The 115343-nt window shown below is 54.8% G+C and carries 104 protein-coding genes and 3 pseudogenes (2 of these 107 only partly in view); 40 read left to right on the top strand and 67 right to left on the bottom strand.

What is annotated here, in order from left to right:
• Both AB4P91_RS05785 and AB4P91_RS05780 read right to left on the bottom strand, forming a co-directional pair.
• On the bottom strand, window positions 1-376 hold the start of the coding sequence (locus AB4P91_RS05785; RefSeq protein WP_150688265.1) for a glycosyltransferase. The gene continues 929 nt to the left of window position 1, outside the view; only the first 376 of its 1305 coding nucleotides appear in the window; the start codon lies at window positions 374-376; its stop codon lies beyond the left edge, outside the window.
• Window positions 370-2016: a glycosyltransferase gene (locus tag AB4P91_RS05780; RefSeq protein ID WP_395604463.1), complete on the bottom strand. Its 1647-nt coding sequence runs from the start codon at window positions 2014-2016 to the stop codon at window positions 370-372. Before AB4P91_RS05780 ends, AB4P91_RS05785 begins: the two co-directional genes overlap by 7 nt.
• A gap of 426 nt (window positions 2017-2442) precedes the next feature.
• On the opposite strand from AB4P91_RS05780, the gene AB4P91_RS05775 reads away from it, so the two are divergent.
• Genes AB4P91_RS05775 through AB4P91_RS05740 form a run of 8 tightly spaced genes read left to right on the top strand, consistent with a single transcriptional unit; the run spans window position 2443 to window position 11453 of the window.
• Complete coding sequence (locus tag AB4P91_RS05775) at window positions 2443-3357, top strand: GDP-mannose 4,6-dehydratase (RefSeq protein WP_150595897.1); 915 nt, start codon at window positions 2443-2445, stop codon at window positions 3355-3357.
• Window positions 3354-4325, top strand: coding sequence for a GDP-mannose 4,6-dehydratase (gene gmd / locus AB4P91_RS05770; RefSeq protein WP_150593353.1), 972 nt, complete (start codon window positions 3354-3356; stop codon window positions 4323-4325). The genes AB4P91_RS05775 and gmd overlap by 4 nt, the downstream gene beginning before the upstream one ends.
• 3 nt (window positions 4326-4328) lie before the next feature.
• Complete coding sequence (locus AB4P91_RS05765; RefSeq protein WP_395604462.1) at window positions 4329-5771, top strand: mannose-1-phosphate guanylyltransferase/mannose-6-phosphate isomerase; 1443 nt, start codon at window positions 4329-4331, stop codon at window positions 5769-5771.
• A complete protein-coding gene (locus AB4P91_RS05760; RefSeq protein ID WP_150595895.1) occupies window positions 5772-6569 on the top strand; it encodes an ABC transporter permease in 798 nt (265 codons plus the stop codon). It begins immediately after the preceding gene.
• The gene (locus AB4P91_RS05755; RefSeq protein WP_395604461.1) at window positions 6569-7834 is read left to right on the top strand and encodes an ABC transporter ATP-binding protein; all 1266 of its coding nucleotides are present in this window, start codon (window positions 6569-6571) and stop codon (window positions 7832-7834) included. Before AB4P91_RS05760 ends, AB4P91_RS05755 begins: the two co-directional genes overlap by 1 nt.
• Window positions 7831-9207, top strand: coding sequence for a glycosyltransferase family 1 protein (locus AB4P91_RS05750; protein WP_150593349.1), 1377 nt, complete (start codon window positions 7831-7833; stop codon window positions 9205-9207). Before AB4P91_RS05755 ends, AB4P91_RS05750 begins: the two co-directional genes overlap by 4 nt.
• Window positions 9191-10321 (top strand): glycosyltransferase family 1 protein, encoded by a 1131-nt coding sequence (locus tag AB4P91_RS05745; protein ID WP_150593348.1) that lies wholly within the window; start codon window positions 9191-9193, stop codon window positions 10319-10321. Before AB4P91_RS05750 ends, AB4P91_RS05745 begins: the two co-directional genes overlap by 17 nt.
• Window position 10322: 1 nt before the next feature.
• Window positions 10323-11453 (top strand): glycosyltransferase family 4 protein, encoded by a 1131-nt coding sequence (locus tag AB4P91_RS05740; RefSeq protein ID WP_395604460.1) that lies wholly within the window; start codon window positions 10323-10325, stop codon window positions 11451-11453.
• 141 nt (window positions 11454-11594) lie between these two features.
• Here the strand turns inward: AB4P91_RS05740 and AB4P91_RS05735 are convergent, their stop codons facing one another.
• The 4 genes from AB4P91_RS05735 to AB4P91_RS05720 all read right to left on the bottom strand — a co-directional run bounded on the left by AB4P91_RS05735 (window position 11595) and on the right by AB4P91_RS05720 (window position 16539).
• A complete protein-coding gene (locus AB4P91_RS05735; RefSeq protein ID WP_395604459.1) occupies window positions 11595-13625 on the bottom strand; it encodes a pyridoxamine 5'-phosphate oxidase family protein in 2031 nt (676 codons plus the stop codon).
• A gap of 45 nt (window positions 13626-13670) precedes the next feature.
• A complete protein-coding gene (locus tag AB4P91_RS05730) occupies window positions 13671-14297 on the bottom strand; it encodes a glutathione S-transferase family protein (protein ID WP_395604458.1) in 627 nt (208 codons plus the stop codon).
• Between the two features lie 105 nt (window positions 14298-14402).
• Window positions 14403-15329 carry a LysR family transcriptional regulator gene (locus tag AB4P91_RS05725; RefSeq protein WP_150593344.1) on the bottom strand — a complete coding sequence of 309 codons (927 nt, stop codon included), beginning with the start codon at window positions 15327-15329 and terminating at the stop codon, window positions 14403-14405.
• A gap of 10 nt (window positions 15330-15339) precedes the next feature.
• Window positions 15340-16539, bottom strand: coding sequence for a Fic family protein (locus AB4P91_RS05720; RefSeq protein WP_224787160.1), 1200 nt, complete (start codon window positions 16537-16539; stop codon window positions 15340-15342).
• A 197-nt stretch (window positions 16540-16736) separates the two neighbouring features.
• Between AB4P91_RS05720 and AB4P91_RS05715 the strand changes: the two are divergent.
• A pseudogene (locus tag AB4P91_RS05715) lies at window positions 16737-16892 on the top strand (acyl-CoA dehydrogenase); the annotation flags it as partial.
• Between the two features lie 82 nt (window positions 16893-16974).
• On the opposite strand, the gene glyA reads toward AB4P91_RS05715, so the two are convergent.
• The 5 genes from glyA to serC form a co-directional block, all read right to left on the bottom strand.
• Window positions 16975-18240, bottom strand: coding sequence for a serine hydroxymethyltransferase (gene glyA / locus AB4P91_RS05710; RefSeq protein ID WP_150593343.1), 1266 nt, complete (start codon window positions 18238-18240; stop codon window positions 16975-16977).
• A 25-nt stretch (window positions 18241-18265) separates the two neighbouring features.
• Complete coding sequence (locus AB4P91_RS05705; RefSeq protein WP_150593342.1) at window positions 18266-19447, bottom strand: aspartate aminotransferase family protein; 1182 nt, start codon at window positions 19445-19447, stop codon at window positions 18266-18268.
• Between the two features lie 24 nt (window positions 19448-19471).
• Window positions 19472-20317: a YggS family pyridoxal phosphate-dependent enzyme gene (locus AB4P91_RS05700; RefSeq protein WP_395604457.1), complete on the bottom strand. Its 846-nt coding sequence runs from the start codon at window positions 20315-20317 to the stop codon at window positions 19472-19474.
• Window positions 20317-21570, bottom strand: coding sequence for a benzoate/H(+) symporter BenE family transporter (locus AB4P91_RS05695; RefSeq protein WP_395604456.1), 1254 nt, complete (start codon window positions 21568-21570; stop codon window positions 20317-20319). Before AB4P91_RS05695 ends, AB4P91_RS05700 begins: the two co-directional genes overlap by 1 nt.
• A 123-nt stretch (window positions 21571-21693) precedes the next feature.
• Entirely contained in the window at window positions 21694-22776 is a 1083-nt protein-coding gene (gene serC, locus AB4P91_RS05690; RefSeq protein ID WP_150593339.1) for a 3-phosphoserine/phosphohydroxythreonine transaminase, read from the bottom strand.
• Window positions 22777-22912: 136 nt separating this feature from the next.
• Here serC and AB4P91_RS05685 point away from each other — a divergent pair, with 136 nt between their 5' ends.
• A complete protein-coding gene (locus AB4P91_RS05685) occupies window positions 22913-24409 on the top strand; it encodes a PLP-dependent aminotransferase family protein (protein WP_150595891.1) in 1497 nt (498 codons plus the stop codon).
• Here AB4P91_RS05685 and AB4P91_RS05680 read toward each other — a convergent pair.
• Entirely contained in the window at window positions 24406-24582 is a 177-nt protein-coding gene (locus tag AB4P91_RS05680) for a hypothetical protein (RefSeq protein WP_191624023.1), read from the bottom strand. The two genes, AB4P91_RS05685 and AB4P91_RS05680, sit on opposite strands and share 4 nt — an antisense overlap.
• Before the next feature lie 30 nt (window positions 24583-24612).
• On the bottom strand, window positions 24613-25911 hold the full coding sequence (locus AB4P91_RS05675) for a serine hydroxymethyltransferase (protein WP_150593337.1): 1299 nt from the start codon (window positions 25909-25911) through the stop codon (window positions 24613-24615).
• 260 nt (window positions 25912-26171) lie between these two features.
• Here AB4P91_RS05675 and AB4P91_RS05670 point away from each other — a divergent pair, with 260 nt between their 5' ends.
• The 5 genes from AB4P91_RS05670 (at window position 26172) to AB4P91_RS05650 (ending at window position 30754) form a co-directional block, all read left to right on the top strand.
• The gene (locus tag AB4P91_RS05670; protein ID WP_395604455.1) at window positions 26172-27386 is read left to right on the top strand and encodes an MFS transporter; all 1215 of its coding nucleotides are present in this window, start codon (window positions 26172-26174) and stop codon (window positions 27384-27386) included.
• A gap of 155 nt (window positions 27387-27541) precedes the next feature.
• Window positions 27542-28504 (top strand): diiron oxygenase, encoded by a 963-nt coding sequence (locus AB4P91_RS05665; protein WP_395604454.1) that lies wholly within the window; start codon window positions 27542-27544, stop codon window positions 28502-28504.
• Entirely contained in the window at window positions 28501-29562 is a 1062-nt protein-coding gene (locus AB4P91_RS05660; protein ID WP_150593334.1) for a 2Fe-2S iron-sulfur cluster-binding protein, read from the top strand. The genes AB4P91_RS05665 and AB4P91_RS05660 overlap by 4 nt, the downstream gene beginning before the upstream one ends.
• Before the next feature lie 37 nt (window positions 29563-29599).
• A complete protein-coding gene (locus tag AB4P91_RS05655) occupies window positions 29600-30310 on the top strand; it encodes a glutamine amidotransferase (protein WP_150593333.1) in 711 nt (236 codons plus the stop codon).
• A gap of 75 nt (window positions 30311-30385) precedes the next feature.
• Window positions 30386-30754, top strand: coding sequence for an antibiotic biosynthesis monooxygenase (locus AB4P91_RS05650; RefSeq protein ID WP_042561898.1), 369 nt, complete (start codon window positions 30386-30388; stop codon window positions 30752-30754).
• Window positions 30755-31201: 447 nt separating this feature from the next.
• Here AB4P91_RS05650 and AB4P91_RS05645 read toward each other — a convergent pair whose 3' ends face one another.
• Both AB4P91_RS05645 and AB4P91_RS05640 read right to left on the bottom strand, forming a co-directional pair.
• Entirely contained in the window at window positions 31202-31642 is a 441-nt protein-coding gene (locus AB4P91_RS05645; RefSeq protein ID WP_130205488.1) for a DUF6957 family protein, read from the bottom strand.
• A gap of 321 nt (window positions 31643-31963) precedes the next feature.
• Entirely contained in the window at window positions 31964-32602 is a 639-nt protein-coding gene (locus AB4P91_RS05640) for an antitoxin Xre/MbcA/ParS toxin-binding domain-containing protein (protein ID WP_223272653.1), read from the bottom strand.
• A 228-nt stretch (window positions 32603-32830) separates the two neighbouring features.
• Between AB4P91_RS05640 and AB4P91_RS05635 the strand changes: the two genes are divergently transcribed.
• Window positions 32831-33379: a 3'-5' exonuclease gene (locus AB4P91_RS05635; protein WP_130205486.1), complete on the top strand. Its 549-nt coding sequence runs from the start codon at window positions 32831-32833 to the stop codon at window positions 33377-33379.
• A 28-nt stretch (window positions 33380-33407) separates the two neighbouring features.
• On the opposite strand, the gene AB4P91_RS05630 is transcribed toward AB4P91_RS05635, so the two are convergent.
• The 12 genes from AB4P91_RS05630 to AB4P91_RS05575 all read right to left on the bottom strand — a co-directional run bounded on the left by AB4P91_RS05630 (window position 33408) and on the right by AB4P91_RS05575 (window position 48502).
• A complete protein-coding gene (locus AB4P91_RS05630) occupies window positions 33408-33890 on the bottom strand; it encodes a Mov34/MPN/PAD-1 family protein (RefSeq protein ID WP_130205484.1) in 483 nt (160 codons plus the stop codon).
• Window positions 33887-35671, bottom strand: a complete 1785-nt coding sequence (locus tag AB4P91_RS05625; protein WP_130205482.1) for a ThiF family adenylyltransferase — start codon at window positions 35669-35671, stop codon at window positions 33887-33889. Before AB4P91_RS05625 ends, AB4P91_RS05630 begins: the two co-directional genes overlap by 4 nt.
• Window positions 35655-36905: a nucleotidyltransferase gene (locus AB4P91_RS05620; protein WP_019334920.1), complete on the bottom strand. Its 1251-nt coding sequence runs from the start codon at window positions 36903-36905 to the stop codon at window positions 35655-35657. The genes AB4P91_RS05625 and AB4P91_RS05620 overlap by 17 nt, the downstream gene beginning before the upstream one ends.
• Window positions 36906-38072, bottom strand: a complete 1167-nt coding sequence (locus tag AB4P91_RS05615; protein WP_130205480.1) for an SAVED domain-containing protein — start codon at window positions 38070-38072, stop codon at window positions 36906-36908.
• A gap of 291 nt (window positions 38073-38363) precedes the next feature.
• Entirely contained in the window at window positions 38364-41507 is a 3144-nt protein-coding gene (locus AB4P91_RS05610; protein ID WP_395604453.1) for an efflux RND transporter permease subunit, read from the bottom strand.
• Window positions 41504-42988: an efflux RND transporter periplasmic adaptor subunit gene (locus AB4P91_RS05605; protein WP_017341632.1), complete on the bottom strand. Its 1485-nt coding sequence runs from the start codon at window positions 42986-42988 to the stop codon at window positions 41504-41506. Before AB4P91_RS05605 ends, AB4P91_RS05610 begins: the two co-directional genes overlap by 4 nt.
• Window positions 42985-44241 (bottom strand): TolC family protein, encoded by a 1257-nt coding sequence (locus AB4P91_RS05600; protein ID WP_017341633.1) that lies wholly within the window; start codon window positions 44239-44241, stop codon window positions 42985-42987. The genes AB4P91_RS05605 and AB4P91_RS05600 overlap by 4 nt, the downstream gene beginning before the upstream one ends.
• A 99-nt stretch (window positions 44242-44340) precedes the next feature.
• On the bottom strand, window positions 44341-44682 hold the full coding sequence (locus tag AB4P91_RS05595) for a hypothetical protein (protein WP_080995097.1): 342 nt from the start codon (window positions 44680-44682) through the stop codon (window positions 44341-44343).
• Window positions 44683-44756: 74 nt separating this feature from the next.
• Complete coding sequence (copD, locus tag AB4P91_RS05590; RefSeq protein ID WP_130205478.1) at window positions 44757-45695, bottom strand: copper homeostasis membrane protein CopD; 939 nt, start codon at window positions 45693-45695, stop codon at window positions 44757-44759.
• A gap of 3 nt (window positions 45696-45698) precedes the next feature.
• Window positions 45699-46082, bottom strand: coding sequence for a copper homeostasis periplasmic binding protein CopC (copC, locus tag AB4P91_RS05585; protein WP_017341635.1), 384 nt, complete (start codon window positions 46080-46082; stop codon window positions 45699-45701).
• A gap of 339 nt (window positions 46083-46421) precedes the next feature.
• Window positions 46422-47810: a copper resistance membrane spanning protein CopS gene (copS, locus tag AB4P91_RS05580; RefSeq protein WP_031319189.1), complete on the bottom strand. Its 1389-nt coding sequence runs from the start codon at window positions 47808-47810 to the stop codon at window positions 46422-46424.
• Entirely contained in the window at window positions 47807-48502 is a 696-nt protein-coding gene (locus AB4P91_RS05575) for a heavy metal response regulator transcription factor (protein WP_017341638.1), read from the bottom strand. Before AB4P91_RS05575 ends, copS begins: the two co-directional genes overlap by 4 nt.
• 206 nt (window positions 48503-48708) lie before the next feature.
• Here AB4P91_RS05575 and AB4P91_RS05570 point away from each other — a divergent pair, with 206 nt between their 5' ends.
• From AB4P91_RS05570 to AB4P91_RS05550, 5 genes are all read left to right on the top strand, one after another.
• Window positions 48709-49062, top strand: a complete 354-nt coding sequence (locus tag AB4P91_RS05570) for a co-regulatory protein PtrA N-terminal domain-containing protein (RefSeq protein ID WP_017341639.1) — start codon at window positions 48709-48711, stop codon at window positions 49060-49062.
• A 163-nt stretch (window positions 49063-49225) separates the two neighbouring features.
• Window positions 49226-49762: a plastocyanin/azurin family copper-binding protein gene (locus AB4P91_RS05565; protein ID WP_017341640.1), complete on the top strand. Its 537-nt coding sequence runs from the start codon at window positions 49226-49228 to the stop codon at window positions 49760-49762.
• A gap of 95 nt (window positions 49763-49857) precedes the next feature.
• Window positions 49858-50103, top strand: coding sequence for a DUF2933 domain-containing protein (locus AB4P91_RS05560; protein ID WP_017341641.1), 246 nt, complete (start codon window positions 49858-49860; stop codon window positions 50101-50103).
• A gap of 2 nt (window positions 50104-50105) precedes the next feature.
• Complete coding sequence (locus tag AB4P91_RS05555; RefSeq protein WP_080995098.1) at window positions 50106-52463, top strand: heavy metal translocating P-type ATPase; 2358 nt, start codon at window positions 50106-50108, stop codon at window positions 52461-52463.
• Window positions 52464-52574: 111 nt separating this feature from the next.
• Window positions 52575-52775 carry a heavy-metal-associated domain-containing protein gene (locus tag AB4P91_RS05550; protein ID WP_017341643.1) on the top strand — a complete coding sequence of 67 codons (201 nt, stop codon included), beginning with the start codon at window positions 52575-52577 and terminating at the stop codon, window positions 52773-52775.
• Window positions 52776-52805: 30 nt separating this feature from the next.
• Here the strand turns inward: AB4P91_RS05550 and flgB are convergent, their stop codons facing one another.
• The gene (gene flgB, locus AB4P91_RS05545) at window positions 52806-53219 is read right to left on the bottom strand and encodes a flagellar basal body rod protein FlgB (protein ID WP_017341644.1); all 414 of its coding nucleotides are present in this window, start codon (window positions 53217-53219) and stop codon (window positions 52806-52808) included.
• A gap of 385 nt (window positions 53220-53604) precedes the next feature.
• Between flgB and AB4P91_RS05540 the strand changes: the two genes are divergently transcribed.
• From AB4P91_RS05540 to AB4P91_RS05520, 5 genes are all read left to right on the top strand, one after another.
• Window positions 53605-53811 (top strand): co-regulatory protein PtrA N-terminal domain-containing protein, encoded by a 207-nt coding sequence (locus AB4P91_RS05540; protein ID WP_017341645.1) that lies wholly within the window; start codon window positions 53605-53607, stop codon window positions 53809-53811.
• A 178-nt stretch (window positions 53812-53989) separates the two neighbouring features.
• The gene (locus AB4P91_RS05535; protein ID WP_017341646.1) at window positions 53990-55918 is read left to right on the top strand and encodes a copper resistance system multicopper oxidase; all 1929 of its coding nucleotides are present in this window, start codon (window positions 53990-53992) and stop codon (window positions 55916-55918) included.
• A gap of 12 nt (window positions 55919-55930) precedes the next feature.
• Window positions 55931-56176, top strand: a complete 246-nt coding sequence (locus tag AB4P91_RS05530; RefSeq protein WP_130205476.1) for a hypothetical protein — start codon at window positions 55931-55933, stop codon at window positions 56174-56176.
• Window positions 56148-57212 carry a copper resistance protein B gene (locus tag AB4P91_RS05525; RefSeq protein ID WP_017341648.1) on the top strand — a complete coding sequence of 355 codons (1065 nt, stop codon included), beginning with the start codon at window positions 56148-56150 and terminating at the stop codon, window positions 57210-57212. The genes AB4P91_RS05530 and AB4P91_RS05525 overlap by 29 nt, the downstream gene beginning before the upstream one ends.
• A gap of 162 nt (window positions 57213-57374) precedes the next feature.
• Window positions 57375-57842, top strand: a complete 468-nt coding sequence (locus AB4P91_RS05520) for a DUF411 domain-containing protein (RefSeq protein ID WP_017341649.1) — start codon at window positions 57375-57377, stop codon at window positions 57840-57842.
• Window positions 57843-58162: 320 nt separating this feature from the next.
• Here the strand turns inward: AB4P91_RS05520 and AB4P91_RS05515 are convergent, their stop codons facing one another.
• The 3 genes from AB4P91_RS05515 to AB4P91_RS05505 are packed head-to-tail and all read right to left on the bottom strand — an operon-like array spanning window position 58163 to window position 59641.
• Window positions 58163-58345, bottom strand: coding sequence for a DUF1289 domain-containing protein (locus AB4P91_RS05515; protein ID WP_017341650.1), 183 nt, complete (start codon window positions 58343-58345; stop codon window positions 58163-58165).
• Window positions 58346-58388: 43 nt separating this feature from the next.
• Window positions 58389-59354 carry a CDF family Co(II)/Ni(II) efflux transporter DmeF gene (gene dmeF / locus AB4P91_RS05510; RefSeq protein WP_017341651.1) on the bottom strand — a complete coding sequence of 322 codons (966 nt, stop codon included), beginning with the start codon at window positions 59352-59354 and terminating at the stop codon, window positions 58389-58391.
• Between the two features lie 11 nt (window positions 59355-59365).
• Window positions 59366-59641, bottom strand: a complete 276-nt coding sequence (locus AB4P91_RS05505; RefSeq protein WP_017341652.1) for a metal/formaldehyde-sensitive transcriptional repressor — start codon at window positions 59639-59641, stop codon at window positions 59366-59368.
• A gap of 359 nt (window positions 59642-60000) precedes the next feature.
• On the opposite strand from AB4P91_RS05505, the gene AB4P91_RS05500 reads away from it, so the two are divergent.
• Window positions 60001-61311, top strand: a complete 1311-nt coding sequence (locus tag AB4P91_RS05500) for an MFS transporter (protein WP_017341653.1) — start codon at window positions 60001-60003, stop codon at window positions 61309-61311.
• A 41-nt stretch (window positions 61312-61352) separates the two neighbouring features.
• On the opposite strand, the gene AB4P91_RS05495 is transcribed toward AB4P91_RS05500, so the two are convergent.
• From AB4P91_RS05495 to AB4P91_RS05480, 4 genes are read right to left on the bottom strand one after another with little or no spacing between them, the layout of a single operon-like run.
• A complete protein-coding gene (locus AB4P91_RS05495; protein ID WP_017341654.1) occupies window positions 61353-62096 on the bottom strand; it encodes a TraX family protein in 744 nt (247 codons plus the stop codon).
• Window positions 62093-62530, bottom strand: coding sequence for a YqaA family protein (locus AB4P91_RS05490; protein WP_395604452.1), 438 nt, complete (start codon window positions 62528-62530; stop codon window positions 62093-62095). The genes AB4P91_RS05495 and AB4P91_RS05490 overlap by 4 nt, the downstream gene beginning before the upstream one ends.
• Before the next feature lie 12 nt (window positions 62531-62542).
• Complete coding sequence (locus tag AB4P91_RS05485) at window positions 62543-63679, bottom strand: nickel/cobalt efflux protein RcnA (protein ID WP_052909678.1); 1137 nt, start codon at window positions 63677-63679, stop codon at window positions 62543-62545.
• Window positions 63680-63686: 7 nt separating this feature from the next.
• Window positions 63687-63986: a metal-sensing transcriptional repressor gene (locus AB4P91_RS05480; protein ID WP_017341657.1), complete on the bottom strand. Its 300-nt coding sequence runs from the start codon at window positions 63984-63986 to the stop codon at window positions 63687-63689.
• A 513-nt stretch (window positions 63987-64499) separates the two neighbouring features.
• Between AB4P91_RS05480 and AB4P91_RS05475 the strand changes: the two genes are divergently transcribed.
• On the top strand, window positions 64500-65237 hold the full coding sequence (locus AB4P91_RS05475) for a HupE/UreJ family protein (protein ID WP_052909679.1): 738 nt from the start codon (window positions 64500-64502) through the stop codon (window positions 65235-65237).
• 12 nt (window positions 65238-65249) lie between these two features.
• Complete coding sequence (locus tag AB4P91_RS05470) at window positions 65250-65891, top strand: hypothetical protein (RefSeq protein ID WP_031319193.1); 642 nt, start codon at window positions 65250-65252, stop codon at window positions 65889-65891.
• A gap of 265 nt (window positions 65892-66156) precedes the next feature.
• On the opposite strand, the pseudogene AB4P91_RS05465 reads toward AB4P91_RS05470, so the two are convergent.
• The 5 genes and pseudogenes from AB4P91_RS05465 to AB4P91_RS05445 form a co-directional block, all read right to left on the bottom strand.
• A pseudogene (locus tag AB4P91_RS05465) lies at window positions 66157-66580 on the bottom strand (potassium transporter Kup); the annotation flags it as partial.
• 145 nt (window positions 66581-66725) lie between these two features.
• Window positions 66726-68051 (bottom strand): OprD family porin, encoded by a 1326-nt coding sequence (locus tag AB4P91_RS05460; protein WP_017341661.1) that lies wholly within the window; start codon window positions 68049-68051, stop codon window positions 66726-66728.
• A gap of 216 nt (window positions 68052-68267) precedes the next feature.
• Window positions 68268-68600 carry a DUF2790 domain-containing protein gene (locus AB4P91_RS05455; protein ID WP_017341662.1) on the bottom strand — a complete coding sequence of 111 codons (333 nt, stop codon included), beginning with the start codon at window positions 68598-68600 and terminating at the stop codon, window positions 68268-68270.
• A gap of 317 nt (window positions 68601-68917) precedes the next feature.
• The gene (locus AB4P91_RS05450) at window positions 68918-70180 is read right to left on the bottom strand and encodes a hypothetical protein (protein WP_017341663.1); all 1263 of its coding nucleotides are present in this window, start codon (window positions 70178-70180) and stop codon (window positions 68918-68920) included.
• A 2-nt stretch (window positions 70181-70182) separates the two neighbouring features.
• Window positions 70183-70380: a hypothetical protein gene (locus AB4P91_RS05445; RefSeq protein WP_223272654.1), complete on the bottom strand. Its 198-nt coding sequence runs from the start codon at window positions 70378-70380 to the stop codon at window positions 70183-70185.
• Here AB4P91_RS05445 and AB4P91_RS05440 point away from each other — a divergent pair.
• The 4 genes from AB4P91_RS05440 to AB4P91_RS05425 all read left to right on the top strand — a co-directional run bounded on the left by AB4P91_RS05440 (window position 70349) and on the right by AB4P91_RS05425 (window position 74285).
• Window positions 70349-72124: a heavy metal translocating P-type ATPase gene (locus AB4P91_RS05440; protein WP_017341664.1), complete on the top strand. Its 1776-nt coding sequence runs from the start codon at window positions 70349-70351 to the stop codon at window positions 72122-72124. The two genes, AB4P91_RS05445 and AB4P91_RS05440, sit on opposite strands and share 32 nt — an antisense overlap.
• Window positions 72125-72154: 30 nt before the next feature.
• The gene (locus AB4P91_RS05435; protein ID WP_321197510.1) at window positions 72155-72601 is read left to right on the top strand and encodes a zf-TFIIB domain-containing protein; all 447 of its coding nucleotides are present in this window, start codon (window positions 72155-72157) and stop codon (window positions 72599-72601) included.
• Window positions 72602-72782: 181 nt separating this feature from the next.
• On the top strand, window positions 72783-73697 hold the full coding sequence (locus AB4P91_RS05430) for a cation diffusion facilitator family transporter (RefSeq protein WP_017341666.1): 915 nt from the start codon (window positions 72783-72785) through the stop codon (window positions 73695-73697).
• Between the two features lie 72 nt (window positions 73698-73769).
• Complete coding sequence (locus tag AB4P91_RS05425) at window positions 73770-74285, top strand: ATP-dependent zinc protease (RefSeq protein ID WP_031319194.1); 516 nt, start codon at window positions 73770-73772, stop codon at window positions 74283-74285.
• Window positions 74286-74532: 247 nt separating this feature from the next.
• On the opposite strand, the gene AB4P91_RS05420 is transcribed toward AB4P91_RS05425, so the two are convergent.
• Both AB4P91_RS05420 and AB4P91_RS05415 read right to left on the bottom strand, forming a co-directional pair.
• The gene (locus tag AB4P91_RS05420; protein ID WP_017341668.1) at window positions 74533-76233 is read right to left on the bottom strand and encodes a phosphoethanolamine transferase; all 1701 of its coding nucleotides are present in this window, start codon (window positions 76231-76233) and stop codon (window positions 74533-74535) included.
• A 194-nt stretch (window positions 76234-76427) separates the two neighbouring features.
• A complete protein-coding gene (locus tag AB4P91_RS05415; RefSeq protein ID WP_130205470.1) occupies window positions 76428-76736 on the bottom strand; it encodes a hypothetical protein in 309 nt (102 codons plus the stop codon).
• 774 nt (window positions 76737-77510) lie between these two features.
• On the opposite strand from AB4P91_RS05415, the gene AB4P91_RS05410 reads away from it, so the two are divergent.
• Both AB4P91_RS05410 and AB4P91_RS05405 read left to right on the top strand, forming a co-directional pair.
• Window positions 77511-78188 (top strand): heavy metal response regulator transcription factor, encoded by a 678-nt coding sequence (locus tag AB4P91_RS05410; RefSeq protein WP_395604451.1) that lies wholly within the window; start codon window positions 77511-77513, stop codon window positions 78186-78188.
• 313 nt (window positions 78189-78501) lie between these two features.
• Complete coding sequence (locus tag AB4P91_RS05405) at window positions 78502-78801, top strand: DUF2790 domain-containing protein (RefSeq protein WP_031319196.1); 300 nt, start codon at window positions 78502-78504, stop codon at window positions 78799-78801.
• A gap of 41 nt (window positions 78802-78842) precedes the next feature.
• Here the strand turns inward: AB4P91_RS05405 and AB4P91_RS05400 are convergent, their stop codons facing one another.
• From AB4P91_RS05400 to AB4P91_RS05385, 4 genes are all read right to left on the bottom strand, one after another.
• Window positions 78843-80255, bottom strand: coding sequence for a heavy metal sensor histidine kinase (locus AB4P91_RS05400; protein WP_017341672.1), 1413 nt, complete (start codon window positions 80253-80255; stop codon window positions 78843-78845).
• Window positions 80252-80926 (bottom strand): heavy metal response regulator transcription factor, encoded by a 675-nt coding sequence (locus AB4P91_RS05395; RefSeq protein WP_017341673.1) that lies wholly within the window; start codon window positions 80924-80926, stop codon window positions 80252-80254. Before AB4P91_RS05395 ends, AB4P91_RS05400 begins: the two co-directional genes overlap by 4 nt.
• A 513-nt stretch (window positions 80927-81439) precedes the next feature.
• Window positions 81440-82837 carry a heavy metal sensor histidine kinase gene (locus AB4P91_RS05390; RefSeq protein ID WP_017341674.1) on the bottom strand — a complete coding sequence of 466 codons (1398 nt, stop codon included), beginning with the start codon at window positions 82835-82837 and terminating at the stop codon, window positions 81440-81442.
• Window positions 82834-83508, bottom strand: coding sequence for a heavy metal response regulator transcription factor (locus AB4P91_RS05385; protein ID WP_017341675.1), 675 nt, complete (start codon window positions 83506-83508; stop codon window positions 82834-82836). The genes AB4P91_RS05390 and AB4P91_RS05385 overlap by 4 nt, the downstream gene beginning before the upstream one ends.
• Window positions 83509-83874: 366 nt before the next feature.
• Here AB4P91_RS05385 and AB4P91_RS05380 point away from each other — a divergent pair, with 366 nt between their 5' ends.
• The 5 genes from AB4P91_RS05380 to AB4P91_RS05360 all read left to right on the top strand — a co-directional run bounded on the left by AB4P91_RS05380 (window position 83875) and on the right by AB4P91_RS05360 (window position 90495).
• The gene (locus AB4P91_RS05380; protein WP_017341676.1) at window positions 83875-85161 is read left to right on the top strand and encodes a TolC family protein; all 1287 of its coding nucleotides are present in this window, start codon (window positions 83875-83877) and stop codon (window positions 85159-85161) included.
• Between the two features lie 88 nt (window positions 85162-85249).
• Window positions 85250-86479: an efflux RND transporter periplasmic adaptor subunit gene (locus tag AB4P91_RS05375; protein ID WP_395604450.1), complete on the top strand. Its 1230-nt coding sequence runs from the start codon at window positions 85250-85252 to the stop codon at window positions 86477-86479.
• A 26-nt stretch (window positions 86480-86505) separates the two neighbouring features.
• Window positions 86506-89679 (top strand): CusA/CzcA family heavy metal efflux RND transporter, encoded by a 3174-nt coding sequence (locus AB4P91_RS05370; protein WP_017341678.1) that lies wholly within the window; start codon window positions 86506-86508, stop codon window positions 89677-89679.
• A gap of 143 nt (window positions 89680-89822) precedes the next feature.
• Window positions 89823-90020, top strand: coding sequence for a co-regulatory protein PtrA N-terminal domain-containing protein (locus tag AB4P91_RS05365; protein WP_017341679.1), 198 nt, complete (start codon window positions 89823-89825; stop codon window positions 90018-90020).
• Window positions 90021-90162: 142 nt separating this feature from the next.
• Entirely contained in the window at window positions 90163-90495 is a 333-nt protein-coding gene (locus tag AB4P91_RS05360) for a DUF2790 domain-containing protein (RefSeq protein ID WP_017341680.1), read from the top strand.
• A gap of 163 nt (window positions 90496-90658) precedes the next feature.
• On the opposite strand, the gene AB4P91_RS05355 is transcribed toward AB4P91_RS05360, so the two are convergent.
• From AB4P91_RS05355 to atpA, 21 genes and pseudogenes are all read right to left on the bottom strand, one after another.
• The gene (locus AB4P91_RS05355; protein ID WP_031319199.1) at window positions 90659-91561 is read right to left on the bottom strand and encodes a group II intron maturase-specific domain-containing protein; all 903 of its coding nucleotides are present in this window, start codon (window positions 91559-91561) and stop codon (window positions 90659-90661) included.
• Window positions 91562-92271: 710 nt separating this feature from the next.
• Window positions 92272-93597, bottom strand: a complete 1326-nt coding sequence (locus AB4P91_RS05350; protein ID WP_017341682.1) for an OprD family porin — start codon at window positions 93595-93597, stop codon at window positions 92272-92274.
• 713 nt (window positions 93598-94310) lie between these two features.
• Window positions 94311-94613 (bottom strand): hypothetical protein, encoded by a 303-nt coding sequence (locus AB4P91_RS05345; RefSeq protein WP_017341685.1) that lies wholly within the window; start codon window positions 94611-94613, stop codon window positions 94311-94313.
• Window positions 94614-94988: 375 nt separating this feature from the next.
• A complete protein-coding gene (locus AB4P91_RS05340; RefSeq protein ID WP_017341686.1) occupies window positions 94989-96251 on the bottom strand; it encodes a hypothetical protein in 1263 nt (420 codons plus the stop codon).
• Between the two features lie 2 nt (window positions 96252-96253).
• Window positions 96254-96475, bottom strand: coding sequence for a nucleoid-associated protein (locus tag AB4P91_RS05335; RefSeq protein WP_274521489.1), 222 nt, complete (start codon window positions 96473-96475; stop codon window positions 96254-96256).
• 17 nt (window positions 96476-96492) lie between these two features.
• Window positions 96493-97386, bottom strand: a complete 894-nt coding sequence (locus AB4P91_RS05330) for a nucleoid-associated protein (RefSeq protein ID WP_017341688.1) — start codon at window positions 97384-97386, stop codon at window positions 96493-96495.
• Between the two features lie 284 nt (window positions 97387-97670).
• A complete protein-coding gene (locus tag AB4P91_RS05325; protein WP_395604941.1) occupies window positions 97671-97922 on the bottom strand; it encodes a BPSL0761 family protein in 252 nt (83 codons plus the stop codon).
• A 289-nt stretch (window positions 97923-98211) separates the two neighbouring features.
• Window positions 98212-98604, bottom strand: coding sequence for a DUF6957 family protein (locus AB4P91_RS05320; RefSeq protein WP_075946966.1), 393 nt, complete (start codon window positions 98602-98604; stop codon window positions 98212-98214).
• 523 nt (window positions 98605-99127) lie between these two features.
• Window positions 99128-100798 (bottom strand): TnsD family Tn7-like transposition protein, encoded by a 1671-nt coding sequence (locus AB4P91_RS05315; RefSeq protein WP_080370510.1) that lies wholly within the window; start codon window positions 100796-100798, stop codon window positions 99128-99130.
• Between the two features lie 273 nt (window positions 100799-101071).
• Window positions 101072-102313, bottom strand: a complete 1242-nt coding sequence (locus AB4P91_RS05310; protein ID WP_238588335.1) for a TnsD family Tn7-like transposition protein — start codon at window positions 102311-102313, stop codon at window positions 101072-101074.
• A gap of 57 nt (window positions 102314-102370) precedes the next feature.
• Window positions 102371-102796 (bottom strand): annotated as a pseudogene (locus tag AB4P91_RS05305) (TniQ family protein); the annotation flags it as partial.
• 15 nt (window positions 102797-102811) lie between these two features.
• Entirely contained in the window at window positions 102812-104281 is a 1470-nt protein-coding gene (locus AB4P91_RS05300; protein WP_017341692.1) for an ATP-binding protein, read from the bottom strand.
• The gene (locus tag AB4P91_RS05295) at window positions 104281-106446 is read right to left on the bottom strand and encodes a Mu transposase C-terminal domain-containing protein (protein ID WP_017341693.1); all 2166 of its coding nucleotides are present in this window, start codon (window positions 106444-106446) and stop codon (window positions 104281-104283) included. Before AB4P91_RS05295 ends, AB4P91_RS05300 begins: the two co-directional genes overlap by 1 nt.
• Window positions 106443-107300: a TnsA endonuclease N-terminal domain-containing protein gene (locus tag AB4P91_RS05290; RefSeq protein WP_017341694.1), complete on the bottom strand. Its 858-nt coding sequence runs from the start codon at window positions 107298-107300 to the stop codon at window positions 106443-106445. The genes AB4P91_RS05295 and AB4P91_RS05290 overlap by 4 nt, the downstream gene beginning before the upstream one ends.
• Window positions 107301-107579: 279 nt before the next feature.
• Complete coding sequence (glmS, locus tag AB4P91_RS05285; protein WP_395604449.1) at window positions 107580-109412, bottom strand: glutamine--fructose-6-phosphate transaminase (isomerizing); 1833 nt, start codon at window positions 109410-109412, stop codon at window positions 107580-107582.
• A 2-nt stretch (window positions 109413-109414) separates the two neighbouring features.
• Window positions 109415-110191, bottom strand: coding sequence for a DeoR/GlpR family DNA-binding transcription regulator (locus AB4P91_RS05280; protein ID WP_395604448.1), 777 nt, complete (start codon window positions 110189-110191; stop codon window positions 109415-109417).
• Window positions 110192-110354: 163 nt separating this feature from the next.
• Window positions 110355-111722 carry a bifunctional UDP-N-acetylglucosamine diphosphorylase/glucosamine-1-phosphate N-acetyltransferase GlmU gene (gene glmU, locus AB4P91_RS05275; protein WP_395604447.1) on the bottom strand — a complete coding sequence of 456 codons (1368 nt, stop codon included), beginning with the start codon at window positions 111720-111722 and terminating at the stop codon, window positions 110355-110357.
• Between the two features lie 117 nt (window positions 111723-111839).
• Window positions 111840-112265 (bottom strand): F0F1 ATP synthase subunit epsilon, encoded by a 426-nt coding sequence (locus tag AB4P91_RS05270; protein ID WP_042556889.1) that lies wholly within the window; start codon window positions 112263-112265, stop codon window positions 111840-111842.
• Between the two features lie 45 nt (window positions 112266-112310).
• Window positions 112311-113690 (bottom strand): F0F1 ATP synthase subunit beta, encoded by a 1380-nt coding sequence (gene atpD, locus AB4P91_RS05265; RefSeq protein ID WP_042556890.1) that lies wholly within the window; start codon window positions 113688-113690, stop codon window positions 112311-112313.
• Window positions 113691-113717: 27 nt separating this feature from the next.
• Window positions 113718-114578: a F0F1 ATP synthase subunit gamma gene (atpG, locus tag AB4P91_RS05260; protein ID WP_042556891.1), complete on the bottom strand. Its 861-nt coding sequence runs from the start codon at window positions 114576-114578 to the stop codon at window positions 113718-113720.
• Between the two features lie 50 nt (window positions 114579-114628).
• Window positions 114629-115343, bottom strand: partial view of a F0F1 ATP synthase subunit alpha gene (atpA, locus tag AB4P91_RS05255; protein ID WP_042556892.1) — the final stretch only. It continues 830 nt past the right edge of the window; 715 of the gene's 1545 nt are visible here — the last part of the coding sequence; its start codon lies beyond the right edge, outside the window — the gene reads right to left on this strand; the stop codon is at window positions 114629-114631.

Genomic DNA, 115343 nt, shown 5'->3' with positions numbered 1-115343 from the left:
TGAATGTCGAATGGGTAATCGCCCGGCCACAGGCTTCAAGCACCACACGCCAGTCGTGGCGCGGTTCGCCCTGCCAGCTCTCGGTGGGAATGGTGCTGAACTCCCAGGCAAACACCGGGATGGTCGGGCAGGCGTAATGAATCGGCGTGCGGTGCGGCGGCGAGAACGACAGATAGACGCACTCTTCACCCCGGCTCAGACAGTCGAAATACAGACGATCCACCAGTTCGTCGGGGTTGCTGACTTCGATGACCTGACCAATGCGCTCCAGCACCGGGCGGAATTCCTTGAGCACAAAGTAGTAGCTGTACTCGGGCCGTCCGAGGTTTTGCTGGATGTTGCTCTTGTTGGTTTCCGAATGAATGATGATCAACATGAGGCAGACCTCGGCTCGGCTGTCAGCGGCGTGGTTTCACCCTGCGCCTTGAGCCCGAAAAACTGCATCACGCGCTGCTGAACCGGGGCAAAGCCGCAGTAATCGCGCATGCGCTCATTGGCTGCCGCGGCCATCGCCTGATACCCATCCGGATGGTTTTTGGCCATGGCGTAACTGTCCTCATAAGCAGCTTTCAACGAGCCCCAGTCCGGGCGATGGCGCAGGGTGCGGTAGAGGATGCGCACATCCTCCGGCCAGATCGTCGGCTCATGGCTGGACTTGACGACGAATCCGACCCGCTCATCGATATAGTCGTGCATCGCCGTGTGATTCGGGGCAATCACCGGTTTGGCGCAGGACATGAATTCCATCAACGGCAGGCACAAACCTTCGCAGCGCGAAGCGTTGACGTAGAAACTCGCGGCACCGTAAAGCCTGGCGAACTCCTCGTCGTCCAGATAGCCGTGCATGACCACCACCCGACAGGCAAACGGCGAGAGTTGCGAGAGCAAGGTGATCAAGTGAACGTAGTAGCTCGACAAGTCGTTCTGGGTGATTTTCAACACCAGCGTGGCGTCTTCGTTGTCACGCATGGCCCAGCAGAAAGCGGTGATCAGGTGATGCCAGTTCTTGCGACCGTCGGCGGGATTGAACACGCTGACATAGACCACGCCACTGACGTCGATCTGTACTTGCTCGCTGGTGTCGGGCAACGCCGCTGGCGGATGCGCGTCAGGTTGCATCGCCTCGCTCACGGTGGTGGGCACCGGCAAGGGTGCTGCTGGCGGGGGCGGCGTGCGCAATTTGGTCAGTTGCTGGCGGATGGCGCCCGGCACCACATCGCACACGGCTTCGCGATACCACATCAGCAGGTTGTGCTTGAGTAAAAACAACGGTGGGTGTTCGGCAGGCGCCGTCAGCGCCCGGTAGCTTTCGCGCAAGTAGTGTTTGGAAATGAATACGCGTCGGCGCAAGGTCAGTGGCACAGGTGCTTCGGGTTGGGGTTCCGGTTCCGGTTCCGGTTCTGGTTCCACCAGGCCGCGAGTTTCCAGCTCCTGCTCATTGAATATCGGCGCGATCAAGCCATCGGCGGACAGCCCCAGCGCGCGGCTGTCGATGATGCAGCCCTTGATCTGCAGCGTGGTGCCCGGGTTAACCGGGACACTTGGATAGTCTCTGCGCACGTGCGCAAAGCGCTCCCACAACGGTGTGGGCAGCACCAACACGGGGAAGTCTTCACCCAAAGTCCGGCGGATCGCCCGCGCGGTATGAGTGGACAAGGTAATCACCCGGCCATGACGTGCCAGGGTCTGGCTCCAGTCCTGACGAGGATCGTCGTCGCAGCACTCGGACGGGATCGAGTCATACTCCCAGGCAATCACGCAAACCATCGGGCACTGCAGATCGATCGGGGTTTTGTGCGGTGGCGTAAACGAAAGGAACAGGCATTCCTGACCGGCCTCGCTCAACTGCCGGTGCAGCGGATCGACCTCGTCGACCGACGCCACCACATGCACGCGGCCAAGGCTTTCCAGCACCGGCCGATAAGCCTTGAGCACGAAGTAGTAACTGTATTCGGGACGCCCGAGACTCTGGCTGATGGAACTGTCGTTGACGTCCGAGTAAAGAATGAAATTCATGGCATCCCACGATGAAGCAGCCATCCCGACCGCTTCATGCTATGACGGCCCGACGTCGGATCAAGTCGGCATCACCGGGGCTTGAGCTTCATCTACAGGCACGTCTTCGTTCTTGTTTTAGTGGTTGGTTTCACCCTGTTGCGCAACACCCACGGTGAACTTTGGGGCATCGCGACGAAGGGCATTCTAAACACATCCGTCGAGGATTCGTGAACCGCACGAGGAGAATAATCTGACTACGCTAACGAGAACTGACCAGTCACGGTTTGCCTGTTGAAATTGCCGCGCAATTGGCACAGATTGGCATCAAACAACTACAACAACTGACTTCGCCCGTCGTCCTGCCGGTTTTTTCTACCGGTCTGACAGACTTCTCCTTAAAGCCTGTGGGAAAGTGGCGCAAGTTCAAGACCAAGGGGTCGCGGTTTGAAAAAACGTCTGTTCATCACGGGCCTCAGTGGCTTCGTGGGACAACATATTCAGTCACGATTGGCGCTACCCGATTCGTCGTGGGAGCTTTTGCCTGCCGCAACGCCCTACGATCTGACGGACGCGGGCAGTCTTGTCGATCTCTGGCCTCAAGTACCCGACGCGGTCATCCATCTGGCCGGGCAGACGTTCGTCCCCGAAGCCTTTCGCGATCCGGCGCGCACACTCGACATCAATCTCCTCGGCACCCTCAACCTGTTGCAAGCCCTCAAGGCGCGCGGCTTTGCTGGCACGTTCCTGTACGTCAGCTCCGGCGACGTCTACGGCCAGGTCGGCGAAAGCGCTCTGCCGATCACCGAACTGCAACCGCCCTGCCCGCGCAACCCTTATGCGGTGAGCAAACTCTCGGCGGAGTTCCTCAGTCTGCAATGGGGCATGAGCGAACAGTGGCCGGTGCTGGTAGCGCGGCCATTCAATCACATCGGCCCCGGGCAGAAAGACAGCTTCGTCATCGCCAGTGCCGCCCGCCAGATCAGTCGCATCAAACAAGGCCTGCAAGCGCCACAGCTGGAAGTCGGCGACATCGACGTGAGCCGCGACTTCCTTGATGTCGGCGACGTGATTTCGGCCTACTTCGCACTGCTTGAAAAAGGCCAACCGGGGCAGGTTTACAACATCTGCTCGGGGCGCGAGCAAAGTATCCGCAGCCTGATCGAGCAATTGGCAGATCTGGCCGAAGTCGAGCTGCAACTGGTTCAGGATCCGGCGCGCATGCGGCGTGCCGATCAACGCCGCGTTTGCGGCAGCCACGCCAAACTGGCCACAGCCACCGGATGGGCGCCAGACATCACCACACAACAATCCCTGCGGGCGATCCTGTCCGACTGGGAGAAGCGAGTACGACAAGAATGACAAAAAGTGCATTGATTACAGGCATCACCGGCCAGGATGGCGCGTACCTGGCCAAACTGTTACTCGACAAGGGTTACAAGGTTTACGGCTTTGTGGCTCGGCGCAGCAGCGATTCACGCTGGCGCCTGCGCGAGATGGGCGTCGAGGCCGACATCGTCTACCTGGACGGTGACATGGCCGACGCCTGCTCCGTACAGCGCGCCGTGATCAAGTCGACCCCGGACGAGGTGTACAACCTGGCGGCGCAAAGCTTCGTTGCCGCTTCCTGGGATCAGCCGGTGACCACCGGCATCGTCGATGGCCTGGGCGTCACTCACTTGCTCGAAGCGATCCGCCAGTTCAGTCCGCACACACGGTTCTATCAGGCCTCGACCAGCGAAATGTTCGGTCTGATCCAGGCTGAGCAGCAGGACGAGAACACGCCGTTCTACCCGCGCAGCCCGTACGGCGTGGCCAAGTTGTACGGTCACTGGATCACCGTCAACTACCGCGAAAGCTTCAACCTGCACGCCAGCAGCGGCATCCTGTTCAACCATGAATCACCGCTGCGCGGTATCGAGTTCGTCACGCGCAAGGTCACCGACGCCGCCGCCCGTATCAAGCAAGGCAAACAGCAGGAGCTGAGCCTGGGCAACATCGACGCCAAACGCGACTGGGGTTTTGCCGGCGATTATGTCGAAGCCATGTGGCTGATGCTGCAACAGGACAAGCCCGACGATTTTGTGGTCGCCACCGGTGTCACCACCACGGTGCGCGAAATGTGCCGCATCGCCTTCGATCACGTCGGCCTCAACTACCGTGATTACGTGAAGATCGACCCGGCGTTTTTCCGTCCGGCCGAAGTCGAAGTGCTGCTCGGCAATCCGGCCAAGGCTCAGCGCGTGCTGGGCTGGAAGCCGAAAACCGACCTGGATACCTTGATCCGCATGATGATGGATGCGGACATGAAACGCGTCGCCAAGGAGTAGGCCATGCTGATCCCCGTGATTCTGTCCGGCGGTGCCGGCACCCGTTTGTGGCCGGTGTCCCGCGAGGGCCATCCCAAGCCGTTCATGACCCTGCCCGACGGCGAGTCGCTACTGGGCAAGACGTACCAGCGTGCGGCAGCGTTGCTAGACGGTTGGGGCGACATTGTCACGGTGACCAACCGCGAGTACTACTTCCAGAGCAAGGATCACTACTGCGCCGCCCACCTGTCGCGCCATCGCGGGCACTTCCTGCTGGAGCCGACCGGGCGTAACACCGCACCGGCCATCGCCGCAGCGGCGCTGTCGCTGCAAGCCTTGCATGGCGATGACGCGATCATGGTGGTGATGCCGGCCGACCACTTGATCGTCAATCAAGGCGCGCTGAAAAGTGCGGTCGAGCACGCGGTCAATCTGGCGAAAGACGGTTATCTGGTGACCTTCGGCGTGATCCCGACAGGTCCGGAAACCGGCTTCGGCTACATCGAAACCGGTGCGCCACTGGACGCCAAAGGCGCGGCCAAAGTGCAGCGCTTCGTGGAAAAACCCGACCTGCAAACCGCCACGCATTATCTGGAGAGCGGCAACTTCCTGTGGAACTCGGGCATGTTCTGCTTCACCACCGCGACGGTGATTGCCGAACTGCAACGGCACGCTCCCGAGCTTCTGGAACAGACCCGCGCCTGCATGGCGGCCAGTGCCCCCGTAGAAACCGTTGGCTGCCTGCAACAGGAATTGTCGCCGGCGCTGTTCGCTGAAATTACCGACATCTCCATCGACTACGCGCTGCTGGAGCGCTCGGAGAAAGTCGTGGTGGTGCCCGCCGGTTTTGACTGGAGTGACATCGGTTCGTGGAACGCCGTCGCTGCCCTGGTGCCAGCCGATGCCGACAACAACCGCGCCAACGGCGAAGCGATTTTCATCGACAGCCACGACAACTTCGTCCAGAGCGAAGGTCGGCTGGTGGCCGCCGTGGGCGTGGATAACCTGATCGTGGTCGACACCGCCGATGCCGTGCTGATTGCCCACGCGGACCGCGCGCAGGATGTACGGCGCGTCGCCAAGCAACTCAAGGACAAATCCCACGAAGCCTATCGCCTGCATCGTACGGTCAGCCGCCCCTGGGGCACCTACACCGTGCTCGAGGAAGGTCCGCGCTTCAAGATCAAGCGCATCGTGGTCAAACCCGGCGCCAAGCTGTCCCTGCAAATGCACCATCACCGCAACGAACACTGGGTGGTGGTCGAAGGCATGGCCAAGGTCACCAACAATGGCGACGGCACCCATCTCGTGGCCAAGAATGAATCGACGTTCATTGCCGCCGGCCACAAACATCGCCTGGAAAACCCCGGCGTGATCGACCTGGTGATCATCGAAGTGCAAAGCGGCGAATACCTGGGAGAGGACGACATCGTCCGCTTCGAAGACCAATACGGCAGGACGGTTTGAATGCTGCTTTCCCTGTACCGCTCGCTGCGCAGCTACCGTGGATTCATCCTCGGTAGCGTCAAGCGAGAGTTTCAAGCGCGGTATCGCAACTCGCTGTTTGGTGCGCTGTGGACCGTACTCAATCCGCTGTCGATGATCATCGTCTACACGGTGATCTTTTCCCAGATCATGCGCGCACGTCTGCCAGGGGTGGACGATGGCCTGGCCTACAGCGTCTACCTGTGCGCCGGCCTGCTGACGTGGGGGCTGTTCGCAGAAATCACTACGCGCAGCCAGAGCATGTTTCTGGAAAACGCCAACCTGCTGAAAAAAATCAGCTTCCCGCGCATTTGCCTGCCCGTGATTGCGCTACTCAATGCCGGCATTAACTTCGCGATTATTCTGGGGCTGTTTTTCGGCTTTCTGCTGATCAGCGGACGCCTGCCCGGCATGGCCTTGCTGGCGCTGATACCCCTGTTGATTCTGCAAGTGGTCTTCGCCGCCGGACTCGGCATGCTGCTGGGCATTCTCAATGTGTTCTTTCGCGATGTCGGACAAATGTTCGGCATCTGCCTGCAATTCTGGTTCTGGCTGACACCGATCGTGTATCCGCTGTCGATCCTGCCGCCAGGCATCCAGCACGTGATCAGCCTCAACCCGATGACGGCGTTGATGAACAGTTACCAGAATGTATTCCTCTACAACCAATGGCCGGACTGGTCCTCCCTGACGCCGTTGCTGATCATCGGACTCGTGCTCTGCGCCATGGCGCTGCACCTGTTCCGCCAACGGGTGGGTGAAATGGTGGATGAACTCTGATGGGGCACATACGCGTCAGTGGCCTGGCCAAGGCTTACAAACAGTACCCCAATCGCTGGAGCCGGTTGTTTGAATGGCTGGTGCCGTTTTCCCGGCCCCGGCATCACTTGCACTGGGTCTTGCAGGACGTTGACTTCGAGATTCAGCCGGGCGAAGCCGTAGGCATTGTCGGCGTCAACGGCGCGGGCAAAAGTACTCTGCTGAAGATGATCACCGGCACCACTCAACCGACCTGCGGACAGATCCAGTTGCAAGGTCGTGTCGCCGCGCTGCTGGAACTGGGCATGGGTTTCCACCCCGACTTTACCGGTCGCCAGAACGCTTTCATGGCCGGTCAGTTGCTGGGGATGCAGGTCGAAGAGATCGACGCGTTAATGCCGCAAATCGAAAGTTTTGCCGAAATCGGCGAAGCCATCGATCAGCCGGTGCGCACCTACTCCAGCGGCATGCAGATGCGTCTGGCGTTCAGTGTCGCCACTGCGCGGCGCCCGGACATCCTGATCGTCGACGAAGCGCTGTCGGTCGGCGATGCCTATTTCCAGCACAAAAGCTTCGAGCGCATCCGCAGTTTCCGCAAGGCCGGCACCACGCTGCTGATTGTTTCCCACGACCGCTCGGCCATCCAGTCGATCTGCGATACCGCGATCCTTCTGGAAAACGGGCGCCTGGCCATGCGCGGCAAGCCCGAAGAAGTCATGGACTACTACAACGCCATGCTCGCCCAGCGTGAAGGCCAGATCGTCCGTCAGGAAATGCTCGCCAACGGCCAGGTGCAAACCATTTCCGGCACCGGCGAAGCCGCAATCATCAGCGTGCGCCTGCTCGATGCGCAGGGGCGCAGCCTCGAAGTGGCGGAAGTCGGCCAACCCGTGGTGCTGGAAGTTCAGACAGAAGTACGGCAAGACATCGAACGGCTGATTCTCGGCTTCATGATCAAGGATCGCCTGGGCCAGGCGATTTACGGGATCAATACCCATCGCCTCGACAAACCGGTCGTCGAGCTCAGTGCCGGTGATCGCGTAACGTTCCGCTTCGCCTTTGACATGCGCCTGGGCAAGGGCAGCTATTCGGTGGCGCTGAGCCTGTCGCGGCTGGATTCGCACCTGGATCGCAACTTCGAGTGGCGCGACTACGGCTTGATCTTCCATGTGATCAACAACCGTCAGGAAGACTTCGTCGGCTGCGCCTGGCTGCAAGCGCACACTGAAATCACTCGCTCCAGTGGCAACCTCTCACCAACGCCTGATACGGAGATCTCGCGATGACGCGATTGTTGGTGGAATGCACTTACGTCTTCGAACACCCAAGCGCCAACTCGGGCATTCAGCGCGTGGTCCGCAACGTCATCCAGCAATTGCCGGCCGCCGACGAGAACGTTGAATGCATTCCGGTGGTGATGATCGGTGGTGGTCTTTATCAGGTTAAGAGCCTGGCACCACTTAAATCGCCGAAGCTGGATCTGATCGGCCTGCGGGTGAAACTCGAGCAATGGGCCAATGCCTTCTGGTTGCGCCACCGTGCATTGGAGCGCCGCCGTCCGTTCAGCCAGTCGCATTTCGCTCGCCGCGTGTTGTACGTCGGTTGCCGGCTGAGCGCTTTCGCCTGTTTCAGCCTGCCGATGCGCTTGCTGGAGCGAGCCCTCAAGGGCAAGCAGATTCCCGAGCGCTGCGTGCCGTTACAGCATCGGGCCGGCGATCAACTGGTACTGCTGGACTCGTCCTGGCACGCCAATTTTTTCCCTCTGGCCGAGCAACTCAAGCGTGACGGGGTCGGTATCGTTTCGGTGATCTATGACCTGATCCCACTGACCCATCCGCAGTTCTGCGATGCCGGATTGGTCAACGTGTTCAACGACTGGTTCGACTGGATCGCCCGCACAGCGGACGGCTACGTGGCAATTTCGACGACCATCCGCGATCAGGTGCGTGAGGAAATGCTGCGGCGCATCGGTTCGCAACAGGTCGCACAGCGCTGGTTCGATTATTTCCACCTCGGCTCGGAACTGGACTTGAGCGACGCCGATACCAAGGTCGATCAAGGCTTGCTGCACATGTTCAAAACAGCGGAGCCGGTGTTCCTCATGGTCAGCACCATCGAGCCGCGCAAAAACCACGCTTACCTGCTCGACGCCTTCGAGCGCGCCTGGGCCACGGGGTCCAAAGCGCGGTTATGCATCGTCGGCAAAATCGGCTGGAAGTGCGAAGCGTTGATCGAACGCATCCGCCGGCATCCCGAGTTGAACCGCCGCCTGTTCATGTACAACACACTCTCGGACAAAAGCCTCGAACACGCCTACTCCCATGCGACGGCGCTGGTGTTCCCTTCCTACGTCGAAGGGTTCGGCCTGCCACTGGTGGAAGCGATGCAACGCGGTTTACCGGCGATGGCCAGTGATATCCCGGTGTTTCGCGAGATCGGCGGCGATTACATGGCGTATTTCGACCTGGCCAACCCGCAGAGCCTGACCCAGTTGATCACCGACATGGAACGCAGCCAGGTCTTTCCAGCACCGCTGAGCCTGGAACAGTGGCGCTGGCTGAGCTGGCGTGAAGCGAGTGCGCAACTGGTTGAACGCATCGAGCGCAATTTGCATCCTTCGCCGGCAACCCCGGAGAGCCAGCATGCGCATTGCTCTTAACGCCCGGATTCTACAGGCGCCGCGCACCGGCATCGGCCACTACGTCGCCGAACTGGTCAACGCCTTGCGCAGCGAACCCGACGTCGAAATGAGGCTGTTTCATGGCTGGGGCTGGAGTTCGGCGCTACCGGAAGCGGCAATGCCCGGCTATTCGCGTTTGACGCCACTGCTGCGGCAGATTCCCGGAGCCTATCAGGCACGGCGCTGGATGGAGCAAAAGCGCTTCGATCAGGGCCGCGCGCAAGGCATCGACCTGTATCACGAGCCCAGTCTGTGGCCCCTGGCTTTCGACGGCCCGACGGTGATCACCCTGCACGATCTGACGCATCTGCATTTTCCCGAGACTCAGCCGTCGGCTCGGCTCAGGGAAATCGAACGTCGGCTGGCCCTTGGCGTCGAGCAAGCGCAGGTGATTCTGACCGACTCACAGGCGATTGCCGACGAGGCGCAAGACTATTTCGGACTGCCCGCCGAGCGTTTTGTGGTGGCGCCACTGGGCGTCGCCGAGCGGTTTCATCCACGCGAAGCCCACACGATCAGCGCGGTACTCAAGGCGCATGCCGTGCAGGCTCGCGAGTATTTCCTGTGTGTCGGCACGCTGGAGCCACGCAAGAACCTGAGCCTGGCGTTGCGCGCCCATGCCCTGCTGCCGGAAGCGGTGCGCGAACGCTTTCCGCTGTTGATCGTCGGCATGGCCGGTTGGCAGCGTGAGCAGTTCAGTGACGAGCTGCGCCAGGCGTTGGCCAGTGGAAATGTTTGCCTGCTCGGCTACCTGCCTGATGAACAAGTGGCGCAACTGCTGGCCGGCGCTCGGGCACTGATTTTTCCTTCGCTGTATGAAGGCTTCGGCCTGCCGGTACTGGAGGCGATGGCCAGCGGCACGCCGGTGGTGGTCACTCGCTCTTCGGCCATGCCGGAAGTGGCGGGTGCTGCCGGCAACTATATCGACGCCGACGATGCAAACGGCTTGCGCGATGCGATGAGCCGACTGATCGACGATCAAACACATTGGCAGGCATGCCGAGAAGCCGGCTTGCAGCAGGCGCGGTTTTTTTCCTGGCAGCGTTGCGCACAGGCCACGGCCGGAGCCTACCGCCAGGCCATGGGAGGTTGAAATGCGAGTGCTTCATTTCTTCAAGACGTACCTGCCTGACTCGGTCGGCGGCATCGAACAAGTGATTTTCCAACTGTGCGAAAGCGGCGCCCAGCATGGCATCGATGGGCAGGTGCTGACCCTCAGTGCTGATCCGAATCCACCCGTGGTGAAGCTGGGTCAACACGAAGTGCATCGGGCAAAACTCGATATACAGTTCGCCTCCACGGGATTTTCCTGGAGCGTGTTCAAACAGTTTCGCGAGATGGCGGCCGAGGCCGACGTGGTCAACTATCACTTCCCGTGGCCGTTCATGGACCTGGTGCATTTCGCCAGCGGCATGAACAAACCGAGCGTGGTCACCTACCACTCCGACATCATCCGCCAGAAGCATCTGCTCAAACTCTATCGGCCGCTGATGAACCGCTTTCTCGCCAGCGCCGACCGGATTGTCGCGGCGTCGCCGAATTACCTGCACACCAGTGATGTGCTGCAACAGTTTCAAGACAAGACCCGAGTGATTCCCTATGGCTTGAACAAGGCGGGTTATCCACAGCCTGATCGCGAACGAATCAACCGTTGGCGCCAGCAGCTTGGGGATAAGTTTTTCCTCTTCGTCGGGGTCATGCGCTATTACAAAGGCCTGCACATCCTGCTGGATGCCATGAAAGACGTGGATTATCCGGTGGTCATCGTCGGCGCGGGTCCGCTGGAGCAAGCGCTGCACGCCCAGGCCGCCGCGTTGGGCCTGCGCAACATTCACTTCCTTGGGCGCCTGGGGGATGAAGACAAAGTCGCGCTGCTGCAATTGAGCTACGCCATTGTTTTCCCATCGCATCTACGCTCGGAAGCGTTCGGCATCTCGCTGCTCGAGGGCGCAATGTACGGCAAACCGATGATCTCCAGCGAGATCGGTACCGGCACCAGCTACATCAATATCCACAACGAGACCGGGCTGGTCGTACCGCCAAGTCATCCACAGGCGTTTCGCGAAGCCATGCGCACCTTGTGGGAGAACCCCGATCGCGCTGCCGCCATGGGCGCCAAGGCCGAAACCCGTTACCGGCAGTTATTCACAGCCGATGAGATGGGCCGCAAATGGACAGCGTTGTACCAAGAGCTGCTGGAAGAAAAATCCTTGTCCTACGCCTGATCTCTATCCACCACTGTCCCTGTGGGAGCGGGCTTGCCCGCGATTGCAGTATGTCAGCCGACATAGATGTTGGATTTACCGACGCCATCGCGGGCAAGCCCGCTCCCACAGGGTTTTTATGGCGAATGGGAGATTGGCGGTTTATAGGTCCAGCACCAGCGGCTGCTCACTCTGCGCCGGCACCGCACAACAAATCAGCACATGCCCCGCCTCCGGCACTTCGGCTGGTGGCTGTGGATAATTCACTGCGCCGCTGACCAGCCGTGTCTTGCAGGTGCCGCACGAACCGCCGCGGCAACTGAACTCGGGGCGCAATCCGCGACTTTCCGCCAGCTCCAGCAAACTGCTGCCGTCCGGTTGCCAGCGCGCTTCCTTGGCCGAACGTTCGAACACCACCGGCACGGATGTGGTGGCTGCGGGCGGTTGTTCAATGACAATCGCATCCGGATCGGCGCGACGCTTGAGCGTCGAAGGGCCGAACGTTTCGGCGTGAATCTGCGCATCGCGCACATCCAGCTCACGCAAGCCGTCGTACAGCCCTTGGGTAAAACCGCCGGGCCCACAGACCACAAAATCGATTTGATCGTAGTCCTCGACTGCCAACAGATCCCTTAATACCGCGCCGTCGATCCGCCCGCGCCGGTCGAAATCCTCGCCCTCGTGCGCGTCCGCTTCCGGCTGACTGAGTAACCGCAGGACCCGCACCGCATCGCCAGCGCTTTCCAACAAGCGATCCAGTTCCTTGCGAAAAGGTTGATCGGCCAGGCTGCGTGAACTCTGCAACAACCACGTCGGACGAATCCGGCGCGTGCGCAGGCCTTGATAAACCACCTCGCGCAGCATCGACAGCAGTGGTGTAATGCCAACCCCCGCGGCCAACAACACCAGGGGCCGTCGCTCCAGCGGCGCCACGGTGAAATGCCCCTGTGGCGCCCGCGCTTCCACAACATCACCCACCTGGATCTGCTCGTGCAGATGGGTCGACACGCGTCCTTCGCGCTTCACACTGATCCGATAAAAACCGTCCGATGGCGCACTCGACAGGCTATACGTGCGGATGTGCACCTCGCCGTCGAGGGTAAACCTCACAGGCAAATGCTGGCCCGCGAGAAACACCGGCAAACCGGCGCCATCGTCTGGCTCCAGATAAACCGAGCGGATGCTGTGGCTTTCCCGTTCGATCTTCGCCACCCGCAGCGGTCGCCATTGGTTGCCCAAAGCCTGCGCCTGCAAACGCGTATCGGTTTGCGCCCAGTTTCCAGTCAACAGACTGGTGGGCGACATGCCGTCGAAGCGCCAGCGCAAGGCCAGCGCGGCTGGCCGGCGAACCAGTTTCTCCACCTCGAATGTCCAAAACCGTTCGGCGCCTTGAAACGCCTCGATCTGCGGCCCTTCCAGAATGAGTTCGGTACGCCCGCTGAGTTGCAGCAGATCGCCTGTGGAAAAGTCGATGAACAGCAAGCCCGCCAGAGGGTTGAGCAACAGATTGCCGAGGGTGTTGAAGTGCAGATTGCCGGCAAAATCCGGGATGGTCAGACGATTGCCTTCCACCCGCACGAACCCGGGCTGACCCCCGCGATGGGAAACGTCCACCGAACGCTGACCATCGACATCGACATAACTGGCGACAAAGAACGTATCGGCGCCTTCGATCAGCGCTGTGGCTGCGTCATCAAGGGTGTCGAGATGCTGAGGTGGGCGCGTCTGCGGATCACTCAGTGGCACACGCTGAAACTGGCGCAGTTGAATGTATTGCGGACAGTTGCCGAAGGCTTGATCGACGCTCACATCGAAACCGTTAACGCCTAGATTACCGACATGGCCGTTGAGGCGATTGCGCCGCCGCGTATGCAGTTCAATCCCGAGCAAACCGATGGGCTCGCCGTTGCGCAACTGCGCCGGATCATCTCCAGCAGGCAACGTGGTGAAACGCAGATGCTCAGCATCGGGCGAATGCGCAAACCCCGGCGCGCCTTCAAGCACGCTGGCCCACGGACGACCCTGGGCATCGACCGCGCCGTACAACATGAAGGGAAGTTGCTGATAGAACTCACGGTGCTGGTCCGGCATCCAGGTGCGAATCACCTTACGCCCGAAAGCCTCCATGCGTTCGGCAACGCCGACATGGGCCTGTAACTGTTGCTCGCCAGCGTGCCACGGTGAACGTTCCATCACGACCTCTCCCCTGCGCCCTCGGCGCAACGTGGATTGCGGGAATCAGACTGCGGTTTGCAGACCTGCGACGGTGCGCGGCATGCCGACGAAACCGGGCAGCGCTTCGACCCGGGCCAGCCAGGCGCGGACATTGCCGTAGTCGTCTAGCGAAACATTGCCTTCCGGAGCGTGGGCGATATAGCTGTAGGCCGAAATGTCGGCGATGGTCGGCTCATCAACTGCCAGATACGCGGTTTTCCCCAGCTCAGTGTCCATGACCGTGAGCAGGTTGTGGGCACGTGTGATCAGTTCTTCAGCGTTCAGTTTGGCCCCGAACACCGTGATCAGCCGCGCTGCCGCCGGGCCAAATGCAATCGGCCCGGCCGCGACCGACAACCAGCGCTGCACCCGTGCCGCACCGACCGGATCGCTCGGCAACCACCGACCGTTGCCGTACTTTTGCGCCAGATACACCAGAATCGCATTGGAATCAGCCAGCACCACGCCGTTGTCATCAATGGCCGGAACCTGGCCAAAACTGTTGATTGCCAGATACGCAGGCTGCTTGTGCTCACCCTTCGACAGATCGACCAGAATGGTCTCGGTCGGCAATTGCAGCAGCGACAGCATCAGTTCCACCCGATGGGCGTGGCCGGAACGCGGGAAGTTGTAAAACTTGATCGGTTGCATGGTCAACTCCACTGGATGATCGCACCACCGGGGAGTTGGCAGCGCTGATGGGAGCCATCTTCCACCTATCTGCAAAGCAACAGAATCACCAGCATTCGCAATCGATCATTTCATCTCATGCAATAACGCGGCGTTTTTCAGCGATGGATGCTCACGCAGCGCGTTCACCGTGAAATCAACAAAGCTGCGCACCCGCGTCGGCGCTTTGCGCCCGCCCTGATACACCACATGAATAGGCAGCGGCGGCAGTTCGAAGTCGGCAAGGACGATCTCAAGTTCACCTGCCGCCACTTTGTTCGCCACCTGATAGGAAAGCACCCGCGTCAGCCCGAGGCCTAGACACGCGGCACTGATCGCCGCCTGATTGGCGGTGACTATCAGACGCGGCTCCGGGCGCACGATCAGCGGTTGGCCACCCTCAAGGAATGGCCAGTTGCGCATCTGGCCGGTGGCTGCTGTGGCCACGACGGACAATCCATTCAACGCTTGAGGATGCTGCGGTCGACCATGCTCGGCCAGATATTGCGGCGAACCACAGACAACGCGTCTGACCTCACCCACCCGAATCGCATGCTGATTACTGTCCGGCAGTTCACCGATGCGCACCGCCACATCGACCCCCTCCTCGACCATGCTCACCACCCGATCGACCAACAACGCGTTGATCGAAACGTCCGGATACTGCGTGAGATAACCGGCCATCACCGGTGTGACAAACAACTCGCCGAACAACACCGGCGCCGTCACCGTCAGTTGCCCACGAGGCTGGGCGTGACTGCCTGCAGCCGAATCCTCGGCTTCCTGCACCTCGGCAAGAATTCTCCGACAGTCCTCCAGATACCGCTGACCTGCCTCGCTAAGGTGCACGCTGCGCGTGGTACGGATCAGCAACTGCGTGCCGATTCGTTGCTCCAATGCAGCAACGGCGCGGGTGACGCTCGCAGCCGACAAACCGAGGCGCCGCGCGGCGGCGGAGAAGCCCTGATCTTGAGCGACCGCGGCGAAGACCTGCATTTCCTGAAAGCGATCCATGACTCAACTCCTATACCGCTGCAGTCATCCGCTGATGCAAATCAGGGAACAGACGTTGGGCAAACCAGATCGGTAACCCGGGATACAGGTCGCGCGCCTTTGGTGTTGCACTCTCGACCAACCCGAGCTGTACCAGACTTTTCAACTGGTCAGTTGCCACTCGATCAGACAGTCCGGTGAATATTTTGAAGTCGGCGCGGCTCAGTGTCCCCTGAGTCAGCAGAACATGCAGTGCGCGGGCAACTTCCGGCTTAACCCCCGCCTTCTTGATCCGCTCTTCCCACACGAAAATGGTATGCAGCCTCTCGCGCATGTTTGAAATGTTCAGTGCGCGCTCGGTGTATTTCATCTGGTCCAAGCAAGTTTCCAGCATGAATCCAACAAACTCGAACAAACCTGCCTGAGTCAGTTGCCCACGGCCATCCAGATCCCCTCGTCTCGGTTTGTCAGCATTGGCCAATCGTGCGTAATAGGTCTCCTGCTCGCGAGCCAGTCCACGAGATAAAGACCATAGCGGCGAAACCAACCCCAGCTTTTGCAACTGCAGGTGAGTGAGCAGTCTGACTGTGCGGCCGTTTCCATCGACGAAAGGATGCACCCATGCCAAGCGATGGTGATAAGCCATGACGGAAAGTAACCGGCTCCGCGCATCCGGTAGTCGACCGTAAACCTGCTGCATACGGGTCAACATGGGGCCGACGGATTGGCTCGGTGGTGCTGCGTGATTACCGACCAGAACCTCTCGACTCGCAATATCACGCAATTGCCCTGGCACCAACCGAGTACCGTCGCTCAGGCCCAACTGTTCATCACTGGCACAATGGAAAAGACGTCTGTGCAGGCGCGCAACAAATGCAGGGCTGAACATCGTTTCCCAGGTTAGATCCTTATACACAGCCAACATTCTTTCAAAGGCCTGCTGAGTAACGATGTGGGTCATTGCAAGCTCTGTCAGCTCCTTGCGATGGCGTTTGGGAGCAGTCGGAGCGAGTGTCACCGGCTCAGTGAACTGGCCTTCGATCAAGTTACTGTAGAAGCTGCTGGTCACGCGCAGCAAACCGCCTACGCGTTGCAACATTGGCGGAGCGACCATTGCACTGAGCTTTCCTGCCTGGAACGGCACCTGCTCAGCCAACTGCAATATTTCACTCGGAAATACCGGCATCAGCGGCTCAAGCCAGTGGGTCCCAATAGTCGACTCAGTGCTCATTGCATCTCCAGAACCGCGGATTTTATTGCGGATTCAAGAGTACGCTCAAAGCCTCTAATTACATAGCCTAGCGTTACGTAGGAGATTTCTGAAGTAGAGGTAGTTAGCGGATTTTATTGCGGATTTCTTGAAAGAAATAAATGCATTACTGGAGACAGGAATTCAGTTTCCTACACAAGAGCGCGAAAGCTGGTGATCTTAAGGCGACGACGCCATTGTTCGATGCGTTTGGGGCGAGTGCCACGGGGAGCAACAAGGCACTGGATCAGTTGTGGCGGAATGCACGCACGTTGGCGAACCCCAATCCGCGAGTGTACAAGTCGAGGATTGCGAGCAATTGCCTGGTCAATGGCACGCGGGGGCGGCCAAGGGAATCGCCTGATAAAACAGTTGAATACCCGGCCACCACCCGATCAGGCAATGGCCGGGCCAGACTCAGCGATAGACCGGAAAACGACGGCACAGCGCGACAACTTGTTCGCGTACGTGGTGCCCGACCTTGTCGCTGGTTCCGTTTTCCAGGGCGTCCAGTACGTCGCACAACCAGCCGGCCACTTGCTCGCAGGCCTCCACACCAAACCCGCGGGTGGTCACCGCCGGGGTACCGATACGAAGGCCGGATGTCACAAACGGTGAGCGCGGGTCATTCGGCACCGAGTTTTTGTTGGCGGTGATATAGGCACTGCTCAGGGCCGCGTCGGCGTCCTTGCCGGTGTAGGGCTTGTCGGACAGGTCGATCAGCATCATGTGGTTGTCGGTGCCGCCCGAGACGATCTTGTACCCGCGCTTTTGCAACACCCCGGCCATGGCCCGGGCGTTGATGACCACTTGGGTCTGGTAGATGCTGAACTCAGGCGAAAGCGCTTCCTTGAACGCCACGGCCTTGGCCGCGATCTGGTGCATCAGCGGCCCGCCCTGCACGCCGGGAAACACAGCGGAATCGAGCTTCTTGTAGAAGGCTTCGTCCTGCCCCTTGGACAAAATCAAACCACCGCGTGGCCCGCGCAGGGTTTTGTGCGTGGTGCTGGTCACCACATGCGCGTGGGGAAGCGGGTCCGGGTATTCGCCCGCGGCGACCAGCCCGGCGACGTGGGCCATATCGACCCAGAAGATAGCCCCAACCTTGTCGGCAATGCTGCGCATGCGTGCCCAGTCCTTGTACCGCGAATACGCGGAAAAGCCACCGATCAACATTTTTGGGCGTGTCTGCAGTGCGATTCGCTCCATCTCGTCATAGTCGAGAAAGCCGGTCTTCGGGTCCAGTCCGTAAGGCACGATGGTGTAGTGACGCCCCGAAAAGTTGGCCGGGTTGCCGTGGGTCAGGTGACCACCCTGGGCCAGGTTCATGCCCATCACCGTATCACCGGGGTTGATCAGTGCCAGGAAGACCGCCGCGTTGGCCTGGGCGCCCGCATGGGGTTGCACGTTGGCGTAGTCGCAGTCGAACAGGGCCTTGACCCGCTTGATGGCCAGCCGCTCGGCCACGTCGACGTATTCGCAGCCGCTGTAATAGCGCTTGCCGGGGTAGCCTTCGGCGTACTTGTTGGTGAGCACCGTGCTCTGGGTTTTCATCACCAGCGGGCTGGCATAGTTTTCCGAGGCGATCAGCTCGATATGGTCTTCCTGGCGATGCTCTTCGTTGTGAATCGATTCATACAGCTCAGGGTCGAAAGCGTTGAGGGTCAGCGTCGAGTCGTACATGTGCAAAGTGTCCTTGGTCAAGAATTCAAGCGGCGGGTGACAGCAGGCGGGTGATGCGCGCAGCGATGTCGTCGATCTGTGCGTCATCGCAAATCAGCGGCGGCAACAGGCGCACGGTGTTGCCCCGTGTGACGGTGATCAGCAGACGTTGTTCTTCGCGGGCCCGGCCGACCAGTTCGGCGCACGGGCCATTGAGTTCAATGCCGATCATCAAGCCGATGCCGCGAACGGACACCACCTCAGGATGGTTGCCCAGCGCCAGCTTCAGGGCTGCCAACAAACGGCGGCCCGAGGCAGCGGCGCGTTGCGGGATGTGATCGCGCTGCATGATGTCGAGCACTGTGCAGCCCACGCGGCACGCCAGCGGGTTACCGCCGAACGTGGACGCATGGTGGCCGGGGGAAAACAGCTGGGCGGCCTTGCCCCGCGCCAGGCATGCGCCGATGGGGAAACCGTTGCCCAGCGCTTTGGCCAGGGTAATGACGTCCGGCTTGATGCCCGCATGCTCAAAACCAAACCAGGTACCGGTGCGGCCCAGCCCGGTCTGCACTTCATCGATCATCATCAGCCAGTCGTGTTCATCACACAGTTGGCGCAGGGCCTGCAGGTAGCCGGCAGAGGCGGCGTGCACGCCCCCCTCACCCTGCACCGGCTCGACGAGCACCGCGACGATATCGGGAGACTGCGCCGCGACCTGGCGAATCGCCTCGATGTTGTCGAAAGGCACCCGCACAAAGCCCGGCATCAGGGGCTCGAAGCCACGATGCACGGCGGGGTTGCCGGTGGCGGCGAGGGTGGCCAGGGTACGCCCGTGAAAACTGTTCTCCATCACCAACACTTGCGGCTGGCTCACCTGCCGAGCGTTGGCGTGCAGGCGGGCCAGTTTGAGCGCCGCTTCGTTGGCCTCCGCTCCGGAGTTGCAGAAAAACGCCCGTTGCATGCCTGATAGCAGGCACAGTCGTTCGCCCAATTGCTCCTGCCATGGGATGCGAAACATGTTGGTCGTGTGCAGTAATACCGTGGCTTGCTCGGCGATGGCCGCGGCAATTTCGGGGTTGGCGTGACCCAGGCTCGTCACCGCCACACCGGCGATGGCATCCAGGTATTCAACACCCTCGGTGTCCCACAACGAGGCGCCCTGGCCTCGGCTGAACGAAACCGGTTGTCGGGCTGAGGTGTGCATGAGGTAAGCGGGTGCAGCGGACATTGCAGGCCTCCTGTAGAGGGGGGATCAACGGCTGGGGGTGATCGACAACAACGTGTCTTCAATGAGGGGGCGGGCATCGGCGGTCGGCCAGTAGTACGCATCCGGCATGGCTCGGGCACCGAAGATCGCCTGCCCGACGCGGACCACGGTCGCGCCCTCCTCAATGGCGATTTCAAAGTCACCCGACATGCCCATCGACAGCTCTTGCAGCGACACCCCGTCAGGGGCGCAATGACGCAAGCGGTCGCGCAATTCACGCAGCCGGACGAAGCAAGGCCGCACCCGCACCGCGTCGGCCGAGAACAGCGCCAGCGTCATCAACCCGCGAACCCGCAGTGTCGGGAACGCTGGCATTGTCTCCAGGAAAGCCGCCACGTCATCGGGCGCTAGCCCGTACTTGCTGGCTTCGCCGGAGGTATTGACCTGGACGAACACGTCCATCTGTCGATCTAAAATGCGCAGGCGACGGTCCAGCGCCTCGGCCACCCGCAGGCTGTCCAGGGCCTGAAACTCGCTGGCGAAGCGTGCGACCTGCTTGGCCTTGTTGGTCTGCAAGTGGCCGATCACCGACCATTGCAGGTCTTGCAGGTCGGTCATGGCTTCCCACTTGCGCTGTGCCTCCTGCACCTTGTTCTCGCCCAACAGGCGGCAACCGGCGGCATAGGCCAGACGCAGATGAGCTTCATCAAAGGTTTTGCTGACCGGCAGCAAGCGCACACCGGCAGGGTCGCGCCCTACCCGACGGCACGCCTCGACAATGCGTTGCTGCACGGCGGCCAGGTTGCGGCGAAAGTCTTCAGCACTGTCGGCCTGTGGGTAACGACCATGACGCGCATGCAGGATGTTGAGGTCTTCGGTTTGATCAGGCATCAGTTGGTCGCTCCCTTGGTGGTCACTGCAACCGGTTCGGCCTGTGGGACTGCGGTCTTTTCACGACGCGGCCACTGCCCATTGAGCACGGCGTAGGCGGCCAGGCCGATGACCAGGCCCCAGAACGCGCCGCCGATGCCCAGCAGGGTGATATTGGCCGCGCAGGCCAGGAAAGTGATCAGCGACGCTTCCCGCGATTCCACGTCCGCCATGGCATTGGCCAGGCTCGCGCCGAGTGTGCCCAACAGGGCCAGCCCGGCCAGGGTGGTGATGAAGGTCGCCGGGAAGGCCATGAACACCGCCGCCAGGGTCACGCCGAAGATTCCTACCAGGATGTAGAAAATGCCCGCGGCCACGCCTGCGATCCAGCGCTTGGACGGGTCTTCCGAGGCTTCCTTGCCCGTGCAGATGGCGGCAGTGATGGCCGCGATGTTGAAGGCATGGGAACCGAACGGCGCCATCAACAGAGAACCCAGCCCGGTCACGCTGAGGATCGGGTTGGCACTGGTGTTGAAGCCGTCATTGCGCAGCACCAGCATGCCCGGCATGTACTGCCCGGTGAGGGTGATCAGAAACAGCGGCAACGCCACGCTCAACAACGCATTGACCGAGAACTCCGGGCGGGTGAACACCGGTGTCGCAAACTCCAGCCTCAGCCCCGTGAAGTCCACGCGTCCCTGCATCAGCAGAAAGCCAAGCCCCAGCACCAGAATGCCGACCACCGCGTAGCGCGCACTCAAGCGCTTGAACAGGATGTAGGCGCCGATCAACACCCCGACCAGCAACGGGTCGACGCTCATGCTGGCGAACGCACCGATGCCGAACTGCAGCAGGATGCCGCCCAACAGGCCCGCTGCCACACCCGGCGGGATCAGGCGAACGGCTTTTTCAAAGTAACCGGATACGCCCAGCAGCACGAACGCTGCGGCCGAAATCATGTACGCCCCAATGGCCTCGGCGTAGGGTGTGGTTGCCAAGGCGACGATCAAAAACGCCGCCGCCGGGGTCGACCAGGCGGTGATGATCGGCTCGCGGCTCACCCAACTGAGCAACAGCCCGGTCACCCCGACCCCGATCGACACAGACCAAACCCACGACGCCGTCAACTCAGGGCTGAGCCCCGCGACCTTGGCGGCCTGAAACACCAGGATGAAGGTGCCGCCGTAATTGACGATCACCGAAATCAACCCGGCAACCACCGGGTGCAGCAGGTCCCGCAGACGCAGGGACGAGAGGGATTGAGTAGATGACATAGGTCTTGGCTCCTTGCTGGACGATGCATCCGGCCGCTGGTAAGCGGTCATTTATAGCGGTTGAATGGCAGGTTTTACCCCTACGCTTTAACGCAGCAGACCAGACCACTTTTTGTGGTCGGCTCAGCCATGCTCACGCGCAAAGGCGTTCATGAAGTCGCACAGCGCCTCGACCGCCGGCACCGAAACGGCGTTGTAGAGGCTGGCGCGCAGGCCGCCGACGCTGGCGTGGCCTTTGAGGCCGTTTAGGCCGGCCTGCTCCGCGCGCCGCAAAAAGGTCTTCTCCAGCGCTACCTCGGCCAATCGAAAGGGCACGTTATTGATGGAGCGATACGGGGCCTGCACTGAGTTGCGATAAAACCCGTCGCTTCCATCGATGGCGCGGTAAAGCATTTGCGCCTTGGCCTGGTTGCGCTGATGCAGGGCCTGCAGGCCGCCACTGTGCTTGATCCACTTGAGCGTCAGGCCTGTGAGGTACCAAGGGAAAGTCGCCGGAGTATTGAGCATCGACTGCGCTTCGCTGATGCGCGCGTAGTTGAGAATGTCCGGGGTAAAGGCATGGGAACGCTCCAGCAACGCCGGGTCCACGATGACCACCGTCAACCCGGCCACGCCCATGTTTTTCTGCGCGGCGGCATACACCAACCCATGCCTGGCGATGTCGATCGGCTTGGACAGCAGGCTTGAACAGGCGTCGCACACCAGCGGCGCGTCGCTCGCGGGCGTGTCGATGAACTGCACGCCGTGCACCGTCTCATTCTCGGTGTAATGCAGGTAGGCGGCGTCGGCGTTGAGGCGCCAGTCCGAGGCAGGGGGGACATGGTCGAAACCGGACGCGTGGGCGCTGGCAACCACGCGCACATCGCAGTAGCGCCGGGCAGCCTCGATCGCCTTGCCCGACCAGAGGCCGGTGTGCAGGTAATCCGCCGTGCCTTTATCGCCTGTCAGGTTCATCGGCACTTGAGCGAACTGCAACGAGGCGCCGCCTTGCAGGAACAGCACTTTGTAGGCGGGCGGCACCCCGAGGATGTCGCGCAGGTCCTGTTCGGCTTCACTGGCCACCGCCATGAATACCTGCGAACGATGGCTGATTTCCATCACGGACATGCCGGTGCCGGCAAAATCGAAAAACTCCTCATGCGCCTGAGTGAGGACGTCCAACGGCACCGCGGTGGGGCCTGCGCTGAAGTTGTGTGACCGAGCCATGGTTGAGTAACTCCTGTTCAAGAACGCTCGCCCTGCGCGTCATCACCGAGGTAAAACCGGAGGGTGGCGAGGGCCAGAGTCTACGGATAAACTGGCCTGCCTTTACCTGCCAGTTCATGGAAAGAGAGCAGACCACATGGCGAAGACCTTCGAGCTGGAAACCCTGAAGATGCGCCTCAACGACGCGGAATTTAAGCTGCTGGATCTGCATCAGCGGATTCAACGTGCATTGCGTGCGCTGATTCTCGACGGCGCCCTCGGCCCCGGCTTGAAATTGCCCGCCACGCGGGTGCTGTCCAAGTCATTGGGGTGCGCCCGCGACACCGTCGAGAACGCGTATGTGCAGTTGCATCGGGACGGGTTCATCGTGCGCCGCGAAGGCGCCGGCAGTTACGTCTGCGACACGGTGGGCGTCGAATTGCGCGGTGCTGGCCGCCGACGCCTCAGGGCGCAGGAGATCAGGAGCAGCGTCGCCGCACCGGGCGCCGAACTCAGCCAACGCGGGCGGATGATCTTCGACACCGGCGGCGTGCGCGATCAGCAAGTCATCAAGGCATTTGCCACCGGCCTGCCGGAAACCCGCAGCTTCCCGACGGATGTCTGGGAGCGTTTGCAGCGCCAGGTCATGAAGGACTATCGCGCGAGCGTGCTGCTGCATGGCGATCCACAAGGGGCTGAGCCCCTGCGCAAAGCGATTGCCACCTACCTGAACCTCGAACGCGGCGCCAAATGCTCCCCCGACCAGGTACTGGTCTTGAGCAGTACGCGTCAGGCGTTGTATCTGTGCGCGCAACTGCTGGTGGATGCCGGCAAGCCGATTCTGATGGAAAACCCCGGCTACTACGGCGCCCGCAAGGCCTTCCAAATCGCCGAAACCAAGGTCATGCCCATTGATGTCGATGAACAGGGCATTCGCACCGACCTGTTGTACGCCGACCGCAGCGGCGCCAATTGCGTGTATGTCACGCCCTCTCACCAATACCCCACCGGCGCGACGTTGCCGCTGGAGCGGCGTCTTGAGTTGATCAATTGGGCGGCGCAAAAAGGCAAGTGGATCATCGAGGATGACTACGACAGCGAGTTCCATTACGACGGGCAACCCACAGCGTGCGTGCAAGGCCTGGACAAGTATCAGCGCACGCTCTACATCGGCACGTTCAGCAAGACCCTCTACCCCGGACTGCGCATGGGGTACATGGTGCTGCCCTCCGAACTGGTAAAGCCCTTTGCCTATGCGCGCAGCATGATGGACGGCCACACTCCGCAAACGCTGCAACTGACGCTGGCGCGCTTTATGGAGGACGGCCATTACAACGCGCATGTCCGGGCCATGCGCAAGCTGTATGCCGGACGCCGGTCGATCATGCACGACGCCATCGGCAAGTACTTGAGCACGGTGGTCACCGCCGAACTGCCGCCGGGCGGGTTGCAAATCCCCTGCTTGCTGAAAGCCGGATGGTCCGAGGAAAAAACCATCCGCCAGGCCGCCACAGCCGGCGTGCAACTGTCCGGCCTCAGCGGTCTGTACGCGGGCGAACCGAAGCAACAGGGCTGGCTGCTGGGCTACTCCTCCCTGACTGCGTATGAAATAGAAGCCGCCATGTTGCGTCTGGCCAACGCCCTGAAAATCTAATGGCCCAGCGCATAGTTCATCAGCAGCTGCTGGGCCTGGACGGCCATCCGCGCACGCGGGGACAGCTTGGAGTATTCAACCGTGATGACGGGTTGAGGCTTGGCGGTGCTGAACAACCTGAACCGTGACGTGCGGGTAGCCGCCAGGCGGCCGGTGGGGATGATGCCGGGCATCGGAATTCCTTTTCAAAAAAGCGCAGACGGTTAATACGGCAGCCTGAAACGCTTGGTCAGGTCGCTGATACCTTCACGAATCGAGCGTTCCGTGCGGCCGTCAAGGGCACCGCTGCGCACGCCACCGAGCATGGCCAGAATCATGTCGCCGATCTCCCTGAATTCATCGACCCCCATGCCACGCGAAGTGCACGCCGCACTGCCGAGACGAATGCCGGACGTCACGGTGGGCTTGACCTCATCGCCGGGCACGACATTTTTGTTTACGGTAATGCCGATTGCCTCCAACGCACGTTCGGCGACATTCCCCACCAGGCCCCACGGCCTCAGGTCAATCACGCCCAAGTGACAGTCGGTCCCGCCCGACACGACCAACAGCCCACCTTCAGCCAATCGGCCGCACAAGGCCTGGGCATTGGCGACCACGGCGTGGGCATAAGCGCCGAAGGCCGGTTGCAATGCCTCGCCCAGTGCCACGGCCTTGGCTGCAACGATATGCATCAGTGCTGCGCCCTGCAGGCCGGGGTACACCGCCGCATTGATCTTCTGCGCAATGGCCTGCTCATTGCACAGGATCATCCCGCCGCGCGGGCCGCGCAATGTGGCATGGGTACTGAGGGTGGTGACATGGGCGAACGGCACAGGAGACGGATAGGCACCACCCGCTACCAGTCCTGCGACGTGGGCGATGTCGGCCATCAGGTACGCACCCACCTCGTCGGCAATCGCACGAAACCGGGCGAAATCCAGCGCCCGTGAGTACGCCGAGGCCCCTGCGATGATCAGGCGTGGACGTTCTTGTCGGGCGATCTGCTCGACCTGATCCATGTCGACCCTGTGGGTCACCGGATGCACGCCATAGCTGAGGGCCTGAAACCAGCGACCGGACAAGTTGAACGCTGCACCATGGGACAGGTGCCCACCGGATTTGAGGTCCAGGCCCAGGATTTTGTCCCCCGGCGCCAGCAGAGCCAGAAACACTGCCTGGTTGGCCTGGCTGCCCGAGTGGGGCTGCAGGTTGGCATAGGCACAGCTGAACAGCTGCCTGGCCCGCTCGATGGCGAGCTCTTCAATTGCATCGACATTGCAGCAACTGGCGTAATAGCGACGCCCTGGGTAGCCCTCGGCATATTTGTTGGTCAGCACCGACCCTTGGGCCTCGAGCACCGCACGACTGACGACGTTCTCAGCGGCGATCAGCTCGATTGACTGCACTTGGCGCTGACGCTCGGCGTCGATGGCGCGCCACACCTCCCCGTCCACCTGAGGCAGCGCAACGCCACTGACTCCTGGCAGCGCGTGGCCCTCCCGATAAGCGAAATGCGGCATGGTCACTCCCTTTGTAAACGCCCGATAACACGCCGCACTACCCTATCCGCCCACGGGCCGGCCAACCATACCAGTTCGCTCAGATGTTGCAGACCACCGCCCTCAGAACCCTTGCCACACGTCTACGCAGGGGCAGGCGTGGTGATATCGCCGCCATTTAAAGTGGTCTGGTGGCCCTATCGGTAATGGACTATCGCGCAAGACCATCGCCTCATTAAGCTTTGCGCCGAATTTGCCATGCTCACTACACAGGTTTCGCCATGACGATTCGTATCGGGTTGCTGCCACAGGTCGCCGCCGCACACTTTGTCAGTCATTTGCACATCATGGTGCTGGCAGCGCTATTCCCTCTGCTTCCGGCTTTTTTCAACGTGGAGTATGTGGAACTGGGCCTGGCGTTGAGTCTGTTCAATGTCGTCACGGCGCTGGTACAGGCACCCATGGGATTTGCCGTAGACCGCTACGGTGCCAGGCGCTTGCTGTTGGTCGCGCTGGCACTGGGCAGCAGCAGTTTCTTACTGATTGCACTCCTGCCCGGCTACACCTGTTTGTTGATCGGCATGGTACTGGCCGGCGTCGCCAACGCGGTTTATCACCCGGCCGACTACGCCCTGCTGTCGCGCCACATTGACCCCGCCCACATTGGTAAGGCGTTCTCCGTGCATACCTTTGCCGGGTTCCTTGGCGCGGCCGTGGCGCCGGCGTTTTTGCTGGGTATCGCGGTGGCGAGCAACCTGCCCATGGCCTTCTCGGCGGCGGCACTGGTGGGCTTTTTCGTGCTGGCGCTGTTGTTGGTCCCTGGCTGCGCACTGGCCCGAGTCAGTCACGTGTCTCCCGCCGCCGACGCGCCCCCCATCGGCGCCAGCCGCCTGTCACTGCTCTCGCCTGTGGTGCTCAGCCTGACCCTGTTGTTCGTGCTGCTGAACCTGAGCACCAGCGCGATTGAGAAGTTCTCGGTCGCAGCCCTGATGCAAGGCCAGGGCGTGGCCTTGACCTGGGCCAACTCGGCGTTGACCGCCTTCCTCTTTGCCAGCGCTTTTGGCGTGCTGGCAGGGGGAGCCTTGGCCGACCGGACCCGCCGCCATGGTGTCGTCGCAGCCAGCGCGTTTGCCTTGGCCACCGTACTGATGCTGCTGGTCGCCACGGCGCGCTTGAGCGAGCCGGCGCTGCTGGTCGTGCTGGGGGCGGCGGGCTTCCTGACTGGGGTGATCGCACCGTCCCGCGACATGCTGGTACGGGCAGCTGCCCCGAAGGGTGCCGAAGGCAAAACCTTCGGCATCGTCTCTACCGGTTTCAACATCGGAGGCGCCATCGGGCCCGTCGGGTTCGGCTGGCTGCTCGACCAAGGTCAGCCCAACGCAATTTTCTGGGCCAGCGCCGCCTTCATGTGCCTGACCGTTGTACTGACCCTGATACAGGAGCGGTCCATGGCCAGGGCCCGAAAAATAGCGGCACTCCAAGTGGCATTCAAGTGACCTGAATCAATAGCCGCAACGTGTTTTTGCCGCAGACTTGAAGGGCGCCGTCCCGCATTTATTGCGCTGCACCCTCGCTTGTGCGGACCCGTTATTTTTGCAAGGACTGCACGGTAAACCCCAACACCAATAGCCGATTTCCTTGGAGTTAAAACATGGAACGTTTGAATTGTGGTACCGATGACGTAGTAAAAAACATGCTGGCCAAACTCTCCACGCTCTGGAAAACCCGCGCGGCCGTCAACAACCCGCAACCGAACTACTGGGGCCTCGCCTTCGATGCCGACAAGCACGACTTCAGTCTGTCGCTGCTACCGTTTCGTCATCATCAGGCCTGGCTCGAAGCCCCTCAGGACCTGCAATCCAAATGCCTGTCCTATGCGTGGGACATCTACAACCTCAAGACCATCTACATCGAATGCAATGTGGTCGTGCCTGCCTGCGAGGACATTATCAAGACCCCGCCGCCGAGCAACAACCGCGCCCTCCTGCAAGACGTGATGTCTCAGGCACTGCTCGACGAAGCCCTGCACACGCGCATGTCCATCATGGCCTGCAACTATATCTATGACATGCGCAAACTCACCCCGCTGGACTTCAGCGCGTTCAACCTGGTGACGTGGCGCGAGGCCCTCCTGGCCAACTGCACCGCCGAATGGGAGCGACGCCTGACCCGCTTCGGCGTCGCGTGTGCCAGTGAAACGCTGATCACCGACTACCTCAAGACCATGGCCGAGGACGCCAGCATTCAGGCGGTGTGCCATGAGGTCACGCGCACCCATGCCATGGACGAGTGGAGCCATTCCAGCGTCTTCAGCTTCGTCGCTTCCGACATCGTCAATGGCCTGAGCCGCAAGGAACGCGAGTACCTGCGCTCGATCATCCTGCGCACGGTGCAGATGTTCGCCAATAACGAAATGGGCGCATGGTCCACCGTGTTTTCGATGTTGGATTTCCCCCATGCCGGCGAGATCGTGCATGACGTGGGCGACGACAACGAAATCAGCGTCTACACCGACTCGCTCGAAGCGCTGATAGACCGGATCGGCTTGACCGGCAACGGCCTCAGCAGTGCCGAGCATGCCATTGAAACCTTAGGCGAGAAGGCCCGCGCATGAACGGCATGGCATCCCTCAAGGCCCTGTGCGAACACGTCAGCATTGAAACGGCCAACGTAAAAGTTTTCACCCTGCGCGCGGTAGACGCACCCGTCGAATTCCTCGACAGTCTGGAGGCAGGCAAACACGTGGCCCTGCACGCCGCTGACATGGCGGGCACCCATCACCAGCGGTTGTATTCGATCACGCGCAAGCACGGCGCCGACCGGTTCGACATTGCGGTCAAACGCGAAGGCCGTGGCGGGGTTTCGGACCAGTTGCACGCCACGCTGCAAGCCGGCTCAACCACCGCGATGCAGTTTGTGGCAGGTGATATTTCGCTGGAGTCGGTTCTGGGTTGCGGACAGGTCGGCATGCTCGCCGGCGGCATCGGCATCACCTTGCCGATTGCATTGCTGCGCGGCCTGGCCGAGCGCGCGCGACGCGGATTGGCGGTGCCCGATGTGAGCCTGCTGCTGTGTGTGCCGTCCATCGCCGAGATTTCGTTTCTACAGGAGTTGCTGGAGCTTGAGCTGACCACATCGTGGTTCTCCTTGCAGGTGTTCGTAACCCGCGAAGCGGTCAACAACAACGGACACTTCAGTGCCGGTCGTCCCCAAGCCCAGGACCTGAGCCGGCTGGGTAACCCCGACCGCGTGGTGATCTGCGGCAGCTATGGCTTCGCCCAGGGCATGCGCGAACACACCCTGGCCATGTTCCCCGCGAGCCGCTTGCTCATCGAGTCCTTCACGCCACCGGCCGCGCCGGCCTCCGCCGCACAGCCTGAGGCTCAGGACGACGCGACGCTGCGCCTGCACTTGAACCACAACGATCAGGTGCTGGAGCCGCCCGCCGGCAAGAGCTTGCTGGAGATGCTCGAAACGAGCGGCATCGCGGTGCGCAGCCTTTGCCGCGCCGGTATCTGCGGTCACTGCCGGCTGAAGGTATCGGAGGGTCACTACACCCTTGAGCCCGACTTTTGCCTGACCGACAAGGACAAGGACGACGGCTACGCCCTCGCCTGCTGCACCTTCCCGCAATCCGGGACGATCAAGGTCGAGCTCTCCACCACGGTATGAACACTTACCGTCCTTACTTCAACAACTGGTTTTTTCCATGAAAACTGCCATTGCATTGCGCCACATTCACTTCGAAGACGTTGGCACCCTGGATGCCGTTCTGGCCGAAGAAGGCTATACGCTGATTTACCTGGACCCCACGGTCGACGCCATCTACAGCGAGGCGGTGCTGCAGGCCGACTTGTTGATCATACTCGGCGGCCCTATTGGAGCCTATGACGAGCAGCTGTATCCGTTTTTGCACGACGAATTGAAACTGGTGCGCCAGCGCGTTGCGTCTGGAAATCCCCTGCTGGGCATCTGCCTCGGTGCGCAATTGATCGCCCGGGCCATGCATGCCGACGTCTACCCGATGGGGGTCAAGGAGATCGGTTTTTCACCGCTGACCCTGACCGCGGCCGGTCAAGACTCGCCGCTCGCCGCGCTGATGGACACCCCCGTGCTGCACTGGCACGGCGACCAGTTCGATGTGCCAGAAGGCGCTGTGTTGCTGGCCAGTACCAAGGTGGGTGCTCATCAGGCGTTCGCCGTGGGCAACACGATTCTCGGCCTGCAATTTCACCTCGAAGCCGATACCGCCAACATCGAGCAATGGCTGGTTGGCCATGCCAGCGAACTGGCACAAACCGGCATCGATCCTGTTGCGTTGCGCAGCGAGGCCATAAACCTCGGCGACCGCCTGACCCGAGCCGCGAGCCACGTCATGCGGGCCTGGCTGAACAACTTGGGCACCCCGATGAAACACTAATAGCGGTCGGGCAACCGCCCACCGCATTTGCACCGTGTAAACCACCTGAAAAATATCAAGGATGAGGAATCAAAAATGATCGTCGTATTGTTTGAGTTACAGGCACTGCCAGGCCAGGGCGAGACCTATGTTGACCTGGTCAACAAGCTGACCCCGATGCTTGAACCCATGGACGGGTTTATCTCCGTCGAGTGCTTTCAAAGCACGCTCAACCCCAAGAAGGTGATGTCGGTCACCACCTGGCGCGATGAGGAAGCCGTGGTGCAGTGGCGCAACGTGACAGCCCACCTGTCGGCACAGCGCGCCGGACGCGACAAAATCTTCGATGACTACCGAGTGCGCGTGACATCGGTGATTCGTGATTACGGTCTGCGTGATCGCGAACAGGCGCCGTACAACGTAGTCGTCGACGGTGAGCCCGCCACGGCTGCCGCGGTGGTTTAACGGCGTATTCTCGTCATTTGCACAGGGACGAGAGATTCAGTGTCGGGGGTTGTGGTGAGCGGGTTCACCACAACCCCCCTCTTCCACATTGGTAATCGCGCAACGCCTATTCACGCAAGCCAACCTCCCAGGCCTCCTGCGAGATCAGACCATAAAATAAAAAAGCCCCTGAAATCAGGGGCTTTGGCATTGCTTCAAAATCTATTGTCTAAACCATTCGTTGGTTATCAACAACATAGTTTGACACAGCCCCTCCCGTAAATCGGGGTCTGTAGGATGATTCGGGGTAAAGGCAACAACAACATAGATTGACACAGATGGGTCGCACTTCAAATACGGGGCTCGATTGGTAACAACATAGATTGACACTACATCGAGAGCGTTCATTCAGGCCGAAATATTATGTGAGCGCGACCGGTCACTCACCTGTGCGGAAATAGCGTTTTTTCAGCACAGGCTCAGTGCGATGTTTAAATCCGTGCGCAACCTTCGACCGGACCCCATCAGCACATAAACTGTGTTTTTTGTTCGAAATAAGCAGTCGTGAGTGAAGGAAACACCCAGCGTTGTTCGGACCCAATCACCAGGCGGGAAGCGGCCTTTACTGTCTTGGATAACGGTCAAAGCGTAAACGAGAGCAGGAATTAGCTGTCTATCCGTAATGGCTTTTCGCTGACGTGTTGTAATGTCGAGATCCAAAATTGCCCAATCAGCAACAAGACAATAGGCACGGGAAGGAAAATGCAGACTGGCGAGGGACACTGCATCTGAGGGGGCGAGTTGGCATCCGTTTATTTTATCGCCTGCAGAAAGCACTGAAACATAATCTGCCAAATTCATTTGTAACTCCTGCCGATCAAAAAAACCGATTCGAACGAGAAGCATCATTCAGCTTAGCTCCCAGCGGATCACCAGGTTCCGATGCCGACGGATAGCAGCAGGGTGATCTCATGGCTGTTCCGTCTTCTCCCTTCATCTCACTGAACGGGATGATTTCTATCGAGCTGTCACCAGATAAAGTGGTTTGCGCCAGTACCCAGCTATGCCATTGCCGTGCGTGAACCCTACCTAGCGGTAGGTGCCGATGTGGGTGAAACCTAGTGCTTCATGGATGCCCGTGCATGCCGGATTCGGCAAGGCGACGCCGGTATAGGCGCATGAAATCCATGTTACTTAAGGAGCGGTAGAAGCCGTTTGGCTGCGGCTGAATCAAAATGACATGCCCTCAGACACTTGAATCAGCATTTCTTCGACTAGATGTGTGCCAAAGGTTGTAGTGACCATCGCCGATGGGCTTTCTCCCAAAAAACGGGCTTTGGGTTTGGAAAGCCATTGTTTGGCCTTCCCTTTGTCACCGAAGATCACCTCGGCCATGGCGGTAATATGTGCAAACCGGAACAGGCGATCGCTCTCATGCAACGTTAAAAGCTGATTGGCTGACAGTTTTGTTTTGAGCGTTTTGGGTTGAATGATTCTGTCGCGTTCTTCGTCGCTGAGGGTTCCATCATCACAAAGCATTTTGATCAGGCTGACCGAGAAGCCAGCTACTATCATGTCGTGAATGTCCAGATCCGAAGCATTGACAGCGATATGAAGAAGCGTCTCCAACCGCATGCGGTAAGCATGATAGGCATCCTGACGCAGGACGCCTGCAAACATGGGCCGCACTGATGTTGCGTTGCGCACGGGCGTCAGGACTAATGTGCCATTCAATACCGTTAGCTCCAGGTCGTCCCCAACACCTAACCTCATTTGGGCAAGCAACTCTTGAGGCAGATCAATGATGATGTCGCCAGTATCGTCCTCAGTTTTCTGGCATTTGACTATCCAGCGCTCAGTTTCACTCATGATCGTCCGGCCCTCATCCGCCATCAGAGAATGACACACATCATTATGCTTGGGCCCAGAGCTGACCAAAGGAACGCGCAATCCGCTGGTAGACAGGCACTGCCGCTGCTCGAACGCCGGATAGCGAGTGAAACAGCAAAAAATGTGGCAATGGCTATATCTGCCTTTCCACCTTCACATGGTTAAGAGCCTGAGCGTGATCAGGTAACTACACGAAAAGGATATGACATGCACCCTGATGAGCTTTATGTTTCCGTCGACGTCGAGACTTCTGGGCCTATACCCGGCGAATACAGCCTGCTTTCCATCGGAGCTTGTCTTGTAGCCCAACCTGAAACGTCCATCTATCTTGAACTACGGCCTGACAGTCCGAAACACGACCCCGAAGCGCTGGCAGTATCGGGGCTGAGTCTGGAGAAGCTGGAGCGCGAGGGCCTCGCTCCGCAACAGGCGATGCTGACATTTGATCAGTGGCTGAAATCGTCGTGCCAAACGGGGCAGAAGGTCATTTTCGTAGGGCTCAATGCACCGTTTGACTGGTCATTCGTCAATTACTACTTCCACAAATACCTGGAAACCAACCCCTTTGGTTTTACCGCTATCGACATGAAGGCCTACTTTATGGGCGCTGTAGGTTGCAGCTGGCAGGAAACAAAATCATCCAAAATGACCGCTGCGCTGAAGCCACTCAGCGAACCGAACCATAACGCATTGGATGATGCCCGCTTTCAGGCAGAGCTCTTCGCCCTTATGCTAGCGGGTAAGGATAAACGCTGACCAGCCTTCCACCGCACTGACTAGAAGTTCATCTGCCCCAGGTTGCCTCAACATATCTGCCGTCCCTGAACGACCACGCCTTGATACCTTCTGGTTTTTCGGACTTGCCGACAATAATGGCTATTGGGTGCGGCAGATCCTGCATGTACCGTGCAGCAAATCTGGAGAAACTTCCTATGTCTGCCGGAGAAATCACCGGAACAGATTGGGGATGCGTATGCCAATAGCCCACCAGACGTAACCCTTGTTCGTTAGCAGCTTGGATCTCCTGACGGCACCGCTCCGCATCCAACTCTAGCCAAGACCAGCCTGACCGATCGGCGCGATGAGGCAACGTGGCCAAGGCCAGCAGCAACCCTTTCGGATTAACCGGGTTGACGAATAACTGTCCCCCTCGCTCCACGCCAAAAAGGCCCTGCCGATGACTATCCAAGATGTCCGCAACAGCTTGCGACACCAATAGCTCGGAATCCACCTCCGCCCATCTCCAGCGCCAAGCGATATCCGTCATACCGTTTCATCCTTATGTTCCGGCCATCCGCGCTCGAGTAGGAGTTGCTGCGCCCCCTCTGGCAGTTTGGGCCCATTGTATTGGCCTCCTAGGCTCGGCACATCTTCAGGCCTGTAGATACTGCTGACCCAAGATGCGGTGGCGATGTTGCCGGTCAATGCGCGTAAAGCCGTGTGCGATACCATAGAGGCAATATTGGTCATACCCAACGACCCGCCTGGAATAAAGCTCTCCCCACACGCGGGCAGTGGAATCACACCTCCTCCCGGCCACTCTGTAAACTTATGGAGAAAATCGCCGATGTCCGTGAATAAATGACGGCCATCAAAGGTACCGGCTGGTGCGAATAGCGCGTGGCCTACCTGCGTATACGGTTCGCTCCAGGCTTGTAAAAGTCCCCAAGAAACGCCGCTGGATTTGGCTCGCCATACAGTGACCTCCGACTGCCAGTCTGCTGTCGTAATCACCACAAGATCTGCGTTATCGAACACTTCTGGTTTGCTGCTCATAACTACTTCGGCGAAAGTCGAATAAGCGGTGCATTCTGTAGTCGGAAGATCTAACAGAATCTTGTCCCTCAACGCTGAGGCCTTCAGCCTCCCTAGGCTATCCGCTCCCAGAACGTGCCTACCCAGATTGGCTGACACCAGAGTGTCAGGATCGATGAGGGAAAGGTGGCCGACACCGGAGCGTGCCAATTGTATTGCCACCGCACTGCCTAACGAGCCAACGCCAACACAAACGACCCGAGCATTTTCAAGGTGCTTTGCAGTGCCGCTTATGTCGCGGGACAGAATGGACGCACGATCAAGCACGTCTAGGGCAGTTGCGCGGACAAGTGCCGGAGGATGTGCATTTGCGATGGCTGGCCGGCGGCGCGCTGTGCGCAAGCCAAACTTTGCCCCCCGCTCTTGCTGTACGCCGAGCGAGCGCACATTGAGGCAATAAGTTGGAGCATCCGTCCCCCCAGGAAGCTCCAGGACAATCCATCGACTCGCCAACGTTCCATGCAGCTCAAACCATGCCAGCAATTGCTCGGCATCGTCTGGTTGAAGGTGTGGCGTGAGCCACAGCAATAAATCTTCTGGATCCGGGGTGCGGATATCCGGATAAGTCTGAAGCTTGACGTAAAAACCGGGAGTTTCGGCCGCGCGAATGACAGCGGAGCGCCCGACAACCCGTCGGTAATGCCCTTTGAGTGCAGCTACGTTCGATGCTAGCCAAACCGTTTCCTGACCAGATGGCACAGCCCGGCGCGGATCGCTGAGAGCAAACAACTGCGAGGCGGCCTGAGGTCGATCCAAAAGTAAGAGGTTCTGGAATGACTGACCGTGCTGAAAAGACCAGTAGGTAGTGATCTCATTCTGAAATTCGATATCGCGCGTTGCCTGGCTTGATCCCCTCTTGGACAACGAAACGATCTGGGCCAAGCGAGCAAGGCTGTCCTCTACCACGACCTCCGGGGAGCCCATAATGGGCCGCTCCTGAAAGCCATGAAGGCAAAGCCCCGACTTGGTGGCATGCGGCCAAACCAGCCATGGAGAGGGTTCGACGTTCAGCCGCAAGAGCCCACGGGGAAAGTTGGAGGGGAAACCTATACGCAGTCGCCGCTCCTGCCCCGTGTAATCGATGGGCAAGGGGAAGTGAAAGCACGCCGCTTCGTCAGCCCGCATGGGTGCGGGCTGGAGCAATGCATCGGCAGCATCCTGACCTAGGGTGTCTCGCAGTGCGGCGATTCCGCGCTGCAATGGCGTCTTAATAGGGTCAGCCAAGGCGTCCAACTGGCTTTACGCTCGACTGAGAGGTTCCGCCACCGCTGGCCCCTCCGAAGAGCGAACCCATCGAAGCAGAGTTTCGAGTGGTGCCATCCGGTCGGCCGGGCATCGTCCAATTCGCAGGGATCTCATTGTTCACTGCCGTAATGAATGCCGGTGCAATACCGAAATTCTTTTTCACTGCCTCGGCAAAGGAATCGTTGGATTCAAAACTTTCCAAACCCAATGACACAGATGCACTGGCGTCCGCATGCCACTTGGCAAATGCTTGGCGATAGCCTTGCCCCTCACCCGGCCGATTCCACTTCTCTGCAAAGTTTTCGCCGTTATCGGCAGGGTTGCAGACATAGCAGTCGCTACCTCTATGCGCGATGTGCTGCGGCATTCTGCGAACGATTTCCAAAATTGCATCGAGCGGAGCCAGAGGCTTCGACTGCGACTCCTTTACGACATCAAGGTATGCGTGCGTGGCCAGGGTGGTGATGACCGCAGATATTGGGCGAGTATCAGCGCTCCTTGTCTTGATGGCCCATTCATCGCGATGACGCTTGAGTAGCTTAATGGTCGCACGCAGGGGATCTTGATCGATGTAATCCTGATAATGCGGCAAAGGATCTTGTGTCGCGGCATCAAGCATCCGCTGGCTCTTGGCAACTACCAAGCTTTCCAGAGAGATTTCTTGGGCAGAAGCAACCTGCAACCAGTTCGAGTAAGGGATAGGGCTGCTTGCTTTCCACCCTGTGACCCGATCCGGAACCTCCAGCTTACCCTCGCCGTTTGCTTCGCCATTTCCGTTGATCGCGCGGGCAGGCGTGACATCGATGTGGAAACCTGGATTTTCGTCGGCATAAACGATCCGGATGCCACGACGTAATTGCTTAACTTCTTCTTGAACGCGGGAGCCTTCCCGAAAACGCTGCTCAATCGCTTCTAGTACTTCCTTTGCACCAGCGCCCTGAGCGTGAGGGAGCCAAATAATCGCGTCCGCATCAATGGTGTCCAGATCCGCAGGCGCGCCGGGGATTGGCTTGATGGTCGTTTTCAGCCGCATCGAGCCTTGAACGAAAATATGGGCCTCAGCGAGCAGCGGGTTGTCGGAAGCCGAGAGGATTTTTTCCAGTTGGGAGTAGCGGTCATTGATTTTTTCGTACTGCGCTTCCGACAGCGAGATTTCCCGCGCGGCGCGAAGCAGAAAATATTCCCAACTGCTGCGCTTGGTCTGTTCGTTGCTCAAAAGCATTTACCTAGCCTCCTGGGCCACCAAGCCCAATTGCAGTGTTTGCGTAAACCGATCTTGGTTTTCTTTGTCCCGATCGAAGATCAGGTATGTATGTTGATGCTGTGTTGTGAGCAACGCGCCAAACTCGATGGCCAATGCCGCAGGAATGGCGGCGAAGACGTGGATAGGGTCAGGAGTCAGAGCCTCAAGCTGGCTCAGTCGTATTTGAAGTGCGTCGCGAAAGGCATGAATCACCCGACGGTTCTGTACCATCGCGTAGCTTGGTTCTGGGATCGACAGCTCTGCAATACGTGCACCGGGTAGAGCGTCGATCACGTCGCGAACTGGAACTTGCGCAGAAATGGAGAGCACCAACGCCAGTGGGCCATCGCCGTTGGGTGGAGGCGTAAACAGAAAACTAGGCGGCTCAGCAGACTGATCGGGCCAGCGCAAAAGATGCTCGCGGTGAAAAGAGAAGATCAGGCGTTTGGAACGGTCGCCGATACTCTGGCCCAACATCATCAAGGCCGGAATGTCGGCCAAGCCGACTACTGCTAGCGCGGGCGAATCGCCATAAGTGCCGCCGCGACGCTTGAGTTGCTGCTCCAGCTCATACTGGACGCTGTCTTTGACGTTCTGCCAATAGGTAGTGTCCCTGCCACGTGGTCCGGGTGCAGCGAAGGCGATTTTGATGCCTTGATCGAAGGCGGTTAATCCCTCGGCGGACATCGCAGTCAACAGATCGCGAAAGGGGATATCGTTGATCGTCTGAAAATGCTGACTCTGGACGATGAGAGGAATGGCTCTGCCACCATCGGGGGTCGTTGCGGCGAGTCGGATGCGTTCCAAGTACGCTTGGTGTAAACCACTCAAATCATTTTCAGGATACCCATCTGCGTCACGATCAATTTTGTCATGACAACCTGGGCACAGGAGCATCAGATTAGCGGTATTGTTTGTGTGCGCCTCAGCATCATGATCCGCGCGTCCCCGAGGGCCTTTGGGACTGGCGGGCAGGATATGCGCCACTTCTCCCCATTTCATTGGCTTGCCGGCACGATAATCGAACGTCAGATCCGTGCCGCACAGTTCACAATGACCAGCGGTCTGGGTCCATACGATCCGCTTCGTCTCATCATTTGTGTTGAAGCGCCCGCTTGCGGGCTTAGCGTCTTCTTGTTCTGCCATTTCGACCGACCCCCGAAAAACATCCATGATTGAAAACGATGATGGCAAGATAAGATCATATTAGGGTCATTCGTCCCGATTTCAAGAGAGATCTGAGGGTGACGAATGCTGAGTCGCCTTTGAGCAGGATGCTTTTTTGGCTCATCGAAAGGCAGTAGTGGCGGCGTTCGTTTTCTGGCAAGTGCTGGTGGGTAATGGCACTGACAACAGCGTATGTAGGACTGATGAAAACGAGCTGTGCAGCTCAAACGAGGCTGCAAGCGCAGCCCCTTTCGTATGCGTTTTTACGCGTCAGTGCTTGCCAGGCTCAGCGGACAAGTGTCGACGACGCAAGAGGTGATAGGTCGCCGGGATCACAAACAGTGATAGCAAGGGTGCCGTAACCATACCGCCAATCATCGGGGCGGCAATGCGGCTCATAACCTCGCTACCGGTACCGCCTCCCAAAAGTATAGGTAACAAACCAGCGATAACCACTGCCACGGTCATAGCCTTAGGTCGAACGCGCTGGACAGCGCCTTCACAAATCGCGGCCATCAACCCGCGTTCTGTGTTGTCACCGAGGTCTTGACGCTCGGTCCATGCATTTTTCAGGTAGAGCAGCATGATCACGCCAAATTCGGCAGAAACACCGGCCAAGGCGATAAAGCCGACCCCGGTGGCAACCGACAGGTTGAATCCCAACAGATAGAGAAACCATGCCCCGCCCGTGAGAGCGAATGGCAGCGTGGCCATAATCAGCAAAGCCTCATCAAGTCGTGCAAATGTCAGGTAGAGCAACACGAAGATGATCAACAGCGTGGCAGGCACCACCAGTTTGAGTCGTGCGTTGGCCCTTTCGAGAAACTCGAACTGACCTGAGTAGCTCAGGCTCATGCCGGGCTGCAACTTGACCTGCTCACTGACGACCCGGCGTAGATCGGCGACTACGGAGGCAATGTCCCGGCCACGCACATCGATGTACACCCAGCCTGAAGGCCGTGCGTTCTCACTCTTGAGCATTGGCGGCCCGTCGTTGACCTTGATCTTCGCCACGGTGCCAAGGGTGATCTGGCTGCCTAGCGGGGTGTAGATCGGCAACTGCTCCAAAGCGCCGAGCGAATCCCGCCACTCACGAGGGTAACGTACGTTAATTGGGAAACGAGCCAACCCTTCAATCGTCTCCCCGACGTTTTCACCGCCGATTGCGCCGGCCACGATCGATTGCACATCGGCAATATTTAACCCATAGCGTGCCGCAGCTTTGCGATCGATATCCACATCAATATAGCGGCCACCGGTCAGTCGTTCGGCTAACGCTGAACTGACACCTGAGACGTCCTTGGCAACACGCTCGATGGCTTGGGTGACGGCATCGATCTCCGTCAGGTTGGTACCGGCAACCTTCACGCCAATCGGGCTTTTTATGCCGGTGGCCAGCATGTCGATACGGTTACGAATAGGCGGTATCCAGATGTTGGTTAATCCTGGGACACGCACCACTTGTTCTAGCTCCTCAACGAGCTTTTCCTGGGTCATGCCTGGGCGCCACTGTTCGCGTGGTTTGAATTGAATGGTGGTCTCGAACATTTCCAACGGTGCCGGGTCAGTCGCGGTTTCAGCGCGGCCGGCTTTTCCGAAAACGTGTTCGACCTCTGGAACTGTCTTTATCAGACGGTCAGTCTGCTGAAGCAGTTGCGCGGCCTTCTGCGCCGATAATCCAGGCAGAGCTGATGGCATATAGAGCAGGTCCCCTTCGTCCAGCGGGGGAAGAAACTCACCACCCAGACGAGAGATCGGCCACAACGCGCTGACAAAGACTAGCAACGCAACCAGCAGCGTTACTTTAGGTCGACGTAATACGGCGTCCAGAGCGGGCTCGTAGATCCGGATCAACCAGCGATTTAGCGGATTCTGTTGCTCATTAGGAATTCGTCCGCGAATCCAATACCCCATCAACACCGGAACTAGAGTTACCGACAGTCCAGCCGCTGCGGCCATAGCATAGGTTTTGGTGAACGCCAAGGGACCGAATAGACGTCCTTCCTGAGCCTCCAGCGTGAACACCGGAATAAACGACAGGGTGATGATCAGCAGACAGAAGAACAATGCAGGTCCTACCTCGGCAGCCGCTTCAGTCATCACGTGCCAATGACGTTCAACTTTCAGTTCCTCCCCAGGATTGGCCACGTGCCAAGCCTCGACCTTCTTGTGGGCGTTTTCAATCATCACCACGGCAGCGTCGACCATGGCGCCGATGGCGATGGCAATCCCGCCAAGGGACATGATGTTGGCGTTGATACCCTGATAGCGCATCACGATGAAGGCGATCAGCACCCCAACCGGCAGGGAGATGATTGCCACCAGAGATGAACGCAGGTGCCAGAGAAAGATTCCGCAGACCAACGCGACGACGATGAACTCTTCGATCAGCTTGTGGCTGAGGTTTTCCACGGCACGATCAATCAACTTGCTGCGGTCGTAGGTAGTGACGATTTCTACCCCCGCTGGCAGACTGCTTTTCAGCTCGTCGAGTTTGGTCTTGACCGCCGCAATGGTTTCTCGAGCATTCTTACCGCTGCGCAGAATTACCACGCCGCCGACGGTCTCACCTTCGCCATCGAGTTCGGTGATGCCTCGACGCATCTCAGGCCCCATCTGAATCGTGGCAACATCGCCCAGAGTGACCGGCACACCACCCGTGCCCAGTTTGAGTGGGATAGCACGAAAATCATTGAGGGTCTTCAAGTAGCCGGAAGCCCGCACAATAAACTCGGTCTCCGCCATCTCCAGCACCGCCCCACCAGTTTCCTGATTGGCCTTGCCGATCGCCTCGGTCACTTCAGACTGCGTGATACCCAAGCTGGCCAACTTCACCGGATCAAGCTGCACCTGGTACTGCTTTACCATGCCACCCACCGTGGCCACTTCCGCAACGTTCGGTAGGGTCTTAAGCTCGAATTTGAGGAACCAGTCCTGCAAGGCACGTAACTGCGCCAAATCATGCCCGCCGCTTCGGTCTACCAGGGCGTACTGGAAAATCCAGCCAACCCCAGTGGCATCAGGTCCTAATGCGGGCTTGGCACTGGCCGGAAGCCGGCTTTGTATCTGGCTCAGATATTCCAATACGCGCGAGCGGGCCCAGTACAAGTCAGTTCCGTCTTCGAATAGTACGTAAACGAAACTGTCGCCAAAGAAGGAATAACCGCGCACAGTCTTGGCACCAGGCACAGAGAGCATAGTGGTTGCCAATGGATAGGTGACCTGGTTCTCTACGATCTGTGGGGCTTGGCCTGGATAAGGTGTACGGATAATTACCTGAACATCCGACAGGTCTGGCAATGCGTCAATGGGCGTACTTTGAACCGCCCAGATCCCCCATGCCGTGACAAACAGCGTCGCTAGCAACACAAGAAAGCGGTTAGCCACCGACCAGCGAATAAGGGCCGCGATCATGGCTGGCTCCCAGAGCGTTCCAGACGCTCAACGCGCAGACCATCTTCCGTCTGGCTGACAGCGATCCGAACCTTGTCGCCCGTTTTAAGATCCTTCATCAGAGCTGGAGCGGCGAGAGGGAAAGTCATCGTCATGCCTGACATACCCAATGTTCTGAAGGGACCGTGGGCGAGCGTGACTTCTTTGTCGTTGATCTCAACGATCTGACCATCGGCCTCATGCAAAGCGCCTGCGGTTACAGTAGATGGCGAAACGTCCAGTGAGCTTGCGACAACGCCCTTGAGACTGGCCTCCGAGTCGAGAAGGAACTGGCCAGAAGTCACCACTTTTTGCCCCTCTTCCAAGCCGTTCAATATCAGCGTTTTGCCATCGTTATCTTGGCCTAACTGCACCTCCACCGGGCGATATCGACCAGCGTCTTCAGAGAGCATGACCAACGTACGTCGACCTGTACGAATGACGGCCTCGCTCGGCACCCACAAAACACTTTGCTCCGTCGAACGATTGAGACTTACCTGCGCGGTCAAACCTGGCCTGAGTCGGCCATCCGGATTGGGTAACTCAACTCGAACGCGAAGTGTGCGACTGTCCGAACTGGTTTCCGGAAGAATCGCACTGACGACGCCCTTGAGCACAACTCCAGGGAGCGCGGACAAACGCGCTTCGGCTGCTTGCCCTACGACGATTGACCCAGCCTCCGACTCTGGTACTGCCACGGCCAGCCAGACACTGCTCAAACCATTAACACGCGCCAGCGTCTCGCCTGCGGCCACCGTCATACCTTCACGCACACTCAGCTCTTGAAGCACACCACCAATAGGGCTGGTCAGAGTCAGGTTCGGTTGAACTTTGCCACTGCGCTCAACTTGAGCAATTAACTTAGTTGGCATTCCGGTGAGCCTCAATCGCTGGCGGGCCGCTGTCAGCAAGTCAGCATCGCCACTACGCTTGAGGGCGAGAAATTCCTCTTGAGCAGCTGCCCAATCCGGCACCAAGATATCTGCCAAGGCGGCATTCACTTTCAGCACATCACCAGATGCATGGCCGTACACGCGCTCGACAAAGCCCGCCGTACGGGCCTGAATGACTGCAACGTCCCGTTCGTTGAAGGCCAGAACACCTACCACGTTCAGTGTCGAGGCAAATACCCCTCGACTGACACGAGCCAGTCGCACACCAAGGTTCTGAGTCAGGCTTGGATCAATTCGAATGCCGCCGCTGTCCCCCTTGGTATCTGCGTATTGGGGGATCATCTGCATGTCCATGAAGGGTGACTTACCCGGTTTATCGAATTTCTGTTGTGGGTACATGGGGTCATACCAATACAGAACCTTTCGATCGGCAGAGGCTTTGGCTTCCTGATCCGGCTCGACACTAGCTACTTCGCTCATTCGCGGTTGGGCTAACCAGTAACCTCCGGCAACACCCAAGGCGATCGAGATGCCGACAACTAAAGTCCCTTTCCATACTTTGAAATTCATTGAGCGGGCTCCCCGTAAGAGAAATACAGGCGAGCGCTGGTGAGAGCACGTTGCTCTTCAACGTCAATCTGCTTGAGACGGGCTTCGATGAGTTCGCGTCGGGCGGCCACAACCGAGTTCAAATCACCTTTGCCGGAACGGTAGCTAGCCATGGTGAGTTCAACCTTTTCTTTAGCCAGCGGCAACAAGCTTTCCTGATTACGGTTGACTGCACGATTGAGTCGCTCGTAGTCGGCCAACTCATCCTCCAGTTGCTGGGTATGCTCGCGCGACAGAGCTTCCCGCTCAGCCTCAAGCTGGTTGAGTTCGGCGTGCTTTGCCGCAATTTTGGGGTTTTGCCGAGAGTCAGGAAACAGCGGGAGATCCCATGAAAACTGGACGCTAACCATGTCACCGAATTGTTTGCCTCGATGCTGATAGTCGAATTCCCAGCTCCAGTCAGATTGCTTTTCCGCCTCAGCTTCACGGATCTTGGCTTGTGCTTCACGGGTCATCGGCACATACGCCGCCAATTCAGGGTGATGTTGCAGCTTATGGGAGTATCCAGAGGTTTCAATGGGCCAATCAGGCAAGCTGCCCGCCGGTTTGTCATTGGCAGCAGGGCCAATCCAGCGCTTGAGGGCCGCCCGGGCCTGTGCACGTTGGCGAACTAAATCATCCTGCTGCTCCGCCAGTTGGGCAGCTTCCTGTTTAGGTGTCACCGCATCGGCGGGTTGGGCGCGGCCACCCGCAATCTGAGATCTGACGGTATCGGTCAGAAGACGGTTTTCTTTGTAGAAGTCCTGGAACATCGCATCTTTACGCTCAACCGAGTAGCTACTGATCCAGGCCAATGCCGTGGACTGTCGGACGTTCAGACGCGCCACTCGACGCTCAGCGGACGCTCGATCAACAGCCGCATCCGCGACCTCGATACGTGCTTTGCGCTTATCGCTGTTGGGCATCTCCTGTCTGATCCCGACCACTTGCATGGTCATGAAGTCCTGGTCGATGCTCCATCTGTCGGCACCACCAATGGGGTAGTTCTGCACGCCCAGCAGTAGCTTGGGATCGGGTAGTTCGCCGGCGGGAATGGCCGCACTGGTGGCTGCTTGAATTTTGGCGTCTTGTGCGGTCAACGACGGTGCATTGTTTTCGGCCAGCCGCAGCGCTTCATCGAGTGTCAATGCACCAGCAAGGCTCGGCAATGCCAGTACGCTTGCCGCCAGGCCGGCCACGAGGGACCAACCTGTGCAAAAGCAGTTGGAGTTCATGTTCACGATTCCTGTGATGATCCACCGCGCGCTTCATAAGACATGCGCGCAGATATGCCATCCCGCTAACGCGGAATGAGGCTCAGTGTGGTACAGGAATCAAGTACGGGGAGGTCGCCATAACCCAGAAGGGGTTTGTACGAGTGGGAAATGGCTGGAGAAGGGCAGAACGATTGGACTGGACAAGGTAATAGGAGGCTTGATGATCGAGACTTGCAGCATGCCGCCCGTTTTGCATTCCTGGCCCGACTTACAAGGTTTGCCATGCTCAGCGGTACTTTTCATGTCGTGGCAGCAGTCTTGACCCATACCATCCATCATCGCTATACCCATGGTTTTCATCGGGCATGGTTCAGTCGATGCCTGAACACCCGCCATCCCGCTAAGGGGAAGCGCCAAGCTAATTAGGAAAATCAGGCAAAACCGCACATAGCGTTTCATGGGCTAAAGTGTAGACGGTGCAAATGGCTCTTACAATTCACCCTTAAGACTCCTGTATTGGCTGTTACCAACGTCTATGCTGCGCTCATTTCCATGACAGGGCTTAAAGTACCTAACCATGCGACAAGACAGATAATGATGACCGCCATTGAAAACTCAAGTTTCATGCTACGGCGCAAGGCATTCACCGCGACAGCGTATTCGCCATTGCGAACTGATCGCTCCAATAAGGGGCTTAGATGAAAACGGTTAAGCGTGGCTAATACGATCATCCCTGCAAATAGCAGGACTTTCAAAAATAGCAACTGGCCATAAGTGCTGAGCATCACCTCATCGAGGCTCGGTCCTACGATAAATAGATAATTCACCACGCCCGTTATACTGATGATCACTACAATCACCGCGCCGGCCGATTCAAACCCTGTCAGTACCCGAGCAAGAACTCGTACTTCCTGATCACCTTTCAGCGATTTTAAACGCAGCAGCAGTGCAAATGCTGCCAACGCACCCAACCAACCGCCTGCGGCCAAGAGATGGAAGATGTCGCTAGTAAAATGCCAGTAACGACGGCTCCCTTCGTCCATCGCACCATGCCCTGTCCATGCCAGCGTCGCTAGCGCAATGGCGCCACATACAGTGACAATCCAAAGACTGAGTGTCGGAAAGCGCTTACTCAGAGCAACGCCGACAACAGCCGTCAGCAACGCCACTATCCGGACCATCCAGGTCAAACCGACGTCCGTCCCCATGAGAACCATTTGAAAAATATGGTGATGTAGCTCCATGAAGCCCGACACACCACTCATAGCTTTCGCAAGCAACAACATGGCTGCTAGAGACAGAGCCACACCTAAAACAGATGTACTGTAAAGAAGCGACTCAAAATTTAAAACCGCTCCCGATACTCTCTCTTTTCCCCTCAGGCTATAAAGACCAAATATTGCCAGTCCAAATAACAGCATCAGATCAAAATATAGAGCAAAGCGAACAGCTATATTTATTGAGTCGCTCATGAATCATTTCACTTTGAAAGAAAAATTGCCGGTGATGGGATGAGTGTCAGACGAGACGGCACGCCACTCAACTTTATAAGTACCTGTGGTCAATGGCGATGCAGGCGTAATTACCATCGTCTTAGGATCTCCCCCGCCTGCAACAGCTGCTTTAACGCCCATTGGGGAGTTAGGCATGCCGGGCATATCGGTCATGATCAGCTTAGCACCGGAAAACTGAGTCGTTAGATTCTCAGAAAATTGCAGTTCAATTTTCGCAGGAGCAGCAACATCCGACCCTTCTGCTGGAGTAGAAGAAAGCAGCTTTGGATGTGCCTGAGCAACTGCACTCAAAAGCAAACCCGCTGTCAGTGCTACAGCTACGGTGGTGGTTTTAAGGAATGACATGCAAGACTCCTCACAGCAAAAGCTGTTGGTTCTAGGTTTTTGATGAGTATCTAGTTATTACTTTTACGCTTATTAAAAACACTGGCGAGCTACCTAGCAGATTCCGTGTTCTAGGGCGACCTGGACAGGAATAATCACAAGAATTCCAACGTCACAGCGCAAGTACACGATGCCACACGAACGCAAACTATTCGATTACATTTCAGTCAGCTTGGACCTGCTTTGGGACGCTGAATTTCTTGAAAAGATGGTTAAAATGGGCTTCCGTTTTGCGACGTTCACACCGTGAAAACCGTTCGCAAGACCACATAGCTGCTCGGGTGTATATGGGGTTGTTGATTAGGCATTTTCTGCACTCGCACAAGGGAGTTGTATATGAAAAGCTGTTTTTCCAGCTGACGACGTGCACCATATCTTGCCGTCGTGTGACTCTATGATTGATCGAGTGATTGATAAGCCTAGCCCCGCATTACTTGGGTTTCCTTCTCTACGAGCGGGGTCCACTCGATAAAATCGATCAAACAGTTTTTCAAGGTGCTCAGGAGCGATAGGTTCTCCAGGGTTTTCCACGGAGATAGAGATTGACGTCCCTTCCTGTCTTATATCGACACTGATACATTTCCCTGCGGGGGTGTACCGGAGGGCATTCGAGAGCAGATTAGAGATAGCCCTGTCGAGCATAAGAACGTCACCTCGGACGCTGCCTCTCCCTGTCACCTTAAGGTCGATGCCTTGCTCATCAGCCAACAAGCGGTAGTACTCGAGTAATTTCTCTACTAGCGCTACCAAGTCTATCGGTTTGTTTTCATGAGTAATCAGACCATTATCTGATTTCGCTAGAAAAAGCATGTCATCGATCATCCGCCCCATACGCTTCAGGTCATCAAGATTCGAATACAAGTTGTCTTCGTAATCCTCAATATTCCTTTTTCGAGAAAGCACCACTTCGGTGTGTGTCATCAAATTGCTGACTGGTGTTCGTAGTTCGTGAGCAATGTCCGCAGAGAAGTTTGATAAGCGAACAAATGCATCGTCAAGTCTAGATAACATTGCATTAAAAGAAAGCACCATCTGCTGAAGCTCTTTAGGAACGGCCGCTAAAGGAATCCGTTCTTTGAGCGATTTAGCAGACATTGACGCAGCGACTTGAGTAACCTGGCGAATAGGTCTTAGTCCACTGCTCGCGACCATCCAGCCCAGCGCCGCACTGACCAGCGCGCTTATAAACAACCCTATCAAAAACCAGCGTTCAAGCGTCTCAAAGAACGCCATATGTTGCGTAACGTCAAAGATCAACATAACGGTCAGCGGTTTTTCTTGTCCCGTCACAATCGCCTGCGCCGTTATTCCCCGGAACGTTTGCTCATCATCACGCCACTCCCAAACGTTGTTGTTTGAGGTCGTGCGAAAGTCTTCAGGAATATCGATTGGACCTGGATCAGCAAAAAGGGTCTTGCCGTGACCATCGAAGATCAGGGCTGTCAAATCTCGGTGAGCACCCAGCAGCGCCTCCAACTCAGGCTTAACATCACTGAACTGGTCAATGCTACTCAATCCCGTCAAAATTCTTTGGGTCGAGTGTAGCTTCTCGTTTAGCGCCTGCTGATCTAGCATTTTGAAATGATGCCGGCTAAGGCTGTTAAAACTGAGTCCAGCGACGGTGAGCACCGCCGTTACAGCTAGCATGAACATCAGGCTCATGCGGGTAGTCAGAGACATTCGCTTCATTCCAGCCCCGTCCCAGAATCCGGCGCATCTAGCATGTAGCCCATGCCTCGGGAGGTGTGGATAAGCTTGACCTCAAAATCATCATCAATCTTTGCTCTGAGCCGCCTTACGGCGACCTCGATGACGTTCGTATCGCTGTCGAAGTTCATGTCCCACACCTGGGAAGCGATAAGCGACTTAGGCAGCACCTCACCTCGACGACGGAGCAGCAATTCGAGTAACGCAAACTCTTTGGCCGTGAGATCTATACGTTTGCCTCCACGGACAACCCTGCGCTTGAGCAGGTCAACCTCAAGATCAGCCAATTTCATATGAGTTTGGGAGGGGGCTGTACTCCCTCTTCGCAGCAGCGTTCTGACGCGGGCAAGCAATTCAGAAAAAGCGAAGGGTTTTATGAGGTAATCGTCTGCCCCCAGCTCAAGTCCTTTGACGCGATCCTCGACGCGGTCTCGCGCCGTGAGAAAAAGCACGGGGACATTTTTTCCGGATGCCCGCACCTTCTGAAGTACTTCCCATCCGTCCAGCCCAGGCATCATCACATCGAGAATCAGCAGGTCATAAGCCTCGCTCAACGCGTGTTGAAGCGCCTCCTTACCATTGGTAAAGCGATCAACATTGAACCCTGCCTCAGCAAGACCTTGCTGCAAATAAATGCCTATTTTGGGTTCGTCTTCCGCAACCAGAAGTCTCATGGGGGTGGCTCTCGAATGATTGTGATGATGAGTCTGCAAGGAAATGCTTCTGCCAACCAGCAACTGACAGAAAAGTAATATTGGCTTCAGGTAGATGTCAGCGAGTGCTGTCTAGGGTTCGAGCATGAGTACTCCCTAGTACTCGACCGACGCCTCCGCATGAAACCTTGGGGGAGCCGGAAAACAGATCAAAAAGGAGCTTCCTCATGAATCATCTAAAAATCCTTATCTTTGTGGGTTCGATACTCATCTCAGCGTCTGCTTTGGCTGAAGGTGGCGCAGATCGGATTGCGGAGCGTATGGAAAGCCTACGCGACAAAGCAGAAGCGACCTTGGTGCAAGCTGAAAAAGCCCCAGAGGGAGAGCGCCATGTACACATGGCCGAGCATATGAAACTGCTGGGCGAGATCATGAACCAACTCCATCAGGATCACCCAAAAGCATCAATGTCGCCTCAGGAACATCTTTCCTGGATGGAAAAGCACGACGCTATGGTTGATGACGTTTTGAACCAAATGCAGCGCGAACACAAACTGATGCTTTCTGAGAACCATCAGTAACCGGGTACCTCCGATGGGCTGTTTGATCCGCTCGGTTGGTACGGCGTCATATGCGCGCCGCACTACTCTTGGAAACTGACAGAAATGTAGTGTTCACGTCAGTTAGCTGGCAGCTCTATCCTTTTAGCATAGCTAGTGTTTTCCATTTGCTCTTGAGGTCATCATGAAAGCTAAGCTCGTTACCCCAGTTATTGCGGCGATCACCTTATTCTTCGGTGCGACGGCCATGGCAGACGTAGGTCATGGCAAAGAGGACATCGGCCAGCCTGGCGTCGCCTCTGCGGTGACCCGTACGGTAGATGTGGAGATGGGTGATATTTTCTTCATGCCTAAAAACATCGATGTGAAGCCTGGTGAGACTATTCGTTTTGTCCTTCGTAATAAGGGCGCACTGCTGCACGAATTCAATATCGGCCAAGCCGCCGCTCATGCCGCGCACCAAAAAGAAATGGCGAGCATGTTCCAGAATGGAACGCTTACACCCACCGGGTCAGGGAAAATGACGGGCAGCATGGGTCACAGCATGGGAGGGATGAAGATGGTTGGAATGGAACACAACGACCCGAACAGCATGCTGATCGAGCCAGGAGCAACAAAGGAATTGATCTGGACCTTCAACAATACAACTGGACTTCAATTTGCCTGTAACGTGCCAGGTCATTACCAGTCTGGGATGGTCGGTCAATTTGACCTGAACTGAGCCTGAACTGACCGCTAAACCCGCGTCTCCTCAAGAGTTGGCTACGCTCTGAGGCAGACATCAGAGCAACTCGCTCACACACTGGGGTCTAGATCATGAATAACCATCAGCATCCGGCTGGAAGCATCACCACCCCATTTTGGACGCGCAAAACAGGCGTTGTACTGATTATGTTCATTGTGATCGGCGCCTTCTACGTGGTGCGGGAGCATTTCAGCCACGTTTATCCATATTTGCCCTATCTCATTCTGTTGATCTGTCCATTGATGCATTTTTTTGGGCATGGACATGGCGTACATGACCATGGCAATCAGGCGCAAGCCAACAAGGAAGAGAAATAGCTATGCCCAATAAACCGAGCCACCACGATCACGGTCCTACCCACGCTGCCTCGCCCCCTGACGCTGATCTACGTGACCCGGTGTGCGGCATGACGATTACGCCTCCAAGTAAATTTGGCGAGTCTTATCAGGGACAGATTTATCAGTTTTGCAGCCAAAAATGCCAAGAGAAATTTCGGGCAGCTCCAGAGCACTACAGTGGTATTCATCCCAGCACTGAACCCAGCATCGCGGCTACAGAGCCCGCGGTCCAAGTAGCCACTGAATTTACCTGCCCGATGCACCCGGAAATAAAACAGCCAGGGCCCGGCAATTGCCCAAAATGTGGCATGACATTAGAACCTGTCATTCCGGCGCTAGATGACGATGACAAAACCGAGCTCCGTGATTTCGCGCGCCGCTTTTGGTGGTCTCTGCCTTTAACCGTGATAGTGACCGTTCTAGCCATGGCGGGCCATTCATTACAACTCTTCCATGGCTCGGTTCAAAACTGGATCGAGTTTGCTCTTGCGACACCGGTCACCTTATGGGCAGGGTGGCCCTTTTTTGTAAGGGGCATAGCATCTGTTAGAAATCGCAGTCCAAATATGTGGACTCTGATAGGTTTGGGTACTTCCGCAGCTTATCTTTACAGCGTCGCAGCAACCCTCTTTCCCCAAAGTTTTCCCACCACCTTCATGCAAGATGGACGCATCGGCGTTTACTTCGAAGCCGCTGCAGTCATCATCTCGCTCACCTTGCTTGGGCAGATTCTTGAGCTAAAAGCACGGTCACAAACCTCCGCCGCCATTAAGTCCCTTCTAGGCCTATCTCCCAAAACTGCACGCAAGATCAACGCCGATGGTCAGGAGGAAGACATTCCTCTTACCCATGTTCACTTGGGCGACCATTTGCGGGTCAGACCTGGTGAAAAGGTGCCAGTTGATGGCTCTGTGCTCGAGGGAGAAAGTGCGGTGGATGAGTCCATGCTCACTGGTGAACCTGTGCCGGTAATGAAAAGGCCAGGGGATAGTTTGATCGGCGCCACGCTTAATACTCACGGGAGCTTGGTGATGGAGGCGCAAAAGGTCGGCGCCGACACCATGCTGTCTCAGATAGTGCAAATGGTCGCTCTAGCCCAACGCTCCAAAGCGCCAATGCAAAGAATGGCCGACTCGATCGCCGGCTACTTTGTGATGGGGGTTATCGCGATTGCGTTGCTGACATTCTTAGGTTGGGGACTATTCGGCCCGGAACCCAGCTGGGTCTTCGGCCTGATCAATGCTGTCGCCGTACTTATCATCGCTTGCCCCTGTGCACTTGGTCTTGCAACGCCCATGTCGATCATGGTTTCGACCGGTAAAGCGGCCAGTATGGGAGTGCTGTTCAGGGACGCCAGTGCTATTGAAAACCTTTGCAAGATCGACACGCTGATTGTCGATAAAACGGGGACCCTGACAGAGGGACGGCCGGAATTTCACAGTGTGGAGGCCACACCAGATTTTAACCCACACGATGTTCTTCAACTGGCCGCTAGCCTTGATCAAGGCAGCGAACATCCTTTGGCGCACGCCATCGTCGATCACGCCCGAACTGAAAATATCGCGCTCACCAAGCCTGAATCGTTTGAGTCCGGGTCTGGGATTGGAGTCAGTGGCCTTGTTGATGGCAAGAAAGTACAGCTGGGCAACACAGCGCTGATGGACGCTGCCGGTGTAAGCACCAAGGTCTTACAGTACCGTGCAGAGTTGTTGCGCCTTGAAGGCATCAGCATAATCTATCTAGCAGTTGACGGGGTTCTGGCAGGATTACTGGCGGTCTCAGATCCGATAAAACCGACCTCCAAAGAAGCAGTCACCAAGCTTAAAGCTGATAACGTAAAAATCATCATGGCCACCGGAGACGGGCTCACCACCGCACGTGCTGTCGCCAAGGAGATGGGTATTGAAGAGGTTCATGGAGAAGTCAAACCTCAGGACAAAGAGCGCCTGGTGGCGGACCTCCAGCGATACGGTCGAAAGGTTGCCATGGCCGGCGACGGTATCAACGACGCACCGGCCTTGGCGCGTGCAGATGTGGGCATTGCCATGGGTACAGGGACTGATGTCGCGATGAATAGCGCTCAGCTCACGCTGGTAAAAGGCGACCTGATGGGGATTTTACGGGCACGGGCACTTTCGGTTGCGACAGTAAAAAACATGCGGCAAAACTTGGGTTTCGCCTTCCTTTACAACTCAATGGGTATTCCCTTGGCCGCAGGCCTACTCTATCCGCTGACGGGGCACCTTCTGTCGCCAATGATCGCTGCGTTAGCCATGAGCGTCAGTTCTGCGTCAGTAGTTTTCAATGCTTTGAGACTGAGGAATACCCATATAGCTTGAGCGCAACCGTTGCTCGCACCCCACAAAACATAACTCTTGACCTTACCGCGGTGTCAACGTTGATGCTGTAATCGCGGTGAAAAGAGACCGCTCAGCACAAGAGGAATAACCATGTTCGTCTTAAACGTATCAGGCATTGGTTGCGGTAGCTGCGTCAGCAAAATCACTAAAGCGATTCAGTCGTTGGACAGCGAGGCTAAAGTTTCCGTGGATCGCGCGGCAGGTAAGGTAAAAGTTGAAAGTAGCGAAAACCCAGAGCAAGTTCGTAAAGCTGTCGAATCACTCGGTTTCCCATCGCAAATCAGCGCTTAAGGCGCTGATTTCATTGTTGGGTAAATTTTACTAATCACCTCGCAGAGCTTTAAGCAGCCCCTTAAATGCTCCGTTTAATCTATTAAAAGCGCTTTCAAAATGAATTTCGTTATCAGTAAACTTTGCCACTTCAAGCTGTGCATCCACAGTATTTTGATCAAGTGACGGTTGGTAAGGCGTGCTGTAAAGCAAACCATCACCTTGACCATCACTTGCTAATTCGTTTGCGGCAATATGTTTTAGGTTTGTTGTTTTCAAAGAGAACGGAGAATCCAAGCCTCGTTTTGTCTGGCTGGCGAGCACAGCAGAAAACTCCAAATCTCTAGCCTTAAAGTTAGGAGTATCAGCGTTAGCGATATTATTGCTAAGTACCTCAGCTCTTTGGCTGCGATAAACTAACGCTCTTTCTGCGGAGCCAAGCGCTTTTTCAAAATTAATGCTCACAAGCGGCCACCTTCCGTCACGCTACTATTTCCCATTTTCACCTATATCAAACACTTATGTGTTGAATGTGGCGCGTCTGAGTCGGCTTATAACTCCGGTGCAAATTCAAAAAACGTCAAGCCCTGTGAAAGTGACCGAAAGCACAGAACACCGAACGGCTAAATTTTAGGAGCTTGATTTCAGCGAATTCCGACAATGGATAGACCATACGGATTAAGTACATCGCAGCTCAAGAGAAATATCGGAACCTGACACAACTGTAATATTGGCCTAAGCTGCCTGACAGGGAATCAGTCTTATAGTCCTATTGAGCCTTAAGCTCTTCCCTGAGCATCAACAACTTTGTTGTGGATTCAGGGGCTACCATCTATCAGAGGAAACCCAAATGAACCCTATCAAAACCTTGTTCGTCATCGCTGCTCTGACCGTATCTTCTTTTGCTATGGCTGAAGGCGGAGGTGACCGCACTTTCGAACGTATGGAAGCGGCCAGGAGTAACTCGATGGAATCGTACCAAGTAGCCCAAACGAAAAATTCCCAGCCTCCTGTCGCGGAAAGCAAAGCCAGGGCGATGGACCACAAAAATTGCTAAATATTTGAGCTACGCTCACAAGCTGACAGAAATGTAATCACTGTGGTGGTTTAAATGTGGCAATTTCTGAGCTCGCTTACCGTTTGAGTTCGTCTTTTGTAACGGTGAGTGAGTCTCATCCAGACAATTCATTTGTTGTTTCGCGCGGCTTCCCTTTTGACTGATTGGACATAACGGCATGCACTCCAAAACCTCTAGGCGGACATTCGTGAAAGGCTTGGCCGCTGGTGGCATTCTCGGCGGCCTTGGCCTTTGGCGCACTCCTGTATGGGCGGTGACAAGTCCTGGTATGCCGAGCGTACTCTCCGGTAACGAATTTGATCTGTTTATTGGTGAAAGCCCTGTAAACATCACAGGCTCGCCTCGCACAGCTATGACCATCAACGGATCATTGCCCGGACCGTTGCTGCGTTGGCGTGAGGGTGAGACCGTCACTCTGCGTGTAAAAAACCGTCTAGACCAAGACACATCAATCCATTGGCACGGGATCATCTTACCCGCCAACATGGACGGTGTGCCTGGCTTGAGCTTCCATGGCATCGCACCCGATGGCATGTACGAATACAAATTCAAGCTTCATCAGAACGGAACCTACTGGTATCACAGCCACTCGGGTTTGCAGGAGCAGGCAGGCGTTTACGGTCCAATCGTCATCGATTCGAAAGAACCTGAACCGTTTCAATACGATCGCGACTACGTGGTGATGTTGACTGACTGGACCGACGAAGATCCCAGCCACGTTATGGCGAAACTCAAGAAACAATCGGGCTATTACAACCATCACAAGCGCACCGTCGGAGACTTCATAGACGATGTCAGCAGCAAAGGTTGGTCTTCGACGGTAGCAGATCGAAAGATGTGGGCTGAGATGAACATGAGTCCTACTGACCTCGGCGATGTCAGCGCGGATACCTATACCTATCTCATGAATGGCCAGGCACCCAACGGTAACTGGACTGGTATTTTCAAACCGGGCGAGAAACTCCGTCTGCGCTTTATCAACGGCTCGGCCATGAGCTATTTCGACGTCCGCATTCCTGGGTTGAAGATGACCGTGGTTGCCGCAGACGGTCAACATGTCAAGCCGGTGAGCGTCGACGAGTTTCGTATTGCGGTAGCTGAAACATATGACGTTATTGTGGAGACTGCTACTGATGAGGCGTACACCATCTTCGCTCAGTCTATGGATCGCACAGGTTACGCTAGCGGAACACTTGCAGTGCGTGACGGCCTAAAGGCACCGATACCTGCAATTGACCCACGTCCTATAGTAACTATGGATGACATGGGGATGGGCGGTATGGCTGGTATGGACCATGGCAGCTCGGGTGGAATGGGCGGCGGCGACATGGCCGGCATGGACCACAGCAAGATGGCAGGGATGAACCAAGGTGACATGACCGGGATGACCGGCATGGACAGCGGTGACATGACTAACATGGCTGGTATGGATCACAGCAAGATGGCTGGCATGGACAAAGGCGACATGTCCAACATGGCTGGCATGGACCACAGCAAGATGGCAGGAATGGGCAGTGGTGATATGTCAGGGATGGCTGGCATGGGAGGTATGGGTGGAGGAATGCAGACTCACCCAGCCTCTGAAACCAACAATCCCTTGGTTGACATGCAAGCCATGAGTCCAACGCCAAAGCTGAACGATCCTGGCATAGGCTTGCGGAACAATGGTCGTCGAGTGCTCACTTACTCCGACTTGAAAAGCACTTTCCAAGATCCTGACGGCCGCGAGCCAAATCGCACCATCGAGCTTCACCTGACCGGTCACATGGAGAAGTTTTCGTGGTCGTTCAACGGCATCAAATTCTCTGACGCCGAACCACTGCGCCTGAAGTATGGCGAGCGTCTGCGCATCACCTTGGTGAACGACACCATGATGACCCACCCCATCCACCTTCACGGCATGTGGAGTGACCTCGAGGATGAGAACGGCAAGTTCATGGTGCGCAAGCACACGATTGATATGCCACCAGGTACCAAACGCAGCTATCGAGTCACCGCTGATGCCTTAGGCCGCTGGGCATATCACTGCCACCTGCTTTTCCATATGGAAATGGGCATGTTCCGTGAAGTACGGGTTGATGAGTAAAGGAGACGATCTGTGAGCACATACCTAAATCGTAATTCCCTCGTGGATTGCCTCTTTGCCGCTGTCCTGCTGAGTGGACTCTCGTCCACGGTGCTGGCAGAGGAAAATGGCAGCGATCATTCAACCACTGTTCCTGCTACAGCAACGGACAAGCCAGCAGCGGCAAACGATTCGAAGCTAGATCACGGGTCAATGGACCATAGCAAGATGAGCCATGAGTCGATGGATCATGACCAAAAAACCAAAAAGGCAGATTGAGATCATGACCAGTAAGTTTTTACGCCCAACGCTGATGGCACTTGCAGTCTCCACCGGTCCAGCATTCTTTTTTATGGCTCAAGCCGCTGAAGAGATGGATCCGTCGATGGCGATGCCATCAAGTGCGGACGCAAAGCCATCAATTGCACAAAAATCCAAACCAGCCAAAGCGAAAGATGCCGCGATGGATCACTCCAAGATGGACCACGGCTCAATGGGAGCCATGGACCATAGCAAGATGGGGGCGATGGATCACAGCAAGATGAGCATGGATAACGGGCAAATGGACGGTATGGAAAGCATGGATGGAGGGGCGACTACCACAAGCCGAACCCCGATCCCCGTACTTACCGACGCTGACCGGGCCGCCGCTTTTCCAGACGTACCAGGCCATGGTGTGCACGATAAAAAAATTAACTCGTTCATCCTCCTGGATAAATTTGAGTACCAAGACGCTGACAACGGCAGTGCGCTGGCTTGGGATGCAAAAGGGTGGATCGGCGGTGACGTCGACCGCCTCTGGTTGCGTTCGGAAGGCGAACGTACAAATGGCGTAACCGAAAACGCTGAACTTCAGGCTCTGTGGGGACACGCCATCGGTCCATGGTGGGATGTCGTCACCGGTATTCGACAAGATTTCAAACCCGGGTCACCTCAAACCTGGGGAGCGCTCGGTATTCAGGGCATGGCCCTCTATAACTTTGAAGCTGAAGCGACTGCTTATATTGGTGAGAACGGTCAAACCGCTGCTCGATTTGAAGGCGATTACGACATCCTGTTGACCAATCGCCTGATCTTGCAGCCGACCGCCGAAGTAAACTTGTACGGAAAAAATGATCCTCAGCGCGGCATAGGATCTGGATTGGCCAACACCGAACTAGGCCTGCGGTTGCGCTACGAAATTACTCGTCAATTCGCCCCCTACATTGGTGTTAGCTGGAATCGCTCATACGGTAAGACGGCTGACCTGGCCAGCGATGATGGGGAAAAAACAAACGAGGCCCGATTTGTAGCTGGTATTCGGATGTGGTTCTAAGCGATTTGATCACTAGCCCTACGAATTCTAATGATCGGGGAGTTAGCTCCCCGACTCTAGAGTAGATCCTTCAATGTAACCTTTGCAGCGGCATGAACGCTTGAGTGGGGTTCTATTGCTTCGTAGAACATCTCGCCGTCTCCAAGGGAAAAGGAAATATTCATGACAGGTAGCTTCCGACTTTCAAGTCGATCTCTGCGTATCGCAACATTCGCCGCGCTGTTCATTGGCTCAACGGCTCAAGCGGCGCAGGCCCTCACCATCGATGTGCATCGTGATGCAAACTGCGGATGTTGCAAAAAATGGATTCAGCATCTTGAGGCCAATGGCTTCACCGTCATCGATCATGAAGAAACCAACATGAGTGCTCTCAAACAAGATCTGGGTGTCGCTCCACGACTCTCGTCTTGTCACACCGCGATGATCAACGGGAAGTTTGTTGAAGGCCACGTGCCAGCTGAGCAAATAATTGCGATGAGTAAACGCGACGACCTTCTCGGGATCGCTGCTCCCGGCATGCCACCTGGTTCTCCAGGAATGGAAGTCGACGGAGTGCATGAGGCCTACCAGATAATCGGCCTGACCAAAGCTGGCACAGATCAGGTCATTGCTGAGTACCCTCAAAACTAATCCCACCCCATCCCTCCCGTCACAGCATGGTCAGCGTTCATGACCATGCAGCGGGACATGCTCCTTCGATTTCATTCTCAAGCCATGGCTAAAGACGATCAACAGCCGTCGTAAAGGCATGCTTGTGCCTAATCAGACAACCCCGAACCGCAGTCCTCAATAACAATTTGAGATGACCCTATCCTCAGCATGCTGACAAGCACTGCGCAGCTGATCGCGATAGTGTTAAGTTCGGAGATGGCGTTGCCCCCCTCAGCTTGCCTTCCTGAATCAGGACATCTGTCTCGGCTGAAACAGTAGAAAACGTAAATGACGGTGGCTTAAGAGTTCTTTTTTTGAAGGCTCTTCAGACGCAGGGTCGCGCGTTGTACAGCGGCCATTTTTTCTGGACGCTTCATTCGTTTCCATTTTCTGATGTCTTCCTTGGTGCGACCGCAGCTAACGCACAGTTCGCTGTTCAGCTGGCAAACAGAAATACAGGGATTTTCGATGTCCTTGGCCATTGTTCAATTCCTCGTCGAACTTATGCGTGCTGCGGGTTCATTGCTAAGCCAGAACAGCGATCTGATCAGGTGAGTCAGCACCCAACTTCGTGCGGAACTCAACTGTCAGATGAGTGATCTCATGAACCGTCGCAAGCCGCTCTCGTATGTTTTCTGCATTGACTGCTGGGCTGCCCAGAACACTCACAATCGCGGCGCGGGCTTGCGGCCCCACCTGCCAGACATGAAGATCAATGATCGAAGCATCTCCCGGTCGCTCAACCAGTTCACGAATCTCTTCAGCGACATGATCATCTGTCTGGTCGAGCAATACACCCGAAGTCACCCTCATCAACGACCAAGCCCAGCGTGCAATCACAACGGCACCCACAATCCCCATTGCAGGGTCGAGCCATACCCAACCAAGGTATCGACCAGCAAGAAGGGCTGCGATGGCCAGAACCGAAGTCAGTGCATCTGCAATGACGTGAACGTATGCAGAGCGCAAATTATTGTCGTGACCATGCGCATGGTGAGACTCATCGTGGCCGTGGTCATGCCCATGGTGATGATCATGACCGCCAGACAGCAAAAGCGCGCTCACCACATTCACTGCTAGTCCGACAATTGCGATTAGAGTCGCTGTCCCGAATTGCACTTGAGTCGGTTGAAAGAGACGAAACAGCGACTCTCCAGCAATTCCCAAGGAAACCAGTCCCAAAATCAGAGCAGAAGCGAAGCCACCCAAGTCTCCCACCTTGCCAGTTCCAAAACTGTAGCGAGCACTTGAGGCATGTCTTTTCGCGTAAGCGTAAGCAGCTGCGGCTATGCCCAGTGCTCCTGCATGCGTTGCCATGTGAAAACCATCAGCAAGCAACGCCATTGAGCCAGTGAGATAACCTGCGGTGATTTCAGCAACCATCATTACGACGGTCAGGGCCACCACCCACAAGGTTCGCTTGGCGTTTTCTTCATGTGATTTCCCAAGGAACATATGGTCGTGGGAATACTCGGCGTACGAATTACTCATCTGGGCAAATCCTATTTGGAATAGCGGCGAATGGCTTCGAGCAGCTCGTCGACACCTTTCGCTCTTTCGTCGTTGCTGAGTGTCGGATTCGCGACGTGTTCACGAGCGTGGTCTTCGATAATTTCATCCATCAGCCCATTGATAGCGCCACGGGTAGAAGCGACCAAAAGCAGAGTTTTCGAGCAGTCATCATCAGAGTCGAGTGCTCGCTCAATCGCCTGGACTTGCCCAGCGATTCGCTTTACGCGCTTAAGAAGATTGTCTTTGCTTGATCTCATGTGACTCATACCATACCCCCCCTACCTATTAGAACAATATAATCACACGTTCCAATTGGCCATACAACCCAGGGAGGGAATCCATCCGACCAGCAGCGTTGCAGCATTTGAATGCTGCATTCGAAACATTCAGCACGTCGCCTCGCCGCGCAGTACCAATACAAGCCGTATGGGCGGCCCGGCACTTCAATAATTCGATAGATGGCGTAGCGCCTATCTCTTGAGCTGCCTAGGTCAATGGTTTAGGATCGAACCACATCCCCCCTGGGAGGATGCAGCAATCAACAGAGACGAAACCAGCTGATTGCGTCTCTTCGTGGAAAGTTCGGTAACCACATGGTTACGCACTTCGCTATTTGAGATATTTCATGCTGAAAATCCTAGCCAACCGTACCTACCGTCACCTCTTCTTGGCTCAAGTGATTGCGCTCATTGGGACGGGTCTTGCCACTGTTGCATTAGGCCTATTAGCGTTCGACCTTGCAGGTGCCAATGCGGGCGCTGTGCTCGGTACGGCGTTGGCGATCAAAATGACGGCCTACATTGGCGTTGCGCCAATCGCAGCCGCTTTTGCAGAGCGTTTACCCCGTCGGGCAATGCTGGTCTCTCTGGATCTGGTGCGAGCACTGGTCGCACTGGCTCTTCCGTTTGTGACGGAAGTCTGGCAAATCTACGTGCTGATTTTCGTCCTTCAGTCCGCTTCGGCAGCGTTCACTCCGACGTTCCAGGCGACCATTCCAGACATACTGGTGGATGAAGACGACTACACCCGTGCCTTGTCGCTATCACGTCTGGCCTATGATCTTGAAAGTGTCGCGAGCCCGATGCTTGCCGCTGCACTGTTGACGGTGATCAGCTTCCATAGCCTGTTCGCCGGCACGGTCATTGGGTTCCTTGCCTCAGCGGCCCTAGTCGCCACAGTGCTGCTGCCTAAGGCGAAGCAGATACCACGACGCAGCATCTACGAACGAACCACCCGTGGCATGCGCATATTTCTGGCCACACCTCGCTTGCGAGGGCTGTTGGCTCTCAATCTTACGGTTGCGGCCGCCAGTGCTATGGTCATCGTCAATACGGTGGTGCTGGTGCAGTCGCGCTTCGCTCTGCCGCAGAGTTCTACGGCATTGGCGCTGGCCGCGTTTGGTGGCGGTTCCATGGTGGCGGCCCTGGTCTTGCCTCGACTGTTGAAAAATATCAAAGACCGAACGGCCATGTTGTTTGGTGGAGGAGTATTGCTCGCAGGCTTAGCAGTTGGCATCAACCTAACCACCTATAACTTCCTGCTACCGCTGTGGGTGGTGCTTGGGGTGGGCTACTCCTTGGCTCAAACCCCGAGCGGTCGACTGTTGCGTCGCTCGGCACATGCCGAAGATCGCCCAGCGTTGTTTGCCGCCCAATTTGCGCTATCCCATGCTTGCTGGTTGATTACCTACCCATTGGCGGGATGGTTGGGTGCGAACATCAGCCTCACTGCGTCGTTTGTTGGGCTCGCTGTCGTGGCAGGTAGTGCGCTGGTGGTCAGCATCGTGATCTGGCGTCCAGCTCATGACCAAGACTCTATCAAGCACACCCATGAGAATCTGCCGGGCGATCACACGCACGTCGACGGCCAGGAAGGTGCGGATCACGAACATCCATACGTGATCGATGATCAACATCGCCGATGGCCCAACAAATGATTGTAAGTTCCTAAGATTTGCTAAGGCTAGTTGTCGGACATTCAGACTAGGAGCCGTAGGGCTTGCAGAGCGGCAAGGTGCCCCGGATAGAACCAGTAGCCCCATTGCCCAACCGGCCAGATCTTGAAGGAGAAGGTCTGACGCAGAAGCCAAAGTCCGATCAACGGGGCCGCGAATGCGGTGCTCAAAGCCAGCATTGAATAGATTTCCAAGTCCAACGCCCTGGTTACGATGCTACTGCGGGTATTGCTCAACAGGCATAGAGCCGCTGGCAGCAACCAAAGAACGCCGGGGTTCTTTATTGCTACTAAGCCAGCCGCTGGAACAAGTGCACCGTAGAAGCCGTACATCAGAGGATCATCCAGCCCGTAGGCAACTGCGGCGGCCATCAACGCCATAGCGCTGCTTAACAGAGTGCGATGTTGCCACCCCCAGGCAATCACCAGCCCCAATGCCAGGGTAACCAACACATTGAATGATCCCGAGGTGCTGATGTAGCGATAAGGCACTTCTGAAATGGCGGCAAACAACAGCATCAGCGCAAGGTATCGACCATTCGCCACCGTCAGCAATTCGCCCGGTTTGGAGCGCGCTACGTTGGCCGCAATGGCGACACAGAACAGCGGAAAGGAAAGTCTCCCCGGAATGAACAGGTTGCTCATTTCCGGCCACACCAATCGTAAGTGGTCGATGACCATTGTGAGCATCGCCAGCCACTTGATCAGATCCAGGCTACTGCTTCGGCTCTTGAGTGGGGGGAGCGGGGTAGTATGAGCCGTCGTCATGCCCACCCCAGTGTGACGGCGGTCAGCACGAGATAACGCACGCCCTTGGCCAGGGTGACGATCAGAAGGATACTCCAGAGTGGTTCGCGCAGGACTCCGGCGACTACCGTCAGCGGATCGCCAATGATGGGCACCCAGCTCAGCAACAGTGAACAGCGCCCGTAGCGCAGATAGGACTGCTGGGCTTTTTTTAACTTGCTCTCGCTCACTGGGAACCAGCCCTTATGACGGAATCGTTCAACAGAACGGCCCAGTACCCAGTTAAGTACAGAGCCAAGAACGTTGCCGAAAGTTGCGACCGCCAAAAGCGTTGAAGCAACGTATTGGTCGGAAAGCAACATCCCGACCAACACGGCTTCAGACTGCATGGGCAGTAACGTTGCGGCACCGAATGCCGCCAGGAACAGACCAACGTAGCTGGTGAGTTCAAACACTCGGACATCGCCTCATGCGTTCAGGCCGATCCAGCCATGAAAGCCGACGTACAGACCAACACCGATGATCAACACGCTGGACAGGTACGGTGCACGACGCGCAACGGTGCCCATCCAAGGCCAGCGATTGGAGGCCTGCTTGGCGCCAATAGCGGCGGCTGCACCGACGGTTACCAATGTGAGCGCCAGACCAATGCTGAAGCACAGGACGAGCACGCCACCCAAGGCGACTTCTTTGACCTGAAGGCAGAGCAGCAAAACGGTGATGGCCGCAGGGCAAGGAATGAGCCCCCCCGTCAACCCGAACATGATGATCTGTCCCGTGGTGACCTCACGGTTGGTAAAGCGCTTGCGGATATCGTTGGCATGGGCGCGCTCATGCGCATCCTGATAGCCATCAATCGACAACTCCAGGCCTTCCAGTTCGGAATGCGCGTGCCCGTGATCATGCTCTAGGTATTCCAGGTCATAATCATGGGAATGACCGGCATGGCCCAAGCTCAAGCGGGCACTGAATTCATGCGGTTCAGGGATATCGAGTGCCGACTCCAGGAAGTCTTCGCGCTCGACGAAAGAGAACGATTGAGTGCTGCCGTCCAGACGAGTAGTCATCAGGCGAACATCTGAGGCTGCCCAGGCGTGTCCGGTCAATGTCTTCAGGCGCCAGTGCGGTGGCACGCCTTCTTCGAAGATCGACAGCTCAACACGGCCATGGCCAGTATCAATTCGGTGGGTCTCATCATGATGACCATGGTCATGCTCGTCGTGGTGGTGATCATCACCTTGCTCGAACTTGAACATCTGCTCGCCACGCCAGGTACGCCACAGCATCCACAGCGCAATCACAATGATCAGGGCAGCAGACGCGAGTTGGAAATACGGCTCCGTGGTTTGAGCGTCCAAGCCTTTGCCCAGATACATGCCGCCAATGGCGACCAACCACACTACAGCGGTATGCGACAGCGTCGCGGCCAGGCCCAACAATACAGCCTGTTTTACCGAGCCACGAATGGCCACGATAAAGGCCGCCATCATGGTTTTTGAGTGGCCAGGTTCCAGGCCGTGCAAGGCTCCGAGCAGAATGGCACTCGGAAAGTATAGCCAGGCGTGAGAGCCACCCTGTTGCAAGAGTTCAGCGAAGTTGGGCATGTCAGACCTAGAGGTACTTGGTGATTTGTTTGAAAGCTTCTAGCGGTGCACGCTCGCCATTGCCCAACGCCGAAACAGTGTCTTCCAGGCAGTGATCGATGTGATCCTGAATGAGCGTGCGCTTGGCTTGGCACACCGCTTTTTCAACAGCATGTAACTGCTGAGCAATGTCCACGCACTCACGACCCTCTTCGATCATCGTGATGATGCCGCGTAAATGGCCGTCCGCCCGCTTGAGCCGCTTGATGATTGCTTCATGACTTTGGTGGGTATGCGCATGGCTGTGTTCGTGTTCTTGCTCACTCATGACTTGAGCCTCAGGCCTCAATGAATTACGCTGGCATCCTATCCCCCCTAGGGGGATGCGGTCAAACGCATCAAAGCCCCACAAAACGAGTTGAAACCCGAACACTATGTTCAGCAGAACACTGACAATGACGGTGGTAATCGCACTTGCTCTCGCCATGTTTGTGGCTTGGGCAGGGCATACCTATACGTTGTCGGTGACATCGAAACAGCCAGCCTGGGAGATTGCACAAGACGCCCATCACTCCCATGAGCAGCAGGCAGAGATGTCGCGTGCGAGCTACTCGGATCACTACCACTCACCGTTGACCCCTGACCATCAGCACGAAACACCTCAGCTCACGTCCGCGTTAAGTTTGGCTGCACAGCCGAAGCTGTCTATACGAGTTGATGCGCGCCGATATTCCGTTCCTCGTCCGCCGATTTTCTTGATCGAGCGTCCACCCCGTCCCCCGTTCGCATCCTGACCATGGCCGCTCTGCGGCCTTTGATCCCTGCAACGTAGGATTGATCTATGCATTCGCACTCGATGAGCGGCGTTGTCGCATTCACTGCGCCATCGCACCGCCCGCTACTGCTGTTGTTTTTACTTGTCGCTACACTTTTCGTCGGGATGCCCGAGGCGATGGCTCACGCCGTCGCGGAAGGTGACAAGGGCTTCATCCAAGAAAGTTCCGGCGTCATGTTGCTGCCCTTCATCTACATGGGCGCCAAGCACATGATGACGGGCTACGACCACCTGCTGTTTCTGTTCGGGGTGATCTTCTTCCTCTATCGCCTGAAAGACGTGGGGCTCTACGTCACGCTGTTCGCTGTAGGGCACTCGGTCACGCTGCTGCTTGGCGTACTTACAGAGGTCAGCATCAGCTCGTACATCATCGACGCCATCATCGGCTTCTCGGTGGTGTACAAGGCGCTTGATAACCTGGATGCATTCCAGCGCTGGTTCGGTTTCCAACCCAACACCAAGGTGGCCACGCTGATCTTCGGCCTGCTCCATGGATTCGGGCTGGCCACTAAGATCCAGGAGTACGAAATCTCGCCTGATGGCCTGATTCCGAACTTGATCGCCTTCAACGTCGGCGTCGAGATCGGCCAATTGCTGGCCCTTAGCGCGATTCTCATTTTGATGGGGTATTGGCGGCGCACCGGCAGTTTCTGGCGTCACGCCTATACCGCCAACGTTGCCATGATGAGTGCCGGTTTCCTGCTGATGGGTTACCAGATCACCGGCCTGTTTGTCTCCGCGTAAGGAATTCTGACCATGTTCAATACTCCGCTTCCCACTGTTAATGAATTGCCCAGCACTCGCAAACTGCTACGTTCGACTGTTCTTGCAATATTGGTTGCTGCGGGACTTCTGGTAACAGTCGTAATGCCCTCGGAATACGCCATTGATCCGACAGGTGTAGGCCGAACACTGGGCCTTACCCAGATGGGCGAATTGAAGATCATCCTTGCCCAAGAGGCTTTAGCGGACGCAGATCCGCCGCAAGCATCGGCTCCGGAGCCGGCTCCGCAAATTGCAGCAGTTAAACCCGAAGTGCAATCTGCGGTTCAACCTGTGGCGAAGTCCAATCTAGCCCTGAAAAAAGATCAACTAACCATCACGCTGAAGCCTGGTGAAGGGAAAGAAATCAAGCTGGAAGTGCTGAAAAACAGAACCGTCAACTATGAATGGACAACGGTTGGTGGGCCTGTGAACTACGACACCCATGGCGAGCCCTACAACGGTGAAAAGGGTTACTTCCACAGCTACAACAAGGGCAAGCAGGTCAAAAGTGATAAAGGTGAATTCATCGCTATTTTTGACGGCACCCATGGTTGGTTTTGGCGTAATCGCAGCAACAGCGACGTGACCATCTCACTGAGAACGGCCGGCGATTACTTGAGCATCAAACAGTAATCCGAAGCCGCGATGGCTGTTCTATTGCCGAAAATGCAGCGCTCAGCCTAGATAAAGACCATTTATCTCATCCATTTTTTGAAAAGTCATTCCATGAAAACCCCAGCAACGCTGATTCGTTCGATGCTCCTGATCTGCTTTCTTGGCCTGATGACCGCATGCGGTGGCGGTGAGAAAGGAACAACATCCGAGAGCGCTGAGCACGGACACTCACACGAGTAACACCCTGAATAAAACAAGGCCGCATTTGCGGCCTTGTTTGTTTCTATATCGCAACCTGCGTACCCAGTTCGATCAGTCGGTTCAGCGGCAAATTAAAGTATTTGAGGTTGCTGTTGACGTTCTTCAGTAAAAAAGTGAACAAGCTTTCTCGCCAACGAGCCATCCCCATACGCTTGATCGGGATAACCGTCACGCGGCTAAAGAAGTAGGTGGAATGCATCGTGCAGAAATCCAGCTCTTTCATGTGTCAGAGACTCAAGGCTGCGGCTACGTCACGCTCCTCGATAAAGCCAAAGTGCAGGCTAACCCGGCAAATCCTTTACCTTAAGCCTAGACCTCAAACCGCCGATCATCTGGCACGCGCGGCCGTCCTCAGACGCCACAGTTAGCAACACCACCTGCTCGTGCAGAACCTGTTTCTGCAATTGATTGTGCGAGAGCCCATGAGGGGCAGCATCAGATCTGGAATAATGGCCGGAACATACCAACAGTTATATCAATACACAAAAAAAGGCGCCACTCGGGCGCCTAAGCCGTCTCCAAAACCAAAGGAGAAACAAAGAGACGGGGGTGTATCTGGTAATGGGGCCTAATGCCGATGGCTAGCGCCCGTTAAAGGAGTTGCAGCGGGTATTCGACAATCAGTCGGACCTCGTCCAAATCAGATTCGAAATCCGTGGCTCGTGTCGTTGCCTGGCGAACACGTAGAGACATGTCCTTCAGAGAACCTGACTGGATGACGTACTTAGCCTCGATGTCTCGTTCCCAACGCTTTTGATCCTGCAGTGGGGCGCCATCCGCTCCACGACGCATGTACACGCTGTTCGCGTTGGAATAGTCCGCATCCCAACCCTTAGCGTAGCGGGTCATGAAGCTGAGACCGGGGATGCCGAAAGCCTGCATATCTAGATCGTAGCGCAGCTGCAAGGATTCCTCTTTCGGTGAGTTGAAATCGCTGTACTGAATAGAGTTATCCAAGAAAATTGAGTCGGATTGGCGAAGGTAGTCAAAGTCGTCGTTACCATTATTGCGCTGGTACCCAACGGTCACGGTGTGCGCTCCGAATTTGACCCCGGTCTTGCCGCTCCAGATGTTGTTATCGAAGCTTCCCAGAAGTTTTTTACCCTCATCAACCGCTCGGTAGTAATTAAAGCCACCGATTAGCGATACGCTGTCTGAGAGCGGATAGCTCAATGTGGTGCCTGCGTAATACTGGTTCCACACATCCTTGAATTGGCTGGTGTAAAGACTCACACCTACGTGCTCATTGACTGTGTAATCGCCCCCTAGATAAGCGATCCACGGAGCATCTACCGCACCAGCGTAGAAAGTCGAAAAGCCGTCACGCATGCCACTGGAATTGGGTTGGCTCATCGCATGCAGTCGACCACCCTGAAGGGTCAGGTCTTTGATGCTGGTATTGGTAAACGTTGCACCACGAAAACTCTCAGGGAGGAGTCGAGAATCGCCATAGGCCACGACAGGCGTCGATGGAAATACGTCCCCTACCTTGACGACTGTATCCAGGAAACGCACTTTTGCGGCCCCGCCTACTTTTGAGTAGGAGTCTTCAGGTTGGCCTTTGCTATTGTGCGGCAAGACATCGACTGAGCTACGAGCTCCCGAGCGACCATCACCTGAATCGAGCTTGAGGCCTTCCATTGCAAACGCGTCAATGCCGAAGCCTACGGTACCTTGAGTAAAGCCTGATTCGAACCGGCCAATGATGCCATGAGCCCATTCGGCTGAGTACCCATTTCCCGTGGGGCTTGACTGGCCCTTTCGATAATCACGATTGAGATAGAGATTCCGATTGAGAATACTAAAGGTGCTCCCCTCAATGAATCCTTCAGGTCTTTGCTCAACAGCCACTGCAACTTGCGCCATGCTCATGCTAAGGGCAATGAGAGAAAGACCATAAATGCTTTTATTGTTCATTTAACACTCCAGGCTTTAGCTTGGCAGAGTTTCTTTATGAAATTTTTTATAGTTATAAAAAGCCACCAGCACGTGAGGATTTCTCCTACGTGCCGGCAGACATAATTTCATACAATAGATAACTCCAGCGTGACCTGAAAATTACTTCTATGTCAGCGAACAGTAAGCAGGCTCAAAACATACCGAACAACTTGGCGCAGTTATGGCCAACGCTAACTAGCTTCCGTGAGGGCAGTTAGTACCCATAACCTTGTATTCCAGGGTGTTAAGCTTGCCCGCCGAATCTTCATAGGTCATGCGCGAAGGGGCTACGCCACAGCTTTTATTGGCTTGAGTGGTACTGATTACCTTCTGGACATCGAGGTTCATTCCATATTCATAATGGACGACTTCAGGTGTCGTCTTTCCGTTTTCTAAGGCGTACTGCTCCATCGCCTTCTGGTTCTCTTGCATCATTCGACCATAAACACGGTCACCACCTCCTTCAGCCATGGCCAAAGAAGACATCGTCAAGATGGAAACGGCAAAAAAAACTTTTAGTGATTTCATGATTTTCTCCTAGTGTTCACTTACTTCTGACTAGAGGATAACCAGTGATGCCTTTCAGAAAGCTGCCGCGAATATTACATATGCGTAAGGTGTTCCACAGTACACGTGAGCTCGACTATTAGAAATTTAACTTATTGGCGGAGTAGGCTGAATACGTCAGATAAGGCATTAGGGACCAACTCGAGCTCCTCATGAAGCACCCAAGATTTTTATTAAAGATACATCTCCTCTATATCATTGACAGCTGCTTGGACTGCTCCAGATGGATGAGTCGTTTGAGCGCAGTAAGATGAGACGAAGAACGTGTTAAAAAAGCCTCATGGGCTGAGAATATTAGGGGCTACGTTGAGTACCGAAAACACCATCGCTAGGATAGCCTTTAACAGCCATAAGAAATCGTCCCAGTATTTTATCGCGGCTAGCAGCAAAGCACCGACGATTGGAAGCAGGGACAACCCCTTCAGCAACCGAAAGGTCCTGGTGAGGGTTCGGCCTTGCTTGTCGACTTGATCGATGGTGATCCTGAGCAGCCCCTGAAGTTTAGGGGGATATGTTTTTATCTTGTCCTTGAAATCATCGAAAATGACATTGAAGCTGTGTAGGAGGCGCTCCGTTTGCAGCATTTGGTTGTGAAGGATTGCAAGCAGAACCACAGAAACCACTGCCAACCCAAGGACAAGGATAAAACCTTCGAATCTTGAGGTTGTTTTCTCCAGCACGACCAAACCCGCTAGCGATATCGGCAGGGCGAGCATCTTGCCGGCGATGTCGCCCAGCACCCCGCTAAGCTTGGTGCCATAGTCGATTTCAGCTTGGGCCACCTCGCGCCGGGCCCGCTCAAACGAGAAGCTATAGACGTAGGTTTGCAGATTCGCGCGGTATGTGGCGAGGACCTCCCGCCACTCCCGCACGATCACCAAGAACAGATTGGGCTCGCTCTCAAACTTCTCTATGACGCTAGCCACCGCCATCCGAATCATTAATTTTCGTTCGGAGAGGTGTGCCTTATTTTCGTTTTTTCGATTGAGTATTTCTTCCAACAAGCTCAGGTGATTGAGCTCATAGTCAAGTACCTTGGCGTCAACCTGAGTAGGCAACAGAAATGTTCTCGGCGGCTTAGCCCCATCAGGAGGCAAGGCAAAGAAAAGATTAAAACCATCTTGGCTGCTGTCTTTGTCGACACCGATCGCTAGCAGTGCAAGCAGCTCGATCAACCGACATACGCGCCTGAGCGCCTTAATCGTCGGAGGTTCGGTGTCATCACTATCTGCCCAACAGAGCTCAACAATGTACACGTTGCTCGGAAATTGGCCCTTGCCCAATGAGCCATTGCGAGCGACAAACTCGCCTAGGTTCGCGTAGAAACGGCCAGACTCGTTCGATGGCAAGCGAAACTCAATATCGAGAGAGTCTGCTTCTTCAGAGCAATGCTCGAACTTGCCATAGGCTGCGGGCAGGCCATCGCACATTCGCAACGTACCGATAATGTCGGGCGTTGGCATCCCCTCATAGCGGATGACTCCGTCCTCAATGGGGGGCGCTCCAATGGCGCGGTAGAGAGCTACCACATTAGAAAACATTCTTAGCCGACCCTGGCCAGCAGTTCTTTCTCGATCACACCAACCAGTTCGGCAGTCAGATTGGACAGTGTCAAATTTTTCCGTCCCTCATCATAATAAACGTCTGCGGCCGGATCCTTACCTAACGCTCCACGCTCGAATTGCAACGACCAGTTAGCCGCGTCCCCCTTGATACGGGTCTTTGTTGCCGCTCTTTCCATTCTTAGCGCTGGCTTGCCTACCCTAAAAAAGGGTTGGATTGCGATTAAGAACTTTACTCTGAACATTTATTTTCTGATGTCGCTGGCTGTCGTTGGTGCTCTCGTCATTGGTAAGTGGCCTGAAGCTGCGATGGTGGTTTTCCTCTTCGCTATTGCTGAAGCTATCGAAGCACTTTCTTTGGAGCGAGCGCGTAACGCGATCAAGTCGCTAACTGCGTTGGCGCCGGAAACCGCCGAAGTAATGATTGACGGTGCCTGGAAAGATCAGCCCGTGGCGAGTGTGTTACTCGGTAGTCGTATTCGGGTTCGTACAGGTTCGCGAGTACCGTTGGATGCCAGCGTCGAGTCTGGTCGCGCTGCGCTTGATCAGGCCCCAATTACTGGCGAAAGCCTTCCAGTTGATAAGCAGGTCGGTGACCCGCTTTACGCAGGCAGTATCGTTACCGACGGAGTGGTTGAAGCGACTGTGACGGCCGTAGCAGGAGAAAGCACTCTTGCTCGTATCGCTGCGGCCATACAAGACGCGCAAGCTCAACGAGCCCCTACTCAACGGTTTGTAGATCAGTTTGCACGTTATTACACCCCGGCTGTAGTGGTTCTTGCCCTGTTGGTTGCTGCGTTAGGCCCCGTTCTGTTCGCTGGTACCTGGGGCGATTGGCTCTATCAGGCGCTGGTCCTCCTAGTCATCGCCTGCCCGTGTGCTTTGGTAGTTTCAACGCCAATTACCGTTGTCAGTGGACTTGCCGCGGCTGCCAAACATGGCATTTTGATTAAGGGCGGTGCATACCTCGAAAGCGGGCGACTTCTTAAAGTTGTGGCACTCGACAAAACCGGAACTTTGACCCAAGGCAAGCCGGTACTGACTGATACCGAGCCGTTTGGTGATCTACCCATCGAAATGGCTTTGAAGATCGCTGCGAGTCTCGACGACCACAGCACGCACCCAGTGGCAAAGGCGTTGGTCAACGGCTGGAAATTACAGCAACCAGACGTCGCTCCCTTTTCGGTTGAGGACTTCGGTGTACTCAACGGTCGTGGTGTCAAAGGCGTTATTGATGGTCAATTATGGCACTTGGGCAACCACCGCTTGGTTGAGGAGTTAGGTCTGTGTTCGCCTGCGCTTGAAGCCCGATTGTCGTTGCTCGAAAACGCAGGAAAAACAGTAATCGTGCTTTGCGCCGCCAGAGGTCCGGTGGCGATTTTTGCTGTGGCGGACACAGTAAGACCTGAAAGCATTGCAGCCGTAACTGCTCTGAAAGCATTGAATGTCGTACCGGTGATGCTCACGGGCGACAATCCTGCAACGGCCAAGTCCATCGCCGCGCAGCTCGGTATACAGGATGCACGCGGAAACTTGATGCCGGAGGATAAACAAGTCGCCGTCGCGGAACTCAAACGCCGCTTTGGTACTGTTGGCATGGTGGGCGATGGTGTGAACGATGCTCCAGCATTGGCGCAAGCCGACATTGGTTTTGCGATGGGGGCCGCAGGGACTGCCACAGCCCTTGAAACGGCTGATGTCGCCATCATGGATGACGACCCACGCAAGATTGCTGATTTTATTAGCCTGAGTCGTCGATGTGCCTCTGTTTTGAAGCAAAACATCGGACTGGCCTTGGGTATCAAAGTTGTATTTTTGGCGCTTGCATTGTCCGGCCACGCTACGTTGTGGATGGCTGTTTTCGCCGATATGGGAGCGAGCCTGCTGGTCGTATTCAACGGACTGCGGCTACTGCGTCGGTGATACGAAAGCTGCGACTTCGTCTTCAATTACATGCCCACACAAGGAAATCAAATCATGCAATGTCCGATCTGCAAAGATACTGCCCTCGTAATGACTGAGCGCCAAAGCATCGAAATTGATTATTGCCCTCAATGCCGTGGCGTTTGGCTCGACCGAGGTGAACTCGACAAGATCATCGAGCGCAGCCAACAACAGGAGGCCGTTAGGTTTCTTCCACAGAACCCAATTCCACCCGTACAGAATGCTCCTCCAGCAGTACAACCCGGTTACAGCCAGCATGGAGATAGCCAAGCTCATGGAGATCAGCGAGGAAGTCACGGTGGCGGTTGGAGAGAAGGTGGCCATCAGAGCAGTCATCAGAGCGGCCATCAAAGTCATGGTGGACATCAAAACCAGAGTGGGCATCAAAACCAGAGTGGGCATCAGGGGCAACAGTCGTACCGCAAAAAATCATTTTTGCAGGAGATGTTCGATTAAGGCTGCGATTTCGCGCTTTGATCGGGATATACCTCGAACCAGCACCAATTCTGAAATAGGGTGTTTCATGAGATGGAACCGTTTTGGGTATTAGCTGGTCTTTATATCCTGCAATCGACTCGTAGCAAGGGTGCTACCTGGGTGGTTGGAGTTTCAGCAAGCGGCGTTTGAGGAAAAGGTTATGAGTTCAGGACACAGTCACGGCCAAGTACGCGCCGGTCACGAAAAGTTGCTGTGGATCGCACTCACCCTGACGACAAGCTTTATGGTCGCGGAGGTCATTGGAGCTTTTGTCACCGGCAGCCTGGCCTTATTATCCGACGCGGCCCACATGCTGACGGACGTTGCGGCTTTGGCGATATCCTTGGTCGCTATTCATATAGCCAAGCGCTCTGCGGATAGGAAGCGGACCTTCGGGTACGCACGATTTGAAATACTTGCAGCCACCTTCAATGCGGTCTTGCTGTTTTTAGTCGCTATATACATCGTTTATGAAGCGTATCTGCGACTTAAAGTCCCGGCGGAAATCCAGTCGACTGGCATGTTGGTCATTGCGGTGTTCGGGCTCATCGTCAACCTTGTTTCAATGCGCCTACTGAGTGCTGCCAGTGGGGAAAGCCTCAATGTGAAGGGCGCTTATTTAGAGGTCTGGAGCGATATGGTGGGGTCTATTGGCGTCATCATCGCAGCTCTTTTGATCCGTTTCACCGGCTGGACTTGGGTTGATTCACTTGTCGCGGCTGGCATCGGGTTCTGGGTGCTGCCCAGGACTTGGTCATTGCTCAAGGAAAGCATGAACATATTGCTGCAAGGGGTTCCAGAGGGCATCGATATTGAAAAGGTAGAGGCAACGCTTTATGGCATTGAGGGGGTCAAGAATATCCACGATTTGCATATCTGGGCTTTGACCAGTGGTAAAAGTGTTATGAGCGTCCATCTTGTCGCTGACTCGGCTTCCCGCAGCGAGCAAGCTATCTTGGCTGAAGTAACCAGCCTTATGAGTGATAAGTTCCACATCAGCCATACTACCGTCCAAATGGAAGGATCTGATTTTCACGATCAACTGGCTGACGATCATGAGGGTATGGTCCACTAACTGAGTCGTGGTATTTATTTAAGCTGGATGAACGTTTATACGTCGCGATACAGATCAAAAGGGTCGATTAAAATGGTCAGAAATATTTTAAGTTATTCTGGGCTGGCTTTGTTTTTGGCTTTTGTTGCGCAGCCAGCTTTTTCAACACCTGCTAATCCAGAAAGGGTATACGGGTGGATTGAGGAAGGAATACTTTTGCCAGAAAATATTGCTGTGAAAGTAAAGTTAGATACAGGTGCTCTTACATCCTCGATGGATGCGAAAGACTTAGAACGATTCCGTAAAAATGGAGAGGAATGGGTTCGTTTCAACGTTAAAGTAAAAGACACAAAAACTAAGAAGGTGAGTAACGCACTCTTCGAGCGACGCGTCGAAAGAAATGTAAAGGTTCGAGGCGCCGGTGGCGCTGAACATCGTCCAGTAGTCATGATGACGATGTGCATAGGTGATAAAATTTATAAGGAAGAGTTTTCACTGAGGGATCGAGGCGACATGAACTACCCCGTATTGATTGGTCGCAAAACTTTGGGGGTCTTGGGGGCGGTCGATGTTTCACGCACATTCACTAACGAACCAAACTGTAATTAAACACCTGAGTTATACATTTTATCTATACGTGCAAGGTGAATGTATTGAGAAAATAGCTCGGCAGAATTTTGCAGCTTTTTTGATGCTTGATGTGGCCGACTAAATAGTCTTAAAAAAAGCTCACCCGGATGCTGATTTTTAGGAAGAGTTAGAAGTGGCGCCATGCAACGATTAGTAGTTGCATGGCTTCTAATCAAAGTATGCTCATACTATAGGGTCATTTTAGATCTTTCTCGCGCAGCTCCACTTATTTCGGTGTTTTCATTGATTGACGCTCAAATGTCTGCGCGAGCTTTAACGGTGTTGACGCTTTGGACTGACAGGTACTGAACAGATCAAGCTCGGGGCGATATGATGTAGTTTGAATACCCATCAACCCCAATATAGAATGGAATAAGTTATCATGGGACAGTGATACTCCGCGTTGTTCCTTCAGGCATTGAGGATCTAGGTTTTGACGCGACTGCATATCTTTGGAGATCCAGAGTACCATGGGGATACTAGTCTGCTCGCTGGGAGCCATGGCATAAGGAAGTCCATGCAAGTAAAGCCCATTCTCGCCGAGGGACTCACCGTGATCAGAGACATAAAGCATCGCCGTATCAAAACGTTCAGCGTTACGCTTTAGCAGGTCGATCGTTTGCCCAAGTACGTAGTCCGTATAACTGAGACTGTTATCATAGGCACTGACAATGCTTTCGCGCGTACAACGTTCGAGTTGGTTATTATTGCAAACGGGCCCGAATCGTTCGAACGCTGGTGGATAGCGTTTCGAGTAGGATGGGCCGTGACTGCCTTTCATGTGTAGCACCACGATTGAGTCCCGCTGCTGTTTATCCAAGTAGGCTTGTAAATCTTGCAATAAGACTTCGTCGTAACACTCGTCGGCTCTACATAATCCCAGCGTTTTTTGATTGTTCAATTTTTCATTTGGTACTCGGTCGCAAATGCCTTTGCAACCCGAGTTATTGTCTCTCCAAAGGACCGATACTCCGGCCCGCTGCAAAACGTCTAATAGTCCTTCTCTACGCAGCGCCATACCGTCTTTGTAGCCTTCTTTACCCACATCCAGGAACATGCAGGGTAAGGAAACGGCCGTAGCTGTTCCACATGAGCTGACATTGGTAAAACTTAAGACGCCACGCCTGGCCAATTCCGGATTGGTATCCCGGGTATAGCCATTGAGGGAGAAGTTAGCGGACCTAGCGGTTTCACCCACCATAAGTACCGTTAGCCGTGGTTTGCGTACACCAGCAGTAGCTTCTTCACGGCGGGCATCAGCACCAATGGTTTTTAATTCGGTGGGAACTGCTAGCTGGCGACGCGTATACCCATGGATTGCCGAAACCACATTCGACGGAACCAACATCAATCGGAGTTCGCGATGGTTACGCATCAGCGATGCATAGGATTGATAAAGCGTAAATACGATGACCGCCAAGCAGGTGAGCGCTACCGCCACACCCATCAATCGATGAGCAAGTGCGCGGGACCACGATCGTTGGATCAAACGGACTCGGGTAATAATCAACCCCGGTATAACACCAAAGCCCAGCATCCACAGCAGTAGTTCCCAGTTCAGCAGGTCCGTGGCCTCGGACCTGTCCGTCTGCATCACATTCGTTAGCATGCTGTAATCAATTACTATGCCATAGCTATTCATAAAGTAACTCGTTGCTGCCGCAACCAGCAGCACGATAGCTAACACAGGTTTTATCAAGCGTCCCCAGGCCATCACGCTGAGCAATACGTATAGCCAAATCAACACGAACCAAGGCAGGCTAAGCACGAATATGGTGTTTCCGTCCTGTAGGCCTCCCACGCCTTGCCAGACAGCTCGCCAAAATGGCCAGTTACTAAACAATAGAAGCCAGGTTGAAACTGCAAGAATTAACTGATTACTACCGAGGGTGATTTCCCAACTGCGAATTGGTACTTTGTTATTCATGGGTACTCCGGAATATCTCGACGTATCCAGGCGCGAACTGCCACCGGAGTGTCACTACGTTTTAGGTAAGAAAAAATCGCCAATGGCGCGGTGCAACTCGTGGATGCACCAGTGACCCTGAACGTTCTCGTCAGCTAGTTGGCGATCTGCGACTAGCCAAACCGCCAGACACCCCAAACTGATGAAAATCTTTTTCATGAGGTGCCCCCCCAAGTAAGCGACGTGGCTGTAGATCTGCTCGATTCGTCCTTGAACACCAGTAGTTGTGCTGAAGCGAAATACTGGGTGCGGGGCCGCGTAGACTTTGTTGCTCTGTTGGCCGTCGAGCGCTTGTCTACAGCGAGGCGGATTTCGTACCGCAGGCGTAGCTTGGTGACGTTGTGCAGATCACGAGACTGATAGGTGCGGCTGGCCGCCGACGAAATACTTTTTAGTTTGCGGCCGAAGGACAAAATCGGTGTTGAAGCGTCCACCAGGGTCAACCGCTTCCGGATGCTGGTCATCCTCGTTCCGCCAGACATTGCGAACTCTGAACTGAAATCAGACCTTGCTGTGCACGCATGACGCACACTTTCGGCGTCCGACGGAGCTTTACGTTGGTGGTGTTCGAATTTTCGCGGAAGGCTTTGGCATCCATTAGTACTGGATTAGGGATCAAATCAGTCTGTTGGTGCCCCGTTTGGACAGTTTGGATATCCCACTGGACATCTACGGGGCTTGGGTTATTGAGTAATGCGGTTTGGGGTTTTGTCCTAGCCTCGACGTGGGCTTCCTGTCGCGACGCCGTCATCAACGACGAAACACGAGACAGTGGACCTGCCGCCCACAACATTTTTCTAATGCGAGATCGCATAACGAGATTTACGCCCCCAAAGCGCATTGTTTCTTTGTTCACTAATAAATATTTGATGGTCTAAAAAAACTGCGGGCATCGATTTCAGGTGTCTGGATTCGATCAGAAGTCGCCCCGTCCGCAGGATCCTATGACGCGTAGATTTTTTGCACACTCAATGTACTGTTGAGCAGTTATCAGAAGGATGACTGAAGAATTACAAATTTGTTATAAGCCCATCTGCTGCGGACAATTAGTCTAAGATCTATTTAGTGTGGAGGTTTGTATGTTTTACGTCGATTGCGTAGCGGAGCCTCGATAATGCGTGATAAATTCTTACTGACTAAAATCGATCAATGCAAATATGTTGGAATGGGTTGGTGAGTGAAGTTATCTGTGCGCGTATAAGGAAGTTTTATTATTTAGTATCGAGATTTTATGAAAAATGCGTATTTTGATAATAGAAGACGAGCTGAAAACCGCCCATTATTTACATCAGGGGCTGACTGAAAGCGGATTCGTCGTTGATTGCGTCGCCAGCGGAATCGATGGCTTACGCTTAGTATCCCAACAGGCTTATGATCTTGTAGTGCTCGACGCGAACCTACCGCAACGTGACGATTGGGGTCTACTTGTAAGCATTCGCAAGGTCATTATTGCGCCTATCATGATACTTACCGTTAAAGGTAGTCTGGAGGACAAAATCAAAGGGTTCGACCTAGGCGCCGACGATTACATGGTCAAACCAATTGAGTTTCCAGAACTGTTGGCCCGAGTACGTACTCTGATGCGTCGCACTGAATTGTCGGCATTGCCCGATGTGCTGTGTGTCGGCGACCTGGAACTCGATCTGGGCAGACACCGTACCTGTCGCGCCAAGCAGCGGATTGAACTGACCAACAAGGAGTTCGCCTTGCTACACCTCTTGATGCCCCAGACTGGTACGACGCTGTCACGCAAGCAAATCATGTCCTCTGTCTGGGGGCTGAATGCTGATTGCGACACCAATGTTGTTGAAGTAGCAATGAGAAGGCTTCGGGCTAAGATTGATGACCCTTTTGACAAGAAGCTAATCCATACCTTGCGTGGTGCTGGATATGTTCTCGAAACGCGTGATCAATGAGCCCTCTTAATCCTTCGAATTTTGAAATTGTGTGAAATAATCGACATTCAATTTAAATTCAGAATGCACAAATATTTGCTCTAATAGTCAGTTTTATAGGATTCCCCAATGGCTCCTGGGTGGGACGGTACTGCGCCTGGCTGATTTTGATACCTCACTAAGCTTTTGAGGCTAACGGGTGGAAATTACAAATAAGTAATTTTTCTAAAATGAGTCAGAAAGGTTTATCTCGTTAAACTTACGTAAGTTTAACAGCTTTGTAACCACTTCAAAGAGACTCTGCGATGAGCGCTTAAAATTAAGTGCTGTTGCGCTGACGCTATCATTGTCTTCGATAACATTCGCTGAAAGCCGTGGTGATCGCAACGACAACGCCATGGAAGCAAATCAGAAAAAAAAGGCAGCCTACGCAGCCCAAAAAGGCAAGACAGCTCCGGAAGTTCAGAAATATCGTGATGGAATGAAGCTTGATATCGCAAAAGTGGTGAGTACGACCCCACCAATTCGCTCTTGCAACATTGTACCTTTTCGAATGACCTATGAGGACTCAGCTGGAAAGCTTCACACTATTGAATACCAAATTATGGGTGTGTGTCGTAACACGCACGAATGAACGGATGACGTGAATAAGGGCTGTTTTTTCAATGGTTGGTGTCACCAGCTGGCTTGTCCATGGATGTTTGGAAAACCGAGCTTGAAGATCGTGATATTACCGGGGGAGCTTTTAGCCTCTGCCACTCCCTGATGCAGACTCATGATCGATTTCACAATGGCCAAACCAAGCCCGGTACTGCCTTCAGTGCGAGAATGATGGGTGTCGACTCGATAAAAGCGATCGAATAAGTGCGGCAGATGTTGAGGTTCAATACCTGCGCCTGGGTTGGCTACAAGTAGCGAGACTTCTGTGGCATGGACTTCGATGGTGATTGAGATGGCTTGGCCTGCTGGACAATGGCGTATTGCGTTGGACATCAGGTTGGAAATTGCCCGCTGAATCATCAGCCGATCACCAATGGTCGACCCACTGCCCGTAACGCTCAAGCTGACATGTTTCTCTTCCGCCGACAGGGAAAACAGATCGATGACCTTCGAGGCTTCATCCTCCAGCGCAATGGTCTCAAACGGGACCAGCGCAGCGGGATTACTGACCTGCGCTAGGAAAAGCATGTCCGAGACAATCCGGGTTACGCGCCCAAGCTCTTCGGTGGAGGACTCCAAGACTGCTTTGTACTCCTCAATAGGCCGCTCCCGGGACAGCGTCACCTGGGCCTTGCCCATCAGGTTGGCAATGGGCGATCGCAGTTCGTGGGCCAGGTCATCGGAGAACTGCGACAACTGCTGAACATCGCTGTCGAGTCGGTGCAGCATAAAGTTGATGCCACGGGCCAGTTCACTGAGCTCCTGTGGCATCTTGACCACCGAGAGTCGGTGACTGAGGTCCTGAGCAGAGATCATGGCGGCCACCTTGCGAAACTCCTGCAGCGGCGCGAGCTCCCGTTTTACCACTGCCCAGGCACTGATGCCGATAAGAAGCAGCAGCAGTGGCAACGCTATGATCGTCGAGCTTAGATATGTGCTGAGCAGCGCTTCATTGTTGACGCAATCAATCGACAGCAATACGGCGATATTCGTACCGTTCGGTAAGCGGATAAGTCTGGACGCAGTCAGGAAGTGCCGGCCCTGATCATCGATGCTTGGGGAGTACGACACATTGACGGTGGCAGACCCTGCCGCCTTCAACTCCACCCTGGGGTCCTTCAAGCCAGAGCCGGACTTTAAGAGCGGCGTCCTCATATTCTTCAGGTCATAAATGGTAAGGTTCAGGTTGTCATGCCCCATCACCTGATCCAGCAATACGTGCGGTTTGATTTTGATGTCGACAGGTTTTTCATACAGCGAAAGACTGTGCTCGATTTGCCGCATTTTCTCGCTCAGGCTGTCTTTTGACAGTTTATCTAACTCATGCGTTAGCGCGATGAATGCAAGAACCGCCAGAAATAACACCAACAATGCGCCCAGGATACTCACCGCTAAACCCAACCGCGTCGACAGGCTTGCCGACTTCATTCCCGGGCCTCCAGCACGTAGCCAACGCCGCGCAGGGTATGGATTAGCTTGTTGTCAAAAGGATCATCAATTTTGGCCCTCAGGCGGCGGATGGAAACCTCGACCACATTGGTGTCGCAGTCGAAGTTCATGTCCCAGACCAATGAAATGATCTGGGTACGGGAAAGCACCTCACCCGACTGACGCATCAACAGGTGCAGCAAGGCAAACTCCTTGGTCGTCAGGTCGATGCGCTGTTCGCCCCGGAAGGCCCGATGGCGGCCCTGGTCGAGTTCCAGGTCAGCGACCTTCAAGACCTGCGGGACGGGAACGTGTTCGCTGCGACGCATCAAGGTTCGTACCCGGGCCAGCAGTTCTGGAAACTCGAATGGCTTGACCAGATAGTCATCAGCCCCCAGGTCGAGGCCGCGGATCTTGTCCGCCAGGCGCCCGCGAGCGGTCAGCATCATGACCCGGGTGTTACTGCTTTGGCGCAGTTGCTCAAGTACACCCCAGCCATCAAGTTGTGGTAGATCGACGTCAAGTATTACCAAGTCGTAGGTTTGTTGACGCGCAAGGTGAAGTCCATCCGTGCCATTCACCGCCCGATCTACTATATAGCCGCTTTCAGTCAAACCCTGATGCAGGTATTCGGCAGTTTTAAGCTCATCCTCAACTACAAGCATTCGCATGGTAGTGCCGCCCTATGTAATATGAATTGAATAATGAAATTTCGAAGTTTACTTAAATGCCCGACTAAGAAATGATGTAGAACTATTCGATCATAAAGATCTCAAAACCGCGCATTGCTCAAGTGTCCAGTATCAAGCCTGAAGCTGCTACAGGGTCAACAGGAGGAAGAGCTTTTACAATAAAAGTATTTGCGACCATATGTCGCAGGTGTGTTAAAGCGCGGTTCTCTTACATTTATTTCAGTCTGAAGCCAAGCTCCGCTCGGCGGATATCTATAGGCAATCGTTTCGAAGTGTTACGGTACAGGCAGTCAATTTAATGCCGCACGCGTTGGGGAGGAGTGGCAGGATGTACCAAGGGGAGTTGATCTCGCTTTGTTATGTGCAAATATCCCACCCTATCTATGCTCTAAGGATTTCGGAGTCGCACTCTTAGGTTGTTTTCTATTTGTTTTGATTTTAGTTAAAGTCTTACTAAAAACACTTCCCCGATTTGTGGTCTATTAGTTTACTTTACGCATTATATTTTGGAAATGTAAGTCGAAAGACTGTCGGATGACCCGACATACTTTTGACCTCTGCCGTTCCTTGGTGAAGACTCATGATGGATCGGACAATGGCCAACCCTAATCCAGTACCACCTTCAGCTCGTGAGCGACTGTTATCTACACGATAGAAACGATCGAAAATATGGAACAAGTGCTGGTGCTCAATTCCTACCCCAGGATTACTTATTGATAGTGAGACTTTTTCAGTTTGCGTTTCAATCGCTATAGCAATGGACTGCCCTGCTGGGCAGTGACGAATGGCATTTGATAAAAGATTGGAAATAGCCCGTTGAATCATGAGTCGATCACCTAAAACTTTGCCCCATCCGCTGACAGTTATACCAACGCTCTTTTCCTCAGCCGATAGAGAAAAAAGGTCGATGACTTTTAGCGCTTCATCCTCTAGTAAAATGCTTTCAAACGGCACGAGTGCAGCCGGATGACTTACTTGGGCCAAGAAAAGCATGTCTGAAACAATTCTGGTGATTCGTCCTAGTTCCTCGGTGCATGACTCTAAAACAGCCTTGTACTCTTTTGCCGGGCGTTCTCGAGAAAGTGTTACCTGAGCTTTCCCCATAAGGTTCGTAATCGGTGACCGCAGCTCATGCGCCAAGTCATCAGAAAATTGCGATAGTTGTTGAACTCCGCCGTCAAGACGGTGCAGCATGAAGTTTATACCGTGAGCAAGCTCACTGAGTTCTTGGGGCATCTTGACAACTGAGAGTCGATGACTTAAATCCTGGGCCGACACCATTGCTGCAACTTTCCGGAATTCCCGGAGGGGGGATAAGCCTCGTTGCACAATAGCCCAGGCGCTGAAACCAATCAGAATCAGCAACAGTGGAACCGCTACAATGGTCGAACTCAGGTAGGCGCTCAATAGCGTTTCATCATTCGAGCGATCAATAGACAGTAGGACCGATACGAACTCACCATCCTTTAATTTCATGAGCTTAGAGGCGGTGAGGATGTGGATTCCGGACTCTTCGGCTGGGGAGTAGTACGACAGCTTATTACTGGCGGCTGTTCCGGCTTGATTCGTAGATACTTCAGGTATATCTGCTCCAAAACTCAGCAGAGGTTCACTCATGTTGTCATCATCAAAGATGGTCAGGTTAAGATTGTCGTGTCCCAGCACTTGATCTAATAGCACGTGTGGTTTTAAACTCATGTCACGGGTACTGATATCCATCAGTAGACTGTGCTCAATCTGACTCATCTTCTTCTCTAAGCTATTTTTTGCGCGCGAATCAAGTTCGTGAGTAAGCGCTAAAAAAGCTAGTATCGCTAACAGCACTACTAGTACCGCTCCCATAATGCTAACTGTCAACCCCAGCCGCATCGATAGGCTGACCGGTTTCATTTCCTCGCCTCCAATACATAGCCTACGCCACGAAGGGTATGTATTAATTTTGTTTCAAATGGATCATCTATTTTTGCTCTCAATCTTCGTATCGAAACTTCGACAACGTTTGTGTCGCAGTCAAAGTTCATATCCCACACTAAAGAGATAATTTGAGTGCGAGATAACACCTCTCCTGATTGACGCATCAACAGATGAAGCAGCGCGAACTCCTTTGTCGTCAGATCTATGCGTTGCTTTCCGCGGAATGCGCGATGTCTGCCTTGATCAAGTTCAAGGTCAGCGACTTTTAATACCTCTGGAACTGGAACATGTTCGCTGCGACGCATTAAAGTGCGTACTCTTGCAAGCAACTCAGGGAATTCAAATGGCTTGACCAGGTAATCATCGGCTCCCAAATCCAATCCTTTGATTTTGTCTGCCAGACGCCCTCTTGCAGTCAGCATCATTACCCGAGTGCTACTAGTCTGCCGAATATTTTCAAGAACGTCCCAACCGTCAATTTCAGGTAGATTTACGTCTAGTATTACCAGATCATAAGCTTGCTGACGTGCTAGATGGAGTCCATCAGCCCCGGTCGATGCGCAGTCTACAATATAGCCACTTTCAGTCAGGCCTTGATGTAAGTACTCAGCAGTCTTCAGCTCGTCCTCTATCACAAGGATTCGCATAGGATTTCACCCTCTGGTAAATGTATCGGAATGATTGGATGCTCGTTAAACATGGTTTAAGGGCTTTATTAATCTGTATAAATGTTTCGATTCTGGCTACATCTTTAATTTTCTTCGCAATATGGTCTTTTTAAAGCTTTGCAAGGTTCGTCATGTTTCCTTGACCTCCTAAAGTACTAGGTTCGGCTCCCTTTTTTTGTTTCGGGTTGTTTCTTGGTGCGAGCACTTGTTGACTTCATCCTAATGCATTAATTGAGGTTTTTCCGCTGGATAACGTATTTGTAATTTTTCAGTCACCTTGTTGATAGGTGCGGAGAATTACATTTGCCTCATGGGAAATTCTTTTTGTTTTAAAGGTTTTAAGGAATGATGGAATTACTTCGGCGTAGAAAGTTTATTGCTCACCCAATCACGCATAAGACCATGCTAAGAGCAGGTCTCATTTCGATCCTTGCGCTTTTGACTAGTCCTTTGTTTGCGGCGACCGCTCAAATGCTAACAATGGATCAGGCGCTTGAAACCGCTTTTGCCAATAACCCTGATCTGGCGGCCGCTCAATGGGAGACTGGTATTGCTCAGGGAGAGCGACAGCAGGCAGGGTTGATCCCTAACCCTGAGGTTTCCTGGGAGGCTGAAGATACTCGGCGAAACTCGCGCACTACGACGGTAATGATCAACCAGCCGATCGAGCTTGGCGGTAAGCGCGGGGCTAGGATCGAGGTGGCCAGTCGAGCTCAAGACGCGGCCGGTATTGAATTGGACCGCAAACGCAATGTTCTGCGTGCCGATGTCATTCAGGCGTTTTACAGCTCCTCGACGGCTCAGCAAAGGCTGCTGTTATCACGTCAATCACTTGAGCTCGCCGAGCGCGGTTTGCGTGTAGCTCAAGGTCGCATCAAGAGTGGTAAATCCTCACCCGTTGAAGGTACTCGCGCAGAGGTTCAGCTATCAGAAGTGCGTCTGGAGCTGAGGCGGGCTGAGCGGGATGAGGCCAGTGCCTACCAGCGACTCGCTCAGGTCATGGGCGCGCCTTTGCCTGCATTCGTGTCTGTGGGTGATCCAGGCCGGTCGATGCCAACCGTACCGGATTCGTCACTGCTGCTTAATCGCATAGGTGAAACCGCGGAACTACGATTGGCAAAACTGCAAATAGATCAGCGGGAAGCCTCCCTTGGCCTGGAGAAGGCTCAGCGAATTCCCGACCTCACCGTGAGTATCGGGAGCCAATACGACGAGCGCGAGCGCGAGCGGGTGAATGTCGTGGGGCTGTCTATGCCCATCCCATTGTTTAACCGTAACCAGGGCAACGTACTAGCCGCTGCCCGCCGTACCGATCAAGCCCGCGACCTTCGTAACGCCAGTGAGTTACGCCTGCGCACAGAAATCCAGACCACCCTGGATCAGTGGATGACGGCTAACACTGAAGTCGCGTCGTTCAATCAAACCATCCTGCCTGCCGCGAAAAGTGCCGTCGACACCGCTACCCGAGGTTTCGAAATGGGCAAGTTTAACTTCCTCGACGTACTCGATGCTCAGCGCACCTTGATTAGCGCCCGCACGCAATACATCCAGGCTATCGCCGAGGCGACAGACGCCTGGGTGCGCATCGAGCGAATTTTCGGAGATGTCGCCCTTCTCACTCGCACTCCGTGAATTTCATATAACGCTTTTTTTACCGCTGCTCAGCATCGCAATACCACGGTAATCCGTGACTGCCGACTGGGCTGCGCAGGGAGTTTCCATGGATAAAAAACTAATTCTCGTCACTGCACTGACCTTGACGTTGGGTATAGGCATCGGCTCGTTGTGGATGGGCAGCCCATCGGTGCCCTCAGCCGAGGCTCAGGCTCAGGCTCAGGAGGGCAAAGGCCATGACGATCACGGCGATGAAACTACTGGCAAAAAATCAGCCGAGGGCGAACACGCCGAAGGCGAAGCGGAAGAAGGTCACTTGACTCTGAGCGAAGAGCAGATCAGCTCAGCCGGCATCCAGTTGGTCGAAGCCAAGGCGCAGAGTATTAGCCTTTCATTGCCCTTTCCTGGAGAAATCCGTTTTGATGAAGACCGCACTGCACATGTGGTGCCCCGTGTACCCGGTGTCGTCGAGTCGGTCCATGTCAATCTTGGTCAACCGGTGAAAAAAGGCCAGTTGCTGGCCGTGATCGCCAGCCAACAAATTTCTGATCAGCGTAGTGAACAAGCCGCGGCGCAACGTCGTCTTGAGTTGGCCCGTACTACCTACGAGCGAGAGCGACAGTTATGGCAGGACAAAATCTCTGCCGAACAGGATTTCCTGCAAGCCCGCCAGGCTTTGCAAGAAGCCGAAATCGCCCTCAGCAATGCTCGACAAAAAATCAGCGTACTCAGTGGCAGCTCGGTCACCAGCGGGGGTAACCGATATGAATTGCGTGCGCCGTTTGACGGGGTTGTCGTTGAGAAACACTTGGGCCTCGGTGAGGTTGTCAGCGAAACCACTAATGCCTTCACCCTCTCCGACTTGTCGCGTGTGTGGGTGACCTTTGGTGTCTCGCCAAAGGATTTAAACAAGGTACTGGTGGGCAAGTCGGTCACGGTCAGTGCGTCGGAACTGAATGCCGAAGTCACTGGAACCGTGGCCTATGTCGGCAGTTTGTTGGGCGAGCAAACTCGTACAGCCACGGTCCGCGTGACCTTGGCCAATCCACAAGGTGCATGGCGTCCCGGGCTATTCGTGACCGTGCAGGTTGACACTGATACTCGGCAAACAAAGGTCGCAGTACCAGAAGCGGCTATCCAGACGGTCGAGGACACGCAAACTGTTTTCGTTCGAACGGACGACGGGTTTAAAGCTCAGCCAGTGGAGACAGGTGGCCGTTCGGCGGGTCTGGTCGAGATCACGGAGGGCCTGGAGCCCGGTGTTCAAGTCGCCGCTGCCGGCAGTTTCATTCTGAAATCAGAACTGGGTAAAGCCTCGGCTGAACACGCCCACTGATCCGCCACTTCCACGAGAAGGTTCTCATGTTCGAACGCCTGATCCAATTTGCCATCGAGCAGCGCATCATCGTGCTGCTCGCGGTTCTCCTCATGGCCGGCCTCGGTATAGCCAGCTACCAGAAGCTGCCGATCGACGCCGTTCCCGATATCACCAACGTCCAGGTGCAAATCAACACAGGGGCAGCAGGTTTTTCACCACTGGAAACCGAGCAGCGCATCACGTTTCCCATCGAAACTGCAATGGCTGGTTTGCCGGCTCTAGAACAAACTCGCTCGCTGTCACGCTCGGGTTTGTCGCAAGTCACAGTGATCTTCAAGGAAGGCACTGACCTGTTCTTCGCCCGACAATTGGTCAACGAACGGTTGCAGGTGGCCAAGGAGCAACTACCCGAGGGGGTGGAAGCCGTCATGGGGCCGATCTCAACCGGTCTGGGTGAAATTTTCCTGTGGACGGTCGAGGCTGAAGAAGGTGCCGTCAAGGAGGACGGCAGTCCCTATACGCCGACCGACCTGAGGGTGATCCAAGACTGGATCATCAAGCCTCAGCTGCGCAATGTTCCCGGGGTCGCCGAAATCAATACCATTGGCGGGTTCGCCAAGGAGTACCAGATTGCGCCCGATCCAAAACGCTTGGCGGCTTACAAGCTTACGCTGACTGACCTTGTTACAGCGCTGGAGCGCAACAACGCCAACGTCGGTGCCGGTTACATCGAGCACAGTGGCGAACAGTTACTGATTCGCGCACCTGGCCAAGTAGCGACCACCGAAGATATCGCCAATATCGTCATGGCCAACGTCGACGGTACGCCCATCCGTGTCAAGAACGTCGCAACCGTGGACATCGGCCGTGAATTGCGCACGGGGGCAGCGACCGAAAACGGTCGTGAAGTGGTGCTCGGCACAGTGTTCATGCTGATCGGTGAGAATAGCCGCACCGTGGCCCAAGCCGTTGCTAGCAAGCTTGAGCAAATCAACCGCTCACTGCCAAAAGGGGTGGTGGCAGTCACCGTCTATGACCGTACCAATTTGGTGGACAAGGCAATTGCCACCGTTAAGAAGAACTTGATTGAAGGTGCGATCCTGGTGATCGCGATTCTGTTCCTGTTCCTTGGCAACATTCGCGCGGCTCTGATTACTGCCATGGTGATCCCGCTCGCGATGCTATTCACATTCACTGGCATGTTTACCAACAAGGTCAGCGCCAACCTGATGAGCCTCGGAGCGTTGGACTTTGGCATCATCGTTGATGGCGCGGTGGTCATTGTCGAAAACGCCATCCGTCGTCTGGCCCATGCACAGCAACACCACGGACGCATCCTCACCCGCTCCGAACGCTTTCACGAAGTGTTCGCGGCGGCCAAGGAAGCACGCCGACCGCTGATTTTCGGCCAGTTGATCATCATGGTCGTGTACCTACCGATTTTTGCCCTCACCGGCGTCGAAGGAAAAATGTTTCATCCGATGGCGTTTACTGTGGTGATTGCCTTGCTCGGCGCGATGCTGTTGTCGGTGACCTTTGTCCCGGCGGCGATTGCGATGTTCGTCACCGGTAAGGTCAAGGAAGAAGAGAACATCATCATGCGTAGCGCCCGTCGGGTGTATGCGCCAGCGCTAGAATGGGTCATGGGCCATCGATCAATGGCATTCGCCATAGCACTAGCCGTTATCGCGGTGTGCGGTGTGGTCGCCAGTCGAATGGGCAGCGAGTTTGTGCCGAGCCTCAGTGAAGGGGATTTCGCGTTGCAAGCACTGCGTGTACCAGGTACCAGCCTGACGCAATCGGTAGAAATGCAGCAACGTCTGGAAAGACTTGTGTTAGCAAAGGTACCGGAGGTCAAGCGGATGTTTGCTCGTACTGGTACAGCAGAAATTGCCTCAGACCCAATGCCACCAAACATCTCTGACAGCTACGTGATGCTCAAGCCGAAGAATCAATGGCCTGATCCGAATAAATCCAGGGAGGCGTTGATAGCCGATATCCAAAAAGCTACAGCCGCCATGCCCGGAAGCAACTATGAGCTTTCTCAGCCTATTCAATTGCGTTTTAACGAGCTGATTTCAGGCGTACGCAGTGATGTGGCAGTGAAGGTCTTCGGTGATGACATGGCGGTGCTTAACAGCACCGCTGCAAAAATTGCCGCGTCCATGCAGAAGATCAATGGTGCCTCCGAGGTCAAAGTCGAGCAAACGTCGGGACTGCCGGTACTGACCATCAACATCGACCGTGACAAAGCCGCCCGTTACGGACTGAACGTTGGCGACGTACAAGACACCATTGCGGTGGCGGTCGGTGGTCGTCAAGCCGGTACGATGTATGAGGGAGACCGCCGATTCGACATGGTGGTGCGTTTATCCGACGCCATGCGTAAGGATCTCGAGGGATTGTCCACACTGCTAATCCCGGTACCGGCGCTGCTTAACACCAATGCCGATCAGATCGGGTTTATTGCTCTTTCAGAGGTGGCTAGCCTCGATCTAGTGTTGGGACCTAACCAGGTCAGTCGTGAAAACGGCAAACGTCTGGTGATCGTCAGCGCCAACGTGCGTGGGCGTGATATCGGCTCATTTGTACAGGAGGCCAGTAGCGCCATTGATAAAGAAGTGCAGATCCCGGCCGGTTACTGGACCAACTGGGGAGGACAGTTCGAGCAGCTCCAATCCGCTGCCAAGCGACTACAGATTGTAGTCCCGGTGGCCCTGCTCTTGGTGTTCGCACTCTTGTTCATGATGTTCAACAACCTCAAGGATGGCCTATTGGTGTTCACCGGTATTCCATTCGCGTTGACGGGGGGAGTCATGGCTTTATGGCTCCGAGACATCCCGCTGTCGATCTCGGCAGGTGTTGGTTTCATCGCGTTGTCGGGCGTGGCGGTGCTGAATGGTCTGGTGATGATTGCGTTCATCCGCAATCTTCGGGAGGAAGGACATTCGTTGAGTTCCGCAATCAATGAAGGGGCTCTTACCCGGTTGCGCCCAGTGTTGATGACAGCTCTGGTGGCCTCTCTTGGCTTTATTCCGATGGCACTGGCCACCGGAACGGGGGCAGAGGTCCAGAGACCCCTGGCTACCGTGGTGATCGGGGGCATCCTATCCTCAACTGCGTTGACCCTGCTGATATTGCCTGCGCTTTATCAATGGGCGCACCGCCGAGACGAGGAAGAAGCCGAAGACGAAGACGATAAAATAGAAGCCGTATAATTCTTTAGTTTTAAAAGCCCACTATCGAGATTCGATAGTGGGCTTTTTTATGTGAGCTACATAACGAATCTGTAATCTTGGCGCCACCGTGTTGATAGGTTCGAATTGATACCCTACTAGCGTTAACTATATGAGGTGTCAGTATGAAAATTGCTCAAATCTGCGCTCTTGCGGGTGCTTTAATCCTTTCTTCAGTTGCTTTAGCCGAAGGTGGGGGGGACAGAACCTTCGAAAAAATGATGGCGGCGCGAGATGTGGCAATGGAGGCATATGTTGCTAGAGAAGGGAAGAGCGTTCCCGTGGTTTCAAGTGATGCTAAAGATGAGACAGGTAAAATGTAGTAGTACTGCGTATAAAAAACCGCTTCCGGTTTCCGGCGGCGGTTTTTTTTACGGCTTTATTACACATTCGTAACCTAGCCGCCACGCCATCGCAATGTTCGAATTGATATCCTTGTAACAGTTAATATATGAGGTACTAAATATGAAGTTCATGAGTATTATTACTTTCGCTGGAGCTCTGACGTTATCCTCTCTCGTACTGGCGGAAGGGGGAGGAGACAAAGCCTTTGAAAAGATGATGGTGGCGAATGCTAAAGCCATGGAGCAGTATGCAATTAGCCAGGGGAAAAGCGCCCCTGTGTCGAAAGAATACGAGTACGGGATGAAGGTGGATGTTGTGAAGGTTATCAGTGTGGTGCGGCCTGCAAAAGTCTGCGCAGTGGTGCCCGCCGCAATGACCTATGAAGATTCAAAAGGACAGCTAAATACAATTAGGTACACTGTGGCTGGAGAGTGTCGTAAACGAGGCGGCTAGCAGCTATGCTGCTGTCAGAGGGATTTATAACGCTCGATTAACCTCAACACTTAGAGGTATCGGGCGTTTTTTATATGCTCGTGTTTTAACGGATCGAGTAGGAGGCGGATTTACATCCGCCGTCCTCTCACACCACCGTACGTACGGATCCGTATACGGCGGTTCAAGCTATGCGGCTAAGCCGGTTTATCGTATCCAGTACCGAGACCAACCCAAGTTGATCCCATAGCTTCTTCGGCAGCGCCTGATTCATATGAGATGCTCCCGAGCTCCACCATGGGCCTCGGCCATTGAAGGCTGATTTGCAGGTGCGAGCTTCGCTAAGCCCCAGGCGCATCAAGTTACGTGCCCTCGTTGAGGGCCGCTTCCATTGACGCCAGACGACGCAGCGAAGTTTGCGTCGTACCCAGCCGTCAATTTCCTCAAGTGGCCGTTTGCTCTGACTGAGCTTGAAATAGCCTGCCCACCCGCGCAGCACAGGGTTTATTCGTTCGATGACATTCGCCATCTTGTGGCCCCGCGCCCCGCGCAGCAGGTCTCTTAACCGGTCGTGCAAGCGACCCAGACTCATCGTCGCCACTCTCAGCCTCGGTTGCTGATGCCAGCTCATCCCATAACCCAGATAGTCGCAGACCCAAGGCCGTGCTACGTGGCTCTTTTCCCGGTTCAGCGTCAGTTTCAGGCGCTGATTCAGGAAACGCTCAACACCGGCCATCACCCGCGTGCCAGCTCGCTGACTGCGCACATAGATGTTCGCGTCGTCGGCATAACGCACGAAGCGATGGCCTCGCCGTTCCAGTTCGCGGTCGAGTTCGTTGAGCAGGATGTTCGACAGCAACGGCGAGAGCGGGCCGCCTTGATACGCACGCCTAAGGTTGGCCGGTACAAGCACCTGCTCCATCAGCGTGTCCGGCTCCGCGTTCGTCCACGTCACAGACGCCGCCGATACCTGTGCGCTGTCAGCCGTCATCCTCGGATACTGTCCGGGACTCGGAGTAACAGTCTTCTCTTGGAGAAATTTCTGCATTTCGGTATTCAACGAGACTTTGACGCCTACTGGCGGCATAACTTGTTCGGCCCTTGGTGACGGGTTTATTCGCCACTTACTACGGCCTCGGCTGACTTCTGCACGTTCATCCCGTCGCCTCTCGACGCTCGGTAGCACTGTGGCAAACGTGCAGATCTCCCAGGGTAATTCGCGCGACCTTCCTGCTTATGCCTGTCGGATCTACGTCGCAGCGTCCCGTGCAAGTATTGGGCTTTAGGGAAACACGCCCCTTTACCCCGCTGCGCCGCCTCTATCCGCTTGCTGTTCGTCAGGCCAGCATTTTGCCTCGGGCTTCCTTCAGATTCGCGGTCACCCGCGACACCCTTGCCTCTGGCTAACACTTCCCCTTGCCGGGTGTGTAGAGGACTTTCACCTCCAAGTCACCAGCGAGGCCACACAGCCAAGCTGGTTGCGCTTGCGCGCAACGCGCCATGCCTGGCGCACGCATAAAAAAGACGTCCCGAGGGACGTCTTAAAAATTCACCTTTTTCCAAAGGAGCTTCTAAAGGTGAGCTTGGAGCTTTAACTGAACAGCAATGAGTTTCAGATTTTCACAGACTAGCTACTTGTCTATAGGAATCCAACCAGATGCGCTAGCTAGGTTCCTATTAACTCCCACTCACTATAAGCAATTTAAGTTAACGTGGAGATGATTGAAAAATTACATTTTTGAAATCTTTCTATCGAAAACGGGATATTCGTCAAGAACGAATCATCCCGTTCAGGTATTACAGAATCGCTAGTGGGTACTCAACAATCACACGGACTTCATCCAAATCCGATTCAAATGCGGTTGCACGGGTGTTCGCTTGCCGCAAGCGGAAAGACATATCTTTCAAGGAACCTGTCTGAACGACGTATTTTACTTCGATGTCGCGCTCCCAACGTTTCTGATCGGTCAACGGGTTCCCGTCCGCATCGCGCCGCATGTATGTTGCGTTAGCGTTGGAGTAGTCAGCGTCGGTGCCACGACCATAACGTGTCATAAACGACAAGCCGGGTACGCCATACGAGCTCATGTCGAGGTCGTAACGAACCATCCATGAACGTTCTTTTGGCGAGTTGAAGTCGCTGTACTGGATTGAGTTGTCGAGAAAGATGGAATCCGACTGACGCAGATAGTCGAAGTCGTCGTTACCATTATTTCGCTGGTGAGAAAGTGCAAGTGAGTGCGCACCATACTTCACGCCAATTTTAGCGCTCCAAATATTGTTGTCGAACTCGCCCAGCAGTTTTTTCCCTTCGTCAACTGCCTTATAGTAATTCACACCGCCGAATACGGAAAGCTCATCAGACAAGGAGTAGTTCAACCCGGTGCCAGCATAGTATTGATTCCAGGCGTCTTTGAGACGGCTGGAGTAAAGACTAACGATGACATTCTTGTTCACAGTGTAGTCGCCACCGAAATAGCCGACCCAAGGCGAATTAACGGGGCCCGCATAGAAGGTCGCGAAATTGTCGCGCATATTGCTGGAGACTGGTTGACTCATAGCATGCAGGCGACCACCCTGAACAGTCAGTCCTTCGATGCTGGTATTGGTCGCGGTCACACCCCGGAAACTTTCCGGTAGAAGCCTTGAGTCGCCAGACGCCACGACAGGGTTGGCGGGAAATACATCACCGACTTTCACCACAGTGTCAAAAGCGCGAACTTTGGCCGCGCCACCGACTTTCGTGTATTCATCTCGAGCTTCGCCGTCACCGTTGACAGGTAGTACATCGAACGAGCTACGACCGCCATTACGACCGTCACCCGTATCAAGCTTCAACCCGATCATCGCGAAAGCATCGACACCCACGCCAACAGTGCCTTGAGTAAATCCGGATTCGAACTTACTGATAATCGCATGCGACCAGGCTTCGGAGTAGCCATTGCCCGTGGGGCTTGATTGACCGTTACGATGATCACGATTGAAGTAGAAATTTCGATTGAGCACGGTAAGGCTGCTGTCTTCGATAAACCCCCCAGTCTTTTCCTCCGCAAACACTATAGAAGGCCCAGAACTGACAACCAACGCCAAAGCGGCCATCGAAAATTTCGTATTGTTATCCATTAATCACTCCTTAGGTTCGGCAGAACTAGAAAGCTCTTCGGCTGGAATTATTGTTTACGGGAGCAGTTTCTGCCCCCGTATCGTCGCCGACTTGTATCGTTGCAATTTGAAGATAACGGGGAGATGATTGAACAATTACAATTCTGTAATGTTCGCCTGTTTTTTCAAAATTAACTTTTTCGGCATGCCCCCAACCGATGGGTGGCTCTACCTTTACTAGGGCTTTTCTCAGGAGTACTCTTAACCAGCAGCACGAATCAACACCTGAAAGTGCGCATGCTCAGGAGCTGAAACCAGTTCTCGATGCATCGTCACAGCGAAGTCGAACCGAGATTGTTTATATTTTTGGCTCACCTGACCAATCTGACCATCACACAGCCTTATATGATTCAAGCAGTGACCGCGGTCAAGTTGGGATGCGGCAATAGCTGTACCCGGAAGGCGCTCGCCGCTAACCAAAATGAGACAGCGATAGCGGAAATATTCAGGATGTAGTGTTGTGGAGGTTTCCCATCCGCTTGTTCAAAAAACCGAGTATTTTTTAATACTGCTGGAGTTGTTTCTTTTGGACTTTATCAGCCAGTCCCTATTACGGCGCATACTGGTCAAGTTACATGCAAACGAATGTCTGCAAGAAAACAACTGGCTGGTCAGTGGTATTGCATAGGGAGCAAGAGCAGTGTAATGAAGCACGTTCTTTAACGATACGATAGTTACTGGATGGGTTTGACCGAGACCACATCGAAATATTTGAATTTCTTCTTTTTAGCTTCATTTTTTGCATCTTGTTCCGCGACAAGAGTACTCAGCGTGTTCGCATCATAAATGAATACGCTCACGTCGCCTTCGAAGTCCTTGGTAACATGCAGTGTCACCCTCAGCTTCGGTGATAGCGGTTTAGAGTTTAGTCGGGACGTTGGACTCGGCTGCGGCTTTGCGAGTACTACGGGGTCGGATTGTTTTGGGGAGCCGAATAGCGCCAAGCGCATATCCTCCTCATTCAGTTCATCGCTCATCTGGGATTTCTCGTCGCTAATGTAAGACGCGGGACCTTCAATACGTAGACTACGTGGCAACCTCCTGCTGACCGCCAACTGTGATGGCCTCAGGAGTTTCAAATGGTGGGTTTTCCTCTCTTAACGTTTATCACTGAACGATTGAAAACGACGTGGCCGAGGGATAAGCCAGATTTCCCGCAAAGCGCTGCCTTTATGAAAACCGCCGCACGCTCCAGCTCCGTTGAGGATGCTGCGTGCTCAGCCGCCACCTGTTTGTTGCGAGCATAAATTTTTTCCTCGAGCAATTGAAGACAGCGTGGATCATTATTCAACAGTTTGAACTTACTAATCCAATTTCACCTTAAAATTTTCCATAGAAATGAGGCAAAGCCTTTACGGGCTGAGAAAGTTCGGGACTACGTTGAGCGCGGAAAACACGACCGATAGGATGGTCATCAATAGCCATACGAAATCGTCCCAGTATTTTATCGAGGCCAGCAGCAAAGCCCCGACGATTGGCAGCAAGGACAGCCCCTTCAGCAAGCGAAAGGTCCCAGTTAGCGTTCGGCCCTGCTTGTCGACCTGGTCGATGGTGATCCTGAGCAAGCCCTGAAGTTTTGGGGGATAGGTTTTTATCTTGTCCTTAAAATCATCGAAGATGACATTGAAACTGTGTAGCAGGCGCTCTGTTTGCAGCATTTGATTGTGCAAGATCGCAAGCAGAACCACAGAGACCACTGCCAGCCCAAGGACAAGAATAAAACCTTCGAATTTTGAGGTTGTTTTCTCCAGCACAACCAGACCCGCCAACGATATCGGCAGGGCAAGCATCTTGCCCGCGATGTCGCCCAGTACCCCGCTAAGCTTAGTGCCATAGTCGATTTCAGCCTGGGCCACCTCGCGCCGGGCTCTCTCAAACGAGAAGCTATAGACGTAGGTTTGCAGATTCGCACGGTACGTGGCGAGGACCTCCCGCCACTCCCGCACGATCACCAAGAACAGATTCGGCTCGCTCTCAAACTTCTCGATGACGCTCGCCACCGCCATCCGAATCATCAATTTTCGTTCGGAGAGGTGCGCCTTGTTTTCGTTTTTTCGATTGAGTATTTCTTCCAACAAGCTCAGGTGGTTGAGCTCATAGTCAAGAACCTTGACGTCAACCTGGGTAGGCAACAGAAAAGTTCTCGGAGGCTTAGCCCCATCAGGAGGCAAGGCAAAAAACAGGTTATAACCATCTGGACTGCTGTCTTTGTCGACGCCGATCGCTAGCAGTGCAAGCAGCTCGATCAGCCGGCAGACGCGCCTGAGCGCCTTAATCGCCGAAGGTTCGGTGTCATCACTATCCGCCCAACTGAGCTCAACAATGTACACGTTACTCGGAAATTGGCCCTTGCCCAATGAGCCATTGCGAGCGACAAACTCGCCTAAGTTCGGGTAGAACCGGCCCGACTCGTTCGATGGCAAGCGAAACTCAATATCGAGAGAGTCAGCTTCTTCAGAGCAATGCTCGAACTTGCCATAGGCTGCGGGCAGGTCATCACACATTCGCAACGCACCGATAATGTCGGGCGTTGGCCTCCCCTCATAGCGGATGACCCCATCCTCAATGGTGGGCGCTCCGAGGGCACGGTAGAGAGCTACCACATTGGAAAACATTTTTAGCCAGCCCTAGCCAGCAATTCTTTCTCGATCACACCAACCAGTTCGGCAGTCAGATTGGACAGGGTCAACTTCTTCCGCCCCTCATCATAGTAAACGTCTGCGGCCGGATCCTTACCTAACGCTCCACGCTCGAATTGCAACGACCAGTTAGCAGCGTCCCCCTTGATACGGGTCTTCTCTTTCAGCGATTTCGCATTGACCGTAAAGTCGTCCGGCACCTTATGTTTCTCACTATTCAAATATCCTTCAACCCAACGATTTCATCCACTAAGTCAGCGGGTACGTGTGCGACAGCGACGTGGCAGATGGCGTCCAGGCGCGCGGACTTGCCTGCGGCCAACTGCTCCTCCAGATATTTGATCACCGCCTCTTTGGCCTTATAACCAAAGCTTTTTAACGCTTTGTTGTCGCGAAAAAACCGGGCAATGTTATCAATGGCATTTTTGGTAGCGCGTCCGGAGGCCACTCCTTTCGCACAACCCAGTGCAGAAATGAAATAGTCAGATGCCTGACTATCACGGCCGCGGCTGATGAAGCACAGGTAGGTTGAATCCACTTCATCCTCCGCGTCATCCTCATTCTGCTCAGGCGCAGCAGCGGCCGCAGCAGCCATAGCCTTTATGGCCACGAAGCTAGCCAAGTTGATCCTGGCGGCCTGCTGAACCTTGTTGAGATCGACTTCTTGAATTTCCTTCGGCACATAGTTTTCGTCCAGCTGAATACCACCGCGCTCCTTCATGCTGGCGACCAGGAAAAAGTCGGTTGCGCCCGAGGTGTACTGGGCGCAAAGGATGTGTCCACCAGTCGACAAGACTTGATTACCGGCTTGCTCCACCAGTTGGTCCATTGCCAAGTGGGTCAAGTCGATAAATTGCGCTTTATCATCTTGTACTTCTACGAACGCGGTGAAGCGCTCTGGAAACGGCCCCTGACGGTCATCATTGGCAAACTGTCCATAGACCACGCTGTTGCCTTCTTTGCCGATGAGGCCGTGGATGCCATTGACCAGAAAATGCAACGCAGGATTTTCAGTATCGAGCGCCACATCCTTCTTGACCACCTCGGAGATATAGCTGGTCTTGGCCAGCTTCTTGAAGCTGTGAATAATGGCAGTTTTCAGTGTGATCATAGGTCGAATTCCGTTCCGATAGTATCAATATGGAATCACTGAAAATAACACCTTACCCAACAAACTTCAGGGCTTATCTCGGCACGTGACACCGCCCAAGGGCTTCAACACTTAGGCAATGAGTAAGACCGTAAGAACCCATTAACTGTACATACATACAGCATAATGATCTATACCGTTCATCAACACGAGGGTCGGAGCGTTGAAGCGCGGACAGCACCATCTCGGATTGCCACAGACCATGGTCTCTATCATAGACTCAGTCTGAGGAAGTTTTTCCAACCTTATCCGTCAGTGCTGGAGCTCAACTGGGGAGTGTGGACCACTATCGCGAACTCTCGCGTTGGATCGCTCGGATCCTTTGTTTGAAGCAACTCTTCGAAGGAGCCGATCCCAAAGATCACCCATGGTTCTGGGTAATGCCGCAGGAGGCGTTTTGCCTGCTGACGAACAGATTCTGGGAGGGTCTGATCTCTGGACAGCTCACGCAAGAACTCGCCTGTTTGGACGATACTCCGGGTACGCTCGCAGGGCATGGTCATGTGTTGCCACTCCGCTAGAATTTGCGCTTAACCTTAGAAAACCACCGCCATCGCCGATGGATTCTGGGAGTGTGAATCATTCGTTTGAATTATAGCAAGCACGCCGCTCGGCTCCTCTGAAGTAGACAGGCCACCCCTTATACAGCCAGGTTCTAGGGGGCGATTGCTGATACGTGGCCAACACTATGTCTTGGTAAGCACCGGAAAAATATAGGGATGGCTGAGGCGGACGAAACCTAAAACGCTGAACGTCGATGACTGCCACATTGCGCACCAGTGACTTTCAGTACAGGCTCTGCGCGACGTCCAGGTCTGTTCGTACCCTTCGACCGGGTCCCATCAACACATAAACGGTGTTTTTTGTCTCGAACAGGCAATCATGGGTGAACGAAACCCCCAATGAAGTTCTTACCCAATGACCGCGAGGGAAACGTCCTTTGCTATCGTGGATAACACATAAAGCGTTGACCAAAGTGGGAGTGACTCCTCTTCTCACAACGGCCTTTAACTGACGGGGGGAGACCGCTATATCAACCACTGTCCAATCAGCGACTAGGCAATAGGCGCGTCCAGGGAAGTAAAATCCGACCAGAGCCACGGCGTCTGAATGAGCTAGCTCACATCCAGGTAATCTTTCGCCACCGGAAAGCAGTTCGACTAGGCCCGCCAGATTCATTCGTCCCTCCGACTCACCTCAAAAATCGAGTCGAATAATCAATCACACCAGTCAGCATAGCTGCGCGTAAAGCGCCTAGTCTAAACGCGATGAACAGCACGCAAAATTTGACTCATCTCCTCGAAAGCTGATGCTTAGCCCGGTCGCTATGGTCTGATTCACCCCGCGATACCTCTGATCGCGGGTTCACGTTTTCAAGACCTACAGCTCTACGTATCTCTCGCCTCACTGAACACCACTATTTCGATCGGTGGTGTCGCCGGCTGGAGTGGCTTACGCCAGTTACCGACGTCATACCATTGCCCATGCTTGAATCCCACTTCGGGATCGGTGCAAATGGGAGTGAAGCCGGGGCGTCATGAATGCTGACGTCTGCGGCATTGAGTGGGGCGATATCGGCGCGTCCAATGCCCCGTCGATATGCAATTGGCGTCGGTATAAATAGTGACATCCACTGCCCAGCAATACGCCTCAGAGATCATCGGATCCACAGCAGTACTGTGCCATTCCATAAAAATATCTACTAGAGCTTTGAATTGGACGCGATCATCTCCATGTATGCATTGCCACCCATGGGAATATCATAACCTGGTGGCCCTTCCCATTGCCGCGAGACGCCGGTATTTCTAAGCATAACTTCACCATCAATACCTTCCTTAACCATGTTGTCTAAATCCCACTCGAAGTGATTTATGAGAGCTTGGCAAGCCACATGAGGTACTGTAGTCAATAATTTTAAGCTGGAGCTGTTTGGGGGTAACTTAAGCCTCGCGATCTCCGACATCGTCCATATCATTCTCCGTAACCGGAAATGCCAAAGAGATTCTAGATGAAGCTCAAGTTGTTCTGACACCAACGGAAAAGACTTACGAGTCGCACGCTCCCTACTTACTTTTCGCGGCAAAAGTGCAAGCATGTTACCGATATTTACTCGAACCTGTTTTTGGGCGATGCGGTACAAATTCTCAACGCCTTCTTTAAGAATAGTTGCGTATTTTTCGTCCTCATCGCTCACCACCGACTCGACACTGTTCTTCTGCTTTACGTCCCTTGTAATTTCACTCAATAACCAGTCTTTATCGTTTTCGTTGAGCCAGCGTGTTACTTGATAAGCATTGACCCAAAGATAGTCCATACCAATACCTGGCTTAACCTCAAGTAGTATTGAGATTTTTTCTCGATAAGCCTTTTTTTTACTTTCTGGCAAAGCTTTCTCTTTTAGACGAACCGTCGGGTTTGCCGAGCTAGTAAGTAGAGACTCTTCTGCCAAGCATTTCTCAAATTTTTCTGCACTACCAAATAGATGTAGAGATATTAGAAGATGCCGCGCCAGCGGCATATCGATTTGACCTCTTGTTGTCGATAGCCGAATCCATTGACGTCGGATACCGGCTGCGTATGCTAGGTCAATTTTCGAAATAGTATCATCGCCAAACTTATCACGAATACTGCTAAATAATTTAGCAGTGCCAATCAGATTCCCATGAACAAACCCACGCTTCTTTGCTTGACGTCGATAACAGGCAGCCAAAATCTTATAATCCACCGATGGCAGATTGCGTTGCAGAATATCATTTACAAAAACTGCGTACTCTCGTTCTTCAGATGAGGCTAGTAAACGGTTCGCAGGTTTAATAGCGTTCCACCCACAAACACAATCTTCGGTTAAATTAGGTAATAACTTGTTTCTACGAAAGAAAGGGTGAGAACAATTCGGACAAGATTGAAGAAGTTCCTCGCCGTGCCGCCAGCAGGCCGTAACGCCCGGTACATGATGAGCTCGGTGCCAATATGCGTAACCTGACTCTATGATGTCGGCTTGCACACAGGCTAAGCAAATCTTTGCTCTGCTATTTTTAGTGCCCTCCCACCTAGGCACACGAGCAACATCTGACAAAACTCTGTCCCGTTCCTTAGATGGGTCTTTTGATAACCCTATAAAAGGCTTGTATGCAGGAAAATAAGTATTAATTTCAAGCAATTCATTAAAGTTGCTTTCTTTAACTCCAGGTAATCGAGACGCAAGATTCCCTAATTGCTTTGGTATAAACGAAAGTTGAAATGGGGCAACGTCAAAAAGATCACGAAACGTTTCTGCCTCGGTTTTGTTTCCGGACAAAAAATGGTACCTCGTAATACGAGATAACAGGGTCTCGTCGGGCATCGATATTGGAAAAAAAAGAATGCTGGACATGATTAGCCGACTTTCTAGCGTGGGTTCAGGTAGGACGCAAGTCCTGTGAAGGAGTACTTTTATCACATATCACCCTGTACCCAGGCAAGGATTTTTATGAACGCAACACAGTAGCTAACAGCCACCAACTACTACTTTAAAAAATCAGCCCATTTTTATTCGGTTTCACAATATAATACCGAACACATATAAATACCCTTCGTGTATTGCTTCGCCAAAACCTCACACAGGGAATCTACGCACTGCTCATTTACGGGGCTTCTGGCGACGGAGTTACAGAACAATATCCATACGAGAATCAGAATGCAGTCCCCCTGTGCGCGGTTTTCTGATACACGCTGTTCGATATATCGATGATTGAGTAATTGGTTTGCCGTCCAGTTTTAGCTTACGCTCTGCCCAGCTCAAACGCCTCCTATGGAATGCATCCAGGGTTTCGCATTCGGCTGCTAGGGCAGCTGCACAGTGCGGCAGCTTGTTGAGCTGTTTTTCAAACCTAGACAACATATGAAGCTCTCTGCCTATTTTTGTCCGTGAGATACGGACAGGTTTTCCTGGAAGCGTTCGTAACATTTCAGCGCATTGAACCACTTCGTTGGCAAGGTTACGGTCGAGGTCTTTGAATCTTTCTGCCTGCTGTCCACATGGTCTGTGGGCTTTACCTAGCTCTTGTGTACGCTCGGACAGCCATTGCCGATCGTTTCGATGAAGCCACACATAATCTCGACACTCATGAGCTAGGCGAGCTATGTAGTCCCCCTCAAATCGATTCCTCCTATCACCCAGCTGTTTCGAAAGCCTCGCCTCTTTCCATCGGCCTGGTCCATCCGAAATCGTGCGTATCGCTCGGTAAACGCACGCAACCGAGCTCCCCGTTTCTGACGCTATGGTCTTCGCGTCAGCCCCCGAGAGTGCCCGCGTCCAGATCGCTTCAGATGCCTCACTCATATACTCATTGGCGCTTGCCCCATGGATTTGAGGTCCGTTGGCCGCGCTATCCCTAGAAGTTTCGGTATTGCCTGTTCGGTTAAGCGGCCCGGTAATAGGCCCGTTCTGCCGCAGTATCCTTTCCATGTCGACCTTCAGCGCGCAGGCCAGCAGGATAAATTTCAGCGGATGATGGGTGCCCCTCGGCTTACGCAAAAGCTTCACAACCCAGGCCGCCGGTATATCCGCAGACGATTTGCTCAGTATCGAGTACTCCCCTAAGGAGGGGAGAGCCTCAAAGAACGCAGACATGTGCCGCGCCAATCTGCCTAAGTGCAGCCGACCAGTGTCGGAAGCCATTTCCAAGGCAATAGCGCTATCCAGAAACACCGATCGAATCGCATCAGGAGATAATGGAGGAACATCGGTCTCAAGCACCTGCATCGAACGCCGTGCTATTTCGTGCAGAGCACTTTGTAGATTTTGAGGGATGTCTAACGAAATGGAGTGAGACTGAACGTCCTCATCGTCCGGCAAGTGCATTCTTCGAGAATTTCGGCTCAACCAGCGGTAATCAAGGAACTTCAACGGGGTTCCATGGTGTGGACAGATCAAAACGCCTGGAAGCTGATGCACACGGTGCCAGTACGCTGCTCCCACACAGGCCATGTCCTGGTTGATACAGTCGAAGCACAATCGCACTCTCGAAGCGAACTCGAGTCGACTCGCGATTAACCCCAACCTTAGCATCAACCCCTCGCCATTTCCCGCCATCAAGGTATTGGCGTCGTCCACTTGTTGCTGGGTCAAAAAAGGTTCGTAGTAGGGCAGCTGCGTATGGCGCTTTATAACCCCGGCTAGCGATAAGCCTGTGCCGCACGGCAGCGCCTCGGCAAGCTCAGCTAGTCGACATGGAAAAGCCACGTTCTGCGAGAAGAAGTTTGCGGACTGCGCTCCATCGAAAACTGCTCCGCAGCTACGTACGCCACAGAGCCGGGCGTATCTTGAAAGGACGCTGTGAAGCGTCTCATCGTGAAACACGGCCGGAAAGAAATGGAATTTGAGCCCCATTTCGTCACCTTTTATTCACCCCTTCCGATACAACGGAGAGAACTCAAATAGATCTCTGTTTATCCAACCGGCGCTCTTCAACGCCTCAATGGAGTCTTCACTTTCACTTAACGCCTGTGCCTCTGACGTCTCAACCGCCACCGCCGAAGGAGGCTGCGATTTGAGTGGGTTAACGGGCGCCGCATTAGGCTTTGGGGCACTATTGTCGCTGCGACTGATGACACTGCGCAGCAACGCCAGTCGCTCCGGCCGAGCCAAACCATCGAACGCCATCATGTCGCTTAGTTGGTCTTCAATCGGAAGCAAATCGTCGAACTGCCGCATCCGTTTCGGATCTCGGCTTCGCAGGGCGGACAAAGCTGGCTTCAATATTTGCATCTTGGTGTTGCTCACCAACGCGATTGTCTCGGCGGTAACGCATTCCGAACCACTCTGGATCGCATACCTCTGACTGAGCACCAAAAGCTTCACCAAAAAGTCGGTGACGCCTTGTGTATGCTCATACAGCGCATCAAACACTTCTTCGGTCAGTTCGACCGGCTGCTGGTACCACTGATAGCTCCAGAGGTTTTCAACGAGCATTCGCCACTCGTCATCGTCCTTCTCAAAGCGTTTAAATTCGAGTACCCCGACGCCGCAGCAACGCCGTGCGTTGCGCATGACGTCCGAAAATAGGCTAATCATCGAATTTGTCCCGATGAACACCACGGGAATGCCGATGTTGTTCACTAGATGGAGGAAGAAATTCAGCATGTTGTCCTTGCCCCCAGTTTTCGCCAGGTGCAGGTTCTGTAGTTCGTCGATCAACAGAGCGCCGATGAAAAATGTACTCGCAACCTGCTCCATTTGTTGCAACGAGTCATTGATGTTCCGAGCCCGATGCCGCTTGTAGTAATCCTCATCACCTAACGCTCGCCCGACCGCATAGAAGAATTGCTGACAGAAGCCTGCCAGCGACCCATCTCGGGGGCAGTCAAGCTTGAGCCAGGTGATCTGGGTATGAACGAACTGCTTTCCTTCATAACGCTCGTGTCGGATCGTTTGAGGGTAGAGACTCAAAATGGCTTCGAGGGCGGTGGACTTCCCAATGCCACTAAGGCCAACCAGACTGAACGTTTCGGCAGTGGACTTGAATCCATCGTGGTAGCGCTGTGCACCCGAAAGCGAGTGTAGATGTCTGACAGTGTCTGGAGAAGTCGGGTTGCGTCCGACGTACCCTCGTCGGACCAGCAATGAAAATACGGACTCCAGATCCATGTGGACAATCAGAGGCTGAACCACCGTCCTCAACCGGTCGATACAGTGGATCCGAGTCGAACGGTCAAGGGCGAGCTCTTCTGGATCAACAGGACGGGGAAAATTCGAGATCAGTTGGATTGCTACCTCTTCTGAGAAGATAGGTGGCAGCGCTTCGATGAGCGGATTTCCCGCGTAGTCCGCTATCGCCTGCTTGGTGTAGCTTGCGAAAACTTGGGCGCCTTTCATTAGTTTTGTCCTGGGCGGAGTCGTTTGAGCATATCGATGACCTGAGCGCTGCGAGGGCCGGCAAAGTTCTCCGAGCGTTCTGGGGCGGTCTCTGCCTTCTGCCCAGGCGGGTCAATCCTCACACCCTCTGGCACATGGGCGGTCTCCCGCTCCTTGAGGCGTTCAACAGCGCGGTTCTCACGAATATTTCCAATCATCTCGGCCTTGGTCGCAGGGACTGGCTCTTCTTTTCGCTCAGCCATCGCACCACTGACGATTTGATTAACCTCCTCTAGAAGCGAAATCCGACTCTCCAACTCAGCGCGTTTATGAGCCGGTGGAGCCTGGCGGTAAGCTTCGAGCAGGTCGAAAATTTCATCGGATCGATAATCAGCATACTTGTGATCGGACTTACGCAAATCGCAACGGATGAACTGTTTGTTGTCGCCCCGGATCCAAATATGTGCCGCGGAATTTGGATCATACCAACACTCTATAGACCAAACCCCGCGGCTACGGGCTTTCGCAAACCAGTTGTTCTCGATCGCTACATCACAGACATAGTGCATCCCTCGGAATAGCACACCACCCTTTTGCACCGTTGCTTGCTCGCGCGGAAGCAAATGGAGATAGACCAGCTCGTCGGGATGATTGTTTGGTTCGACGTGGCCATTTTCCAACGCCCAAGTCCAAATACCTACCGGCGTCGGGTCGACACCGTCGTTCATCATCTCTTGAGTGAGCCTGTCGGGCTGCCGGTTGAAGCGGTTATAGTGAAGGACGCACTGGATGATGATCTTAGTGAACTCTTTCATGCTCAGCGTCGCGTCGAGTCGGTAATCTCGCTCGCCACGCTCCTTCTCCCTGGCCGCTACGCCACCTGGTAGCCACCTGATGCCCGTCAAATCGTTCAGGATACCGAACCGACTCTCCACCATCGACTTCCAGTCCGGCCGGTAAGGCGGAGCGATTCCCAGCTCGATATTCAGGCCAGTGGCAAGACCTTCAGCTGCTTTCCCCAACATCTCGCCTCGATCAGCGTAGATGTGATGCGGGAGGTGGTGACAGGCCCATTCTTCGGGATCGATTGTGACCCCGTTGGTAGCGCAAAACTGAACCTTCGAAGTGAAAGCGTTGAACAGCGCTTGCCTGGCTCCGTTCCAGCTCGGCCCCTCCAACCCGATGTAGAGACCGACGATCATGCCGGAGAAGCTATCGATGACGACGTACACCACCGGCCGTCCAATGAGCATCCGCCTGGAGTAGCCGTTCACGAGATAAATGTCAGCAATGGTGGCATCGATCTCAAACTGATGGCAGGGGCCACGAAGCCAGTCACGCACGGTTCCAGAAAGGGGGCGGCAATCTTTTAGCCACTTCCGCATTCCCTTACGCCCGCGTTCAGTTTCAACTTCGTCGAAATATTGCTTTCCCCAATAATCGAACTGCCTGAAGGAAGGAATTTCCGAATCGGGTAGGAGGCGACCACCCGATTCTGGATTTTTCGAAAGGTCTTTCGCTGTGTAGAACCTTCTAAGCATCTCGACATAGGCGCTGGTTATCGTAGAAGTCTTATCCCCCACGAATAACGAGTAACCGACACGGATACAGCGCTTATCCACGGCATCAATAAGCTTGGTCGGCGAAACGGCAATACCTTGGTATCGTGGTTTTCTGCCGGGCGGTTTTGCGGGATCATACTTGCGCTCAGGAACTCCGACGCCCGCGTAGTTTTTCAAGAGCGCATTTCGAACCTGGCCATTGATCCAGTAACGGTACAGAAGTCGATAGATACTCTTGCGCTGCATGCCAAGCTCAACAGCTCTAGCGCCCACCATTCGCCCCATCTCATCGGGAGCAAATATCTGACCTGGGTAATCTGAGTCGATCAGGGGAGCGATGATGTTCCACTTTTCATCCCTTTCCCGCTTCTTTTTCTCATCCAGGTCATCCTCTAGCACTAAGAGAAACTCAGGCGTAACAACCTTGGATGGCTTCGTATCGCCTGCTATGACAGAGCCGCGAAGCTCTTCCAAGCCCAAACCAATCGGTTGGCGTGGCGGGTCCGTTAATTGGATCAAAACTACCGCATCGTATCGCTCACTGAGATACAAGACCCTAACGATACCAGGCACGACGGAAAACTCAGTGACCGGTTCAAAAATATCATTGACTTGGACTTTCATGATAAGCCCTCCGCCGCCAGTGAAATTTTTATTGGGTTTTCGATGATTTCAAAGGTTGGTAGTAGTGCAGTCATTTGAATGGGAGTACCAACCAAATCTACGTTGATCGACTTGGACCATATCAGGTGATGATATAAAGCCCGAGAATCTTGATAGGAGATAAATAAACGTGCGGCAATCTTTCGCAGACTTTCAGCAGTACTCCAAGGGTATGGACGGCAGCTAGCTAAGTGCTCCAGAAAATCTGAATGTAATGAGGGCTCTACCAAAGCGCGCGGCAGCTGAGCGAATTTCCTGAGCAAGCCTAAGTTTTTGATCAAATCGGGACTGAACATTTCTTCAGTGACAATGGCCCAATCAACGTGTTGACCAGCCCAGAAACGCTTTTCGATCTCAAGTTTTTCCAACGTTCTCCTGGCTTGTTTGCCTTCGAGGTCGCTGCGGTATTTGATTGTTCGTGCTACGGATTTAAAGCTGCCATCGGGCTTTTTTATTGTTAATAAAAAATCCGTGGTCATGACGTAAGGAAGCACTGTCTTCGGATACCTGGGGTATCGCACTCCGATAGAGCTAGCGATTGCTTGAGCACTTTCTCGCGGCAGCAATGGATACTGCTCGCGTATATCCACAACATCTTCCGAAAATTCACATACCAAAAAATAGGCGCGTTCTAGGTCAGAAAAGAGGTGATGGAGGCGATCGATCTTCACACCTTGGATCTTATGGGAGCGTCCTCTGGAAGGCACGTCTTGGACGCGCAGCCAGGGCAGATAACTGGCACCAGCACCGCTACCGAATCCATTCGTAATATGCCGCTGAATATCTGTCTCAGACGAAAACCTACGACCGCGCAATGCTACCTCCTTCGTCCGCCGGGACCGCCTCTCCTCGCCCTGAAAATAGTTATAGGAAAAAATCGTCCACCATCTGCCGATGGTACAGCGCTCTTTAGCCTACTCCCGGAGCGGGAAGAAGCGGAGAATCTAGACCGACGGCTCAGCCCAAAAATGGAAACCCCCGTAGATACGGGGGTTTCGGCCTTGTGTCAATCTATGTTGCGTCGTGTCAATCTTTATTGTTTTGTGTCAATCTTTATTGTTAGAAACCATTCGTCCACATCGATTGTGGATAACTTATTCCACCGTCACCGACTTCGCCAGATTCCGGGGCTGGTCAACGTCCGTGCCCTTCAGCACAGCGACGTAATAGGACAGCAACTGCAGCGGGATGGTGTAGAGGATCGGCGAGAGAATGTCGTGGATGTGCGGCATCTGTACCACGTGGGTGCCTTCGCCATTGGTCATCCCGGCCTTCTCATCGGCGAAGACGACCAGTTCGCCGCCGCGTGCGCGGACTTCCTGCAGGTTGGACTTGAGCTTCTCCAGCAGTTCGTTGTTCGGCGCGACGGTGACCACCGGCATGTCGTTATCCACAAGCGCGAGCGGGCCGTGTTTCAATTCGCCGGCCGGGTAGGCTTCGGCGTGGATGTAGGAGATTTCCTTGAGTTTCAGGGCACCTTCCATCGCTACCGGGAATTGCGCGCCGCGACCGAGGAACAGGGTGTGGTTTTTCTCGGCGAACAGCTCCGCGACTTTTTCCACAGTACTGTCCATCGCCAGCGCTTCGCCCAAGCGAGCCGGCAGGCGACGCAATTCTTCCACCAACGTGGCTTCAACGCCCGCCGCCAGAGTGCCGCGCACTTGGCCCAGAGACAGGGTGAGTAGCAACAGACCGACCAGCTGCGTCGTGAACGCTTTGGTCGAGGCGACACCGATTTCGCGACCGGCCTGGGTCAGCAAAGTCATGTCGGATTCGCGCACCAGCGAGCTGATACCCACGTTGCAGATCGCCAGACTGGCGAGGAAGCCAAGCTCTTTGGCGTTGCGCAATGCCGCCAGGGTGTCGGCAGTTTCACCGGACTGCGAGATGGTGACGAACAATGTGTCCGGCTGTACAACCACTTTGCGATAGCGGAATTCGCTGGCAACTTCGACCTGGCAAGGGATCCCGGCCAGCTCTTCGAGCCAGTAACGGGCAACCATGCCGGCGTGATAACTGGTGCCGCAGGCAACGATTTGTACGTTACGCACCTTGGCGAACAGCTCTGCCGCTTGAGGGCCGAAAGCTTGCACCAGCACCTGGTTGTTGCTCAGGCGACCTTCCAGTGTGCGCTGCACCACCGTCGGTTGCTCGTGGATTTCCTTGAGCATGTAGTGGCGAAATTCACCCTTATCGGCAGCTTCGGCACCGTCGGTGTACTGCACGGTCTGGCGCTCGACAGCGGCTCCGCTCACGTCCCAGATCTGCACGTTATCGCGGCGAATTTCGGCGATATCGCCTTCTTCCAGGTACATGAAGCGGTCAGTGACCTGACGCAGAGCCAGTTGATCGGAGGCGAGGAAGTTCTCACCCAGGCCCAGACCAATCACCAATGGACTGCCACTGCGCGCGGCAACCAGACGATCCGGTTGTTTGCCATTGATCACGGCCAGACCGTATGCACCGTGGAGTTCCTGGACGGTGGCCTTCAGGGCGACAGTCAGATCTGGCTGATCCTTGAGCTTGTGATTCAGCAGGTGAGCGATGACTTCGGTATCAGTATCCGAAGTAAACACGTAACCCAGTGCTTTCAGTTGTTCACGCAGGGCTTCATGGTTTTCGATGATGCCGTTGTGCACCACCGCGATGTCGCCAGAGAAATGCGGGTGAGCATTGCGCTCGCACGGGGCGCCGTGGGTTGCCCAACGGGTGTGCGCAATACCGAGCCGACCAACCAGCGGGTGTTCGGCCAGCGCAACTTCCAGTTCGCTGACTTTGCCCGGACGGCGCATGCGCTCGAGAGTTTGCTCATTGGTGTACACCGCCACACCGGCGCTGTCATAGCCACGGTATTCCAGGCGTTTGAGACCTTCGAGCAGGATGGCGGTGATATTACGTTCAGCAACTGCGCCGACAATTCCACACATGCTTATTTCTCCTGACTGACAGCCGCGCAAATCACGGTGATGCCGCGGGCCTGAATATGATCGCGTGCATCAACAGGCAGGCGATCATCGGTAATGAGGGTATGGACGCTGCTCCAGGGCAGCTCCAGGTTGGGAATCTTGCGACCGATCTTGTCGGCCTCGACCATCACGATCACTTCACGCGTCACTTCAGCCATGACCCGGCTCAGGCCGAGCAGTTCGTTGAACGTGGTCGTACCGCGCGCCAGATCGATGCCATCGGCACCGATAAACAATTGGTCAAAGTCGTAAGAGCGTAGTACTTGCTCGGCCACCTGGCCCTGGAAGGACTCCGAGTGCGGATCCCAGGTGCCGCCGGTCATCAACAACACCGGTTCGTGCTCAAGTTCACTTAAAGCGTTGGCGACGTGCAGGGAGTTGGTCATCACCACCAGACCCGGTTGCTGACCAAGCTCAGGGATCATCGCGGCGGTAGTGCTGCCACTGTCGATGATGATGCGTGCGTGCTCGCGGATGCGTTTCACCGCCGCACGGGCGATTGCCTGTTTGTATTTGGAAACGCTCTGTGCGGTTTCCGCGACGAGTTCCTGAGGCATGGTGATCGCCCCACCGTAACGGCGCAGCAATAGACCGTGGCTCTCCAGCGCAGCCAGGTCCTTACGGATCGTAACTTCTGAGGTTTCGAAGCGCTTGGCCAATTCGTCGACACTCACCTCCCCCTGCTCGTTGAGCAAGGCGAGAATGTTATGGCGGCGTTGAGGCGTATTGCGTTTCGACATGGCGGCGGCTTAAGTTTCGATTCGAAAGATAACGGAAGTAATCAAAACCTATTGCCCACAAATCGTCAACCCGGCAAACAAAAAAAATCGCAGACTTCAGCAGTCCCATACAGGAGCTGCCGAAGGCTGCGATCGCGTCATCTCAAAAATGACTGTGGATAACTCAGTCCTTTTTGATCTTCTCTGGCCGCTTCCAGCCATCAATGTTCTTCTGTCGCGCGCGCCCTACTGCCAACTGGGCGTTATCTACATTCTGCGTGATCGTCGAACCCGCCGCAGTGGTCGCACCATTTGAGATATCCACAGGCGCCACCAATGAGTTGTTGGAGCCAATGAACACGTCCGCGCCCAACACGGTTTTCCACTTGTTGGCGCCGTCATAGTTGCAGGTGATGGTGCCGGCACCGATGTTGGTGCGTGCGCCAATCTCGGCATCGCCCAGGTAAGTCAAATGACCTGCCTTGGCGCCTTCGCCCATGTGGGCATTTTTCAATTCGACAAAGTTACCCACATGCGCCCGCGCTTCGAGCACGGTGCCCGGTCGCAGACGAGCAAACGGACCGGCATCGCTGCCTTCGCCGAGAATCGCGCCTTCGATGTGGCTGTTGGCCCTGATCACCACGCCTTTGCGCAGGGTACTGTCTTTGATCACACAGTTCGGACCGATGACCACGTCGTCTTCGATGACCACGTTGCCCTCAAGGATCACGTTAACGTCGATCAGCACATCGCGACCCACCGTGACCTCTCCGCGTACATCGAACCGGGCCGGATCACGCAGGGTCACACCTTGAGCCATCAGACGACGACCGGCGCGCAGCTGGTAATGACGCTCCAGTTCGGCGAGTTGCTTACGGTCGTTGGCGCCCTGCACTTCCATCGGATCCAGCGGTTGCTCGGTGGCAACTACCAGACCATCGCTGACGGCCATTTCGATCACGTCGGTCAGGTAATACTCGCCCTGTGCGTTGTTGTTCGAGAGTCGGCCCATCCAGTCAGCCAGCCGATTGGCCGGCACGGCGAGAATGCCAGTGTTGCCTTCGGTGATTGCGCGCTGCGCTTCGCTGGCATCTTTGTGCTCGACGATGGCGGCAACTTTGCCGTCGGCGCTGCGAACAATGCGGCCATAGCCCGTTGGGTCGTCGAGCTCCACGGTCAGCAAACCCATCTGCCCCGGAACGACATGCTTGAGCAGGCGCTGCAGGGTTTCGACTTCGATCAACGGCACGTCACCGTAAAGAATCAGCACAGTGTCGGCAGTAATGAATGGCACGGCTTGGGCAGTCGCGTGACCAGTGCCCAGTTGCTTGTCCTGCAACACGAAGTTCAGATCGTCGGCCGCGAGACGCTCGCGCACCGCGTCAGCACCGTGGCCGATTACCACGTGGATGCGCTGCGGGTCGAGTTGCCGGGCGCTGTGGATAACATGGCCCAACATGGAATTGCCGGCAATCGGGTGCAGAACTTTCGGCAGAGCCGAGCGCATGCGAGTGCCTTGACCGGCCGCGAGGATGACGATTTCGAGAGACATGACTGGCTACCAATCCTGGAGGTCAGCAACTGCGACCGGGGTTCTAGAATTCGGAAAAGAAAAAAGGGTAGCCGAGGCTACCCTTTTTTATCAATCGCACAACAAGCGGATGACGGATTAACCGCCAAACTTCTTGCGGATCTGCTGGACGGTGCGCAGCTGAGCTGCAGCCTCGGCCAGACGTACGGACGCAGCGCCGTAATCGAACTCTGCGCCACGCTCATGCAAGGCAGCCTCGGCAGCCTTGAGAGCTGCTTGGGCCTGAGCTTCATCCAGGTCGGCGGCACGTTGCACGGTATCGGCAAGCACCTTGACCATGTTCGGCTGAACCTCGAGGAAACCACCGGAGATGTAGAACACCTCGGCTTCCCCGCCTTGCTTGATCAGGCGGATCGGACCTGGCTTCAGATTAGTGATCAGCGGCGCGTGACCCAGAGCGATACCAAGATCACCCAGTGCACCGTGCGCAATCACCATCTCGACCAGGCCGGAAAAGATTTCTCCTTCCGCGCTGACGATATCGCAATGGACTGTCATAGCCATCTGATTGCCTCAACCTAAATGAGCGCCCGTTGCCGGGCGCCGGGATTACAGTTTCTTGGCTTTCTCGATCGCTTCTTCGATGCCGCCAACCATGTAGAACGCTTGTTCTGGCAGGTGGTCGTAGTCACCGTTGAGGATGCCTTTGAAGCCAGCAATGGTGTCTTTCAGGGAAACGTATTTACCCGAAGCACCGGTGAAGACTTCAGCCACGAAGAACGGCTGGGACAAGAAGCGCTGGATCTTACGAGCACGGTTAACCAACTGCTTGTCGGCTTCCGAGAGTTCGTCCATACCCAGGATCGCGATGATGTCTTTCAGCTCTTTGTAACGTTGCAGAACGTACTGAACGCCGCGAGCGGTGTCGTAGTGGTCCTGGCCGATTACGTTCGGGTCCAGCTGGCGCGAAGTCGAATCCAGTGGATCTACCGCTGGGTAGATACCCAGGGAGGCGATGTCACGGGACAGAACGACGGTGGCGTCCAAGTGGGCGAAGGTGGTCGCTGGCGACGGGTCGGTCAAGTCATCCGCAGGTACGTATACCGCTTGGATCGAAGTGATCGAACCTTCCTTGGTCGAAGTGATACGTTCTTGCAGAACGCCCATCTCTTCAGCCAGGGTCGGCTGGTAACCTACTGCAGAAGGCATACGGCCCAGCAGTGCGGATACTTCAGTACCGGCCAGGGTGTAACGATAGATGTTGTCGACGAACAGCAGAACGTCGTTACCTTCGTCACGGAACTTCTCGGCCATGGTCAGGCCGGTCAGTGCTACGCGCAGACGGTTACCCGGCGGCTCGTTCATCTGACCGTAAACCAGTGCCACTTTGTCCAGAACGTTGGAGTCCTTCATCTCGTGGTAGAAGTCGTTACCCTCACGAGTACGCTCACCCACACCGGCGAACACGGAATAACCGCTGTGCTCGATGGCGATGTTACGGATCAGTTCCATCATGTTTACGGTTTTGCCTACACCGGCACCACCGAACAGACCGACTTTACCGCCTTTGGCAAACGGGCAAACCAGGTCAATAACCTTGATGCCGGTTTCCAGCAGGTCGTTGCCGCCTGCCTGTTCAGCGAACGAAGGTGCTGGACGGTGAATGCCCCAACGCTCTTCGGTGTCGATTGGACCGGCTTCGTCGATCGGGTTACCGAGGACGTCCATGATCCGGCCCAGGGTCGCTTTACCGACCGGTACGGAGATGGCAGCGCCAGAATCGGTAACTTCCAGACCGCGCTTCAAGCCCTCGGTGGAACCCATCGCAATGGTACGAACCACGCCGTCGCCCAGCTGCTGCTGAACTTCCAGAGTGGTGCCGGCATCGCTTTGTACTTTCAAAGCGTTGTAGATGCTCGGTACGCTGTCGCGTGGAAATTCCACGTCGATAACGGCGCCGATGATTTGAACGATACGTCCGCTACTCATAGCTGGATCCTCTGAATATTTGAACCGTTAAACCGCGGCAGCGCCGCCGACGATTTCCGAGATCTCTTGGGTGATCGCAGCCTGACGCGCCTTGTTGTAGATCAGCTGCAAATCGCTGATCAAATCACCGGCGTTGTCGGTAGCGTTCTTCATCGCGATCATCCGCGCAGCTTGTTCAGCCGCGTTGTTCTCGACCACCGCCTGGTAGACCTGCGACTCGACGTAACGGACCATCAAGCCATCAAGCAGCTCTTTGGCGTCCGGTTCGTAGAGATAGTCCCAGTGGTGCTTGAGACCCTGATCCGGGGTTGCCACCAATGGAATCAACTGCTCCACGGTAGGCTGCTGCGTCATGGTGTTGATGAACTTGTTGGACACCACGGACAGGCGATCAATACGGCCGTCCAGGTAGGCATCCAGCATCACCTTGACGCTGCCGATCAGATCATTGATCGACGGCTCTTCACCCAGGTGGCTGATAGCTGCAACGACGTTACCGCCGAAGTTGCGGAAAAAGGCCGCACCCTTGCTACCCACGACACACAGATCAATCTCGACGCCGTTTTCGCGGTTTACCGCCATGTCCTTGACCAGGGCCTTGAACAGGTTGGTGTTCAAGCCGCCGCACAAACCACGGTCACTGCTCACCACAACATAACCAACACGCTTGATTTCGCGGTCGATCATGAACGGGTGGCGGTATTCCGGGTTGGCGTTGGCCAGATGCCCAATTACCTGGCGGATACGCTCCGCATAAGGACGGCTAGCAGCCATGCGCATTTGTGCCTTGCGCATTTTGCTGACCGCCACTTTTTCCATGGCGCTGGTAATCTTTTGCGTGCTTTTGATGCTCGCAATCTTACTGCGAATCTCTTTTGCGCCTGCCATGTAACACCTATCAGGTTAGCAAGCGGGAGCCTCGCGGCTCCCGCTGCGGCTTACCAGGTTTGGGTGGCCTTGAACTTCTCGATACCGGCTTTCATGCCAGCGTCGATTTCGTCATTGAAGTCACCTTTAACGTTGATCTTGGCCATCAAATCGGCGTGATCGCGGTTGAAGTAAGCAATCAGCGCTTGTTCGAAGCTGCCGATCTTGGCGATTTCAATGTCAGTCAGGAACCCACGCTCAGCGGCATACAGCGACAGCGCCATGTCAGCGATCGACATTGGTGCGTATTGCTTCTGCTTCATCAGCTCGGTAACGCGCTGACCATGCTCAAGTTGCTTACGGGTCGCTTCGTCCAGGTCAGAAGCGAACTGGGCGAATGCCGCCAATTCACGGTACTGAGCCAGAGCGGTACGGATACCACCGGAAAGCTTCTTGATGATCTTGGTCTGAGCGGCACCACCCACACGGGATACCGAAACACCGGCGTTCACTGCAGGGCGGATGCCCGAGTTGAACATGGCCGATTCCAGGAAGATCTGACCGTCGGTGATCGAGATCACGTTGGTCGGAACGAACGCGGAAACGTCGCCTGCCTGGGTTTCGATGATCGGCAGTGCGGTCAGGGAACCGGTTTTGCCGGTCACTGCGCCGTTGGTGAACTTCTCTACGTATTCTTCCGAAACGCGGGATGCGCGCTCCAGCAGACGGGAGTGGAGATAGAACACGTCGCCTGGGTAAGCTTCACGGCCTGGTGGACGGCGCAGC

The sequence above is a fragment of the Pseudomonas sp. B21128 genome (genome assembly GCF_044218865.1).
Taxonomy (GTDB): domain Bacteria; phylum Pseudomonadota; class Gammaproteobacteria; order Pseudomonadales; family Pseudomonadaceae; genus Aquipseudomonas; species Aquipseudomonas iridis.
Note: the sequence above shows the minus strand (reverse complement) of the source record. Positions and strands in the feature narration are given on the sequence as shown.

Excerpts from the sequence above, each read along its gene's own strand:
- AB4P91_RS05780 (WP_395604463.1), bottom strand. The coding sequence starts at position 2,016 with ATGAATTTCATTCTTTACTCGGACGTCAACGACAGTTCCATCAGCCAG.
- gmd (WP_150593353.1), top strand. The coding sequence starts at position 3,354 with ATGACAAAAAGTGCATTGATTACAGGCATCACCGGCCAGGATGGCGCG.
- AB4P91_RS05765 (WP_395604462.1), top strand. The coding sequence starts at position 4,329 with ATGCTGATCCCCGTGATTCTGTCCGGCGGTGCCGGCACCCGTTTGTGG.
- AB4P91_RS05760 (WP_150595895.1), top strand. The coding sequence starts at position 5,772 with ATGCTGCTTTCCCTGTACCGCTCGCTGCGCAGCTACCGTGGATTCATC.
- AB4P91_RS05755 (WP_395604461.1), top strand. The coding sequence starts at position 6,569 with ATGGGGCACATACGCGTCAGTGGCCTGGCCAAGGCTTACAAACAGTAC.
- AB4P91_RS05750 (WP_150593349.1), top strand. The coding sequence starts at position 7,831 with ATGACGCGATTGTTGGTGGAATGCACTTACGTCTTCGAACACCCAAGC.
- AB4P91_RS05745 (WP_150593348.1), top strand. The coding sequence starts at position 9,191 with ATGCGCATTGCTCTTAACGCCCGGATTCTACAGGCGCCGCGCACCGGC.
- AB4P91_RS05740 (WP_395604460.1), top strand. The coding sequence starts at position 10,323 with ATGCGAGTGCTTCATTTCTTCAAGACGTACCTGCCTGACTCGGTCGGC.
- AB4P91_RS05735 (WP_395604459.1), bottom strand. The coding sequence starts at position 13,625 with ATGGAACGTTCACCGTGGCACGCTGGCGAGCAACAGTTACAGGCCCAT.
- AB4P91_RS05730 (WP_395604458.1), bottom strand. The coding sequence starts at position 14,297 with ATGCAACCGATCAAGTTTTACAACTTCCCGCGTTCCGGCCACGCCCAT.
- AB4P91_RS05725 (WP_150593344.1), bottom strand. The coding sequence starts at position 15,329 with ATGGATCGCTTTCAGGAAATGCAGGTCTTCGCCGCGGTCGCTCAAGAT.
- AB4P91_RS05720 (WP_224787160.1), bottom strand. The coding sequence starts at position 16,539 with ATGAGCACTGAGTCGACTATTGGGACCCACTGGCTTGAGCCGCTGATG.
- glyA (WP_150593343.1), bottom strand. The coding sequence starts at position 18,240 with ATGTACGACTCGACGCTGACCCTCAACGCTTTCGACCCTGAGCTGTAT.
- AB4P91_RS05705 (WP_150593342.1), bottom strand. The coding sequence starts at position 19,447 with ATGTCCGCTGCACCCGCTTACCTCATGCACACCTCAGCCCGACAACCG.
- AB4P91_RS05700 (WP_395604457.1), bottom strand. The coding sequence starts at position 20,317 with ATGCCTGATCAAACCGAAGACCTCAACATCCTGCATGCGCGTCATGGT.
- AB4P91_RS05695 (WP_395604456.1), bottom strand. The coding sequence starts at position 21,570 with ATGTCATCTACTCAATCCCTCTCGTCCCTGCGTCTGCGGGACCTGCTG.
- serC (WP_150593339.1), bottom strand. The coding sequence starts at position 22,776 with ATGGCTCGGTCACACAACTTCAGCGCAGGCCCCACCGCGGTGCCGTTG.
- AB4P91_RS05685 (WP_150595891.1), top strand. The coding sequence starts at position 22,913 with ATGGCGAAGACCTTCGAGCTGGAAACCCTGAAGATGCGCCTCAACGAC.
- AB4P91_RS05680 (WP_191624023.1), bottom strand. The coding sequence starts at position 24,582 with ATGCCCGGCATCATCCCCACCGGCCGCCTGGCGGCTACCCGCACGTCA.
- AB4P91_RS05675 (WP_150593337.1), bottom strand. The coding sequence starts at position 25,911 with ATGCCGCATTTCGCTTATCGGGAGGGCCACGCGCTGCCAGGAGTCAGT.
- AB4P91_RS05670 (WP_395604455.1), top strand. The coding sequence starts at position 26,172 with ATGACGATTCGTATCGGGTTGCTGCCACAGGTCGCCGCCGCACACTTT.
- AB4P91_RS05665 (WP_395604454.1), top strand. The coding sequence starts at position 27,542 with ATGGAACGTTTGAATTGTGGTACCGATGACGTAGTAAAAAACATGCTG.
- AB4P91_RS05660 (WP_150593334.1), top strand. The coding sequence starts at position 28,501 with ATGAACGGCATGGCATCCCTCAAGGCCCTGTGCGAACACGTCAGCATT.
- AB4P91_RS05655 (WP_150593333.1), top strand. The coding sequence starts at position 29,600 with ATGAAAACTGCCATTGCATTGCGCCACATTCACTTCGAAGACGTTGGC.
- AB4P91_RS05650 (WP_042561898.1), top strand. The coding sequence starts at position 30,386 with ATGATCGTCGTATTGTTTGAGTTACAGGCACTGCCAGGCCAGGGCGAG.
- AB4P91_RS05645 (WP_130205488.1), bottom strand. The coding sequence starts at position 31,642 with ATGATGCTTCTCGTTCGAATCGGTTTTTTTGATCGGCAGGAGTTACAA.
- AB4P91_RS05640 (WP_223272653.1), bottom strand. The coding sequence starts at position 32,602 with ATGAGTGAAACTGAGCGCTGGATAGTCAAATGCCAGAAAACTGAGGAC.
- AB4P91_RS05635 (WP_130205486.1), top strand. The coding sequence starts at position 32,831 with ATGCACCCTGATGAGCTTTATGTTTCCGTCGACGTCGAGACTTCTGGG.
- AB4P91_RS05630 (WP_130205484.1), bottom strand. The coding sequence starts at position 33,890 with ATGACGGATATCGCTTGGCGCTGGAGATGGGCGGAGGTGGATTCCGAG.
- AB4P91_RS05620 (WP_019334920.1), bottom strand. The coding sequence starts at position 36,905 with ATGCTTTTGAGCAACGAACAGACCAAGCGCAGCAGTTGGGAATATTTT.
- AB4P91_RS05615 (WP_130205480.1), bottom strand. The coding sequence starts at position 38,072 with ATGGCAGAACAAGAAGACGCTAAGCCCGCAAGCGGGCGCTTCAACACA.
- AB4P91_RS05610 (WP_395604453.1), bottom strand. The coding sequence starts at position 41,507 with ATGATCGCGGCCCTTATTCGCTGGTCGGTGGCTAACCGCTTTCTTGTG.
- AB4P91_RS05605 (WP_017341632.1), bottom strand. The coding sequence starts at position 42,988 with ATGAATTTCAAAGTATGGAAAGGGACTTTAGTTGTCGGCATCTCGATC.
- AB4P91_RS05600 (WP_017341633.1), bottom strand. The coding sequence starts at position 44,241 with ATGAACTCCAACTGCTTTTGCACAGGTTGGTCCCTCGTGGCCGGCCTG.
- AB4P91_RS05595 (WP_080995097.1), bottom strand. The coding sequence starts at position 44,682 with ATGAAACGCTATGTGCGGTTTTGCCTGATTTTCCTAATTAGCTTGGCG.
- copD (WP_130205478.1), bottom strand. The coding sequence starts at position 45,695 with ATGAGCGACTCAATAAATATAGCTGTTCGCTTTGCTCTATATTTTGAT.
- copC (WP_017341635.1), bottom strand. The coding sequence starts at position 46,082 with ATGTCATTCCTTAAAACCACCACCGTAGCTGTAGCACTGACAGCGGGT.
- copS (WP_031319189.1), bottom strand. The coding sequence starts at position 47,810 with ATGAAGCGAATGTCTCTGACTACCCGCATGAGCCTGATGTTCATGCTA.
- AB4P91_RS05575 (WP_017341638.1), bottom strand. The coding sequence starts at position 48,502 with ATGAGACTTCTGGTTGCGGAAGACGAACCCAAAATAGGCATTTATTTG.
- AB4P91_RS05570 (WP_017341639.1), top strand. The coding sequence starts at position 48,709 with ATGAATCATCTAAAAATCCTTATCTTTGTGGGTTCGATACTCATCTCA.
- AB4P91_RS05565 (WP_017341640.1), top strand. The coding sequence starts at position 49,226 with ATGAAAGCTAAGCTCGTTACCCCAGTTATTGCGGCGATCACCTTATTC.
- AB4P91_RS05560 (WP_017341641.1), top strand. The coding sequence starts at position 49,858 with ATGAATAACCATCAGCATCCGGCTGGAAGCATCACCACCCCATTTTGG.
- AB4P91_RS05555 (WP_080995098.1), top strand. The coding sequence starts at position 50,106 with ATGCCCAATAAACCGAGCCACCACGATCACGGTCCTACCCACGCTGCC.
- AB4P91_RS05550 (WP_017341643.1), top strand. The coding sequence starts at position 52,575 with ATGTTCGTCTTAAACGTATCAGGCATTGGTTGCGGTAGCTGCGTCAGC.
- AB4P91_RS05540 (WP_017341645.1), top strand. The coding sequence starts at position 53,605 with ATGAACCCTATCAAAACCTTGTTCGTCATCGCTGCTCTGACCGTATCT.
- AB4P91_RS05535 (WP_017341646.1), top strand. The coding sequence starts at position 53,990 with ATGCACTCCAAAACCTCTAGGCGGACATTCGTGAAAGGCTTGGCCGCT.
- AB4P91_RS05525 (WP_017341648.1), top strand. The coding sequence starts at position 56,148 with ATGACCAAAAAACCAAAAAGGCAGATTGAGATCATGACCAGTAAGTTT.
- AB4P91_RS05520 (WP_017341649.1), top strand. The coding sequence starts at position 57,375 with ATGACAGGTAGCTTCCGACTTTCAAGTCGATCTCTGCGTATCGCAACA.
- AB4P91_RS05515 (WP_017341650.1), bottom strand. The coding sequence starts at position 58,345 with ATGGCCAAGGACATCGAAAATCCCTGTATTTCTGTTTGCCAGCTGAAC.
- dmeF (WP_017341651.1), bottom strand. The coding sequence starts at position 59,354 with ATGAGTAATTCGTACGCCGAGTATTCCCACGACCATATGTTCCTTGGG.
- AB4P91_RS05505 (WP_017341652.1), bottom strand. The coding sequence starts at position 59,641 with ATGAGTCACATGAGATCAAGCAAAGACAATCTTCTTAAGCGCGTAAAG.
- AB4P91_RS05500 (WP_017341653.1), top strand. The coding sequence starts at position 60,001 with ATGCTGAAAATCCTAGCCAACCGTACCTACCGTCACCTCTTCTTGGCT.
- AB4P91_RS05495 (WP_017341654.1), bottom strand. The coding sequence starts at position 62,096 with ATGACGACGGCTCATACTACCCCGCTCCCCCCACTCAAGAGCCGAAGC.
- AB4P91_RS05485 (WP_052909678.1), bottom strand. The coding sequence starts at position 63,679 with ATGCCCAACTTCGCTGAACTCTTGCAACAGGGTGGCTCTCACGCCTGG.
- AB4P91_RS05480 (WP_017341657.1), bottom strand. The coding sequence starts at position 63,986 with ATGAGTGAGCAAGAACACGAACACAGCCATGCGCATACCCACCAAAGT.
- AB4P91_RS05475 (WP_052909679.1), top strand. The coding sequence starts at position 64,500 with ATGCATTCGCACTCGATGAGCGGCGTTGTCGCATTCACTGCGCCATCG.
- AB4P91_RS05470 (WP_031319193.1), top strand. The coding sequence starts at position 65,250 with ATGTTCAATACTCCGCTTCCCACTGTTAATGAATTGCCCAGCACTCGC.
- AB4P91_RS05460 (WP_017341661.1), bottom strand. The coding sequence starts at position 68,051 with ATGAACAATAAAAGCATTTATGGTCTTTCTCTCATTGCCCTTAGCATG.
- AB4P91_RS05455 (WP_017341662.1), bottom strand. The coding sequence starts at position 68,600 with ATGAAATCACTAAAAGTTTTTTTTGCCGTTTCCATCTTGACGATGTCT.
- AB4P91_RS05450 (WP_017341663.1), bottom strand. The coding sequence starts at position 70,180 with ATGTTTTCTAATGTGGTAGCTCTCTACCGCGCCATTGGAGCGCCCCCC.
- AB4P91_RS05445 (WP_223272654.1), bottom strand. The coding sequence starts at position 70,380 with ATGGAAAGAGCGGCAACAAAGACCCGTATCAAGGGGGACGCGGCTAAC.
- AB4P91_RS05435 (WP_321197510.1), top strand. The coding sequence starts at position 72,155 with ATGCCCACACAAGGAAATCAAATCATGCAATGTCCGATCTGCAAAGAT.
- AB4P91_RS05430 (WP_017341666.1), top strand. The coding sequence starts at position 72,783 with ATGAGTTCAGGACACAGTCACGGCCAAGTACGCGCCGGTCACGAAAAG.
- AB4P91_RS05425 (WP_031319194.1), top strand. The coding sequence starts at position 73,770 with ATGGTCAGAAATATTTTAAGTTATTCTGGGCTGGCTTTGTTTTTGGCT.
- AB4P91_RS05420 (WP_017341668.1), bottom strand. The coding sequence starts at position 76,233 with ATGAATAACAAAGTACCAATTCGCAGTTGGGAAATCACCCTCGGTAGT.
- AB4P91_RS05415 (WP_130205470.1), bottom strand. The coding sequence starts at position 76,736 with ATGACCAGCATCCGGAAGCGGTTGACCCTGGTGGACGCTTCAACACCG.
- AB4P91_RS05410 (WP_395604451.1), top strand. The coding sequence starts at position 77,511 with ATGCGTATTTTGATAATAGAAGACGAGCTGAAAACCGCCCATTATTTA.
- AB4P91_RS05400 (WP_017341672.1), bottom strand. The coding sequence starts at position 80,255 with ATGAAGTCGGCAAGCCTGTCGACGCGGTTGGGTTTAGCGGTGAGTATC.
- AB4P91_RS05395 (WP_017341673.1), bottom strand. The coding sequence starts at position 80,926 with ATGCGAATGCTTGTAGTTGAGGATGAGCTTAAAACTGCCGAATACCTG.
- AB4P91_RS05390 (WP_017341674.1), bottom strand. The coding sequence starts at position 82,837 with ATGAAACCGGTCAGCCTATCGATGCGGCTGGGGTTGACAGTTAGCATT.
- AB4P91_RS05385 (WP_017341675.1), bottom strand. The coding sequence starts at position 83,508 with ATGCGAATCCTTGTGATAGAGGACGAGCTGAAGACTGCTGAGTACTTA.
- AB4P91_RS05380 (WP_017341676.1), top strand. The coding sequence starts at position 83,875 with ATGATGGAATTACTTCGGCGTAGAAAGTTTATTGCTCACCCAATCACG.
- AB4P91_RS05375 (WP_395604450.1), top strand. The coding sequence starts at position 85,250 with ATGGATAAAAAACTAATTCTCGTCACTGCACTGACCTTGACGTTGGGT.
- AB4P91_RS05370 (WP_017341678.1), top strand. The coding sequence starts at position 86,506 with ATGTTCGAACGCCTGATCCAATTTGCCATCGAGCAGCGCATCATCGTG.
- AB4P91_RS05365 (WP_017341679.1), top strand. The coding sequence starts at position 89,823 with ATGAAAATTGCTCAAATCTGCGCTCTTGCGGGTGCTTTAATCCTTTCT.
- AB4P91_RS05360 (WP_017341680.1), top strand. The coding sequence starts at position 90,163 with ATGAAGTTCATGAGTATTATTACTTTCGCTGGAGCTCTGACGTTATCC.
- AB4P91_RS05355 (WP_031319199.1), bottom strand. The coding sequence starts at position 91,561 with ATGCCGCCAGTAGGCGTCAAAGTCTCGTTGAATACCGAAATGCAGAAA.
- AB4P91_RS05350 (WP_017341682.1), bottom strand. The coding sequence starts at position 93,597 with ATGGATAACAATACGAAATTTTCGATGGCCGCTTTGGCGTTGGTTGTC.
- AB4P91_RS05345 (WP_017341685.1), bottom strand. The coding sequence starts at position 94,613 with ATGAGCGATGAACTGAATGAGGAGGATATGCGCTTGGCGCTATTCGGC.
- AB4P91_RS05340 (WP_017341686.1), bottom strand. The coding sequence starts at position 96,251 with ATGTTTTCCAATGTGGTAGCTCTCTACCGTGCCCTCGGAGCGCCCACC.
- AB4P91_RS05330 (WP_017341688.1), bottom strand. The coding sequence starts at position 97,386 with ATGATCACACTGAAAACTGCCATTATTCACAGCTTCAAGAAGCTGGCC.
- AB4P91_RS05325 (WP_395604941.1), bottom strand. The coding sequence starts at position 97,922 with ATGCCCTGCGAGCGTACCCGGAGTATCGTCCAAACAGGCGAGTTCTTG.
- AB4P91_RS05320 (WP_075946966.1), bottom strand. The coding sequence starts at position 98,604 with ATGAATCTGGCGGGCCTAGTCGAACTGCTTTCCGGTGGCGAAAGATTA.
- AB4P91_RS05315 (WP_080370510.1), bottom strand. The coding sequence starts at position 100,798 with ATGTCCAGCATTCTTTTTTTTCCAATATCGATGCCCGACGAGACCCTG.
- AB4P91_RS05300 (WP_017341692.1), bottom strand. The coding sequence starts at position 104,281 with ATGAAAGGCGCCCAAGTTTTCGCAAGCTACACCAAGCAGGCGATAGCG.
- AB4P91_RS05295 (WP_017341693.1), bottom strand. The coding sequence starts at position 106,446 with ATGAAAGTCCAAGTCAATGATATTTTTGAACCGGTCACTGAGTTTTCC.
- glmS (WP_395604449.1), bottom strand. The coding sequence starts at position 109,412 with ATGTGTGGAATTGTCGGCGCAGTTGCTGAACGTAATATCACCGCCATC.
- AB4P91_RS05280 (WP_395604448.1), bottom strand. The coding sequence starts at position 110,191 with ATGTCGAAACGCAATACGCCTCAACGCCGCCATAACATTCTCGCCTTG.
- glmU (WP_395604447.1), bottom strand. The coding sequence starts at position 111,722 with ATGTCTCTCGAAATCGTCATCCTCGCGGCCGGTCAAGGCACTCGCATG.
- AB4P91_RS05270 (WP_042556889.1), bottom strand. The coding sequence starts at position 112,265 with ATGGCTATGACAGTCCATTGCGATATCGTCAGCGCGGAAGGAGAAATC.
- atpD (WP_042556890.1), bottom strand. The coding sequence starts at position 113,690 with ATGAGTAGCGGACGTATCGTTCAAATCATCGGCGCCGTTATCGACGTG.
- atpG (WP_042556891.1), bottom strand. The coding sequence starts at position 114,578 with ATGGCAGGCGCAAAAGAGATTCGCAGTAAGATTGCGAGCATCAAAAGC.